Source organism: Tenacibaculum sp. IMCC1 (assembly GCF_054906355.1).
On sequence record NZ_CM142818.1, the window covers coordinates 2,308,429 to 2,423,771 of the forward strand.

General features: G+C 32.2%; 110 protein-coding genes and 3 tRNA genes (1 of these 113 running past the window's edge). 72 read left to right on the forward strand and 41 right to left on the reverse strand.

Translation table 11 applies throughout. From position 1 onward, the window contains the following. The 14 genes from ACXIHB_RS10795 to ACXIHB_RS10860 all read left to right on the forward strand — a co-directional run. On the forward strand, window positions 1–1,737 hold the 3' portion of the coding sequence (locus ACXIHB_RS10795) for a YwqJ-related putative deaminase (protein WP_462098231.1). 813 nt of this gene lie to the left of the window's left edge; only the last 1,737 of its 2,550 coding nucleotides appear in the window; its start codon lies beyond the left edge, outside the window; the stop codon is at window positions 1,735–1,737. Between the two features lie 10 nt (window positions 1,738–1,747). After that, window positions 1,748–2,212, forward strand: coding sequence for an SUKH-3 domain-containing protein (locus tag ACXIHB_RS10800; protein ID WP_462098232.1), 465 nt, complete (start codon window positions 1,748–1,750; stop codon window positions 2,210–2,212). A gap of 228 nt (window positions 2,213–2,440) precedes the next feature. Beyond that, the gene (locus ACXIHB_RS10805) at window positions 2,441–3,097 is read left to right on the forward strand and encodes a hypothetical protein (protein ID WP_462098233.1); all 657 of its coding nucleotides are present in this window, start codon (window positions 2,441–2,443) and stop codon (window positions 3,095–3,097) included. A 2-nt stretch (window positions 3,098–3,099) separates the two neighbouring features. After that, window positions 3,100–3,438: a hypothetical protein gene (locus ACXIHB_RS10810; RefSeq protein ID WP_462098234.1), complete on the forward strand. Its 339-nt coding sequence runs from the start codon at window positions 3,100–3,102 to the stop codon at window positions 3,436–3,438. 310 nt (window positions 3,439–3,748) lie between these two features. Continuing rightward, window positions 3,749–4,180 carry a TIGR02594 family protein gene (locus ACXIHB_RS10815; RefSeq protein ID WP_047788115.1) on the forward strand — a complete coding sequence of 144 codons (432 nt, stop codon included), beginning with the start codon at window positions 3,749–3,751 and terminating at the stop codon, window positions 4,178–4,180. Next, window positions 4,173–4,601, forward strand: coding sequence for a phage holin family protein (locus ACXIHB_RS10820; RefSeq protein ID WP_462098235.1), 429 nt, complete (start codon window positions 4,173–4,175; stop codon window positions 4,599–4,601). The genes ACXIHB_RS10815 and ACXIHB_RS10820 overlap by 8 nt, the downstream gene beginning before the upstream one ends. A gap of 67 nt (window positions 4,602–4,668) precedes the next feature. After that, complete coding sequence (locus tag ACXIHB_RS10825; protein ID WP_462098236.1) at window positions 4,669–5,826, forward strand: hypothetical protein; 1,158 nt, start codon at window positions 4,669–4,671, stop codon at window positions 5,824–5,826. Window positions 5,827–5,833: 7 nt separating this feature from the next. Continuing rightward, entirely contained in the window at window positions 5,834–5,980 is a 147-nt protein-coding gene (locus ACXIHB_RS10830; RefSeq protein ID WP_462098237.1) for a hypothetical protein, read from the forward strand. 92 nt (window positions 5,981–6,072) lie between these two features. Then, window positions 6,073–7,083: a hypothetical protein gene (locus tag ACXIHB_RS10835; RefSeq protein ID WP_462098238.1), complete on the forward strand. Its 1,011-nt coding sequence runs from the start codon at window positions 6,073–6,075 to the stop codon at window positions 7,081–7,083. A gap of 95 nt (window positions 7,084–7,178) precedes the next feature. Then, window positions 7,179–8,177 carry a hypothetical protein gene (locus ACXIHB_RS10840; RefSeq protein ID WP_462098239.1) on the forward strand — a complete coding sequence of 333 codons (999 nt, stop codon included), beginning with the start codon at window positions 7,179–7,181 and terminating at the stop codon, window positions 8,175–8,177. Between the two features lie 216 nt (window positions 8,178–8,393). Next, window positions 8,394–8,993: a hypothetical protein gene (locus tag ACXIHB_RS10845; RefSeq protein WP_462098240.1), complete on the forward strand. Its 600-nt coding sequence runs from the start codon at window positions 8,394–8,396 to the stop codon at window positions 8,991–8,993. 145 nt (window positions 8,994–9,138) lie between these two features. Continuing rightward, window positions 9,139–9,984, forward strand: coding sequence for a helix-turn-helix domain-containing protein (locus ACXIHB_RS10850; protein ID WP_073182401.1), 846 nt, complete (start codon window positions 9,139–9,141; stop codon window positions 9,982–9,984). Window positions 9,985–10,379: 395 nt separating this feature from the next. After that, entirely contained in the window at window positions 10,380–10,937 is a 558-nt protein-coding gene (locus ACXIHB_RS10855) for a carboxymuconolactone decarboxylase family protein (protein ID WP_047788122.1), read from the forward strand. Between the two features lie 103 nt (window positions 10,938–11,040). Next, window positions 11,041–11,403, forward strand: a complete 363-nt coding sequence (locus ACXIHB_RS10860; protein WP_073182403.1) for a cupredoxin domain-containing protein — start codon at window positions 11,041–11,043, stop codon at window positions 11,401–11,403. 47 nt (window positions 11,404–11,450) lie between these two features. Here ACXIHB_RS10860 and ACXIHB_RS10865 read toward each other — a convergent pair whose 3' ends face one another. The 7 genes from ACXIHB_RS10865 to ACXIHB_RS10895 all read right to left on the reverse strand — a co-directional run bounded on the left by ACXIHB_RS10865 (window position 11,451) and on the right by ACXIHB_RS10895 (window position 17,690). Further along, window positions 11,451–11,873 carry a hypothetical protein gene (locus tag ACXIHB_RS10865; protein WP_462098241.1) on the reverse strand — a complete coding sequence of 141 codons (423 nt, stop codon included), beginning with the start codon at window positions 11,871–11,873 and terminating at the stop codon, window positions 11,451–11,453. A gap of 16 nt (window positions 11,874–11,889) precedes the next feature. Further along, entirely contained in the window at window positions 11,890–12,111 is a 222-nt protein-coding gene (locus tag ACXIHB_RS10870) for a PLD nuclease N-terminal domain-containing protein (RefSeq protein WP_231128365.1), read from the reverse strand. 97 nt (window positions 12,112–12,208) lie between these two features. Next, a complete protein-coding gene (locus ACXIHB_RS10875; protein WP_073182405.1) occupies window positions 12,209–13,501 on the reverse strand; it encodes an aminopeptidase P family protein in 1,293 nt (430 codons plus the stop codon). A gap of 73 nt (window positions 13,502–13,574) precedes the next feature. Beyond that, entirely contained in the window at window positions 13,575–14,159 is a 585-nt protein-coding gene (locus ACXIHB_RS10880) for a Crp/Fnr family transcriptional regulator (RefSeq protein WP_073182406.1), read from the reverse strand. Between the two features lie 217 nt (window positions 14,160–14,376). Continuing rightward, the gene (locus tag ACXIHB_RS10885; protein ID WP_462098242.1) at window positions 14,377–15,690 is read right to left on the reverse strand and encodes a DEAD/DEAH box helicase; all 1,314 of its coding nucleotides are present in this window, start codon (window positions 15,688–15,690) and stop codon (window positions 14,377–14,379) included. Between the two features lie 166 nt (window positions 15,691–15,856). After that, complete coding sequence (locus tag ACXIHB_RS10890; RefSeq protein WP_073182408.1) at window positions 15,857–16,822, reverse strand: succinylglutamate desuccinylase/aspartoacylase family protein; 966 nt, start codon at window positions 16,820–16,822, stop codon at window positions 15,857–15,859. After that, window positions 16,803–17,690: a RimK family alpha-L-glutamate ligase gene (locus ACXIHB_RS10895; RefSeq protein ID WP_462098243.1), complete on the reverse strand. Its 888-nt coding sequence runs from the start codon at window positions 17,688–17,690 to the stop codon at window positions 16,803–16,805. The genes ACXIHB_RS10890 and ACXIHB_RS10895 overlap by 20 nt, the downstream gene beginning before the upstream one ends. Window positions 17,691–17,832: 142 nt before the next feature. On the opposite strand from ACXIHB_RS10895, the gene ACXIHB_RS10900 reads away from it, so the two are divergent. The 29 genes from ACXIHB_RS10900 to atpG all read left to right on the forward strand — a co-directional run bounded on the left by ACXIHB_RS10900 (window position 17,833) and on the right by atpG (window position 48,434). Further along, window positions 17,833–20,658, forward strand: a complete 2,826-nt coding sequence (locus tag ACXIHB_RS10900; RefSeq protein WP_462098244.1) for a VPS10 domain-containing protein — start codon at window positions 17,833–17,835, stop codon at window positions 20,656–20,658. Between the two features lie 96 nt (window positions 20,659–20,754). Next, window positions 20,755–21,117 (forward strand): dihydroneopterin aldolase, encoded by a 363-nt coding sequence (gene folB, locus ACXIHB_RS10905; protein WP_159610666.1) that lies wholly within the window; start codon window positions 20,755–20,757, stop codon window positions 21,115–21,117. A gap of 55 nt (window positions 21,118–21,172) precedes the next feature. Then, window positions 21,173–21,243 (forward strand) — tRNA-Cys (locus ACXIHB_RS10910). Between the two features lie 80 nt (window positions 21,244–21,323). Beyond that, window positions 21,324–22,169 carry an MBL fold metallo-hydrolase gene (locus tag ACXIHB_RS10915; protein ID WP_047788132.1) on the forward strand — a complete coding sequence of 282 codons (846 nt, stop codon included), beginning with the start codon at window positions 21,324–21,326 and terminating at the stop codon, window positions 22,167–22,169. Between the two features lie 10 nt (window positions 22,170–22,179). After that, window positions 22,180–23,799 carry a S8 family serine peptidase gene (locus ACXIHB_RS10920; protein WP_462098245.1) on the forward strand — a complete coding sequence of 540 codons (1,620 nt, stop codon included), beginning with the start codon at window positions 22,180–22,182 and terminating at the stop codon, window positions 23,797–23,799. Between the two features lie 67 nt (window positions 23,800–23,866). Continuing rightward, window positions 23,867–24,271 carry a hypothetical protein gene (locus ACXIHB_RS10925; protein WP_159610672.1) on the forward strand — a complete coding sequence of 135 codons (405 nt, stop codon included), beginning with the start codon at window positions 23,867–23,869 and terminating at the stop codon, window positions 24,269–24,271. A gap of 2 nt (window positions 24,272–24,273) precedes the next feature. Beyond that, a complete protein-coding gene (locus tag ACXIHB_RS10930) occupies window positions 24,274–26,124 on the forward strand; it encodes a M1 family metallopeptidase (RefSeq protein WP_462098246.1) in 1,851 nt (616 codons plus the stop codon). A 213-nt stretch (window positions 26,125–26,337) separates the two neighbouring features. Next, window positions 26,338–28,029: a glutamine--tRNA ligase/YqeY domain fusion protein gene (locus ACXIHB_RS10935; protein WP_462098247.1), complete on the forward strand. Its 1,692-nt coding sequence runs from the start codon at window positions 26,338–26,340 to the stop codon at window positions 28,027–28,029. A 227-nt stretch (window positions 28,030–28,256) separates the two neighbouring features. Further along, window positions 28,257–29,693, forward strand: coding sequence for a PSP1 domain-containing protein (locus ACXIHB_RS10940; protein ID WP_462098248.1), 1,437 nt, complete (start codon window positions 28,257–28,259; stop codon window positions 29,691–29,693). Then, a complete protein-coding gene (locus tag ACXIHB_RS10945; protein ID WP_047788138.1) occupies window positions 29,683–30,168 on the forward strand; it encodes a gliding motility lipoprotein GldH in 486 nt (161 codons plus the stop codon). Before ACXIHB_RS10940 ends, ACXIHB_RS10945 begins: the two co-directional genes overlap by 11 nt. After that, complete coding sequence (locus ACXIHB_RS10950; RefSeq protein WP_462098249.1) at window positions 30,168–32,444, forward strand: penicillin-binding protein 1A; 2,277 nt, start codon at window positions 30,168–30,170, stop codon at window positions 32,442–32,444. The genes ACXIHB_RS10945 and ACXIHB_RS10950 overlap by 1 nt, the downstream gene beginning before the upstream one ends. Window positions 32,445–32,503: 59 nt before the next feature. Continuing rightward, window positions 32,504–33,205, forward strand: coding sequence for a CoA transferase subunit A (locus ACXIHB_RS10955; RefSeq protein WP_462098250.1), 702 nt, complete (start codon window positions 32,504–32,506; stop codon window positions 33,203–33,205). A 38-nt stretch (window positions 33,206–33,243) separates the two neighbouring features. Continuing rightward, window positions 33,244–33,597 (forward strand): four helix bundle protein, encoded by a 354-nt coding sequence (locus ACXIHB_RS10960; protein ID WP_125343996.1) that lies wholly within the window; start codon window positions 33,244–33,246, stop codon window positions 33,595–33,597. 38 nt (window positions 33,598–33,635) lie between these two features. Then, window positions 33,636–34,289 carry a 3-oxoacid CoA-transferase subunit B gene (locus tag ACXIHB_RS10965; RefSeq protein ID WP_253055527.1) on the forward strand — a complete coding sequence of 218 codons (654 nt, stop codon included), beginning with the start codon at window positions 33,636–33,638 and terminating at the stop codon, window positions 34,287–34,289. 65 nt (window positions 34,290–34,354) lie between these two features. Continuing rightward, window positions 34,355–35,116: an exodeoxyribonuclease III gene (locus tag ACXIHB_RS10970; protein WP_047788142.1), complete on the forward strand. Its 762-nt coding sequence runs from the start codon at window positions 34,355–34,357 to the stop codon at window positions 35,114–35,116. 7 nt (window positions 35,117–35,123) lie between these two features. Continuing rightward, window positions 35,124–36,632: a lytic transglycosylase domain-containing protein gene (locus tag ACXIHB_RS10975; protein WP_073182419.1), complete on the forward strand. Its 1,509-nt coding sequence runs from the start codon at window positions 35,124–35,126 to the stop codon at window positions 36,630–36,632. 26 nt (window positions 36,633–36,658) lie between these two features. Next, window positions 36,659–37,651: a DUF4837 family protein gene (locus ACXIHB_RS10980; protein ID WP_073182420.1), complete on the forward strand. Its 993-nt coding sequence runs from the start codon at window positions 36,659–36,661 to the stop codon at window positions 37,649–37,651. 114 nt (window positions 37,652–37,765) lie between these two features. Continuing rightward, the gene (locus ACXIHB_RS10985) at window positions 37,766–39,238 is read left to right on the forward strand and encodes a DUF5687 family protein (RefSeq protein WP_167712546.1); all 1,473 of its coding nucleotides are present in this window, start codon (window positions 37,766–37,768) and stop codon (window positions 39,236–39,238) included. A gap of 20 nt (window positions 39,239–39,258) precedes the next feature. After that, window positions 39,259–39,954: an ABC transporter ATP-binding protein gene (locus ACXIHB_RS10990; RefSeq protein WP_167712545.1), complete on the forward strand. Its 696-nt coding sequence runs from the start codon at window positions 39,259–39,261 to the stop codon at window positions 39,952–39,954. Between the two features lie 94 nt (window positions 39,955–40,048). After that, window positions 40,049–42,280: a type IX secretion system periplasmic lipoprotein PorW/SprE gene (porW, locus tag ACXIHB_RS10995; RefSeq protein ID WP_462098251.1), complete on the forward strand. Its 2,232-nt coding sequence runs from the start codon at window positions 40,049–40,051 to the stop codon at window positions 42,278–42,280. 19 nt (window positions 42,281–42,299) lie between these two features. Beyond that, on the forward strand, window positions 42,300–42,707 hold the full coding sequence (locus tag ACXIHB_RS11000) for a bactofilin family protein (RefSeq protein ID WP_047788147.1): 408 nt from the start codon (window positions 42,300–42,302) through the stop codon (window positions 42,705–42,707). After that, entirely contained in the window at window positions 42,676–42,906 is a 231-nt protein-coding gene (locus tag ACXIHB_RS11005; RefSeq protein WP_462098252.1) for an AtpZ/AtpI family protein, read from the forward strand. Before ACXIHB_RS11000 ends, ACXIHB_RS11005 begins: the two co-directional genes overlap by 32 nt. Next, entirely contained in the window at window positions 42,899–43,279 is a 381-nt protein-coding gene (locus ACXIHB_RS11010) for a DUF6168 family protein (RefSeq protein ID WP_073182425.1), read from the forward strand. Before ACXIHB_RS11005 ends, ACXIHB_RS11010 begins: the two co-directional genes overlap by 8 nt. 124 nt (window positions 43,280–43,403) lie before the next feature. After that, the gene (atpB, locus tag ACXIHB_RS11015) at window positions 43,404–44,525 is read left to right on the forward strand and encodes a F0F1 ATP synthase subunit A (protein ID WP_047788369.1); all 1,122 of its coding nucleotides are present in this window, start codon (window positions 43,404–43,406) and stop codon (window positions 44,523–44,525) included. A 45-nt stretch (window positions 44,526–44,570) separates the two neighbouring features. Continuing rightward, window positions 44,571–44,759, forward strand: coding sequence for an ATP synthase F0 subunit C (atpE, locus tag ACXIHB_RS11020; RefSeq protein ID WP_028891526.1), 189 nt, complete (start codon window positions 44,571–44,573; stop codon window positions 44,757–44,759). 87 nt (window positions 44,760–44,846) lie between these two features. Further along, window positions 44,847–45,344 (forward strand): F0F1 ATP synthase subunit B, encoded by a 498-nt coding sequence (locus ACXIHB_RS11025; RefSeq protein ID WP_047788149.1) that lies wholly within the window; start codon window positions 44,847–44,849, stop codon window positions 45,342–45,344. A 7-nt stretch (window positions 45,345–45,351) separates the two neighbouring features. Further along, on the forward strand, window positions 45,352–45,909 hold the full coding sequence (atpH, locus tag ACXIHB_RS11030; RefSeq protein WP_047788150.1) for an ATP synthase F1 subunit delta: 558 nt from the start codon (window positions 45,352–45,354) through the stop codon (window positions 45,907–45,909). A gap of 21 nt (window positions 45,910–45,930) precedes the next feature. Beyond that, window positions 45,931–47,511, forward strand: coding sequence for a F0F1 ATP synthase subunit alpha (atpA, locus tag ACXIHB_RS11035; RefSeq protein WP_047788151.1), 1,581 nt, complete (start codon window positions 45,931–45,933; stop codon window positions 47,509–47,511). Between the two features lie 62 nt (window positions 47,512–47,573). Continuing rightward, on the forward strand, window positions 47,574–48,434 hold the full coding sequence (atpG, locus tag ACXIHB_RS11040) for an ATP synthase F1 subunit gamma (protein ID WP_047788152.1): 861 nt from the start codon (window positions 47,574–47,576) through the stop codon (window positions 48,432–48,434). Window positions 48,435–48,471: 37 nt separating this feature from the next. Here the strand turns inward: atpG and ACXIHB_RS11045 are convergent, their stop codons facing one another. Continuing rightward, window positions 48,472–49,338, reverse strand: a complete 867-nt coding sequence (locus tag ACXIHB_RS11045) for a hypothetical protein (protein ID WP_462098253.1) — start codon at window positions 49,336–49,338, stop codon at window positions 48,472–48,474. A gap of 196 nt (window positions 49,339–49,534) precedes the next feature. Here ACXIHB_RS11045 and ACXIHB_RS11050 point away from each other — a divergent pair, with 196 nt between their 5' ends. Both ACXIHB_RS11050 and ACXIHB_RS11055 read left to right on the forward strand, forming a co-directional pair. Then, complete coding sequence (locus ACXIHB_RS11050) at window positions 49,535–52,228, forward strand: Ig-like domain-containing protein (RefSeq protein ID WP_462098254.1); 2,694 nt, start codon at window positions 49,535–49,537, stop codon at window positions 52,226–52,228. A 418-nt stretch (window positions 52,229–52,646) separates the two neighbouring features. Then, window positions 52,647–53,060 (forward strand): PKD domain-containing protein, encoded by a 414-nt coding sequence (locus tag ACXIHB_RS11055; protein ID WP_462098255.1) that lies wholly within the window; start codon window positions 52,647–52,649, stop codon window positions 53,058–53,060. A 46-nt stretch (window positions 53,061–53,106) separates the two neighbouring features. Here the strand turns inward: ACXIHB_RS11055 and dxs are convergent, their stop codons facing one another. Beyond that, complete coding sequence (gene dxs / locus ACXIHB_RS11060; protein WP_462098256.1) at window positions 53,107–54,876, reverse strand: 1-deoxy-D-xylulose-5-phosphate synthase; 1,770 nt, start codon at window positions 54,874–54,876, stop codon at window positions 53,107–53,109. Window positions 54,877–54,914: 38 nt separating this feature from the next. Here dxs and rsmI point away from each other — a divergent pair, with 38 nt between their 5' ends. Beyond that, window positions 54,915–55,586 carry a 16S rRNA (cytidine(1402)-2'-O)-methyltransferase gene (gene rsmI, locus ACXIHB_RS11065; protein WP_159610718.1) on the forward strand — a complete coding sequence of 224 codons (672 nt, stop codon included), beginning with the start codon at window positions 54,915–54,917 and terminating at the stop codon, window positions 55,584–55,586. A gap of 33 nt (window positions 55,587–55,619) precedes the next feature. Here rsmI and ACXIHB_RS11070 read toward each other — a convergent pair whose 3' ends face one another. The 3 genes from ACXIHB_RS11070 to ACXIHB_RS11080 are packed head-to-tail and all read right to left on the reverse strand — an operon-like array spanning window position 55,620 to window position 57,336. Next, on the reverse strand, window positions 55,620–56,318 hold the full coding sequence (locus ACXIHB_RS11070; RefSeq protein WP_462098257.1) for a hypothetical protein: 699 nt from the start codon (window positions 56,316–56,318) through the stop codon (window positions 55,620–55,622). 2 nt (window positions 56,319–56,320) lie between these two features. Further along, on the reverse strand, window positions 56,321–56,986 hold the full coding sequence (locus tag ACXIHB_RS11075; protein ID WP_462098258.1) for a hypothetical protein: 666 nt from the start codon (window positions 56,984–56,986) through the stop codon (window positions 56,321–56,323). A gap of 11 nt (window positions 56,987–56,997) precedes the next feature. Continuing rightward, the gene (locus ACXIHB_RS11080; RefSeq protein ID WP_167712537.1) at window positions 56,998–57,336 is read right to left on the reverse strand and encodes a PadR family transcriptional regulator; all 339 of its coding nucleotides are present in this window, start codon (window positions 57,334–57,336) and stop codon (window positions 56,998–57,000) included. Between the two features lie 146 nt (window positions 57,337–57,482). Here ACXIHB_RS11080 and ACXIHB_RS11085 point away from each other — a divergent pair, with 146 nt between their 5' ends. Together ACXIHB_RS11085 and ACXIHB_RS11090 are read left to right on the forward strand one after the other, a co-directional pair. Then, window positions 57,483–58,526, forward strand: a complete 1,044-nt coding sequence (locus tag ACXIHB_RS11085) for a 2Fe-2S iron-sulfur cluster-binding protein (RefSeq protein ID WP_462098259.1) — start codon at window positions 57,483–57,485, stop codon at window positions 58,524–58,526. A gap of 21 nt (window positions 58,527–58,547) precedes the next feature. Further along, window positions 58,548–59,225 (forward strand): LysE family translocator, encoded by a 678-nt coding sequence (locus ACXIHB_RS11090; RefSeq protein WP_047788161.1) that lies wholly within the window; start codon window positions 58,548–58,550, stop codon window positions 59,223–59,225. On the opposite strand, the gene mgtE is transcribed toward ACXIHB_RS11090, so the two are convergent. The 6 genes from mgtE to ACXIHB_RS11120 all read right to left on the reverse strand — a co-directional run bounded on the left by mgtE (window position 59,222) and on the right by ACXIHB_RS11120 (window position 64,656). After that, complete coding sequence (gene mgtE / locus ACXIHB_RS11095; RefSeq protein ID WP_462098260.1) at window positions 59,222–60,571, reverse strand: magnesium transporter; 1,350 nt, start codon at window positions 60,569–60,571, stop codon at window positions 59,222–59,224. The genes ACXIHB_RS11090 and mgtE overlap by 4 nt on opposite strands. 87 nt (window positions 60,572–60,658) lie before the next feature. Next, window positions 60,659–61,462, reverse strand: a complete 804-nt coding sequence (gene rsmA, locus ACXIHB_RS11100) for a 16S rRNA (adenine(1518)-N(6)/adenine(1519)-N(6))-dimethyltransferase RsmA (protein ID WP_047788163.1) — start codon at window positions 61,460–61,462, stop codon at window positions 60,659–60,661. 3 nt (window positions 61,463–61,465) lie between these two features. Then, a complete protein-coding gene (locus ACXIHB_RS11105; protein WP_462098261.1) occupies window positions 61,466–61,963 on the reverse strand; it encodes a DUF3592 domain-containing protein in 498 nt (165 codons plus the stop codon). Continuing rightward, window positions 61,960–62,490, reverse strand: coding sequence for a hypothetical protein (locus tag ACXIHB_RS11110; RefSeq protein WP_462098262.1), 531 nt, complete (start codon window positions 62,488–62,490; stop codon window positions 61,960–61,962). Before ACXIHB_RS11110 ends, ACXIHB_RS11105 begins: the two co-directional genes overlap by 4 nt. A 2-nt stretch (window positions 62,491–62,492) precedes the next feature. Then, entirely contained in the window at window positions 62,493–62,822 is a 330-nt protein-coding gene (locus tag ACXIHB_RS11115; RefSeq protein ID WP_167712536.1) for a DUF4286 family protein, read from the reverse strand. A gap of 58 nt (window positions 62,823–62,880) precedes the next feature. Next, complete coding sequence (locus ACXIHB_RS11120; RefSeq protein ID WP_281979547.1) at window positions 62,881–64,656, reverse strand: tetratricopeptide repeat protein; 1,776 nt, start codon at window positions 64,654–64,656, stop codon at window positions 62,881–62,883. A 177-nt stretch (window positions 64,657–64,833) separates the two neighbouring features. Here ACXIHB_RS11120 and ACXIHB_RS11125 point away from each other — a divergent pair, with 177 nt between their 5' ends. Then, the gene (locus tag ACXIHB_RS11125) at window positions 64,834–64,977 is read left to right on the forward strand and encodes a hypothetical protein (RefSeq protein WP_164505161.1); all 144 of its coding nucleotides are present in this window, start codon (window positions 64,834–64,836) and stop codon (window positions 64,975–64,977) included. Window positions 64,978–65,068: 91 nt separating this feature from the next. Here ACXIHB_RS11125 and serS read toward each other — a convergent pair whose 3' ends face one another. The 3 genes from serS to ACXIHB_RS11140 all read right to left on the reverse strand — a co-directional run bounded on the left by serS (window position 65,069) and on the right by ACXIHB_RS11140 (window position 67,733). Then, a complete protein-coding gene (gene serS, locus ACXIHB_RS11130) occupies window positions 65,069–66,343 on the reverse strand; it encodes a serine--tRNA ligase (protein WP_462098263.1) in 1,275 nt (424 codons plus the stop codon). Between the two features lie 66 nt (window positions 66,344–66,409). After that, on the reverse strand, window positions 66,410–66,637 hold the full coding sequence (locus tag ACXIHB_RS11135; RefSeq protein ID WP_047788168.1) for a helix-turn-helix domain-containing protein: 228 nt from the start codon (window positions 66,635–66,637) through the stop codon (window positions 66,410–66,412). 157 nt (window positions 66,638–66,794) lie between these two features. Then, complete coding sequence (locus ACXIHB_RS11140) at window positions 66,795–67,733, reverse strand: bifunctional riboflavin kinase/FAD synthetase (protein WP_047788169.1); 939 nt, start codon at window positions 67,731–67,733, stop codon at window positions 66,795–66,797. A gap of 193 nt (window positions 67,734–67,926) precedes the next feature. Here ACXIHB_RS11140 and ACXIHB_RS11145 point away from each other — a divergent pair, with 193 nt between their 5' ends. Then, on the forward strand, window positions 67,927–70,656 hold the full coding sequence (locus ACXIHB_RS11145) for a TonB-dependent receptor (RefSeq protein WP_462098264.1): 2,730 nt from the start codon (window positions 67,927–67,929) through the stop codon (window positions 70,654–70,656). A 10-nt stretch (window positions 70,657–70,666) separates the two neighbouring features. After that, complete coding sequence (locus tag ACXIHB_RS11150) at window positions 70,667–72,316, forward strand: SGNH/GDSL hydrolase family protein (RefSeq protein WP_047788171.1); 1,650 nt, start codon at window positions 70,667–70,669, stop codon at window positions 72,314–72,316. A 29-nt stretch (window positions 72,317–72,345) separates the two neighbouring features. Here ACXIHB_RS11150 and ACXIHB_RS11155 read toward each other — a convergent pair whose 3' ends face one another. The 5 genes from ACXIHB_RS11155 to ACXIHB_RS11175 all read right to left on the reverse strand — a co-directional run bounded on the left by ACXIHB_RS11155 (window position 72,346) and on the right by ACXIHB_RS11175 (window position 76,758). After that, the gene (locus ACXIHB_RS11155; RefSeq protein ID WP_047788172.1) at window positions 72,346–72,573 is read right to left on the reverse strand and encodes a hypothetical protein; all 228 of its coding nucleotides are present in this window, start codon (window positions 72,571–72,573) and stop codon (window positions 72,346–72,348) included. A 97-nt stretch (window positions 72,574–72,670) separates the two neighbouring features. Continuing rightward, on the reverse strand, window positions 72,671–74,218 hold the full coding sequence (locus ACXIHB_RS11160) for a glycine--tRNA ligase (protein ID WP_047788173.1): 1,548 nt from the start codon (window positions 74,216–74,218) through the stop codon (window positions 72,671–72,673). Window positions 74,219–74,323: 105 nt separating this feature from the next. Further along, window positions 74,324–75,202: a hypothetical protein gene (locus ACXIHB_RS11165; protein WP_073182437.1), complete on the reverse strand. Its 879-nt coding sequence runs from the start codon at window positions 75,200–75,202 to the stop codon at window positions 74,324–74,326. A 47-nt stretch (window positions 75,203–75,249) separates the two neighbouring features. Continuing rightward, a complete protein-coding gene (locus tag ACXIHB_RS11170; RefSeq protein ID WP_159488851.1) occupies window positions 75,250–76,152 on the reverse strand; it encodes a hypothetical protein in 903 nt (300 codons plus the stop codon). A 45-nt stretch (window positions 76,153–76,197) separates the two neighbouring features. After that, entirely contained in the window at window positions 76,198–76,758 is a 561-nt protein-coding gene (locus ACXIHB_RS11175; RefSeq protein WP_047788176.1) for a class I SAM-dependent methyltransferase, read from the reverse strand. A gap of 208 nt (window positions 76,759–76,966) precedes the next feature. On the opposite strand from ACXIHB_RS11175, the gene ACXIHB_RS11180 reads away from it, so the two are divergent. After that, complete coding sequence (locus ACXIHB_RS11180; protein ID WP_231128364.1) at window positions 76,967–77,506, forward strand: ComF family protein; 540 nt, start codon at window positions 76,967–76,969, stop codon at window positions 77,504–77,506. A gap of 54 nt (window positions 77,507–77,560) precedes the next feature. Then, window positions 77,561–79,156, forward strand: coding sequence for an Ig-like domain-containing domain (locus ACXIHB_RS11185; protein ID WP_462098265.1), 1,596 nt, complete (start codon window positions 77,561–77,563; stop codon window positions 79,154–79,156). A 108-nt stretch (window positions 79,157–79,264) separates the two neighbouring features. Here the strand turns inward: ACXIHB_RS11185 and ACXIHB_RS11190 are convergent, their stop codons facing one another. After that, entirely contained in the window at window positions 79,265–79,483 is a 219-nt protein-coding gene (locus tag ACXIHB_RS11190; protein ID WP_159488855.1) for a hypothetical protein, read from the reverse strand. Between the two features lie 10 nt (window positions 79,484–79,493). Beyond that, entirely contained in the window at window positions 79,494–79,985 is a 492-nt protein-coding gene (locus ACXIHB_RS11195) for a DinB family protein (RefSeq protein WP_462098266.1), read from the reverse strand. Between the two features lie 210 nt (window positions 79,986–80,195). Here ACXIHB_RS11195 and ACXIHB_RS11200 point away from each other — a divergent pair, with 210 nt between their 5' ends. Further along, entirely contained in the window at window positions 80,196–81,152 is a 957-nt protein-coding gene (locus ACXIHB_RS11200) for a helix-turn-helix transcriptional regulator (protein ID WP_349265586.1), read from the forward strand. Here the strand turns inward: ACXIHB_RS11200 and polA are convergent. Then, window positions 81,149–83,971, reverse strand: a complete 2,823-nt coding sequence (polA, locus tag ACXIHB_RS11205) for a DNA polymerase I (RefSeq protein ID WP_462098267.1) — start codon at window positions 83,969–83,971, stop codon at window positions 81,149–81,151. The two genes, ACXIHB_RS11200 and polA, sit on opposite strands and share 4 nt — an antisense overlap. 172 nt (window positions 83,972–84,143) lie before the next feature. Here polA and ACXIHB_RS11210 point away from each other — a divergent pair, with 172 nt between their 5' ends. Together ACXIHB_RS11210 and ACXIHB_RS11215 are read left to right on the forward strand one after the other, a co-directional pair. Then, entirely contained in the window at window positions 84,144–85,367 is a 1,224-nt protein-coding gene (locus tag ACXIHB_RS11210) for a metallophosphoesterase (RefSeq protein WP_073182443.1), read from the forward strand. Window positions 85,368–85,455: 88 nt separating this feature from the next. Further along, complete coding sequence (locus ACXIHB_RS11215) at window positions 85,456–85,749, forward strand: thioredoxin family protein (RefSeq protein ID WP_047788184.1); 294 nt, start codon at window positions 85,456–85,458, stop codon at window positions 85,747–85,749. Here the strand turns inward: ACXIHB_RS11215 and ACXIHB_RS11220 are convergent. Then, window positions 85,746–86,375: a polysaccharide deacetylase family protein gene (locus ACXIHB_RS11220; protein WP_239178388.1), complete on the reverse strand. Its 630-nt coding sequence runs from the start codon at window positions 86,373–86,375 to the stop codon at window positions 85,746–85,748. The two genes, ACXIHB_RS11215 and ACXIHB_RS11220, sit on opposite strands and share 4 nt — an antisense overlap. Window positions 86,376–86,379: 4 nt before the next feature. Beyond that, the gene (locus ACXIHB_RS11225; RefSeq protein ID WP_462098268.1) at window positions 86,380–89,493 is read right to left on the reverse strand and encodes a glycosyltransferase family 117 protein; all 3,114 of its coding nucleotides are present in this window, start codon (window positions 89,491–89,493) and stop codon (window positions 86,380–86,382) included. 216 nt (window positions 89,494–89,709) lie between these two features. On the opposite strand from ACXIHB_RS11225, the gene ACXIHB_RS11230 reads away from it, so the two are divergent. The 3 genes from ACXIHB_RS11230 (at window position 89,710) to ACXIHB_RS11240 (ending at window position 90,516) form a co-directional block, all read left to right on the forward strand. Then, window positions 89,710–89,780, forward strand: a tRNA-Gln gene (locus ACXIHB_RS11230). Between the two features lie 96 nt (window positions 89,781–89,876). Beyond that, window positions 89,877–89,947: transfer RNA gene (locus ACXIHB_RS11235), tRNA-Gln, on the forward strand. Between the two features lie 86 nt (window positions 89,948–90,033). Then, window positions 90,034–90,516, forward strand: coding sequence for a DUF4252 domain-containing protein (locus tag ACXIHB_RS11240; protein ID WP_125344031.1), 483 nt, complete (start codon window positions 90,034–90,036; stop codon window positions 90,514–90,516). Window positions 90,517–90,623: 107 nt separating this feature from the next. On the opposite strand, the gene ACXIHB_RS11245 is transcribed toward ACXIHB_RS11240, so the two are convergent. Beyond that, window positions 90,624–90,953 (reverse strand): arsenate reductase family protein, encoded by a 330-nt coding sequence (locus ACXIHB_RS11245; protein ID WP_462098269.1) that lies wholly within the window; start codon window positions 90,951–90,953, stop codon window positions 90,624–90,626. Between the two features lie 119 nt (window positions 90,954–91,072). On the opposite strand from ACXIHB_RS11245, the gene ACXIHB_RS11250 reads away from it, so the two are divergent. The 4 genes from ACXIHB_RS11250 (at window position 91,073) to ACXIHB_RS11265 (ending at window position 93,989) form a co-directional block, all read left to right on the forward strand. Next, window positions 91,073–91,528, forward strand: a complete 456-nt coding sequence (locus tag ACXIHB_RS11250; RefSeq protein WP_349265793.1) for a DinB family protein — start codon at window positions 91,073–91,075, stop codon at window positions 91,526–91,528. Window positions 91,529–91,581: 53 nt separating this feature from the next. Then, window positions 91,582–92,730 carry a cystathionine gamma-synthase gene (locus tag ACXIHB_RS11255; protein WP_437823598.1) on the forward strand — a complete coding sequence of 383 codons (1,149 nt, stop codon included), beginning with the start codon at window positions 91,582–91,584 and terminating at the stop codon, window positions 92,728–92,730. A 128-nt stretch (window positions 92,731–92,858) separates the two neighbouring features. After that, on the forward strand, window positions 92,859–93,452 hold the full coding sequence (locus ACXIHB_RS11260) for a TetR/AcrR family transcriptional regulator (RefSeq protein ID WP_159610751.1): 594 nt from the start codon (window positions 92,859–92,861) through the stop codon (window positions 93,450–93,452). A gap of 51 nt (window positions 93,453–93,503) precedes the next feature. Then, window positions 93,504–93,989: an acyl-CoA thioesterase gene (locus ACXIHB_RS11265; RefSeq protein WP_125066472.1), complete on the forward strand. Its 486-nt coding sequence runs from the start codon at window positions 93,504–93,506 to the stop codon at window positions 93,987–93,989. A gap of 53 nt (window positions 93,990–94,042) precedes the next feature. Here ACXIHB_RS11265 and ACXIHB_RS11270 read toward each other — a convergent pair whose 3' ends face one another. Both ACXIHB_RS11270 and fbp read right to left on the reverse strand, forming a co-directional pair. Further along, window positions 94,043–94,651, reverse strand: coding sequence for a superoxide dismutase (locus ACXIHB_RS11270; protein ID WP_159488917.1), 609 nt, complete (start codon window positions 94,649–94,651; stop codon window positions 94,043–94,045). A 124-nt stretch (window positions 94,652–94,775) separates the two neighbouring features. Then, window positions 94,776–95,810 (reverse strand): class 1 fructose-bisphosphatase, encoded by a 1,035-nt coding sequence (gene fbp / locus ACXIHB_RS11275; protein WP_047788195.1) that lies wholly within the window; start codon window positions 95,808–95,810, stop codon window positions 94,776–94,778. 146 nt (window positions 95,811–95,956) lie between these two features. Here fbp and ACXIHB_RS11280 point away from each other — a divergent pair, with 146 nt between their 5' ends. From ACXIHB_RS11280 to ACXIHB_RS11290, 3 genes are read left to right on the forward strand one after another with little or no spacing between them, the layout of a single operon-like run. Then, a complete protein-coding gene (locus tag ACXIHB_RS11280; protein ID WP_073182454.1) occupies window positions 95,957–96,439 on the forward strand; it encodes a GNAT family N-acetyltransferase in 483 nt (160 codons plus the stop codon). Further along, window positions 96,426–97,679: an aspartate kinase gene (locus ACXIHB_RS11285; RefSeq protein ID WP_159610757.1), complete on the forward strand. Its 1,254-nt coding sequence runs from the start codon at window positions 96,426–96,428 to the stop codon at window positions 97,677–97,679. Before ACXIHB_RS11280 ends, ACXIHB_RS11285 begins: the two co-directional genes overlap by 14 nt. A gap of 51 nt (window positions 97,680–97,730) precedes the next feature. Continuing rightward, complete coding sequence (locus ACXIHB_RS11290) at window positions 97,731–99,539, forward strand: GNAT family N-acyltransferase (protein WP_047788198.1); 1,809 nt, start codon at window positions 97,731–97,733, stop codon at window positions 99,537–99,539. A gap of 89 nt (window positions 99,540–99,628) precedes the next feature. On the opposite strand, the gene rseP is transcribed toward ACXIHB_RS11290, so the two are convergent. Further along, window positions 99,629–100,987 carry an RIP metalloprotease RseP gene (rseP, locus tag ACXIHB_RS11295; protein WP_462099339.1) on the reverse strand — a complete coding sequence of 453 codons (1,359 nt, stop codon included), beginning with the start codon at window positions 100,985–100,987 and terminating at the stop codon, window positions 99,629–99,631. A 159-nt stretch (window positions 100,988–101,146) separates the two neighbouring features. On the opposite strand from rseP, the gene ACXIHB_RS11300 reads away from it, so the two are divergent. Then, window positions 101,147–101,824: an SCO family protein gene (locus ACXIHB_RS11300; RefSeq protein WP_159488925.1), complete on the forward strand. Its 678-nt coding sequence runs from the start codon at window positions 101,147–101,149 to the stop codon at window positions 101,822–101,824. A gap of 104 nt (window positions 101,825–101,928) precedes the next feature. Here the strand turns inward: ACXIHB_RS11300 and ACXIHB_RS11305 are convergent, their stop codons facing one another. Together ACXIHB_RS11305 and ACXIHB_RS11310 are read right to left on the reverse strand one after the other, a co-directional pair. Next, window positions 101,929–102,270, reverse strand: coding sequence for an SdpI family protein (locus ACXIHB_RS11305; protein WP_047788201.1), 342 nt, complete (start codon window positions 102,268–102,270; stop codon window positions 101,929–101,931). Between the two features lie 3 nt (window positions 102,271–102,273). Continuing rightward, complete coding sequence (locus tag ACXIHB_RS11310) at window positions 102,274–103,599, reverse strand: serine hydrolase domain-containing protein (protein WP_462098270.1); 1,326 nt, start codon at window positions 103,597–103,599, stop codon at window positions 102,274–102,276. Between the two features lie 92 nt (window positions 103,600–103,691). On the opposite strand from ACXIHB_RS11310, the gene ACXIHB_RS11315 reads away from it, so the two are divergent. After that, on the forward strand, window positions 103,692–104,903 hold the full coding sequence (locus ACXIHB_RS11315; protein WP_462098271.1) for an aminotransferase class V-fold PLP-dependent enzyme: 1,212 nt from the start codon (window positions 103,692–103,694) through the stop codon (window positions 104,901–104,903). Between the two features lie 69 nt (window positions 104,904–104,972). Here the strand turns inward: ACXIHB_RS11315 and ACXIHB_RS11320 are convergent, their stop codons facing one another. Further along, a complete protein-coding gene (locus tag ACXIHB_RS11320; protein WP_082118594.1) occupies window positions 104,973–105,674 on the reverse strand; it encodes a Bax inhibitor-1/YccA family protein in 702 nt (233 codons plus the stop codon). 408 nt (window positions 105,675–106,082) lie between these two features. Between ACXIHB_RS11320 and ACXIHB_RS11325 the strand changes: the two genes are divergently transcribed. The 3 genes from ACXIHB_RS11325 (at window position 106,083) to glpQ (ending at window position 109,691) form a co-directional block, all read left to right on the forward strand. Beyond that, window positions 106,083–107,108, forward strand: a complete 1,026-nt coding sequence (locus ACXIHB_RS11325; RefSeq protein ID WP_462098272.1) for a zinc metalloprotease — start codon at window positions 106,083–106,085, stop codon at window positions 107,106–107,108. 108 nt (window positions 107,109–107,216) lie between these two features. Beyond that, window positions 107,217–108,710 (forward strand): YfcC family protein, encoded by a 1,494-nt coding sequence (locus ACXIHB_RS11330; RefSeq protein ID WP_462098273.1) that lies wholly within the window; start codon window positions 107,217–107,219, stop codon window positions 108,708–108,710. Window positions 108,711–108,713: 3 nt separating this feature from the next. Further along, window positions 108,714–109,691: a glycerophosphodiester phosphodiesterase gene (glpQ, locus tag ACXIHB_RS11335; RefSeq protein ID WP_462098274.1), complete on the forward strand. Its 978-nt coding sequence runs from the start codon at window positions 108,714–108,716 to the stop codon at window positions 109,689–109,691. On the opposite strand, the gene ACXIHB_RS11340 is transcribed toward glpQ, so the two are convergent. After that, complete coding sequence (locus ACXIHB_RS11340) at window positions 109,681–111,453, reverse strand: chloride channel protein (RefSeq protein ID WP_073182464.1); 1,773 nt, start codon at window positions 111,451–111,453, stop codon at window positions 109,681–109,683. The two genes, glpQ and ACXIHB_RS11340, sit on opposite strands and share 11 nt — an antisense overlap. Before the next feature lie 192 nt (window positions 111,454–111,645). Continuing rightward, complete coding sequence (gene aspS / locus ACXIHB_RS11345; protein ID WP_462098275.1) at window positions 111,646–113,400, reverse strand: aspartate--tRNA ligase; 1,755 nt, start codon at window positions 113,398–113,400, stop codon at window positions 111,646–111,648. A 182-nt stretch (window positions 113,401–113,582) separates the two neighbouring features. Here aspS and ACXIHB_RS11350 point away from each other — a divergent pair, with 182 nt between their 5' ends. After that, window positions 113,583–113,927: a HopJ type III effector protein gene (locus tag ACXIHB_RS11350; RefSeq protein WP_047788373.1), complete on the forward strand. Its 345-nt coding sequence runs from the start codon at window positions 113,583–113,585 to the stop codon at window positions 113,925–113,927. Here ACXIHB_RS11350 and ACXIHB_RS11355 read toward each other — a convergent pair. Beyond that, window positions 113,917–115,287: an alanine/glycine:cation symporter family protein gene (locus ACXIHB_RS11355; protein WP_073182466.1), complete on the reverse strand. Its 1,371-nt coding sequence runs from the start codon at window positions 115,285–115,287 to the stop codon at window positions 113,917–113,919. The genes ACXIHB_RS11350 and ACXIHB_RS11355 overlap by 11 nt on opposite strands. Between the last annotated feature and the right edge of the window lie 56 nt (window positions 115,288–115,343).

Here is a 115,343-nt window from a genome sequence, read left to right on the forward strand (position 1 = left end):
ACAGATATATCAGGTGGGTTAAAAAACGCAAGTAAAGAAGTAAACAAATTAAAGTTAGGAGAAGAACGGTGGAATACGGCTTTTAAAGATGAATCCGGGTCTAAATACAATCCGTTATTACCTAAATTACGAGGAGAAGGTAATTTGTTTGATGTAGAAAAGTTTAGCAACGACGTTTATAAAACCTATATACAACCAGCAGCTACACAAGCCACTTCAATAGCAAAATTACTGCTTAAAAAAGGACGATTTGCAAAACTGATTCCGTTTGATATTAGTAAGGCAATAGAGGTGTTGGATGCTATTCCTAAACAGCTACAAGACTTTTTTGATAGCGTATCAAACCATTTGTTGGATTTATACGAATATATCAATGGATTGTTAGTAGGATTAATTAACAGTATTATAGAGTTTGTTAAATCGTTTATTGATATTTTAGCAATGCTCTTTGATGTGCTAAACGCAGCCATACAAAGCACCGAGTTCTTTGAAAATCCTGCTAGTTACCTAAGTTTGTTTGCAGAGAGTTTTGAAAACCTTATTGATGGTTTTGTAGCGCTGTTTACGCTTGAGAATTTAAAAGCTATTTTCGGTTTTATAGCTAGTATGCCAGCGTATGCTGTAAAAATTGTATTTAGGTTTTTAACCTCAGGTATAAAAGTAAAAATAGACCCAGGGGCCTTAGGGTATTATATTGGTTTCTTTGTTGGTTTTGTAGCTTCAGAGGTAGCTACCTTCTTTTTAACAGGAGGAACAGGAACGATTGCTAAAGCGTTAAAAGAAACGTTACGATCTTATAAAACGTTAGCAGAAATACCTAAAAAAGCAGCAAAAGCGTTAGGGAATACTGTACAATTTGGTATCGATACATTTGTAAAGTTAGGTACTATTATTGCAGACTTTATAAAAAACATTCCAAAACACCTTAAAACACTAAAAAAATGGATTGATGAGTTTTTTGAAGGGTTGTCTAAGGTAACGAGAACTTTTAGGGATGATATTTATACACTTTTTGAAAAGTTTGATGTAGCTATTAAAAAAGTGCCACAGCAACCTGTATTGGCGAGTGGTGTTCCAGTGCCTGTTGGAGAAAATCTATATGCTTTAGTAAAAGATGGTAAAGAGCTTTTCAGGGGAACAAAAAAAGAAATAGATGAGTTTTCAAAACTTCTAGATAGAATAGAAGAAAAGAAACAACATAAATTTATTGATAGGGTTTTAGAAAAAGCTAAAAAGTCTATCAAGATAAGTAAACAAGGACTTATAAGACTTGATGCGTTTGTTGATGAAGCTTTGCAAATCCCAATAGATAATAGGCCTGGAGCTGCGGCAATATTAGAGGGAACAATTAATGGGAAAATGAAGACTATAGTAAGTTACTCATCAAAAGGGTTGAGAAAAAAAGAAATAAGAAATAATAGACATAAGCTAGTTGACGAGTGGTTGGAGATTATAGTAAAGAAAGAGTATCCAAAAATTTACAGAAGGAAAAACCATGGGAGGTGTGCTGAGCCAGTTAATATTTCTGAATGGTTATTTCAGGTAGAAAAATCATTAGGAATTAAGAAAAATAGTATATCGATAGAACAAGCTAGAGTAGCTTTTGCAGATGTAATATCAAAAGCTAAAAGAGTTCATAACTCACCTAAGAGTAAGTTAGCACACGGATTACACAAGAGTGCTTGTGACTCATGTAACCCGTTATTAGAATATTTTAATATTAGAGAAGTTTTTTAAAATAAAGATTATGAAATTTAAAAAAGAAGTACAAGAATTATTTAAGAAAGCAGGTTGGTATGAGGGGAGAAATGTAAGAGAGGTTTTTGATAAAGTATCAAGATTTAATGAGTATCCTGAGTTTTTAAAAGAATTTTTATATGAATATGGAGATTTAAAAGTAGAGACTGATACTGAATTTGCAAAAGGAATTCTAGATTTTACAGTTGTTTCTTCAGGGTTTTATGAAATAGAAGAGAGCTTAGATAATCCAAGGTATTATGGCAATATTATTACTTTTCCTTTAGCAGATTATCATTTAGATTCTGCATCACTGGAATGTGATTCGGAAGGAAGGGTATATATGGTTGGAGATTTTCCAACACTAATGTCAGAAGATTTTAAAACAGGTGTAGAAAAAGTAATTATGGAAGATTATTCCGATACTAAAGAGTGGCATCCTGATGTCAAAGAATGGAAAGAAGAACCTTATTAATTTAGTTATGAAGCACTCGTTATAAACGAGTGCTTTTTTCTTTTATAAGAACACCTTAAAACACTAAGAAAATGGTTAGGTGAGTTTTTTGTAAAGTTAGAGGCAAAAGCATTACTTATAGATAATGTTGCCTATACGTTTGTAGACCCAATTACAGCTTTAGGAAAAACCTTTTTTGATATTGTAAGAAGGAATGCTTGGAAAAAGTTAAATGGCCTTGGGGTAACTATGGTTAAAAATGAAGATGGATTATATTCGTTTTTGTATGATGGGAAAATTATAGGAGAAAATTTAACTGAAAAACAAGCAGAAGAGTTTTTAAAAGAACTGTTTACGAAAACTAAAGATAAGTCAGGCGATATAGTTAAAAAGTATTTGGATGAGTTAAAAGTCAGGTTAAGAAAGATTAAGAAGTACAATTTTAAAAGTCAGTCAATTAGGAAAAAGTATCTTGGGGAGGAGTCAACAGATATTGTAGAGCGTTGGTCTTGGCCTTATTCGGTAAAATATCTGGACGATATAGAACGAATAGAGTATAAAGTATTGATAAAGGAAGGAAAACTATATAATCAAAAAGGACAATTAATAGATACTCTTGAAGCGGGCACGCTAAGTTTTAATTCTCAAAAGGCCATATTTGTTATGGATAGGGACGGGACTATTTATTTGTCTAATTTTTATGAGCCAAAGTATTTTCACCACTCGAGTTTTTTAGCAGGAAAACCTGTTTGTGCTGCTGGTGAAATTAAGGTTATTGCTGGTGAAATCAAAGAAGTGAATATTTCTAGTGGTCACTATGAGCCAACATATAAGCTAAATATGCAGTTTATTGAACTCTTAGAAAAAGAATATAACATTAAAATTAATTTAAAAGACGAATATTAATTATGAGAAGAATAAAAGCGCATTTAATGACCCCTATTTTTTATCTATATAAAATAGAAGAAGTTGGGCAGATTCAAATGAATAAAAAGATGGCGAAAAAATTTAAAGACATTTACGATAAAAATACGAGGGTTGAAATTTTTGAATCCCTACAATGGGCTGAAGAAAATAAAGATTTTAGCTTTGAATCTATAATGGAGGATGCTCCTGTAAGAGGAAAGTTAAAATTTACAAATGAGGAAGTTTATGATTATTTAATGAACTTTAAAAAGTTTATGGAAAATGAAGAGTATGGTTTACTAACAGATGATAAGCCAACAAATAGACCTTGGGAAAAATAATTAGAAGTTAAAAAGTTAAAAACCGCCTAAATTTTAGGTGGTTTTTTTTATGTAAAAAGTTATAGGGAATTTTCAAGAATACCCTAAATTAAAACATAATGCAAAATATTTGTAATTTGTTTTGTTTTTAGTTGTAATATGTTGTATATTTGTCTTGCTTTTCTAACAGTTCATTGTTATTTATTAATCTTTAATGTAAGCAGAAACGAAAAAAAGTTATGATTAACCCCTTTCAGGTCTAGAAAAAAGAAAAAGAATCAACAACTTACAAGTTTTGTCTGCAAACGCTTTTAAAAAATTAAACATTTGTATGAATAATTTAATATCAGTAGCGTTATCGCAATACGGAGTCAAAGAGGTGAAAGGCTCAAAAGATCATCCTCAAATTGTAAACTATTTTACTTCATTAGGTTTTGATGGAGGAAAATTTAAAGATGAAACCGCTTGGTGTAGTGCCTTTGCAAATTGGGTAGCCAAAAAAGCAGGTTATGAACACACTAACCAATTAACAGCGCGTAGTTGGTTGTCGGTAGGAGATTCTACTACAAATCCAGAACCAGGAGATGTGGTAGTTTTATGGAGAGAAAACCCTAATAGCTGGAAAGGACATGTTGGGTTCTTAATTAAAGAAACCAAACGATATGTATACCTATTAGGAGGTAATCAAGGAAATAGTGTAAGCATTAAAGCATATCCTAAAAACAGGGTATTAGACTTTAGAAAACTAAAAAAGAATGGATAAATTTTCGCATTTCATTTTTTGGTTGCTTGCTTTACTGTCGCCTTTAAATGGAGTGTTAACTACCATGATGTTACTAATCGTAGTTGATTTTATTACAGGAGCCTATGCCTCTTTAAAATTACAAATACCTATAAAAAGCGAACGAATTGGACATACCATTTCTAAGTTTGTTATTTATAACTTGGTAATAATATCAGCTTATTTTTTAGAAAAACACATTGTAAATGAAGTTCCTTTTTTAAAAATAATAGCAGGATTTATAGCTATTACCGAAACTAAGTCAATTTTAGAAAACTACAACAAAATTTATGGAGTAAACCCCTTTAAAGCATTGCACAGTTTGTTAAAACAAGCGGGTATGCAAAGTACCTTAGAGCAAACAACCAAAAAACAAAAAAACAACGACAAAGAAAAAGTTTAGTCGCTAACACTCTTTTTAGCGTCTCTTTTTTATCAAAAAAAATTAAAAACGATAAAAAAGAACAAAAATGAAACAAAACAAAGAAACATTAAAACAGTTTTTTGAAACAGGCGATAAACCTACTCAAGAACAGTATTCCGATTTAATTGATAGTTATATCGATGCAAAACAACCCGAAGGAGAAGCAAACCGAAGGTTTGTAATTGATGAAACAGGAGAGGTAAGTGTAGCTTCTGATAAACAGGTGCCTGAGTATCAGTCAGGAGCTAATATTCTTATTGATAATACAGATCCAGATAGACCTATAATAAATGGTGATACAAGCAACCTAGTACCATATACGGGAGCTACACAGGATGTGGACTTAGGAGAACATATATTAAAAGTTGGAAAAGAAATAATCAGACCTAATAAAGCAAAGTATGAAACATATTTATTAGATGACTCTAACAGACCTATCTTTAGAAATATTAAATCTATATGGAATGGTTTTTCTTACGTGCCTGTAAGTTCAGCTTTAGGTTTTGGCTTTAAATCTTTAGAAGAGGCACATGGTCTTGAATTAACAGGTTTTGGAGATAACACTTTAAGATATAATAATGGTAGTTATAATGTTGGAGTAGGGACTACTTCTTTGTCTTTTAATACTTCTGATCACAATACTGGAGTAGGTTATTATACATTAAGGTTTAATGAAGGTACATATAATACAGCAGTTGGAGCAGGAGCAGCTGATAGTTTTAATGGTTTATATCTTCAAAGAAAATCTTTTAGCAATACGGATGTAAATATTGCTACAAACAGAATTACACTTCCTAGTCATAATTTAGGTCCAAACAATAAAGTTATCCTACTTAAATATAAAAAGACAAGTGGTGCTAATATTAATGGGTTTACAGGCTCTGGAATACAGCAATATAAAATTATAGATAGTGATACTATTGAAGCTTTTAATTTTGAATTGTCAGGGACAAACTCAACAGGTACTCATACCTTTGAGTTTCAAGAAGTATTTAATAATACAACTGTTTTAGGAGCTAGAGCAAAAGCATCAAAATCAAATCAAGTTGTTTTAGGCGGTCCAGGAACTCAGGAGGTTACAACGCAAGGAGATTATGTAAGTACCATGCCATCTAGAGGCATGGTATTAACAACTCCTGATGGTACAAAACAATACCGTATTAGTATCGATGACTCAGGAAACATTATAACAACTTTAATTTAGATGAGTAATGGATAAAGAGCAAAAAGAAGCACTTACATTTTTAATTAAATGTACAGAATACGCACAAAGTAAAGGTGTTTTTAGCTTATTAGAAGCTAGCACATCATTAAACTCTATAAATATATTAATGCCCTTATTAGAAGAGAAAGAATAAAAAAAACAAAAGTCTAGCCACTAACAAAAGCAGTTTTTAGCGGCTCTTTTTTATCAAAAATTAATAATTAAAGACAGATAAAAAAGAACAAAATGAAACAAAACAAAGAAACCTTAAAGCAATTTTTTGAGACAGGCGATAAACCTACTCAAGAGCAGTATTCCGATTTAATTGATAGTTATATCGATGCAAAACAACCTGAAGGGGAAGCGAACCGAAGGTTTGTAATTGATGAAACAGGAGAGGTAAGTGTAGCTTCTGAACAACAAGTACCTGGATATACATTATCTCCCATTTCTGGAACTAACACCGTTGACTTATTAAAAGATGGAGTAAGTGTATCACAAATTGACTTAACACCGTATTTAGACAATATAAATTTAGCACGATTGGTATCAGGAACTGTTGATGCTAATGGATTGGCAACGTTTACACGAGAGGATAACTCTACGTTTACAGTAGATTTGAGTAACTTAAAAGATACTGCTCCTCAATACCAAGCAGGTTCAAACATTACAATTGATACTACAAATCCTCTACAACCCATAATTAATGCGACAACAGGCAGCGGAGTAGTTACCGATTTATCATATGATGCAGCAACAAGAACGGTAGCTTCTAGCACAGGAACAGATGCAGTTTTACCTTTAGCTGATGCTACGAATGCTGGTTTGCAAAAAGCAAATTTTTATGAGGAAGGGATATTTACGCCTACTTTAGTTGACCTAGGTGGAGGAGCAACTTATGCTTTTAATGGTCAAGGTGTTTATTCAAGAGTAGGAAATAGTGTAACTTTTTCATATAGTATTAATAATGTAACTACAACAGGAACACCAACAGGAGAATTAATAATAGGTGGATTTCCTTTTAACATTTTTAACATTTTTGATGTTGAAAAAAGCACAAATATTATTATTTCTACGGGGGGAAATGTTAATTACGACCTGTTATATACTAGCCCGTTTTCTAGCAATCAATTTCGTGTGTTAAAACACGATAATGGGACAGTAGGAAACCCGGTGAATTACTACTCATCAGTATCATTTACAGATGGTTCTATAAAAGTTTCGGGTACTTATCAGACGAACGTATACTCTTCATAAATTAAAAAACAAAAGTCTAGCCACTAGCAAATCCAGTTTTTAGCGGCTCTTTTTTATCATAAAAATAATTTAAAAACGATAAAAAAGAACAAAAAATGAAACAAAACAAAGAAACCTTAAAACAATTTTTTGAAACAGGTGATAAGCCAACACAACAACAATATGCCGATTTAATTGATAGTTATATAGATGCCAAACAACCTGAAGGAGAAGCCAACCGAAGGTTTGTCATTGATGAAACAGGAGAAGTAAATGTTGCTTCTGAGCAACAAATACCTGAATATACATTATCTCCTATTTCTGAAACTAACACCGTTGATTTATTAAAAGACGGAGTAAGCGTATCACAAATTGATTTAACACCGTATTTAGACAATGCCAATTTAGCACGATTGGTATCAGGTACTGTTGACGTTAATGGGATAGCTACATTTACACGTGATGATAATTCAACTTTTATGGTAGATTTAAGTAACTTGAAAGATAGTGTTCCTCAATATCAAGCAGGAACAAATATTACCATTGATACTACAGATCCTCTACAACCTATAATTAATGCGACAGCAGGCAGTGGAGGAACTACAGATTTATCCTACAATGCAGCAACAAGAACTTTAACTTCTAGCACAGGAACTGATGTAGATTTACCTTTAGCAAATGCTACCAATGCAGGCTTACAAAAAGCGGATTTTTATGAGGAAGGGACTTTTACACCTTCTTTGATAGCTCAACGAGGAGGAGGAACTTATGATATATCAATTTCATCAGGAGAATATATAAGAGTAGGAAATAACGTATCTTTCTATTTAACTTTGAATGATATAAACACTACTGGGACTCCTACAGGTAACCTTATTATCAACGGATTACCATTTTCAACTATTAATGCTGAAACTCCTTTGAGCATTTCTTTTTTTGTAGGTGCTAGTTATAGCCATTACAGTATCTATGCTAGCTTAACATCAAATACAATAAATTTTAATGTTAATACAACATTAAATGGTAGTAATGGAGCTATAGTAACATCTTGTAGTTTTGTTTCTGGTAAAATAGTGGTTTCAGGAACATACATCACAAACGTATACACCCCATAACCAACAACTAAAGTCTAGCCACTAACATTCGTTTTTAGTGGTTCTTTTTCCTGTTAATTTTTAGTGTTTGGTGTCATTTCGACGAGATATGAGGAGAAATCTCATCTTTAAGAGATTTTACGTCACTCATTCTTCGCTCTTTGAACTGACAAACATTTTTCTAATACCAGTTAGAATTTCAAGTTGTAAAAGGTATAAACCCTAAAACAAAATAGCATGAATTTTTTTAATCATAAAACCGACAGGTTATTATTGGGTGTCATTATAGTGCTGTTATTTATCAATCTTTTTACTAAGAGAAATCAAAAATTAGTACCTCAAGAACCTAAAATAACTGTCGTAAAAGACACCGTTTGGCAAACCAAAATAGATACGTTTAAGGTACAAACCATTAAATACCAAAAAGTGTATGTCCATAAAAATGATGTAACCAAGATTGTAAAAGACACCATTTTTATCAAAGACACTAACGACTATGTAACCGCAAAAATATACCGAGATACTTTAAAGAATGCCGATATAGAAATTTATAACTACGATTTGGTAAAAGGAAAATTGTTAGATAGTCAGTTATCGTATAAACTCAAAGTACCCCGAGAAATAACTATTACCAAAACGATTGAGCATCCAAAAACCTACAGAAGTGGCTTGTATCTCTTTACCGAAATAGGAGGAAATCCACAAACCTTTGACAACCTTAGTTTCGGATTACAATACAACCGAAAAGGAAAATGGTTTGCTAGTTACCGATTAAATATCAACCAACTCAATCAACCAACTCATAATGTAGGTGTAGGGTATCGATTGTTGAATTAAAAGAATTAATTTTCAACCATAGAAGTTAAAAATTCGTTTTAATACCCGAACAATAAACTATTCGGGTATTAAAACGAATTTTAAGTTTTTAAAAAACTTGTCAGCTCTCTCTATTTTTTTCGACAAACAATAAAACTATGTATAAATGGCGGTACAAGATATTCAAAACTATTCCTATCAAAATATTTTTTCGTTACAAACAGTTCAGTTTGAAGAATCATGTGTAGTAAACTCACCACAGCAAATAAATCAATACAAAGTATTTTGGATAAAAGAAGGAACAGGTAAGTATAATATCGATTTTAAAAGTTACTCTTTTGAAGATGGAGTATTATTTTTTTTATCACCAGGACAAGTATTTTCAGTAGATTCCGAAAAAATTAAAGAAGCCTATCAACTTAGTTTTACAAGAGATTTTTATTGTATTCAAACACACGATGCAGAGGTATCATGTAATGGAGTATTGTTTAATAATATATATGAAACACCTTTTGTAGTACCTTCAGAAAAAGAAACGCAAAAATTAGATTTTATTCTTCAAAACCTAAAAGAAGAGTTTGAGTTAGAAGAAACAGCCCAATACGATATGCTACAATCGCTTTTAAAACAGTTTATTGTATATTCAGTACGAATAAAAAAAGAAAAAGATGTTGTAAAAGAGAGTGTAGAAACCAAGCTTTTTAAAGATTTTAGCCTGTTGGTAGAGCAAAATTTTAAAAAGATACACCGAGTTACAGGATATGCTTATCGGTTAGGCTTATCACCAAAATCACTAACAAAACACCTTCAAAAAATAGGAACAGAAACACCAAGCGACTTTATAAAAAATAGAATTATTACCGAAGCAAAAAGACTGTTGTTGTACACAGATGATTCTATTAAACAAGTTGCTTTTGATTTAGGGTTTAATGATCCTGCGTACTTTTCTCGGTTTTTTACCAAAGCTACAGGGCAATCGCCAAAACAATTTAAAAGAAGCTATAGCTTATAAAAGAAAAAACCACGCAACGCGTGGTAAACTACACAACTAATAAAGTTTTTTGTTACACTAATACAAACAACCTTTTCGACGCCTTAAAAGTACTACTATAAACGTGTCGTTACGTTACCTGTATTTTACGAAACCATGAATTAAAAGCTAGTTTTTTGTAAGAAAAATGTTAGCAAAAATAGCTAGTCCAAGTTTTAAGAACCTTTGTCCATTTTTTAAGGCTTATTCCTGTCGCACCTTTGTATCAGAATTCAAAAACAACGAATTATGAGAACAGAAATTAACCAATGCCCTAATTGTTGGGGATATCAAGAATACGATGAGCAGTTTCCTGAAAGAGAATTATGTAACTGTGAAAAAACAAACTAAAAAGACAACTTTAAAATAGTAAAATTATGAGCACAAGAATTGAAACTTTAAACCCAGAAACCACAACAGGAAAATCAAAAGAATTGTTTGATGCAGTTCAAAATAAGTTAGGATTTATTCCAAACCTAATTAAAGTAATGGGAAATTCACCAGCACTTTTACAAAGCTATCTAAGCTTGGGAGAATTAAATGGAAGCGGGAATTTTTCAAACAAATTTAGAGAGCAATTAGCATTAGTTATAGCAGAAGAAAATGAATGTAACTATTGTTTATCAGCACACACGGCAATAGGAAAAAACAATGGTTTGTCAGAGGAAGAAATTGAACAAAACCGACAAGCAGAGGCTTCTGATGCTAAAACCAAAGCAGGCTTAAAATTTGCACAAAGTGTTACAAAAAACAAAGGAAATGTAAGTTCAGTAGAAATAGCTGAGGTAAAAGCAGCTGGGTATAACGACGGAGATATTTTAGAAATTGTATTAAATGTTGTAGCCAACACCTTAACAAACTATGTAAATCATATAGCAGAAACTGAAGTTGATTTTCCAAAAGTAGAAGCAGGAAAATTCACACAAAGTGCATAAAAAACGAATAGCTCTTGTGGCCTTATTTACAAAGTGTAGTTACGGGGTTTTAGGTTACAGAGCTATTCATCTATAAAAAGTAAAATCATAAAAATCAATAAAAATGAAAAAAGTAGTAGCTATTTTAGTATTATTAGTAGGGTTTGCATTTACAGCAAATGCACAAAAAGCAAAAACCATTTCTTTAGAGCAAACAAAAGGAAAATTCACTCAAAAATCGTTAACACTTTCAGAAGGAACTTATGTTTTTGAAATTTCAAACAAGAATGTAGGACACGATGTAGGGTTTGTATTAGCACCAAAAGGAAAAACAGAAGAAAAGCATCATATAAAAAACGCGTATGTAACTTCTTTAGTAAAAAACAACAGTAAGTCAAGCTCTAAAAAAGTAACTTTAACAAAAGGGGAGTACGTGTACTTTTGTCCGCTTAATCCAACACCTCAATATACCTTAACAGTAGAGTAGTGTTTTAATAATTGATTAATAATAAAAAACCCGTTTTTACGGGTTTTTTAATTCAATTTTACAAATCTACTTCCAAGTCCGTCGTAGTTATTGTCAGAAATTTCTAAAGTATTTGGTTTTATGAACCTAATAATTCCTGAGAGGACAATTCCTGAAAATTGCTGATCGTTGGAAAGTTGTATAAAACGTTCTTGTTTATTTGAATAAATTGCCTTTTTCATTTCTAGGGTGTATGTACCTTTTGAAATGAGGGAGTCATTTTTTGATATTGAAAACTGATTGTTTTTCAACAAGGTTAATTGTACGTTTTTGTTGAGTGTTTCGGGAGTTTTATGAATGTGATTTCCAAAACCACCATCAGTATTGGTCCAATTCCATGTTCCGACCAAATCGGAATTATCAATCTTGTTTATTTGAGTTGAAGCACAAGAAATCAATGCAAAAGCGAATATATAAAGTGGGGTTTTCATGGTAAAGGATTTTTGTTCACTCTTTTATTTTTTGTTCTCTTCCAATTAGGAAATATAAAAAAGCACCAAAAAAGTTAGCTAATAAAACAACGAGAATCCAGACAATTTTATTATTTCCTTTAAATTTACTTTTTAAAATATCAATAAGCGCAATTACTGTTGGAATAATTCCAAGTAAAACAATTAAGATTAAAATTAGTTGCCATACTCCAACCATTTCTATATAGGTAGTCATCATAATGATTTTTAAATGCTAAAAGTAGTAAAATAAAAAAGCCATTAAAACTCCTTTTAATAGAAATTTTAATGACGTTTTTAAAATATGGGAAATGATACTATTTATTCATAATATCTTCTATTTCGTCAGCTTCAATAGGTATGTTGCGCATTAAGTTAAATGGCTCACCATTTTCTTGAACAACAACATCGTCCTCTAAACGAATACCAAAACCTTCATCAGGAATATAAATACCAGGCTCTACTGTAAATACTTGGTTTGCTTGCATTGGTTCATGTAACAATCCGTAGTCATGCGTATCTAAGCCCATGTGGTGAGAAGTACCGTGCATAAAGTATTTTTTGTATGCTGGCCAGTTCGGATCTTCGTTTTGAACATCTGCTTTGTCTAATAATCCTAAGCCTAATAATTCCGAAGTCATTAATTTACCAACCTCAACATGGTACTCAGCCCAAAGAGTTCCTGGAACTAACATTTTTGTAGCGTCGTTTTTTACACGGTTAACAGCATTGTATACCGCTTTTTGCCTGTCGGTAAAACGACCAGAAACAGGTATGGTACGAGTCATATCCGAAGAATAGTTAGCATATTCAGCTCCAACATCCATCAGTAATAAATCACCTGCTTTACATTGTTGGTTGTTTTCAATATAGTGCAATACGTTTGCATTGTTACCAGAAGCAATAATTGGAGTATAAGCGAATTTCTTAGAACGATTTCTGATGAATTCGTGAATGAATTCTGCTTCTATTTCATATTCCCAAACACCAGGTTTTACGAAGTCTAACACACGTCTGAATCCTTTTTCAGTAATGTCACAAGCCGTTTGAATTAAATCAATTTCGATTTGATCTTTTACTGAACGTAAACGTTGTAAAATTGGGTTACTTTTTGCTACTGAATGTGCAGGATATTTGTTTAATAACCATTTAGTAAAACGAGCTTCACGAGTTTCAGTTTCAACACTAGCGCGGTAATGTTCGTTCGTGTTGATATAAACCGTATCAGCTAAAGCCATCATTTCAGCCAGTACTTTTTCTAAGTCTTGTAACCAGTATACGTTTTTAATACCGCTAGTCTCTAATGCTCTTTCTTTGGTTAGTTTTTCACCTTCCCATACAGCAATATGCTCGTTAGTTTCACGTAAAAATAGTACTTCACGTAGATTTTCTTTCGGACAATCAGGAAATAAAATTAATATACTTTCTTCTTGGTCAACACCACTTAAAAAGAAAATATCACGGTGTTGTTCAAAAGGTAACGTGCTATCGGCACTTACAGGATAAATATCGTTTGAGTTAAAAATAGCTAAACTACTAGGCTTCATTTGAGCCATGAAGTTTTTACGGTTTTTTATAAATAATTGACTGTTTATTGCGTCGTACTTCATAATGTTTCAATTAAATTGATAAGATTCCCTCAAAAATACGGAAAGAAACTATGCAAATATTAGCCATTTGGCGCTAATTTATGTTTTTTCGAATTCTACTCATATGGCGAGTAGAAATTCCCAAAAAAGAAGCTAAATAATGTAGTGGAACTTCTTGAAGTAGTTTAGGTTCGTTTACGAGTAGTTTTTTATAACGCTCTTCAGGAGTTAAAGTCAGTAAATCAATGCGGTAATCGTCAATCAAAAAAATTTGATGTTCGACTAAGTTGTAATAAAACTGATAAAAGGCCTTATTATGTTTCATTAAATGTTTAAAATCACTTATGTTAATAATCCAAAGCTTGCAGGCACTCAAAGCTTTAATGTTTTTAGGAGAAGGAGTTTGTTGTAAAAAACTTTTTAATGATGAGGTAAAACTATTTTTTAAAGCTAAATAAGTGGTCTTTTCTTCTCCTGAAACCGAGACAGCATGTTGTAAAATGCCACTTTCTATAAAACAAAAATAGGAACAAACGTTTCCTTTTTTAACAAAAAAATCATTTCTAGATAAGGAAAACTCTTTAAAACAGTCAATAATTTCTGGAATTAACATATTTAAGACTTCATTATTTATAATGTTTTGTATGTGCTGTGTAATAGCTTTTTTAGAAGCATCCATTTATGGAAATAAATTTTTAGCTTAAAAGTATAAAAAAGGATGCTTTTTACAGCATCCTTTGAAATAAATTGTATTGATAATTGATTTTAACTCAACTAATCTGGTATAGGTTTTTTATCTAATATTTTAATAACTTCTTTAGTTTTTCAAAGAATTAACATAGAAGTTTTTTAGTAATGAAACTTCAAAAAACTTAATAATTAAAGAAGTAAAATTGTTAACGAGATGTTTTGTTATTATTTTTCCTATTACGATTATTTCGTTTTCTAGGAGTATGTTTTTTAGTGTTTTCTGTTGACACTTTTTTCTTTGAATTAGAAGATGTTTTAAGTGTTTTTTTAGTCGGTTTGTTTCTAGATTGCTGCTTTGGTCGCTCAGTAGTTATTTCATTTTTTATACTAGATAAATCAAAACCTTCTAATTCAGAAATAGTTATTTTTTGCCCTAATAACTTCTCAATACTTTTTAAATAAGCTTCTTCTTCTTGTGCCACCAAAGAAATTGCTTCGCCACTAGCACCAGCTCTTCCTGTTCTACCAATTCTGTGTACATAGTCTTCAGGAATATTGGGAAGTTCAAAATTAATAACGTGTGGTAATAATGGAATGTCTAATCCACGAGCAGCAATATCGGTAGCTACCAGTACTCTGATAGAATTATCTTTAAAGCCTTTTAGAGCTTTGGTTCTTGCTCCTTGACTTTTGTTACCATGTATAGCTGCTGCTGAAATTCCTAGTTTAATTAGTTTTTCAGTCAACCTATTAGCACCGTGCTTGGTTCGAGTAAAAATTAATACCTGGCTCCAGTTTCCTTTTGAAATTAACTGACCAACCAATTCTGTTTTCTTACTCTTCGGAACTTTGTATAGTTTCTGATTTACTTTTTCGGCAGTTGTATTTTCAGGAGCTGCTTCAACTAAAACCGGGTTGTGTAAAATACCTTGTGCTAATTTTTTTATTTCTTTTGAAAAAGTTGCCGAAAACAATAAGCTTTGGCGTTTTTGAGGTAAAAAAGAGATGATTTTTTTAATATCTCGTAAAAACCCCATGTCTAACATTCTGTCGGCTTCATCTAAAACCAAAACATCTACACGTTTTAAAGAAAGTTGATTTTGTTCATGTAAATCAATTAATCTACCAGGAGTAGCTACTAAAATATCTATTCCTTTTTTAAGAGTAGCTATTTGAGAACTTGGTTTTACACCACCAAAAATAGCGGTAGATTTAATGTTTAAATGCGTGCTATATTCGCGCACATTATCATATACTTGAGCTGCTAATTCTCTTGTAGGAGTTAGCACTAATGCTTTAATTGGACGGTATTTCGGATTCTTTTTTTCTGATATGTTTTGTAAAATAGGCAAAGTAAACCCTGCTGTTTTACCGGTTCCAGTTTGTGCAGAGGCTAATACGTCTTTACCTTCTAAAATAACGGGAATTGCTTTTTCTTGAATAGGAGAGGGAGTTTCGTACCCTTTTTCGGTTACAGCTTTCACTAAAGCTTTTGATAAACCTAACGATGTAAATGTCATATATAATTCTTCAGTAGTATTTAAAGAAAATACTACTATGAGCCAGCAAAGGTACTGCTATTTTATTGGGCTTCGGCTATAAATAAAAAAAGCCTTACCTAAGATGCTTCTATATTAATATAACTGATTTAATGAGAGAACTAAAAACAACAATTAAGAAAAGTTGTTATGGTTTCCCTATGTGGAATAAAGCATCTCCCATATTAATGATTGGAAAATTATTTTTAGCAATGATATAGCCATCGTAAGGTGATTTTACGGAAAAATTTGTTTCTCCATAGGTATCCATAATATACCCTAATATTTGTCCTTTTATTATTTGATTACCATTGTTAACAACAGAAGTAAATAAGCCAGCTACTTTAGCACGAACCCATTTATGTTTATTAATGTGTATTGAAGTAGTGTTTTTAGGTATTTCTATATTTTCACTTATCATTTTAAAATGTTTTAAAACACGAAGTGTTCCGTTAATACCTTGTTTAATAGCATGCTCTTCAAGCCGTAACGATTCTCCTCCTTCATAAACAATTACAGGAATATTATTTTTATAACATTGATTTCTAAAAGACTTCGGAATAAGTTTAGAGCCAAACATAAATGGAGCATTGAAAATATTGGCTAGTTGAACTCCTTTTTTATCTTCAGGAGTGTATCGTATTTGTGGGAAGTTATTTCGTTGTTCACCTCCCGTATGAAAATCAATAGCAAAATCTACATTATTGGTAATTTCTTTCATTAAATAATACGCCATTCTACTAGCTAAAGAACCCGTTTTTGAACCAGGGAAACTACGATTTACATCTTTACCATGCATGTCTCTCGACATATTTAAAAAGCCAAACACATTAAGTAAAGGAACCACGATAACACAACCTCGGTGAATTTTGTACGATTTATCAATTAACATTCTTCTGACTAATTCAATACTATTTACTTCATCTCCGTGTAGACCACCCTGTAGTAGAATAGTAGGACCTAATTGATTACCATTAAAAATATACACAGGAATTTCTATTAGAGTACCTGTAGGTAACCTATCAATTGGAATCTTAATTAATTTAGATTCGCCTAAACCAATTTTTTGTCCACGAATTTCTATGATTTCGTTTTTAAAATTTTGTTCGAACATTTTCTTCTAAAAATTTAATAATAACTTTAGCAATATTGTCTTTGGTGTAGGATTCAATTCCTTGTAAGCCAGGAGTTGAGTTGACTTCAATTAATAGAGGTCCTCTTTTTGATCGAATCATATCAACGCCAGCAATAGGAAGTTCTAAGTGTTGAGCTGCTTTAATAGCTATTTCTTCTTCTTCGGGAGTTAATGTAACCTTGTGTCCGCTACCTCCTTTATGAATGTTAGAACGAAAGTCCCCCTCGATCCCTTTACGTTTCATAGAAGATACCACCTTGCCATTTACAATAAAAGCACGAATATCTTCACTGTTACTTTCCTGAATAAATTCTTGTAGTAAAATACTGGTATTTGTTCCGTGCATAGTATCAATAATAGACATCGCAGATTTTTTGCTTTCAGCTAAAATTACTCCAGAGCCATGTGTTCCTTCTTGTAGCTTAATAATTACAGGAGAACCACCTAATAAATCTATTTGCTCACCAATATTTTCAGCGTCAACAGAAAAAACAGTCTGCGGAATAGGAAGTCCATTTCTACTCATTATTTGTAAAGTACGAGCTTTGTTCTGTGCATTAACAATACCTAAATAACTAGCAGTACTATATACTCCGTTCATTTCAAACTCTTTTACAACTGTTGTTCCATGTTTCATGGCTGAAACACCTATTCGAGGAATAATAACATCAGGAATATCAATAATATTTTTACCGTTGTATAGAATAGCAGGTTTACCATCGCCAAGTTTTATAAAACATTTTAAATGGTTTATAATTTCAACTTTATGTCCACGACGACTTGCCTCTTTATATATTCTTTGTGTTGAATAAATCTGGTCACTAACAGAAAGAATAAAAATAGTCATAACCTAAAAATTTTGAGGTTAAACAAAGCTACTAATTTTTTTGTTTGACAAGAACTTCAAAAAGAAGTCTCTCAATATTCTGTTAATTTTTTTGAAATAGTTTTTGCTTACAGTATTTTCACTTCTTCTAAACCAAATTATAATGAGAACCTTAGCCAAAGCTTTAATAGCTTTATTTCCGTTTACAGTAGCTGCACAGCAACCTACATCTGCAGAGAAAATACAACAAGCTTTACAACAAAAAGAAGCATTAACTTTAACTTCTACAGTAAAAAATATTCCCTTTAAAAATATAGGACCTACAGTGATGAGTGGGCGTGTAGTGGATATTGATGTAAACCCAGCAAATACTACAGATTTTTATGTAGGTTATGCTTCAGGAGGAGTATGGCATACTGATAATAACGGAACAACTTTTACTCCAATTCTAGACAACTCTCCTACACAAAACGTAGGCGATATTGCTGTAGATTGGAAAAATGGAACAATTTGGGTTGGTACAGGAGAAAATAATTCTTCTCGATCATCGTATGCAGGAATCGGAATTTTAAAATCTACCGATAAAGGTAAAACTTGGACAAACGTTGGGTTACTCGATTCACATCATATTGGACGAATTTTAATCAATCCAAAAAATCCTGATGAAGTAATAGTAGGTTCTATAGGACATTTATATTCATCAAACAATGAAAGAGGAATTTTTAAAACTACAGATGGAGGAAAAACCTGGATAAAAACCTTGTTTATTGATGAAAATACTGGAATTATAGATATTCAACCTGTACCAAATAACTTCAATATTTTATATGCTGCTGCTTGGGAGCGTGAACGTAAAGCATGGAATTTTGATGGAGACGGAAAAAATTCTGCAATTTATAAATCGACAGATGCTGGGAGTACATGGACTAAAATTTCTGATAATAATGGTTTCCCTAATGGAGATGGAGTAGGAAGAATTGGTTTAGCAGTATATGATCAAAACACGGTATATGCTTTTCACGATAGTCAATTCCGAAGAAAAAAAGATCCTGCTAAGAAAGAGAAGGGAGCAGGAGCCTTAACAAAAGAGGAGCTTGCATCAATTTCGGCAGATGAACTTTTGAATATGAAAGACAAAAAATTGAATTCATATATCAAAATGAATGGTCTTCAAGAAAAATATCGTGCAGAAAATATTAAACAAATCATTCGCTCAAGTCCGGGAGAAATGAAACCAAGTGATTTAATTGGTTATTTAAAAGATGCAAATGCAGCGTTATTTGATACTCCAGTAATAGGAGCGGAGGTTTTTAAGACTACTGATGGAGGAAAAACATGGAAAAAAACACATGAAGGGCATTTAGATGATTTATACTATTCGTATGGGTATTATTTTGGAGAAATTCGTGTTGATCCTCAAGACAAAAATGGAATCTATGTATTGGGAGTTCCAATTTTAAAGTCGAAAGATGGTGGAAAAACATTTACATCTATTAGTAAAGAAAATGTACATGCCGATCATCAAGCATTATGGGTGAACCCTAAAAAACAGGGACACCTAATTGATGGAAACGACGGAGGGCTAAATATTTCATACGATGATGGTGAGAGCTGGATTAAATTAAACCAACCAGCAGTTGGGCAATTTTATACTATATATGCTGATAATCAAGAAGTGTACAAGGTATATGGAGGATTACAAGACAACGGAGTTTGGGTAGGAAACCACAATGCAAAAATTGACAAAAGCTGGCATCAAACAGGGAAGAATCCTTATGAAAGTTTAATGGGAGGTGACGGTATGCAAGTTGCCGTTGATGATAGAAACCCAAACATTGTATACACAGGATATCAATTTGGAAACTATTATCGAATTGATAGAGCTACAGGAAAACAAACTTATATTCAACCGAAACCTAAAAAAGATAAGCCAGCATATCGATTCAATTGGCAAACTCCTATTCAGCTATCAAAACACAATCAAGATATTTTATATTTAGGAGGAAATAAGTTACACCGTTCTTTAAATAAAGGTGATGATTGGGAAGAAATTTCTGGAGATTTAACCAAAGGAGAAAAGGAAGGAAATGTAGCTTACGGAACGTTAACTACTATTTCTGAAAGCCCATTCCAATTTGGGTTAATCTACGTAGGTTCTGATGATGGATTGGTACAAGTGACTAAAAACGGAGGAGGAAGTTGGGAGAAAATTTCCAATTCTTTACCACAAAATTTATGGGTAAGTCGTGTAATAGCTTCAAAATATAAGAAAGAACGTGTATATGTTACGTTAAACGGATACCGTTTTGATGATTTTACACCGTATGTATACATGTCTGATGACTATGGAAAAACATGGAAAAATATAAGTAGTAATATTCCAGCTTCTGCGGTAAATGTGATTAAGGAAGATCCTAAAAAAGAGAATGTCCTATACTTAGGAACTGACAACGGATTGTATGTTTCTTTCAATCAAGGTTCAACATGGGAAGCTTTTAGCAACGGATTGCCAAATGTTGCAGTACACGATTTAGTAATTCAACCTAAAGCAAAACATTTATTAGTAGGAACACATGGGCGTAGTTTGTACAAAGCGAATATTACTTCTTTACAAGAATTTGATAACAAAGAAGCTATTTTCAGTATTAAGGATATTAAGAAAAGAAAATCTTGGGGTAGTTCTTGGAGTAAATGGTTAGAACCAAATACACCAAAAATCACAATTCCTTTTTATGTAACTACAAATAAAGAAGTTGTTTTAGAAATATATTCGGGTAAAGTTTTGGTAAATACTATAAAGGCTAAAGCAACAAAAGGATTTAATGAAGTAGTGTACGATGTTTCTTTTTCTGAAAAAGGAAGAAAAAAGTACTTAAAGAAAAACAAAGAAGCTAAGGTAAAAAAAGCAAAGAATAACAAGTATTATTTACCTAAAGGGAAATATAAAGTAACAGTGGGTGAGTTAAGTCAAACATTTGAAGTTCTTTAACAAAGAGATTATAAAAGAGAAAAACAAAACTGTTTTTCTCTTTTTTTGAAATAAAATTTACACAACTTAATAAAGAAACATTACTATTTTTGCGGTATGGGAATAATACGTGTAAACGACATTCGTGTTTTTACAAATCACGGATGCTTAGATGAAGAAGCAAGAATCGGTTCGGAATATAGAGTTGATATTGAAGTAAAAGCTGATTTACAAACATCTGCAAAAACAGATAATTTGGTTGATACGGTAGATTATGTGCATTTAAATAAAATTGTAAAAGAAGAGATGGCAATTCGTTCTAAATTACTAGAGCATGTTGCTCAACGAATTTTAGATAGAATCTTTAAAGAAATACAACTGGTTGATGAAGCGGAGGTTAGCGTAGCAAAAATTAACCCACCCATTGGAGGAAATGTTGCTGAGGTTGCAATTGTTTTATCAGAAGTGCGTAAAAAGTAAAAAAAGCTTGCAAAAAAAGATAAAAGCTGTAAATTTGCAGTCCTTATCAATATAAGGTGTCGTGGCCGAGTGGCTAGGCAGTGGTCTGCAACACCATCTACAGCGGTTCGAATCCGCTCGACACCTCAAAAAGCTCATCAATTATTGATGAGCTTTTTTGTTTTCCTTAACAAATTAATTCGTTAAAATTCTGCATCTTTGTAGCTATGCGAATTTATCCGATAGAAACAGGAAACTTTAAATTAGACGGAGGCGCTATGTTTGGCGTAGTTCCGAAAACAATTTGGCAAAAAACAAACCCTGCCGATGAAAACAACATGATTTCAATGGGCATGCGATGTATGTTGATTGAAGATGGAGATCGTTTAACGCTAATTGATACAGGAATTGGTAATAAGCAGTCAGATAAGTTTTTTGGATACTACTATCTGTATGGAGACTTTTCATTAGATACTTCTTTAGCAAAACATGGTTTCCATAGAGATGATATTACAGATGTGTTTTTAACACACCTACATTTCGATCATTGTGGAGGAGCAATTCAATGGAACAAAGATAGAACGGGGTATGAACCAGCTTTTAAAAACGCACGTTTTTGGAGCAATCAACGTCATTGGGATTGGGCAGTACACCCAAATGCGAGAGAAAAAGCATCTTTTTTAAAAGAAAACATCTTACCAATTGAAGAAAGCGGACAACTAAACTTTTTACATCTAAACGCAAAAGATTATGTTGGGTTTGATGTGTTGTTCAAAGATGGACATACCGAAAAACAAATGCTACCGAAAATAGAATATCAAGGAAAAACATTGGTGTTTATGGCAGATTTACTACCAACAGCAGGTCATATTCCTTTGCCTTATGTTATGGGGTACGATACAAGGCCACTACTTACCTTAAAAGAAAAAGAAGCTTTTTTAAACGAAGCAGCAGATAAAGAATTTTACCTGTTTTTAGAACATGATGCTTACAACGAAGTAATAACCGTAAAGCATACAGAAAAAGGAGTTCGTTTAAAGGAAACATTTAAGTTTACAGATATTTTTAATTAAGATAGAGATTATGAGAGTTTTAAAGCCCGTATTTTACTCGGCAATTGCAGTGGCTACTTTAGCTAGCTGTAAAACAGTAAGCAAAATCCCTGTGCCAGCAGGAAGTAATACCGTAGTGAATATTCCAGCGAAAAATGCTGAATTAACAGACTATGAGCAAGAAAACTGGCAGCATTTAGACTTGGCTACAGATACAATTCCTGGAATGAGTGTAAATAAAGCCTATGAGTTTTTAAAAGGGAAAAAGCATGTAGAAGTTGTAGTTGGTGTCGTTGATTCTGGAACTGATTTAAAACATGAAGATTTAGTTGATGTAGCATGGGTAAATACTAAGGAAATTCCTGGAGATGGAATTGATAATGATAAGAATGGATATGTTGATGATATTAATGGATGGAACTTTTTAGGAGACTCATACAAAGAACATTTAGAATACGAACGTATTTTAATGAAACCAGAAGTTGCAGATGCTGAAACCTTAGCAGAAGTAAAAGCGTATCAAGCTGAAAAAGTAGCAGAAGCAAAGAAAACAGTTGCTCGTTATGGAGGTTTAAAAGGAATGGTTGCAGATGCTGATAAAGCATTTACTAAATACTTTGGAAAATCAACCTATACTAAAGACGAAGTAGGAGCTATCAATACAAATGATGAAATGTTAGGCAATGCAAAAAACTTTGCAACTAGAATGTTTGGTTATTTTGATACGCTAGAAGAAGCTAAAGAGTACTTTGAAAAAGGTATTAAAAACGCTGAAAAGACAATAAATGGAGATAACTTAAAAACAGATTACCGTACTGTTGTTGGTGATAATGCGTATGATATTAATGATAAACCAGGATATGGAAATGGTAATACAGGTCATTCTGAAAAAGATGAAGCGCATGGTTCTCACGTTTCAGGTATCATTGGAGCAACAAGAAACAACGATAAAGGAATGGACGGGGTTGCCAATGTAAAAATCATGGCTGTACGTTCAGTTTCTGACGGAGATGAGTATGATAAAGATGTTGCTTTAGGTATTCGTTATGCAGTAGATAACGGAGCAAAAGTAATCAATACAAGTTTTGGTAAAGGTTTTTCACCAAACAAAGAGTGGGTTTACGATGCAATAAAGTATGCAGCATCAAAGGATGTGTTAATTGTAAATGCAGCAGGAAATGATGGAAAGAATATTGATGTTGAGAAGACTTTTCCTAACGACGCACCAGATTTAATGAATGAAATTGCAGACAACTTTTTAACTATTGGAGCAATGAGTGCTAATTATGATAAAACATTACCAGCAAACTTCTCTAATTACGGTAAAAAGAACGTAGACGTATTTGCTCCTGGAGTACAAGTATATTCAACTACTCCAGATAATGAATACAAGAAGTTTAACGGAACTTCAATGGCTTCTCCAGCAGCAGCAGGAGTTGCAGCATTAGTACGTTCTTACTACCCTGAGTTAACGGCAAGTCAGGTAAAGCACATTTTAATGAACTCTGGAACTAAAATAGATTTAGAGGTTGTTAAACCAGGAACTAGAGATGAGATGGTACCTTTCTCAGAACTATCAGTATCAGGACGTGTTGTAAATGCATACAATGCAGTTAGAATGGCTGATAGAATGGTAAACGGAAGAAAATAAAACCAGTATAAACAAGCTAAAAAAGAGCATTATTTTTTGATGCTCTTTTTTTGTTATAGGAAAACACATGCAACTAGAATTCAACAAAAAAACACAGGAATTAACAATTAAAGATGAAGTGCCAATGCATTCATGGTTAATTATCTCTTTAATGTTAATTAATGGAATTAATATGGGAGTTCAGTTGTATTTAATGAGTTATGAAAACAAGGAAACTCTTTTTGTTTTTATGTTTTTACTTGCAGTAGTTTCTGTAGTAGTAATATTTTATTACGTAGTAAAAAGATCATGGAAATCTAAATACTTACTTAATGAAATTGAAGGAATAGAAACAAGAAAAGCCTACGGAAGAGAGCGGGTTTTTCTAAAATTACGCAATGGAAAAAGACGTAGTTTTCCAGTATTAAAAAATGAAAAAGAACTAAGTGATTTTAAGAAAACACTAACCTCAATGGGGATTAAATCAGTTTAAACATGAAGAAAATAATTTTAAGCCTTTTATTGTTACCGGTTATTTCTTGTGCTACCGTAAATAGTACAAAAAACAAAACTGTAGCAAAGACAAAAGTACACAAGCAATCTAACCAAGGGTATTGGCAGCAACATGTTGATTATACTATGGATATTGATATGGATGTTAAAACATATCAATATAAAGGAACACAAAAATTGGTGTATACAAACAATTCGCCTGATGCATTAAATAAAGTATTCTATCATTTATATTTCAATGCATTTCAACCAAACTCACAAATGGATGTTCGTTCAAGAAATATTCAAGATCCAGATAGAAGAGTAGGAGATCGTATTAGTAAATTATCACCTTCAGAAATAGGATACATTAAAGTAAGTTCTTTAAAACAAAACGGTTCGGTAGTAAAACACGAAACTGTTGGAACGATTTTAGAAGTTACATTAAACAAACCAATTCAACCAGGAGAAAGTGTAACGTTTGATATGATTTTTGATGCGCAAGTACCAAAACAAATCCGTCGTTCGGGTCGTAATAGTGCTGAAGGAGTTGCTTTGTCAATGACACAATGGTACCCTAAAATGGCTGAATATGATTTTGAAGGTTGGCATACACCACCATACTTAGGAAGAGAATTCCATGGAGTTTGGGGTAATTTTGATGTAACACTTCATATTGATAAAAATTATGTAGTTGGAGGAACAGGATATGTACAAAACCCACAAGAAGTAGGTCATGGTTACGAAGACAAAACAAAACCGTTAAACCTTCCGTCAGGAGATAAATTAACATGGAAATTCACTGCGCCAAACGTACATGATTTTACTTGGGGAGCAGATCCTGAGTTTATTCATGATACTTATAAAATGGATAATGGAATCGACTTACATTTCCTTTATAAGAAAACATTAGATGCTGAGTATTTAGAAAACTGGAAAAAGTTACAACCTAAAACAGCTGAACTAATGACGTATTTTAGTGAGCACATAGGTCAGTATCCATACAAGCAATACTCAGTTATTCAAGGAGGAGATGGAGGTATGGAATATGCAATGTGTACATTAATTACAGGACAACGTAAGTGGGGAAGCTTATTTGGAGTAACAGCACACGAATTAGCACATACTTGGTTTCAATTCTTGTTAGCAACTAACGAAAGTAAACACCCTTGGATGGATGAAGGATTCACCACTTATATTTCAAACAAAGCAGAGAATGAAATTTTAGGAGAAGGAAAAGAAAATCCACATGCAGGATCTTATCGAGGGTATAATTACGTGGTAAAAAATAATATTGAAGAACCTTTAACAACACACGCTGATAGGTATCACACGAATACAGCGTATGGAGTTGCGAGTTATTCAAAAGGAAACATTTTCTTATCTCAATTAGAATATATTATTGGAAAAGAAAATGTAGCAAAAACACTAAAGAAATATTTTGAAGACTTTTCTTTTAAGCATCCAACACCAAATGACATTAAACGTACAGCTGAAAAAGTTTCAGGACTTCAGTTAGACTGGTATTTAAATGAATGGACGCAAACAACACATACTATTGATTACGGAATAAAATCAGTAAACGGAAAAGAAATTACCTTAGAACGTATTGGTCAAATGCCAATGCCTATTGATGTTGAGGTAATGTATACAGACGGTTCAAAAGAATCATTTAATATTCCGTTACGTATGATGCGTGGAGAAAAACCAACCAATGCTACAGTTATTACCGATTGGACTTTTGCACATCCAACGTACACTTTTACAACAAAAAAAGAAGTGAAATCAGTTGAAATTGATCCATCAAAACTAATGGCAGACGTAAATCAAGAAAACAATTCGTACGGGAAGTAAGTTCAAACCAAATAAAATTATTAAAACGGAAAATCTGTACAGGTTTTCCGTTTTTTTATTAAAAAAAATAATCCATAATTTTCTTTGTGTAATTATCTCATAGATTCTATGTAATTTTGTTGCTTAAACCTTTTAGGAAGCTCTTAATTGATTATATTTTAAGAGAGAACAATAGAAGGTTGCAAAAATAGAACACGTACATAATTTATAAAGATGTCAGAAGAAAAGAAATCATTGAATTTTTTAGAGCAAATTGTTGAAGAAGATTTGGCAAACGGAATGCCAAAAGAAAATTTGCGTTTTCGTTTTCCACCAGAACCAAACGGATACTTACATATAGGACATACAAAAGCTATTGGTATTAGTTTTGGCTTAGGAGAAAAATACAATGCTCCAGTAAACCTTCGTTTTGATGATACAAACCCAGCAAAAGAAGAGCAAGAATACGTAGATGCTATTAAGCGAGATGTAGCTTGGTTAGGATATCAATGGGAAAAAGAATGCTATTCTTCTGATTATTTCCAACAATTATATGATTGGGCAGTTCAATTAATTAAAGACGGAAAAGCATATGTAGACAACCAATCTTCTGAAGCAATGGCTGAACAGAAAGGAACGCCAACGCAACCAGGAGTAGCAGGACCTAATAGAGATAGAAGTATTGAAGAAAATTTAGATTTATTCACACGTATGAAAAACGGTGAATTTGAAGAAGGTTCTCATGTGTTACGTGCTAAAATAGATATGGCTTCACCAAATATGTTAATGCGTGATCCTATCATGTATCGTATTTTAAAGAAAGAGCATCACCGTACAGGAAGTGATTGGGTAATCTACCCAATGTACGACTGGACACACGGAGAAAGTGATTATATAGAGCAAATCTCTCACTCACTATGTTCACTGGAATTTAAACCTCACCGTGAACTATACAATTGGTTTAGAGATAATGTGTATGAATATAGTCAATCAGAATACCCATTACCACCAAAACAAAGAGAATTCTCACGTTTAAACTTAAGTTATACCGTAATGAGTAAACGTAAGTTGATGAAGTTGGTGGAAGAAGGAATCGTTTCAGGATGGGATGATCCACGTATGCCAACTATTTCAGGATTACGTCGTCGTGGTTATACGCCTGCTTCTATACGTAGCTTTATTGAAACGGTAGGGGTTTCTAAACGTGAAAACGTGATTGATGTAGCATTGCTAGAGTTTAAAATTAGAGAAGATTTAAATAAAACAGCAAATCGTGTAATGGCTGTTTTAGATCCGGTAAAAGTGGTAATAGATAATTATCCAGAAGATCAAGAAGAAATTTTAATTGCTGAAAACAATCCAGAAGATGAAAACTCAGGAACAAGAGAAGTTCCATTTTCAAGAGAGATTTATATAGAGCGTGAAGATTTTAGAGAAGAAGCAAACAAAAAATTCTTCCGTTTAAAATTAGGAAAAGAAGTGCGTTTAAAAAATGCGTATTTCATCACGGCTAATAGTGTAGAAAAAGATGAAAATGGAAACATTACGGTAATTCACTGTACATATGACCCATTAACAAAATCAGGAAGTGGAACCGAAGAAAGTAAGCGTAAGGTAAAAGGAACCTTACATTGGGTGTCGGTAAAACACGCGGTAAAAGCTGAGGTAAGAGCGTATGATAGGTTGTTTTCAGATGAAGCACCGGACAGCCATAAAGACAAAGATTTTATGGAGTTTTTAAATCCGAATTCGTTAGAAAAAATTACGGCTTACGTTGAACCAAGCATACAAACAGCAAAGATTGGAGACCGTTTTCAGTTCCAACGTTTAGGGTATTTTAATGTTGATGATGATTCAACAGCTGAAGGCTTAGTATTCAATAAAACGGTTGGACTAAGAGATAATTGGGCGAAAAAGAATAATTAGTGCCCAAAGACTAGAATAAATAAAAAATGCTGCTTTTTAACTTAAAAGCAGCATTTTTTTTAACAAAAAAATCAATTTCCACTTTTCATTAGAATATGTATCTTTACAGATTAAGGATAGTTGTTATAAAGTAAATTTTATACAGCTGAAAATCAAATAATAAAAATATTTTTTGATACTGTAAATACCACAGGTTTAAAAAATATTTCAAAAAAATATATTATCGTATGAGTTGTAGCAGTTGCTCAACTAACAAAAGCGGTGTGCCAAATGGCTGTAAGAGTAACGGAAATTGTGCTACAGGTACATGTGGAAGTGGAAATAAGCTCGCTGTTTTTGATTGGTTATCAAATATGACTTTACCTTCAGGTGAAGCACCATTTAATATTTTTGAAGTCCGTTTTAAAAATGGACGAAAACACTTTTATAAAAATCCTGAAAACTTAACCCTTTCCATGGGAGATGTGGTTGCAGTTGAAGGATCTTCAGGGCACGATGTTGGTATTGTTTCTTTAGCAGGAGAGCTAGTAAGAGTTCAAATGAAAAAAAGAAAAATTACTGCAGATAGTGATGATGTAAAGAAAATTTACAGAAAGGCATCTCAAAAAGATATTGATGTTTGGCAAGAAGCCAGAGGAAGAGAGTTAGAAACACAACGAAAAGGAAGAGAAATAATTAGCCGTTTAGGCTTAAAAATGAAACTTTCTGATGTTGAATATCAAGGAGACGGAACCAAAGCTACTTTTTATTATACAGCAGACGAACGTGTAGACTTTCGTCAGTTAATTCGTGACTTAGCTAGTGCTTTTTCTATACGAGTAGAAATGCGTCAGGTAGGAATGCGCCAAGAAGCAGCTCGTTTAGGTGGAATTGGTTCTTGCGGTAGAGAACTATGTTGCTCTACTTGGTTAACCGACTTTAGAAAAGTAAATACAGCAGCAGCCCGTTATCAGCAACTGTCATTAAACCCATTAAAGTTAGCAGGACAGTGTGGTAAACTAAAGTGTTGTTTAAACTACGAATTAGACACGTATTTAGATGCATTACAAAGCTTTCCGAAGCAAGATAAAGTGCTAAAAACAGAAAAAGGAGATGCTGTTTTCGTTAAAATGGACATATTCAAAAAATTACTTTGGTATACCTACAAAGAGGAAAGTTTTAAATGGTATAAACTATCGTTAGATCAAGTTCAAGAGATTATAGAATTAAACAAAAATAATGAACTTGCGTTACCGTTAGAAGAATATGAATTGGAGATAGCAGAAGAGGTTTCTGTCGATTTTGAGAATGTTGTAGGTCAAGATAGTTTAACGCGTTTTGATGCACCTAAAAAAAGTCGTAAAAACAGTAGGCGTAGAAAAAGAAAACCAGCAAATAAAGCGGAAGTAGATAAACAGTCACAAACAAATAAAAGGCAAAAGAAAAAACCACAAGGAAAAACGGAAAAAACTGAAGGAGGCCAAAAAACAGAAAAAAAGAGAGTTGATAATAGGAAACCAAGACCTAAAAACAATCCAAAAACTAGAAAGCCAAAACCAGAAAGTAAAACAACTGATAAACCACAAGGACAACAAAAAAAACCGAGAAATCCCAGAAGAAAAAACAACAATCAACGAAAAAGAAATAATAGCGATAATAAAAACAATACCAATAATGAGAAGTAAAATTGGCATCATTTTTTTAGTAGCCATACTATTAGCTTCATGCGACTCAAATAGTGAGTTTGACAATTATATTGCGCTTCCTAAAAGCTCATGGAATAAAAAAAATGCAATACAGTTTACATTTCCAATTAATGACTCTATTGGTAAGAAAAATCTTTTTATAAACCTTAGAAATAATAAAGATTATGCATACAGCAATCTTTTTTTAATTACGCAAATGAATTTTCCTGACGGACAAATAATCATAGATACATTGGAATATGATATGGCAGATGTTACAGGGAAATTTTTAGGACAAGGTTTTACAGACATTAAAGAAAATAAACTTTTTTATAAAGAAAACATAACGTTTCCTCGAAAAGGAGAATATACTTTTAAAGTTAGACAAGCCATGCGAAAAAATGGAGAATTAGAAGGAATTGAAGAATTAGAAGGAATTACTCATGTAGGGTTTAGAATAGAAAAAATAAAGTAATGACAGAGAAAAAAACAACAAATTTTAGTAAGTACATTAAATGGTTTTGGAGTATCATTTTAGGAGGATTCTTATTTGTTTGCCTACTATTTTTACTAGCTTCTTGGGGAGTGTTTGGTGCGCTACCTACTTTTGAAGAATTAGAAAACCCAGAGAATAATTTAGCTACAGAAATTATTTCAGCTGATGGTAAAACTTTAGGTAAGTATGCTGTTGAAAACAGAACACCTATAAAATATAAAGACATTCCACAAAATATGGTAAAAGCGTTAGTTGCAACAGAAGATGAGCGCTTTTATGAACATTCAGGAATTGATTTTAGAGGAACAGCAAGAGCTATTTTAAAACCAGGAAGTGGAGGAGCGAGTACAATAACCCAACAGCTAGCAAAAATGCTGTTTACGAAAAAAGCCTCTCGAAACATTTTTAAAAGAGTACTCCAAAAGGTGAAAGAATGGGTAGTAGCTGTTAAGTTAGAGCGTCAATATACTAAAGAAGAAATCATAACCATGTATTTGAATAAATATGATTTCTTAAATCAAGCAGTAGGTGTTCGTTCAGCAGCTCGAATTTATTTTGGAAAAGAACCTAAGGAGTTAGACGTAGAAGAATCAGCAATGCTAGTAGGAATGCTTAAAAACTCTTCCCTTTTTAATCCTTTAAGGAGAAAAGAGATGGTAAAACAACGAAGGAATGTTGTTTTAAAGCAAATGAATAGAAGTGAGTTTATTACTTTAAAACAAAAAGACTCATTACAAAAATTAGGTCTAGGACTTAATATAAACAGAGAAGGGCATAGTGACGGTTTAGCAACATATTTTAGAGAGCATTTAAGAAGTATCTTAAAAGAGTGGGTTAAAGAAAACCCAAAACCAAATGGAGAAGAGTATAATATTTATAGAGATGGATTAAAAATTTACACTACTATAGATTCTCGTATGCAAAAATATGCTGAAGAAGCGGTTTATGAACACATGGAAAACCTTCAATCATATTTTGATAAAGAACAAAAAAGAAATAAAAAAGCTCCTTTTTATGATATAGGGAAAAAGGACATAGAAAAAATAATAAGAAGAGCAAAGCAAAATTCAGACCGTTATAAGCGAATGAAAGCAGCAGGTAAGTCTGAAAAAGAAATAGATAAGGTGTTTAACACAGCTACTGATATGCGTATTTTTACGTGGAAAGGTGAACGTGATACAGTAATGACTCCTTATGACTCAATACGTCATTATAAACACTTCTTGCGTTCAGGTTTGGTGTCTATTGAACCTCAAACAGGTCACATTAAAGCATGGGTTGGAGGAATTAATCATAGATACTTTAAATATGATGCAGTTGAGCAACAAAAGCGTCAAGTAGGTTCTACATTTAAACCTTTTGTATATGCTACTGCAATTAATCAATTAAAAATGTCACCTTGTGATAAATTACCAAACACACCATACACCATTCCGAAGGAAAAATATGGAATGCCAGAAGATTGGACACCAAAAAATGCAGGAGGTAAATACGGAGGAGAATTAACATTAAAAGACGCCTTAGCAAAATCAGTAAATGTGATTACAGCACAATTAATTGATAAAGTCTCACCTATAAATGTAGTTCGACTAGCAGAGTCTTCAGGAATACAATCTAAATTAGAAGCAAATCCTTCTATTGCGTTAGGAGCGATAGATTTATCTTTATTAGAAATGGTTAGTGCATATTCAACTTTTGCTAATAAAGGGTTACGTGTTAGTCCACTAATGGTTACTCGAATTGAAGATAAAAACGGAACAGTTTTAGAAGAGTTTGTTCCTGAGACAAAAGAAGTGTTAAGTGAAGAGTCAGCTTATGTGATTTTAGATTTAATGAAAGGAGTAACTCAAGTAGGTTCCGGAGCTCGTTTAAGATCAACATGGACATCAGGAGGAGATGCAGTAACAGGTTTCCCTTATAAATTTACGAATCCTATTGCAGGTAAAACAGGTACAACACAAAATCAATCAGATGGTTGGTTTATGGGAATGGTGCCAAACTTAGTAACTGGAGTATGGACAGGAGGAGAAGATAGAGCAACACACTTTGCAGGACTAAGATATGGTCAAGGGGCAACAATGTCACTACCAACATGGGGAATATTTATGAGAAAATGCTATGAAGATAAAACGCTAGAGGTTAGTAAAGGAAATTTTGAAAAACCTAAAGATATAAGTATTAATTTAGACTGTTCAAAAGTTGGAGAACCTAAAGAAGGAGAAGAAGAAACAGTACCAGACGATACGGATTTTTAGTAAATTGTAAAGTATTTAAAATCTCACCTAGTAGGATAAAGCTTAAAACAACAACTATAATGATAAATAAAAAAGTAAATAACGTACAAGAAGCATTGCAAGGTGTGCAAGATGGAATGACCTTTATGTTAGGAGGGTTCGGTTTATGCGGAATACCTGAAAATGCTATTGCTGAGTTAGTAAAAATAGGAGTAAAAAATGTTACTTGTATTTCTAATAACGCAGGAGTTGATGATTTTGGCTTAGGGTTGTTATTGCAAAATCGTCAGATAAAGAAAATGATTTCTTCTTATGTAGGAGAAAATGATGAATTTGAGCGTCAAATGTTATCTGGAGAATTAGAAGTAGAATTAACACCTCAAGGAACTTTAGCCGAAAAATGTAGAGCAGCACAAGCAGGTTTTCCAGCATTTTATACCCCAGCGGGTTATGGAACAGAGGTAGCAGAAGGAAAAGAAACTCGTGAGTTTGATGGAAAAATGTATGTACTGGAACCAGCATTTAAAGCAGACTTTGCTTTTGTAAAAGCATGGAAAGGTGATGCTGCTGGAAACTTAATTTTTAAAGGGACTTCTAGAAACTTTAACCCTAATATGTGTGGGGCAGCTACAATTACAGTTGCTGAGGTTGAAGAGTTAGTTCCAGTAGGAGAATTAGATCCAAATCAAATTCATATTCCAGGAATTTTTGTACAACGCATTTTCCAAGGAGAAAAATATGAGAAGAGAATTGAACAACGAACTGTTCGCAAACGAGATTAGTTTTTAATGAATCAATTTGAAAATTTGAAGATGTAACAATGAGAAGTGATAAAGAAAACTTAATTGTAAAATTAACTTTTGAGTTATCTCTTGAAATCATCAAGTTTTCAGAAGAAATAAGAGCTTTACATCGTTATGAGATGGCATCTCAGGTTTTTAGAAGTGGAACATCAATAGGAGCCAATATTAGAGAAGCACAAAATGCAGAAAGTAAAGCAGATTTTATTCATAAATTTAAAATTTCAGCGAAAGAAGCTGATGAATTGGAGTATTGGTTATTATTGTGTGAACAATCAGAATTTTACCCAAGCCCAAAAAAGAAGTTACTAACAGATTTGAAAACAATTATTAAGATAATAAGTAAAATAATAGCTTCTTCAAAAAAGAAGTAATTATAAAATTTTCAAATCAACAAATTTTCAAATTAAAAATGTTAGATAAAAACGGAATAGCGAAAAGAATCGCAAAAGAAGTAAAAGACGGATATTATGTAAACCTTGGTATCGGAATTCCAACATTAGTAGCCAATTTTGTTCGTGATGATATTGAAGTAGAGTTTCAATCAGAAAATGGAGTGTTAGGTATGGGACCTTTTCCTTTTGAAGGAGAAGAAGATGCTGATATTATCAATGCAGGAAAACAAACTATAACAACTATGCCAGGAGCTAGTTTTTTTGATTCTGCTACTAGCTTTTCAATGATTCGTGGTAAACATGTTCACTTAACTATTTTAGGAGCTATGGAAGTAGCTGAAAATGGAGATATAGCAAACTGGAAAATACCAGGAAAAATGGTAAAAGGTATGGGGGGGGCAATGGATTTAGTAGCCTCTGCCGATAACATTATTGTAGCAATGATGCATACCAATAAAAGAGGAGAGTCGAAGCTACTTAAAAAATGTTCCTTACCATTAACAGGTGTAGGTTGTGTAACTAAAATTGTAACCAACCTAGCGGTATTAGAAATTAAAGACAGTAAATTTTACTTATTAGAAAGAGCACCGGGAGTATCTGTAGAAGAAATTAAAGCAGCTACAGAAGGAACTTTAGTGGTCGAAGGAGACATTCCAGAAATGAATATTTAACAAAATTATAGGATAAAAAAAAGACGTAAAGTGTTAAGCTTTACGTTTTTGTATTTTAAAAATAGATGAAAATAATCTCATACAACGTAAACGGAATTAGAGCAGCATTAAAAAAAGGGTTTATCGATTGGTTACAAGCAGCGAACCCTGATGTAATATGTATTCAAGAAACCAAAGCTCATAAAGAACAATTAGATGTAACTGAGTTTGAAAACGCTGGGTATCCATACCATTATTGGTTTTCAGCAGAGAAAAAAGGGTATTCATCAGTAGCAATTTTTTGTAAAGAAGAACCAAACCATGTAGAGTATGGTACAGGAATAGAATCTATGGATTTTGAAGGGAGAAATCTTCGTGTAGATTTTGATGAGGTCTCTGTAATGAGTATGTATTTACCTTCAGGAACTAATAGTGCTCGATTAGACTATAAGTTCAACTACATGGATGAAATTTTAACCTATGCTACAGAGTTAAGAAAAGAAATTCCTAACTTGGTTATTTGTGGAGATTACAACATCTGTCATGAAGAAATAGATATTCACAACCCGAAAATGAAAGGAGTATCTGGGTTTTTACCAGAAGAGCGTGAATGGCTAGGGAAGTTTATCAATAGTGGATTTATTGATAGTTTCCGCCACTTGCACCCAGAAAAACAAGAGTATTCTTGGTGGAGTTATCGAGCAAATGCAAGAGCGAATAATAAAGGTTGGCGTATTGATTACAACATGGTAACCGAACCATTAAAAGATAAAATTTCAAGAGCGTATATTTTACCAGAAGCAAAGCATTCAGATCATTGCCCAATTGCAGTTGAATTAGATTTATAAAACCAACATGAAGAAATTACTAACACTACTACTTTTTACAACTTCAATTTTTGCGCAACAACCTGTTGATAGTCTTTTTATAGCTAAAGACAGTATTGATGTTGTGGTAAATGACTCTATAAATTTATCGCAAAACCAAGAGCTATTTTCTACAGAAGATTTAAAGATGATTGATAGCTTATTGATTGAAGAAAAATTTAATTCATCGTTGTTTGACAGTATTCAATATGTAATTAACGATAAAGATATTTTAGGAAATACAACCACAATTCTAACAACAGATTTATTAAAGAAAAGATTACAAGACCTAAACGTAAAAACACCGTTTCATTTAGAGTATAATCCTGCGTTAGAAAAAGTAATAAACAGTTATTTAAAATACCGAAAAAAATACTATCCAGCATTAATGGCTCGTGCTCAATATTATTTTCCAATGTTTGAGCAATACTTAGATCAATATGATATTCCGTTAGAAATGAAATATTTGGCTATTGTTGAGTCAGCATTAAGACCAGACGCTCGTTCTTGGGTGGGAGCTACAGGTTTATGGCAGTTTATGTATGGAACAGGTGTTCAGTTTGATTTGAAAGTAAATTCGTATGTAGATGAACGTCAAGATCCAGTAAAATCAACAAAAGCAGCTTGTCAATACTTAAGTCAACTATATAAAATTTTTGGTGATTGGGATTTAGCTTTAGCAGCATATAATTCGGGTCCAGGAAATGTATCAAAGGCAATAAAGCGTTCTGGAGGATATAAAAACTATTGGAATATCCGCCCTTTTTTGCCTCGTGAAACAGCAGGGTATGTACCAGCATTTTATGCAACGATGTATATTTTTGAGTATGCAGAAAAGCACCATATTTACCCTGAAGCACCGAAAATCTTCAATTTTGAGACAGATACAGTTCGTGTAAAAAGAACCATTAGTTTTGATCAGATTTCAGAAAAAACAGGGATAGATTCTGATTTATTAGCGTTTCTAAACCCGTCGTATAAGCTAGATATTATTCCATATGTAAAAGAAAAAAATTATGCAGTTCGATTACCTCGAAGAAACTTAATGGACTTCTTAGAAAAGGAAAAAGAAATATATGCTTTAGCAAATGAAGATGACGCTAAAAGAGAAAAGCCATTACCAAAGTATTTTGAAATGGATAAACGTATTCGTTACAGAGTTCGAAGTGGAGATTATTTAGGTAAAATAGCTAATAAATTTGGAGTACGAGTAAGTGATATTAAACGTTGGAATGGTTTACGCACACATCATTTAAAAATAGGTCAGAGATTAAGTGTTTATCCTAAAAGAATGGCTGTTCCAAAGAAGGTTTCAAAGAAAAAATATAAAGCACCAACAGGTAAGCATGAGGTGTATGTTGTTAAAGAAGGAGATTCATTATGGACTATTTCAAAAAAATATCCATCAGTTTCTGTTGATGAAATTAAAAAATGGAACAATATTTGGAGTGTTAAGAGTTTGAAACCAGGAATGAAACTTAAAATATTTAAAAGCTAAAAAACAACTACTAAACACCACAAACTATGAATAAACTAATAGCATTATTTGCCCTGATTTTTATAACAGTTTCGTGTAAAAATAAAGGAGAGAAAAGCGACTATGTTTTACCAACATCAAATGGAAATACTAATAAAATATTAGTAGTAATTAAAGGAAATGATTGGGAAGGTAAAATTGGTGACGAAATTCGCTCTGTTTTTGGGGAGCATCAGGTAGGATTACCACAGCCTGAAACATTACTTTCAGTAGGACAAATAGATCCTATAGGATTTAAAGGTTTTATAAGGAATGCAAGAGCTGTTTTGATTCTTAGAGAAGGAGAAAAAGAAAAAATAGCAGTAGAAAAAAACAAATATGCTGAACCTCAAATTTTAGTTTATGCAACAGCTAAAAGTAAAGGAGCTTTGGTTGACTTGATTCGCAACAGAGGAAAAGAGATTATTAAACTATTTAAAGATGAAGATGTAAAATTTACTCAAAACATTTTTAAAAAAGAAAAATTAGATGAAAGCCAATTCAAAACAATAAAAAAATTAGGTATTTCATTAACCATTCCTGAAAGGTTTAAACTTGTTGAAGATACGGGAGACTTTTTATGGTTACGTCAACACTTAAAAAGCGGAATAGCAAGAGGAGATGGAACCAACAACATTTTAGTGTATAGTTATCCATTAGAAGATGAAAGCAAAGTAGAAGATAATATAACAAGAATGCGCGATACGATTGGTAAAAAATATATTCCAGGAAGTAAAGAAGGAATGCACATGATTACTGAACAAGCATATACACCATTTACTTTCGATGCAGAAATTGATGGAAGAAAAGCTTATGAAACTAGAGGTAAATGGGAGGTAAAGAATGATTTTATGGCAGGACCGTTTATTAATTACTCGATAATTGATAAAGAAAACAACCGTGTTCTTGTTTTTGAAGGCTTTACTTATGCACCTTCAGTAAATAAAAGAGATTTTATATTTGAGTTAGAAGCAATAGCAAAATCTTTAAAAATAAAATAAAAGATAAATCATAACAACGGTAGAAAAGCATCAATTTTTAAATTGATGCTTTTTTTATGTAACAAAAAGTTGTAGAAAAAGACAAATAAGATAATCAACCAAATACAAAACCAAATGATTGCACATTTTTTAAAGTTAGAGTGGAAGCAGTTTTTTCGCTCTTCTTATTTCGGAAAAAGTATTGCATTAAAAATTATCATGGGCTTTTTTGCATTGTATATGCTAGTTTCATTTTTAATGATAGGAATAGGAGGGTATTTTTTCATTAAAAAAGAATACCCAAATACAGATCCACTTTTTTTTGTGAATGGATTTCTTGTTTTTTTACTACTTGGAGATTTAATTTTTCGCTACTTAATGCAAAAATTACCAGTACTAAACATTAAGCCGTTTCTAAACTTACCGGTAAAAAAAGAAAAGTTAGTCCATTTTGTATTAGGAAAATCAGCAGTGTCATTCTTCAATATAATGCCGTTGTTTTTTTATGTGCCTTTTTCAATAGTATTAATAGGTCAAGGCTATGATATTATAGGGGTTTTAGGATGGTTGTTTTTAATGGTTATGCTAGTGTTAAGTGCTAACTACGTAAATTTTTTAATAAATAAAAACAATTATGCACTAGGAGTAATGATTGTTGTACTAGCAATATTGTTTTTTGGAAATAAATACCAGCTGTTTAACGTAAATGATGTGTTTGCTCCTGTTTTTCAATCAACATATAACTTTCCTGCTTTGTCAATAATAGGAACGATCTTGTTAGTAGGGTTGTATTACGTAAACTTTAAATTATTAAGAGAAAAAGCATATTTAGATGACGCTATAAAAAGTAAAGAAGAAGTAGCAAAAGAATCAGACTTATCTTTTGTTGATAGATTAGGAGATGTAGCACCATTTATTAAAAATGACATCCGTCAAATTTGGAGGAATAAACGTACTAAAACAGTATTTTTTATGTCATTTTTATTTCTCTTTTATGGAATTATTTTCTTTGGACAAGAAACATATCGAGAGAAAATGCCTGCCTTTTTAGTTTTTGCTGCAATTTTTGTTACAGGAGGTTTTACGATAAATTATGGACAATTTATTCCTGCGTGGGATAGTGAGTACTACAACATGCTTATGAGTCAAAATATTCGTTACCGAAAATTCTTAGAAAGTAAATGGTATTTAATGGTTGTAATGTCAGGAGCATTATACCTATTGAGTATTCCTTATGCTTATTTCTATGGAGTAAATATTTTTTTAATGATAACCGCAGGAGCAATATTTAATATTGGTTTTAACTCGCTCTTTTTGTTATTTGCAGGTTCTTTTAACCGAAAACGTATAGACCTAAATAAAAGTGGGTTTTCAAATTATCAAGGAACCAGTGCAACCCATTTTTTAATCATAATTCCCATAATCGGAATTCCTATGTTCTTATTCTGGGTTTTCAATAAGTTTGTCAGCTTTAATGCAGGAGTTTTAGCAATTGCTATTGCAGGAGTACTAGCATTAGCGTTCAAAAATTACTTTATGAACTTTATAGAAAAAAGATACATTAAAAGTAAGTATGCAGTAATACATGCATTCAGTCAAAAATCATAACAATCCAAAAACTAAACAAAATGATATCTATACATAATATTTCAAAAACATACGGAAGTACACAAGTTTTAAACATAGAAGAGTTGAATATTCCAAGCGGACAAGCTTTTGGGTTAGTAGGGAATAATGGAGCAGGAAAAACAACTTTGTTTAACCTGTTATTAGATTTAATTAGACCAACTACAGGAGAGATTGTAAATAATGAAGTAATTGTAAACAAAAGTGAAAACTGGAAAACATTTACAGGGTCGTTTATAGATGAAACTTTTTTAATAGGATATCTAACACCTGAAGAATATTTTGATTTTGTTGGAGATTTACGCGGGATGAATAAAGCTGATGTAAAAGCTTTTTTAGCTCAGTTTGACGAGTTTTTTAATGAAGAGATTTTAGGAAAGAAAAAATACTTACGAAGCTTAAGTAAAGGAAATCAAAAGAAAGTAGGTATTGTAGCTGCAATGATGGGGAATCCACAAGTGATAATTTTAGATGAACCTTTTGCAAACTTAGACCCTACAACACAAATTAGATTAAAAAAAATAATTAAAAAACTTACAGAAAATAATGATGTAACTGTACTAGTTTCTAGTCACGATTTAAGTCATGTAACTGAGGTATGTGAACGTATAGTAGTCTTAGATAAAGGAAATGTAGTAAAAGATATAAGCACATCGCAAGAAACCCTGCAAGAATTAGAAAGCTATTTTTCTGCATAAAACAGGGTAAAAATCATCTTATAATTATTATTTTTACCTCTTTACGTACAAAAAATACAATTATTACGTTGTTGTACTGTAAAAGTAATAGTATATGAAAAAAGGGGTAAATATAATAGTATTCAGTGTTTTAGTAGCTATTGTGTATTCGTGTAGTGTTAAAAAGGATGCTTTTTTAAATAGAAGTTACCATGCTGTTACTACTAAATATAATGTGCTTTTTAATGGAGAGCAAGCGTATTTAAAAGGACTTGAAGAAATTCAAGAAAAGCACGAAGACAATTTCTGGAAACGCTTACAAATAGAACCTATAACTTTTGATGAAAGTAAGTTAGCTACGAAAGTACTTACACCAGGTACAGGATTTAATACTGAAGAGAGTGAAGAAGACAAAAACCTAACTCCTTTTGAAAAAGCAGAAGAAAAAGCAATAAAAGCCGTTCAAACACATTCAATGAATATTAATGGCTATGAAAAAAATAGCCAGATAGATGACGCTTATTTATTGTTAGGTAAATCAAGATATTATACCCAGCGTTTTATTCCAGCATTAGAAGCCTTTAACTACGTAATAGTTAATTATCCAAAAGCAAATTTAAATTATGAAACAAAAATTTGGAGGGCGAAAACAAATATTCGTCTAGGTAATGAAAAAAGAGCTATAGAAACATTAATGTTGTTATTAGATGTTTTAGATGAGAAAGAAAAAATAAATAAAACGGTAAAAGAACAAGCTTATACAGCCATGGCAATGGCATATGAACAAACCGATACCATTCAAAAAATGGTAGATTATTTAAAATTAGCAACTAAAACACGTTACAATAAAGAGCAAACAGCAAGAAATATGTTTGTGTTAGGTCAGGTTTACAGCGAATTAGATAGAAAAGATTCAGCAAGAATGGTGTTTCGAAGATTATCAGAATTTAAAAGAGCACCAGACAAGTTCCGTATTCGAGCAAATATTGAACTTGCTAAAAATACTCCAAATGATTCAACATCAATATTAATGTTGGCAAGGTTAAGAAAGCTGATTAAAAACTCTGATAACCGCAAGTTTTTAAACGAGTTATACTACCAAGCAGGGGTGATTCAAGAAGGGAGAAATAATCCTGAAGCGGCAGCAGAATATTATAAAAAATCTTTACAAGCGAAGCATAACAACAATTACCAAAAAACATATGCGTATGAACGCTTGGCAAATATAGCTTTTGAAAAAGAGAATTATTTGTTAGCAGGCTCATATTATGATAGCGTATTGCAGGTGGTTTCCAAAGAGTTTGATCAAGAAAAAAGAATTCGTAGAATTCGTAGAAAGAGTAAAGGGTTAACAACTTTAAGAAAATATGAGGAAACTGTTAAAAATAACGACAGTATTCTTAGTTTAGTTGGAATGACGCTAGATGAAAGAACTTCTTTTTTTGAGACATATATAGAAAAAATAAAGAAAGAAGACGAAGAAAAAAGACAACAAATGCTCAATGCTCAGAACTTTGGAAATGGTTTTGGAGGCGGTGTATCTATAAATAATAGTGCAAATAAAGGGAAGTGGTACTTTTACAATACTCAAGCATTAGGATTTGGAAGAGCAGATTTTCAAAAAATATGGGGAACACGCCCTCTAGAAGATAACTGGCGATTATCAGACAAATCTATTAGCGTCACAGAAGATGTGTCTGATGATACTAATGGAATAAAAATCAACAAAAGATACGAGCTTTCAACATATCTTGAAGCTATACCAACTGATGACAATGTAATTAATGACCTTGTAAAAGAGCGAAATGATGCATTATATCAATTAGGACTAATTTATAAAGAGCAGTTTACAAACACTACACTAGCAATTAAAAACCTAGAACGCTTAAGACAGGTGAGTATAAATAATAAGTTGGAACTGCCAATAAGTTACCACTTGTATCAAATATATAAAAAGCAAGGAAATGTAGCTAAGTCAAATGATTATAAGAACATTATCCTAGAAAAGTATCCAGAAACAAGTTTTGCTCAAATAATTTTAAACCCAGATAAAAAACTTGTTAAAAAGAAGAAAGAAGATGAGGTTTTAAATAAGTATAAAGAAATATATTATTTATATAAAGAAAATAAATTTGAAGAGGTTGTTAGTGAAATAGATAAATTTTCAAGTACACTAAAAAATTCAAATTTAATCCCTAAATTCGCACTTCTAAAAGCCTTGGCGATAGGTAAATATCAAGATAAAGAGACCTATAAAAAAGCGCTAGAGTTTGTTGCAGTTAGTTATGCTACTACTCAAGAAGGTAAAAAAGCAAAAGAAATTATAGAACTATTAAATAAAGCATAACCCCTTAAATTCCCCGAATATGTTTGGTAAAGAGAGTAAAAAAACAGGAGAAAACAAAGTTGCAGAGAGAAACATTATAGGAAAAAACACTAAAATAATAGGTGAGATTATTTCAGAAGGAGATTTTAGAATAGATGGAATATTAGAAGGAACCATAGAAACTAAAGGAAGAGTAATAATTGGAAATACTGGTTTAATTAAAGGAAAAGTTGAATGTACTAATGCAGATATAGAAGGAGAGTTTTCAGGAGAGCTTTTTGTTTCAAACACTCTTACAGTAAAATCTTCAGCAAATATTAATGGTGATGTAATTATAGGAAAATTATCTGTAGAACCAGGAGCAGAATTTAATGCCACTTGTGCCATGAAAGGAGCGGTAAAAGAACTAAATAAAAATGAGCAAGGACTCAAAGAAAAAACCGCTTAATAAATACATACGATTCACAGGAATCGCACTTCAAATGGGATTAACTATTTACCTAGGAAGTTTGCTAGGTAAATGGTTAGACCAAAAATATCCAAACGACAACCAACTTTACGTAAAAATTTGTACACTTGTAGCAGTTTTTGGTGCTATTTACTCTGTAATACGCCAAGTAATTAAGATAACCGATAATAATGAGTAAACGAATTTTAGTATTTTCTTCTATTATATTAGTTTTAGGTATAGGAGGCTTCTTTTTAAACAGTTTTTTGCTTTCTAATGCGGGTGTAACACTTTCTTTTTCTGTATTACAAGTATACTGTTTTAATGTAATAGCAACTATTTTAATTTATTCTTTAATAGAATGGGTACTTGGATATTTACCAAATGAAACAGGATATTTATATTTAGGAATGTTAATGGTAAAATTCGGGATTTTTATTCTACTATTCCAAAAGAGTATTTTTTCAGAAGCAGGGTTAACAAACCCAGAAAAAGCAACCTTATTAATTCCTATTATGGTGTTTTTAGCTATCGAAACTGTAGCGTTGTCAAAAATACTTAACACTAAATAGATGAGTTGTTTATGGCGATGTGTGGTGTTCTTTAAAACTAAGCAAAAAAAGGGTTTGTAGTTTTAATTAAATGTGTACCTTTGCACCGAAATTTACAGACCCAAAATCTATATTTAGTAAAGGTATGATGGTAGCAAACAAAACTATCAAGTTTTTAACACTTTTAACACTTGTGTTTTCATCGTTAACTGCATTTGCAGGTGGAGACGATACAACTTCTAATGATAGTGGTAGAATTAACACTAAAGAGTCAATAGATGCTTATATTAAGCATCACTTGGCAGATTCTCATGATTTTAACTTGTTTTCATATACGAATGATGCAGGAGAGCGTAAGCATATAGGCTTTCCATTGCCCGTTATAGTGAAAACTACTAAAGGAATTAAGTTTTTCATGTCGTCAAAATTTCATCATAACGATGATGGTACATTGGTTGTGGATGCAGGTGATGTTAAATTGGTGAAAATACATAGTAAAATATATGAATTAAATGCGGGTGAAGAAGTGGTTGCTTTTGATGAGGAGCATCATGCTACTAACGCACAGAAAGTATTGGATTTGTCTATTACCAAAAGTGTGTTTGGTATGTTTTTGGCAGGTTTGTTAATGTTCTTTGGATTTAGAAGTTTGGCTTCTGGGTACAAAAAAGGACCAATACCAACAGGTGTAGCACGTATATTAGAACCTTTAGTTTTATATGTAAGAGATGAAATTGCACGTCCTAATATTGGAGAGAAACATTACCGTAAATTTATGGGGTTCTTATTAACCGTGTTTTTCTTTATTTGGGTTTTAAACTTATTAGGGTTGACCCCGTTAGGTTTTAACGTAACAGGTCAAATAGCAGTAACAGTTTGTTTAGCTTTATTTACATTTTTTATCGTACAATTTAGCGGAAATAAAGATTATTGGAAACATATCTTCTGGATGCCAGGTGTGCCAGTCTTAATGAAATTAGTATTAGCACCAATTGAGGTGTTGGGTATGTTAACTAAACCATTTTCTTTATTTGTGCGTTTGTTTGCGAATATTACCGCAGGACACTCAGTAGTTATGGGTATCGCAGCGTTAATGATTTTATTAAAAGCAAAGTTTGGAACAGCGGGAGCAACAGGAATCTCTTTCTTTTTAACCTTGTTTTTAACTATTATAGAGTTGTTGGTAGCTTTTCTACAAGCTTATATTTTTACCATGTTATCATCGTTATTTATTGGTATGGCGGTAGAAGAACATGACCATCACTAAGAACTAGAATCAAAAATTTGTTTAATTATATATAAATCAATTATTATGACACTTAATTTAGTTGGAGCAGGATTAATCGTAATCGGAGCAGGATTAGGATTAGGGAAAATCGGTAGTAGTGCAATGGAAGCTATTGCTCGTCAACCAGAAGCTGCTGGTAAAATCCAAACTGCAATGATTATTATTGGAGCATTATTAGAAGGTTTAGCATTCGGTGCTTTACTTTTAGGATAAGCAACAAAAAACAAACAAATTCCTGTAACGGTTGGTTGCAGGAATTGTTTACACAATTAAACAAAAAAACACAAAAAATATATAATAATGGGAATATTTAATGACTTTTCTGTAGGGTTGTTTTTTATGCAACTAGTAATTTTAGCTTTATTAATCTTTATAATGGCAAAGTTTGCATGGAAGCCTATTTTAAATGCGTTAAATGAGCGTGAGGAAGGGATTCAAGGTGCTTTAGATGCTGCAGAAAATGCACGTAAGGAAATGCAAAACTTGCAAGCGGATAACGAAAGATTAGCAAAAGAAGCCAGAGCAGAGAGAGATGCAATGATGAAAGAAGCTCGTGAGATAAAAGATAAAATTATAGCTGATGCTAAAAAAGAAGCAGAGGATCAGACTACTATAATGATAGATAATGCAAAAGCTACAATAAAACAAGAGCAACAAGCAGCTATCGCTGAGTTAAAGAAAACAGTAGGTAACTTATCTATCGAAATAGCTCAAAAGGTAGTAAGAAAAGAATTAGCTTCACAAGATGAACAATTAAAGCTTGTGGAAGGAATGTTAGAAGAGGTTACTTTAAACTAATCAGTAGATGAAAGAATCAAGAGCAGCATTACGTTACGCAAAAGCAATTTTAAATTTAGCTAAAGAATCAGGAAATGAAGCTTTAGTAAATGATAACATGAAGTTAATCGTAGATACAATTGCCGAAAGCGCTGATTTAGATGTTATGCTTAAAAGTCCTGTAATTAAAGCTGCAGATAAGCGTAAAGTTTTAAATGCACTTTTTGGAGATAAAGTAGACAACATAGTAAAAGGGTTGTTTAATTTATTAGAGGAAAATAAGCGTATGGTGATGTTAGACCCTATTGCTAAGCAATATGCAGTTATATATGATCACTATAAGAACACAAAAATTGCCAGAGTTACAACCGCAGTAGCTTTAACAAAAGAGTTAGAAGATAAAATACAAGCTAAAATTGTAGCCCTTACAGGAAACAATGCAAGTATTGAGAATATAGTAAATCCAGAGATATTAGGAGGATTTATCTTACGAGTTGGAGATGTGCAGTATGATGCAAGTATCTCTAGTCAATTTAATGAGTTAAGGAGAGAGTTTGACAACGGTCATTACATTCCAAAAATTTAATTATACATCAAAAGAAATAAGATGGCAGCAATTAAACCAGCTGAAGTATCAGCAATTTTAAAGGAACAATTAACAAATTTTGAGTCTAAAGCTTCATTAAATGAAGTAGGGACTGTATTACAAGTAGGTGATGGTATTGCACGTGTTTATGGATTATCTAACGTACAATACGGAGAATTAGTAGAATTCGATAACGGATTAGAAGGTATCGTATTAAACTTAGAAGAGGATAATGCAGGTGTTGTATTATTAGGAGCTTCTACTTCAGTAAGAGAAGGATCTACTGTAAAACGTACAGAAAGAATTGCTTCTTTAAAGGCTGGAGAAGGAATTGTAGGACGTGTTGTTAACACTTTAGGGCAACCAATCGATGGTAAAGGACCAATCGAAGGGGAAACTTTTGAAATGCCTTTAGAGCGTAAAGCACCAGGAGTTATCTTCCGTGAGCCTGTAACTGAGCCAATGCAAACAGGTATTAAATCTATCGATGCAATGATTCCAGTAGGACGTGGTCAACGTGAGTTAATCATTGGAGACCGTCAAACAGGTAAATCAACTGTTGCTATTGATACTATCTTAAATCAAAAAGAATTTTATGATGCAGGACAACCAGTGTACTGTATCTACGTAGCTATCGGTCAAAAAGCTTCAACAGTAGCAGCAATTGCTAACATGTTAGAAGAAAAAGGAGCGTTAGCATATACAACTATCGTTGCTGCAAATGCATCTGACCCTGCACCTATGCAGGTATATGCACCATTTGCAGGAGCTGCAATTGGAGAATATTTCCGTGATACTGGTAGACCAGCTTTAATTGTTTATGATGATTTATCTAAGCAAGCAGTAGCTTACCGTGAGGTATCTTTATTATTAAGAAGACCTCCAGGGCGTGAGGCTTACCCAGGGGATGTATTCTACTTACACTCAAGATTATTAGAACGTGCTGCTAAGGTAATTGCTGATGATTCTATTGCAAAAGATATGAATGATTTACCAGAATCATTAAAATCTAAAGTAAAAGGAGGAGGATCTTTGACTGCATTGCCAATTATTGAAACTCAAGCAGGAGACGTTTCAGCATATATTCCAACAAACGTAATTTCGATTACTGATGGTCAGATATTCTTAGAGTCTGATTTATTCAACTCAGGGGTTCGTCCAGCGATTAACGTAGGTATTTCTGTATCACGTGTAGGAGGTTCGGCTCAGATTAAATCAATGAAGAAAGTATCTGGTACACTAAAGTTAGATCAAGCTCAGTACCGTGAATTAGAAGCATTCGCTAAGTTTGGTTCTGACTTAGATGCTGCAACTTTAAATGTAATTGAAAAGGGTAAGCGTAACGTAGAGATCTTAAAGCAAGCTCAAAACGATCCTTATACTGTAGAAGATCAGGTAGCTATTATTTATGCAGGTTCTAAGAACTTGTTAAAAGATGTGCCTGTAAACAAGGTAAAAGAATTTGAAAAAGATTATTTAGAGTACTTAAATGCGAAGCATAGAGATACTTTAGATACTTTAAAAGCAGGGAAATTAACTGATGAAGTAATTGATACTTTAAGAGACGCTGCTAAAGAAATTTCAGCTAAATTTTCAGCTTAATAAAAACAAAAAAGGCATCCCCGTTTTACAACGGGGGTTTTATAAATTTTAAGTTCAATTAAATGGCAAACTTAAAAGAAATACGTAACAGAATTACTTCGATTAAATCAACAATGCAGATTACCTCTGCCATGAAAATGGTATCGGCTGCAAAGTTGAAAAAAGCTCAAGATGCAATTACAGCAATGCGTCCGTATTCATCTAAGCTTACCGAATTATTACAAAGCTTAAGTGCTACATTAGATAGCGATGCAGGTGGAGTATATTCAACAGAAAGAGAAGTAAATAAAGTATTGTTAGTTACTATAACTTCAAACAGAGGTTTATGTGGAGGTTTTAACTCATCTATCATTAAAGAAACAGTTAAAACAATTAACGAGAAATATAATAATACTGCTGTTGAATTATTAACAATTGGTAAAAAAGGAAACGATATTCTATCAAAAGATTACACCGTTGTAGAAAATAGAAACGATATTTTTGATAACTTAACTTTTGATAACGTTGCTGAAGTTGCTGAACAGTTAATGAATTTATTTGTAGATGGTTCTTACGATAAAATAGAAATCATTTACAACAGATTTAAAAATGCAGCGACTCAAATACCACAAGTAGAACAATTCTTGCCAATTCAACCTATAGAAGGAGAAACAAATGCTAATTTAGATTATATTTTTGAGCCTTCTAAAGAAGAAATTATTTTAGAGTTAATTCCTAAGTCATTAAAAACGCAATTATACAAAGCAATTCGTGATTCATTTGCTGCTGAACACGGTGCTCGTATGACTGCAATGCATAAAGCAACAGATAATGCAACAGAATTACGTGATGAGTTATTATTAACTTATAACAAAGCACGTCAAGCTGCAATTACAAACGAGATTTTAGAAATAGTTGGTGGGGCAGAAGCTTTAAATAACTAGAATAATATTTTCAATCATTTAAAAGGTCAAAGCTTATTTAAGTTTTGACCTTTTTGTTTTCTAAGCTATTCTTATATAGATATAAGTATACTAATAAAGGAATCAACCCGTGAGGAAGCCTATATATTGTTAAGTATAAGTATTGGTGCATAATACTCAAAGAAAAATCATAGTGAAAAGCGCTAAAAATTCTAGCCAAAGCAGTTACACCCCCCCAAAAACAAGCATATAACAGGACTGGTTTTGAAAGTTTGGGGATAAATATAGCAATAGCAATGATAAAATCTAAAACACCAGCTACGAATAATAGGTTTTTAGCCATTTCTTCTTGTTGTACAGGTAAGATGTTTAAGGTCATAGTAACAAAATTACCAGGTAATGGATAAAAAATACCAATAGCGTACATTCCATGACATATAAAAGCTAGGGCGATAAAAACTTTAAGATAAAAAAGTAAAAGAAGTGCGTTTTTGTGTTTTAAGAAATATAATAAAGCAATAGGAACTCCAAACTGAATAGTGTGCTCAAAAAACATTATAAGGTGAAAAAACTTATTCTTGGTAATCATTAAAGCTAAAAAAATTAAACTTACTGCACCTAATTTTAAGATACAACGCATCCATTTTTTTGAATTTTCATTTATTATTATTGAAATGATTGCACATACTAAGTATAAAACACCAATACTTCTAGTTAAAATTTGGATAGCTAAATCTGTATTTAGGTTTGTAACATACGACTGCCAACTAATGTCGAAAACAAAATTAATCACAGGTTCTAATAAGTGTTGGTCCCAAAAGAAACTTCTGTATGGAGCATCCCAAAATAAATGCTGGTAAGCTCTACCGAAAAAAATAAAAAAAGAAGAAATTTTTAAAAAAGAAAGAAGGGTTTTAGTACTCATAAAGTAAGGTTTAAACAAAAGTAAAAATAGAGGATATGTAGTTTGTTAAAATAAGATTAGTAAACTATAAAATAACAGTTAGGTTAATGTTAGTCAGGTTATTATATAATTAATTTTAATAAAAACAAACGATTAATTTGAAAGGTAAAAAATATATTTGTGATAACTAACTAGTAAACTTAAAAGCCCCCTCACGATGAAAAAAATTATTTTAACACTGTTATTTTTAGCAGTCCTTAGTACTTATGGTTCTAACGATAAGTACCGATTAATCATCACAGAAAATCCAGCAACAACTATAATGATTGGTTGGAACCAAATTTCAGGATCTAACCCAATTGTATATTATGGAACGACTGATAATGGAACTAACTGGTCAAATTATTCAAATTCCAAACCTGTAGACCGCTCAGTTTCTTATAAAGGAATGAGTAATACTTTTGCTAAACTAACGGGTTTGAGTCCTAACACAAACTATTATTTTGTAATTAAAGATAGCCAAGGAGTGAGTAGTCGATTCTGGTTTAAAACAGCTCCAAGCACCAATGATAAAATGTCGTTTATTGCAGGAGGAGATTCAAGAAACAATAGAACACCGAGAAGAGATGCTAACTTATTAGTTTCTAAATTAAAACCAACTGCAGTGTTTTTTGGAGGAGATATGACTAATGGAGACTCTAGCTCTGAATGGCAAGATTGGTTTAACGATTGGCAATACACAACAGCAAGTGACGGAAGAATGTTTCCTATTGTACCAACAAGAGGAAATCACGAAGGCTCAAATAATAGTATTTATAACTTGTTTAATGTTCCTTCAACGAGTGTTTATTACGATATCACATTTGGAAATAACTTGTATACAATTTATACATTGAACTCTGAGATTTCTGCAGGAGGGAGTCAGTATTCATGGCTAAGTCAAAAGTTGAATGCTAATAACTCTATTTGGAAGTCGGCTCAATACCATAAACCGATGCGTCCACACGTATCATCAAAATCAGAAGGTAATGATGAGTATTCAAGTTGGGCTCAATTATTTTATGACAAAGGAGTGAATTTAGTATTTGAATCAGATTCTCATACAGTAAAAACTACATGGCCAGTAAAACCTTGTTCCAGCGGAAGTAATTGCGATGATGGTTTTGTTAGAGATGATGTAAACGGAACCGTTTATGTAGGAGAAGGTTGCTGGGGTGCTCCTTTACGTTCATCCAATGATTCAAAAAACTGGACGAGAGATGCGAGTACCTTTAATCAATTTAAATGGATTTTTGTTGAAGAATCTAAAATAGAGGTTAGAACGATTAAGGTAGATAATGCGAGTAGTGTAGGTTCAGTTTCAAATCAAAACCCATTCACAATACCTTCTAATTTAGATATATGGAGCCCATCTAATGGTAGTGTGGTAACAATTATAAGTAGTAACGTTAGCTATCCAGAAGTTGCAATTACAAGTCCATCATCAGGCTCATCACATACCGTAAACACTCCAGTAACAATTTCTGCTACTGCAACCGATAGTGATGGAACTATTTCAAGTGTTAAATTTTATGTAAACAATTCGTTATTAGGGACTGATATGAGTGCTCCTTATTCTTATAACTGGACACCAACAAATGATAACCAATCATATATTCTGAAAGTAATAGCAACAGATAATGATAGATATGAAACTACTTCTGAAGAAGTTTCAGTTTTTGTAGGAAATGTTTCTAAAACAGTTACTTCAACAATCAATAGTACCAATGATGATGCTGAACAATACGAGTCGTCAGGGCAAATGTATATGAACAGTTCTGATTTAGAATTGGTTTATGATGGAAGCTCAAAAGGAAACCAGCATGTAGGAATGCTATTTAGAAACTTAAATATACCTGCAAATGCTACGATAACGAATGCGTATATACAATTTACAACAGATGAAACAAATTCAGGAAGCACATCATTAACAATCAAAATTCAAGATTCGTCAAATGCACCAGATATTACTTCTCAAAGCTATAATATAACTTCAAGAAGTTATTACAGTCAATCGGTTGCTTGGAATCCTAGTTCTTGGAGTTCTGTTGGAGCATCTGGAACAGCACAAAGAACTCCTGATTTAAAATCACTGGTACAATACGTTGTGAACAAGTCCAATTGGAGTTCTGGTAACTCTATGATGTTTTATATTTCTGGAACAGGTGAACGAACGACAGAATCATATGATGGAAGTAGTGCTAGTGCTCCAAAATTGATGGTTACTTATAGTACAGGATCTCCTGATAATGGTGGAGGAGAGATTCCAGAATGTGAGGATATAAACGTAACAATTACTTTTGATAAATATTCTTACGAAACTTCTTGGACCTTGAAGGATAACAATGGACAAACAGTGATAAGCGGAGGTGATTATACTCAAGGAAATGGAGAGTCTATTACTGTGTCAAAATGTATACCTGTAGGATGTTATGATTTTACAATTAATGACGAATATGGTGATGGTATATGTTGCAGTTATGGAAGTGGTTCATATGAAATAACAAATAGCAAAGGTGACGTATTAGCTTCAGGAGGAAGTTTTGGCTCATCTGAAACCAAACAAGTTTGTTTGAATACTTCTACTGCTGCAAAGGAGCAATTAAGAAGTAAAAAAACAGAAGAAACAAACAATTCAGAAATGAGTATTTATCCAAACCCAGCTGTTGATAAGATTTATATTAAAGGAGGAAAGAATACATTTTTATGGATTGCAAAAATAGTAGACGTATCAGGAAGAAAAGTAATAGAAATACCTGTAATTAATAACTCAATAGATGTTTCTACAATTTCAAATAACTCAATTTATATTGTTGAAATATATGATGAATTAGGACTAAAGAAACTTTCTGAAAAGATAATGAAGAGATAAATAAAAAGTTTAGATGAAAAATAACTTGTTAATTAGTTATTTTTCAATATATTAGTTCCAGTATAAATTAAAAAAATTATTATGAAAACGAATTTTAAAAATTTCGCATTTATTCTCTATTTTTCTTTTTTCATGTCAAACGGAAGAGCCTTTTGGTAATGAACTACCTCAGAATGCTGTTGAAAAGTTAAAGGATGAAAATACTTTAGTTTCTAAAAGTGGTAATTGCTCTTATATAGATGTAGATAATGAGAGTAAACTGTATCGAGGAGAGTATAGAACCTATACAGTTGTCGAAAATCATTCGTCATATCAATGGTATATACAAAGTGGTAATAATGTACAAATAATTGGAGCTTCCAATCAAAAATCTGTTACATTATATTTTACCCAAGCGTTTACCCAAGCAGAGATTAAAGTGGTATTCGGAGATTGTGATGAAAGATTTACTTTAACAGATGCACGTTTTGATTGTGATTGTAGTGTTTATCCCACTCCACCTTTGGCTTACCCTATTTATTCACAATTTGGTTCACCAGTTCCATCTGGTTATTCAGAAGGAAATTTAGGGAGTAATTATATTTGTACAACGACAATAAATAATGAATTATCGGTTCCTTATGAAAGGTGTGCTAGTTATAATTGGCAAATAAGTCCAGGGGGAAACCAAGGAAAAGTGTTTCCATCAGGTAATTCTGCAATAGTGACAGTTAGTCAACCTGGAACATATACAGTAACATTAACTACAACTAATGTTGCAGGTTCAAGAGTAGAAAAATTTATATTGTATGCAGAAGACTGCGATGGAGGTATAGGTTCTGGAGGTTTCTAAATTTACATAACAATAAAAAGCGAACCAACTTGGTTCGCTTTTTTTTTTATAACAAATCTTGAATTATTTTTTGAATAGAGTTGGTGTCGATTCCACAAACTTCTTGTAATTGTTGAATCGTACCGTGATGTATAAACTCATCAGGAATTCCTAATAGTTTCATTTTTCCTTGATAGTTTACTTCTGAAGCATACTCTAATACTTCACTTCCAAATCCACCTTTGATAGTGCCATCCTCAACAGTGATAATGGTATCAAATTTGTTGAAAATAGTATCTAAAAGTTGAATGTCTAAAGGTTTTACAAAGCGTAAATCGTAATGCGCAACCAATTCTTTATTTTCAAGTTGATTAATCGCTTCAGAAATATTATCAGCAATAGTTCCTACAGACAACACAGCTACTTGATTTCCTTCTTTTAAACAAGCTCCTTTTCCAATTTCAATGTTTTCAAAAGGAAGCTGCCATTGTTCTAGTTTTCCCTTACCTCTTGGATAACGAATTGCAACTGGATGCTCTAACCCTTGTTGAGCGGTAAACATCATATTACGCAACTCAATTTCGTTACGAGGAGCAAATATAATTAGGTTAGGTATACAACGTAAATATGCCAAATCAAAAACACCATGATGTGTTGCTCCGTCTTCACCTACTAATCCAGCTCTGTCTAAACAGAAAATTACAGGTAAGTTTTGTAGAGCTACATCGTGAATTACTTGGTCGTAAGCCCGTTGTAAAAAGGTAGAATAAATATTACAAAAAGGAACCAATCCTTGAGTAGCCATACCTGCAGCTAAGGTTACAGCATGTTGTTCAGCAATACCTACATCAAATGTTCTATCAGGAAACTCTTGCATCATAAATTTTAACGAACTTCCAGTTAACATAGCAGGCGTAATGCCTACGATTTTTTCGTTTTGTTGTGCTAGTTCAACAATGGTTTTTCCAAAAACATCTTGAAATTTGGTGTATTTACTTTCTTTTTTAGGTAATACATCCCCGGAAACTTTATCAAATTTTCCTGGAGCGTGATATCTTACTTGATCTTGTTCTGCTTGTCGTAACCCTTTCCCTTTGGTAGTAATTACGTGTAAAAATTTCGGACCTTGAATCTTTTTTAATCGATCTAGTTCACGTAGTAACTCTTCAAAATTATGTCCGTCTATAGGCCCTGAATAATCGAAGTTTAATGCTTCAAAAATATTATGCTGTTCAATCTCTAATCGAGGGGCTTTGATTTTTGTTAGATAATCTTTTAACGCACCTACCGATGGATCAATTCCAATCGCATTATCATTGAGAATAACCAACAAATTAGCATTAGTGTCTCCTGCATGGTTTAACGCTTCAAAAGCCATTCCACTTGCGATAGAGGCATCACCAATCACCGCAATATGATGCTTTTCAATGTCTTGTAATTTTGAGGCAATTGCCATTCCTAAAGCAGCTGAAATAGCAGTAGAAGAATGTCCTACACCAAAAGTGTCGTACTCACTTTCTGAGCGTTTAGGAAATCCTGAAACTCCGCCAAATTGACGATTGGTATGAAAAACGTCTTTTCTTCCTGTTAAAATTTTATGTCCATATGCTTGATGTCCTACATCCCAAACTAGCAAATCGTTAGGAGTATCAAATAAATAATGAAGCGCTATGGTTAGTTCAACCACACCTAAGCTTGCACCTAAATGCCCTTCTTTTGTGGAAACCACATCAATAATAAACTCACGCAATTCCTTTGCTAGTTGCGGTAGGTTTTCAGGTGTTAATTTCCTTACATCCGAAGGAAAATCAATATTTTTTAACAGCTTTTTTGGCATAGGACAAATGTAAGAAAACTTTGTTGTAGCTTTGTTGTATGAGTAAACTGTATTTGGTACCTACACCGATTGGAAATTTAGAAGATATTACGCTAAGAGCACTCAATATTTTAAAAGAAGTAGACTATATTTTGGCGGAAGATACACGTACAAGTGGGAAGTTGTTAAAGCACTATGATATTGCTACACCTATGCAATCTCATCATATGCATAATGAACACAAAACGGTTGAAACGATTGTAAAACGTTTGCAGAGTGGTGAAACTTTTGCTTTAATTTCAGATGCAGGAACTCCTGCAATTTCAGATCCTGGTTTTTTACTTACCAGAGCTTGTGTACAAAACGATATAGAGGTGGAATGCTTACCAGGAGCGACCGCTTTTATACCTGCACTGGTAAACTCTGGTTTACCGAATGATAAATTTGTTTTTGAAGGCTTTTTACCTGTAAAAAAAGGACGTCAAACACGTTTACAATTCTTAGCAGAAGAAACACGTACTATGATTTTTTATGAGAGTCCGCATAAATTATTAAAAACGTTAGCAAATTTTGCTGAATATTTTGGAGAGGACAGACAAATATCTGTTTCTAGAGAATTGACAAAATTGTTTGAAGAAACCAAACGAGGAAGTGTAAAAGAAGTGCTATCATATTATACTGAAAAACCTGCTAAAGGTGAAATTGTTATTGTTGTTGAAGGGAAAAAATAGGTTAGATTTTTGTATTATTTAATTCTTAAATTTTTAATTGTTGGTAAATTTATATTCTGGATACTGTTCTTCGAGAAGTTTTTTAGCTTTATTGGGTATGATTATTAAACTTATGTAACCAATAATAATTGCTAGTGTAGTAACAAAAGCTATGATTACAGAAGTAAACCCACTTAGGTTTTCATATGAACTAGGAGTTATAAATTGAAAAATGTAAAATAATAGAAATACAACATTTCCATGATTTTGAGTTTGTATAATACCCTCCAACATCCATTTTTTTCCTGTTTTTTTGAATTTTACATTTAATTTTTTCCTTTTTTTGAACAACATAAAAAACTCTATTAGGATAACTATAAAGAAAAATCCATTAAATAAATTTTTAGAAAAAGAAAACTGTAATAAAAGATAAAAGCAATAAAACATTGAGAATGTTAATACTATTTTAGGAATAGAAAACCACTGTTTTACAAAACCTAAAATAATTAGAAAATATTTTTTATTCATTTGTTTTTGCTTTTCTTCTACTACATTCATAAATCCAAACACACCAAATTTTTTAAACGATTTATCGCGAGCTTGCTCAAAAGTTAGTGTTGGATTTTCTTCCCAAATTTGTTCAATATCGTTGGCTAGATGATCTACCAGTTCTGTTTGGACATCATAATGCTCAACAAAGTGTTGACGTGTAAACTTGTACAAATGTTTTATATGTTGGTCGGTTAGTTGCATAGCTATTGAATTAAATACTGATATTTTTTTTCAATAAAATCTCTTTTTTCTAGAAAACTTTGAGAGAGTAAGTAATTAAAAACAAAAGCAGTTAGATAAACATATATAGCACTTTTTTGATAATTACCATTATAAAAAACATCTAAAAAATTAGGAAAGTTTAAAGCAATAATAATAACAAATGAGCTTACAAAAGAGTAAGTTTTTACAATTTTAAGAAGCTTATATTTCTTTGTGAAATTATGGGAAGCATATGACGTATATACAAGATTTAGCATTAATGAACTAAAAATAAAAACAGAAGTTTCTTTAACATATTTAGGACCAAAAAAGAAGCATATAAACAAAAAGAAAAGTATAACGAGTACATTTTTAGGATATATGACTTTTTTTAAGATGTCTTTTAAAATAGTTTTAGTATAATACCAATGTAATTTTTTAGTTTGTTTTTCATATCGGTTTTTTAGAGCTTTTTTTCTGCTCAACATATACTTTATAAAAGGTACTTGAAAACCTTTGCCTTCAAAAAAAGCATTCGTATCTTCAACTGTACTTTCAATTTCAGTAGCAATATGATCTACCATTTCAAAACGGATCTCGATATATTCAATTCCTATTCCTTCTAAGAAGATATCTATTCTTTTAATTTGTTCTTTTGTTAATTCCATAGCTAAAAAAATTACTCCAAACTAAACTTAGGATTTACCAATTGTTGCATGGTGTTTAAAAACTCTTGCATTTCAGAAAGACGATTAACTGTTTCTTTCGTGCCACTTTCCGTGAGTTTATAATATTTACGTAAGCGATTACCAACTTTAGTAACTTCAACATCCAACAAACCTTCAGCTTCTAATTTATGTAAAGCTGGGTATAAAGCTCCTTCAGTAATTTTTAATTCACCTTTGGTAAGCTCTTTTACTTTTTGTGTTATTTCATACCCGTACATTTTATCATTTTGAGCTAATAATTTTAAAATAATAGTTTGTAATGATCCTTTATATAGTTTTTGATTTCCCATGATTATGAGTTTTCTTATACCTAAGATTTTTAGGTATACAAATATACATAATTTACTTATGTATAAAAATCTTAGATGTACTTTTTGTAAAACCCTAACTTTTGTTCGTGTTGAGTTTGTTATTTTTGCTGTTCAAATTAGACTACATGAGTACTTTTTATAAATTAACAATAGAAGAAATAATAAAAGAAACAAAAGATGCTGTTTCAATACTTTTTAATGTTCCTGCAGATTTAAAAAGCAAGTTTCAATTTATAGCAGGACAATACATTACTTTAAAAACAATAATTAAAGGAGAAGAAGTTCGTAGAGCTTATTCTATATGTGCTGCACCGAAAAGTAATCAACTAAAAGTAGCAGTAAAAGCTGTTGAAAACGGGAAATTTTCAACATTTGCAACTACTCAATTAAAAAAAGGAGATGAATTAGAAGTAGCAGTTCCTGAAGGAAAATTTATATTAACTCCTGAAAACAATAAAAATTATATTGCTTTTGCAGCAGGTAGTGGTATTACCCCTGTATTATCGATGATTAAAAGCGTTTTAGAAGATTCATCATCAACCTTTACGCTAGTTTATGGTAACAAAAGTATTAATGATACTATTTTTTATAATGATTTAAATTTATTACAACAAGAGTATCCTGATCGATTTAATTTACATTACGTGTATAGTAGAGAGCGTCAAGAGAACACATTGTTTGGAAGAATTGACAAAGGACACATAAATTACTTTGTAAAGAATCTTTACAAAGAAGTAGTGTTTGATGCAGCTTTTTTATGTGGACCAGAAGAAATGATTACGATAGGTTCTGAAACACTTAAAGAAAATGGGTTATCAAAAAGCGTTATTCACTTTGAATTATTTACAGCTTCAACAGCTGAGGAAAATACAGATTTAATAAAAGAAGGAGAAACAGAAATTAAAGTAGTGTTAGATGATGAAGAAACTAGCTTTACAATGAAGCAAACAGATACTATTTTAGCTGCAAGTTTACGAAATAAATTAGATGCTCCTTATTCTTGCCAAGGAGGTGTTTGTAGTAGTTGTATTGCAAAAGTTACAGAAGGTAAAGCTGTTATGACCAAAAACTCTATTTTAACTGATGATGAGTTAGAAGAAGGTTTAATACTTACTTGTCAAGCACATCCTACGACGCAGAAAGTTGTAGTAGACTTTGATGATGTATAAGTAAAACCGTAACTTTATAAAATGGATTTTTACGACTTTAAAAACGCCTTCTTTGTTGGTGTTTTCATGGCTTTTATGATAGGGCCAGTATTTTTTATGCTCATTAAAACAAGTATTTTAAAAGGTGCTCGTGCGGCAATAGCCTTTGATATAGGTGTGATCTTAGGTGATATTTCATTTATGTTAATAGCCTATTTTGGAAGTAGAAGTCTGTTGGAAAAAATAAAAGATGATCCACGCTTGTTTCTTATTGGAGGATTGGTGCTTATTATTTATGGGTTAATTACTTATTTAGATAAAAATAATAAGAAAGAAGCAGAAGCTCCTGATGTTGTTTTACCAGAAAGCAATAATTATTTAAAGCTTCTTTTTAAAGGTTTTTTTCTAAATTTTATAAATATAGGTGTATTAGCCTTTTGGCTTGGTTTAATCGTGGTTATAGGACCAACATACGATATGAATCCTAAGTACTTAGTTTGGTATTTTGGTACTGTGATAGCAGGCTACGCAATTACAGATTTAGGAAAAATATTACTTGCTAAACAATTAAAAAGTAGGCTAACTCCATTAGTTATTTATCGAATAAAACGAGGAATGGGAGTATTGTTAATTGTTTTTGGTGCTGTATTAATGCTAAAAGGATTTATTCCTGAAAGTAAGATTGATAACCTGATAGAAAAAGTAGAATCAATAGATTAAAAACCAATAATTATTTTGGCTATTGAAAAGTAGATTAAGATTCCAAAAATATCATTACTTGTTGTAATAAAAGGTCCTGTAGCAATAGCTGGATCTATACCTCTTTTATCTAAAAATAAAGGAATAAAAGTACCCACTAAACCAGCTACAATAATTACTGCAAATAAAGAAGATGAAATAGCAGAGGCAATTGTTATGTCTCCTTTCCAAACCCAAATAAAGAAAAACAAAATAATAGCTAAAACAAGTCCGTTTACAGCAGCTAAAGACATTTCTTTTAATAACCTATTAGTAACACTTCCTTTTACATCATCATTAGCTAAGCCTTGAACAATAATGGCAGAAGATTGTACCCCTACATTACCAGCCATAGCAGCAATAAGAGGTGTAAACATAAAGAGAACAGCATTATCTTCTAAAGCACCTTCAAAAAAACCCATAATTCTTGCTGCTCCAACACCTCCAATTAAACCTAAGAATAACCATGGTAATCGAGCTCGCGTTAATTGTAAAATGCTATCTTCGGAGTCAACATCTTGAGTAATACCTGCGGCTAATTGATAATCTTTTTCAGCTTCTTCTTTAATTACATCAACAATATCATCAATAGTAATTCTACCTACCAAAACACCTAATTCATCCACAACAGGAATAGCTTCTAGGTCATATTTACGCATAATGTTAGCTACATCTTCGGCATCGTCGTGTACATGAACAAAATCTACTTTTGGAATGTAGACATCTGAAATTTTAGAACGAGTAGACGCCATTAACAAGTCTTTCAAAGATAAACGTCCTTTTAGCTTACCTTCATCATCAACTACATAAATAGAATGAACTCTAGTAACCTCTTCTGCCTGCAGTCGCATTTTTTTAACACAAGTAAGCACATTCCAATTCTCATTAACTTTTACAAGCTCTTTTGCCATTAAACCTCCAGCAGAGTCTTCATCATAACGAAGTAGCTCTACAATTTCTTTAGCGTGCTCTCTGTCTTCAATTTTTTGAATAACAGCTTGTTTTCGCTCTTCAGGAAGTTCGGCAATAACATCGGCAGCATCATCGGTATCAAGTTCATTAACCTCTTCGGCAATTTCTTTGGCAGAAAGTTGTTCAAAAACTTTTTCACGAACCTCTTCATCAACTTCCATTAATACATCTGAAGTTGTTTCGCTATCTAATAAACGTATAATGTAAACTGCTTCTTCAAAAGTGAGTTCATCTAAAACTTCAGCAATATCAGCATAGTGAATATCTGAAAAAACTTCAGAAAGAGCTGTGTCTTTTTGTTGCTGAATCAGTTCTTTTACGTTTTCTAATAAGTCTTTTGTGATTTCTAGTGCCATTACTTGCAATTTTGCTCGATTATCGAGGTTTTGAATATGTTGAAATCTAATTCAAAAAGAAGACTTGTTCTTGTCTAAAAAGGACTCTTAACTATTATTTTGAGCTATTTTTTGTGTCAACTCAATGAATTTTTGCACCGATAATTGTTCGGGACGCATCGCAAATATAGGGTCTTCTTTTAAGGTATCCGAAAGATTAAAAGATTTTAAACTGGAACGTAACATTTTTCTTCGTTGATTGAAAGCTGTTTTTACCACTCTAAAAAATAATTTTTCATCAACAGGAAGTGTATAGTTCTCTTTTCTGATAAGTCTAATAACTCCAGAATCTACTTTTGGTGGTGGATTGAATACAGAAGGAGGTACGGTAAATAAGTATTCAGCATTGTAAAAAGCTTGTGTTAATACCGAGAGTATTCCGTAGGTTTTGCTTCCTTCTTTTTCTGCAATTCGTTGAGCAACTTCCTTTTGAAACATTCCTGAAAACTCAGGAACAAATTCGCGGTTTTCAATAGCTTTAAAAACGATTTGAGAAGAAATGTTATAAGGAAAGTTACCAATAATGGCTACTTGTTGCTTATCAAATATTTTGGTAAAGTCTTTTTTTAAAAAATCACCTTCAATAATGGTAAACTTCTCTTTTGAAGTGTCTAACTTAATATGTTCAACAGGAAATGTTTCTTGTAAATAGGTTACCGATTCTGAATCTAGTTCCATTACGGTAACCTTAGTTTTTTTTTCTAATAAATACTTTGTTAAAACCCCCATTCCAGGACCAATTTCTAATACATTATTGTATCCGTTTTCAGTTAAAGTATCAGCTATTTTTTTTGCAATGTTTTCATCGTTTAAAAAATGCTGTCCTAAATGTTTTTTAGCTCTTACGGTCATAGTTTATTTTATCACTTCAATTTTATCAATGAAAAGTTCTTTTTGGCTTTTTCCTATCTCCTTAATTTTAATCCCTGATGATATTCCAATAATAGTTAATCCTAAAAATAGGAGAATCATTAAATGAAAATTTTTACCAACTACCAAACAGGCTTTCTTGTTGTTGTAAGGGCTATAATACACCAATATTTTTTTTCCAATACTTAATTTATTTTTTATACTAATATGCTCTTGCTTGTCTGTGCTACTTTGATAACTAATAATAGGAAATATTTTAGAACTTTCGTATTTACGGTTAGTTTTTGGTATAAAATACTCATATGTTACACTAGCTCTATAGTGATAATAATCACTTCCATCCGTATCAGTGTGATAACTTCTATTTAGTTCAGACTTGGTAACATAACCATAAGTCTCTTTCCAATATTTTGCACTGTGATCAATTAATATTAAAATAATACCTAATATGAATATGGCTAAACCAATAAAAACAAAAATCATACTTTTAATATTTTAATTTGGTTAGCGATATAATCAGGAGGGTATTTCTTGAATCTATAAATTAGATATGATAAAATGAGAAAAAAAGAAAAACATATTATAGAATTCCCTAACTCATTGTAAGCATAATTATTCTTAACTAAAGAAACTTCTGTTGGTTTTTTTGGATTAACATAAATATAAAACTGTTTAACATTTCGAAGTTTATTATATAGGTTTCTTTGGAAAGAAGAGTTATAATCTTCTTTGTTAACTCCTAAAGTAGAGCTTTCATAATTTTCACCATCAATAACATAGCTGTAAACAAGGTCACATTTATCAATAGTAAAAACATCTTGAAATTCTTTATCAAGTGAAAAATCAGGTTTCTCTTCAAGACTAATTTTTTTTATGGTAGCTTTGATTTTATGCCAATTACGCATTCTTACTGCATCACTCTTTTCTATGGCAGATAAACTATTTTTTAGAATACCTATAATTGATAGAAAAGCACATAAGTATATTATATAGAATAAAAATTTAGGCATTTTTAATTACTATTCACTGTAGGATAAAATTCATTTACTATTTTCAATTCAGTTCGAAAAGCAAGCATTTTATCAGCAAACTTTTTTAATCCGTCATTACGTAGTTTGTCTGCGCTATGTTTATAATAATTATCTAAATCTTCACGTGTTTTCGCGGTATATTGAATAGAGTAGGTAATACCTCCCATTTCTTCCTCAACCAACACTTGTGTCATTTTAGCACTTAAAAAGTGTCCTGTAGCTAATACTTCAGGTATATGGCTTTCAATCCATGTTAACCATTCTGCATGTATACTTTCGTCTATATTTATTGTTACGTTGTATATGTACATTTCTTTTAATTTGGAAGTTTGAAAATAAAGTAATTGATAAATTTTCAAACTTGGTTTATTAAATATCGTCTCCTCTTAATTTTCTAAATTTTTTTCGAGCTTCTACTAGGTAGATACTCGACGGGTGGTCAAAAATAATCTTTTGATAGTATTCTTTAGCCTTTTCTAAGTTATTTAATTCGTTATTATATAATTCAGCCATGTGATAATATACATCGTCAACGTAAATGCCTTTTTTATCTAGGACTATTATTTTAGTGTAATTTAAAATAGCCTTATCATATTGTTTCTTTTTAACAAATAATTGAGCTTGTTTAAATAAGGCTTCATCTTCAATAGGTTGCCCACTGTAATTAGTAATTATATTACTTAAAATAGCTATTGCTTCGTCATTTTTATTTTGATAAGCTAATAAATCAGCTTTCGCATATTCTTTTAAACCTGTACCAATGCTATCTTTAGGCTCGTTATCTGAAATTGTTAAGAACAAATCGGCAGCATCATTGGCAATAAGCTGTGTAGCAGATCCTTTTAGAACTTTTAGTTGAGCTTTTGCCCAAGTAAAATCATTTTTAAAGTAGGAAGCTTGAGCTACTTTAAAGCGGGCTTCTTGACCTATGTAATTATTTTTGAACAGTGTTTGAACTTGAGAAAAATAAATTAGCCCTTTGTTAAACTTACCCATATAAACAAAAACATCACCAAGTTTAAGTTTTATAGTTGCTTTTATAAATTTTGAATTGGTAAAGTTTAAGGCATTCTTTAAAATGATAGATGCTTCTTCTGGATTGTTTTTTGTAAAGGTTAAGTAATTAGCATACTCTATTTGTGTGAAAAGTGTTTTTGAGTTAATTCCGTATTCTTTGAAGATGGAATTAAAACGCTCTTCTACATCAGGTTGTTTTGTCTCAATTGCTATTTTTAGGTTGTTGTTTATGGCATTGAACTTATCTCTTGGGTAATTCGTTTTCTCAATAATAAGATCAAAGCACTCTTTTGCAGTTTCATAGTCTTTATTCTCTAAAGCTATTTTACCTAAATCATTAATTTTACCCAAATTATCAGGGTTTCTTGCAAGTAATGCTTTGTTTTGAATAAGGGCTTTGCTGTATTGTTTTTGCCTAATAAATAACCAAGAAAGTAAATCGTTCCAAATATCTTTAGGGTTACTTATTGACTTTCGTAATAGTGCTTTTTTAAACAAAATGTTATTTTCCTCTTCGCTATCATCAGTTAAATATTTACCAGTATAACGTTTTACGTTGTTGAGGTAGCCTTCGTTTTTATCAACCAAATCAATATACGACTTGAACATTTGTTCAAAATCTCCTTTTTCACCATAAATTTGTGCTAATTGAAATCCATAATTAGCTTTTGGGTTAATTTCCATTACTTTATTAAAAGCTTCAATAGCTAAATCTAACTTGCTGTAATTTTTAAATAAACCAGCTATTAAAGAACCATAATTAGCTTTTTTATTAATGGACTCAATTGCTTTTTGATAGTATTCATTAGCATCTTCTATTTTTTCTTGTCGTTCACTATTATAACCTAGAATTACATATAAGTAAGATAAATTGGGGCGTTCTTTTAGTTTTTGAGTGAGTAAATTTTCAGCAGCTATAAATTGTTCTGTTTCTTGATAACAAGTAATTAGTTTTTTTAAATAGGTTGTATTATAGGGGCTTTGATCATACAGCCTTTTGTATAATTGAATGGCTTTTTCATACTCATTATTTCTAAAATAATTTTCAGCAATAATAAACTCATTTTGTTGTGCGTGACAAAATAAGCTTAAAATGAGTAAATTAAATAGAATAATGATTTTCTTCATTTTGGAAAAGTTTAAGCGTTTTGCTTTATGTTTAATTCAGCTAAGAGCGGTTTTATCTACCAAAAATACAGAACATAATTGTTAAAATACTATTAAAAGAGATGCTTTTTTAAATAGAAGTGTAACATTTTGGCACGAACTTTGTCTTATTAATAAAACAACTAAACAGTGTAAACTATGAGAAATTTTACGACACAATATGAGTTAGCAAAGCAGAATGCAAATGAATTTATGAGAAAAGGGCAAATACCTCAGTATTTTGAAGCTTTGTTAGAAATGAATAAATACAAGAGATTAATGGTAGCAGTAGTTGCCAATTAAACATATTTTTTTCAATGGGGATTGATTAATTAAAAATCCCAAGCATCGTAATTGAGGCTTGGGGTTTTTTCATTTTTTATATTATAATTGATTAATCAATTATATCAAAACCACAATAAGGAACTAGTACTTCAGGAATTTTAATTCCATTTTCAGTTTGGTAGTTTTCTAAAATACCAGCTAATACACGAGGTAAAGCTAAAGAACTACCATTTAGTGTATGTACTAATTGACTTTTACCTTCTTTATTTTTGAAGCGTAACTTTAAACGGTTTGCTTGAAAAGTTTCAAAATTTGAAGCAGAACTAATTTCTAACCAACGCTCTTGTGCTGTTGAGTATAATTCAAAATCGAATGTTAAGGCAGAAGTAAACCCTGTATCTCCACCACATAAGCGTAAAATACGATATGGTAATTTTAACTCACGTAAAATATCTTTAATGTGTTCTACCATTCCGTTTAAAGCATTGTATGAATTGTCAGGGTGCTCAACACGAACAATCTCAACTTTATCAAATTGATGTAAACGATTTAATCCACGAACATGCGCTCCATAACTTCCTGCTTCTCGACGAAAACAAGGAGTGTAACCTGTAACTGCAATAGGTAAATCAGCCTCTTTAACTAAATCGCCTCTAAACATATTAGTTATTGGAACCTCAGCAGTAGGAATCAAATATAAGTTATCTCCAGTTACATGGTACATTTGTCCTTCTTTGTCAGGTAATTGTCCTGTTCCAAAACCAGAAGCTTCATTTACTAAATGAGGAACCTGTACTTCGTTATACCCAGCAGCGGTATTTTTATCTAAAAAATAGTTGATTAAAGCACGTTGTAAACGAGCTCCTTTTCCTTTATAAACAGGAAAACCTGCACCCGTAATTTTAGCACCTAAATCAAAATCAATAATATCATATTTCTTCGCTAATTCCCAGTGAGGTAATGCATTTTCTCCTAAATTAGGAACAATACCTTCTTTAAAAACTTCTTCATTATCTTCTTCATTCTTTCCTGCTTTTACTGATGGGTGAGGAATATTAGGGATTTGATATAATAATTCGTTTAATTTCTCTGCAGCTGAATTTAATTCTTCTGTTAACTGTTTAGATTGCTCTTTTAATTCACCTGTTTTTGCTTTTAGTTGATTTGCTTCTTCAACTTTACCAGACTTAAAAAGCCCGCCAATTTCTTTGGATATTTTGTTAGATTCAGCTAAAATAGTGTCTAAAGAAACTTGTGTAGTTCTACGCGTTTCATCAGCAGTTAATACTTCTTCAATAATTGTTTCGGCATTAGCAAAATTACGTTTTGCTAATCCGTCTAAAACAGTTTGTTTGTTTTCTCTAATAAACTGAACCTGTAACATCTTTTTAATTTTTTAAGAAAAGCAAAGATAAAAGAAGCTATAGACTTAAGCAATGTGTTTTGTGTACTAAATTTCTTCGAGCATTACAAAGAAGTCAGATAAAGTAATATTAAAATAGTCGCATATTTTTTGAAGAGTGGTGATAGTAACATTTGTTTTTCCTTGTTCTATTCTAGCTAGGTGTATTCCAGTATCAATATAAAATTCACTTGAAGTAATGTGGTATTCTTCTCTTAAAGCTTTTACACAAAGTGCTACCTTTTTTAAAGTAACCTCTTTTTTTGACAGCATCATTCTTTTTTTGATACAAATTCTTAAAAACATATGAAATACATAATGACATACTTGTCATTATATAGGGGTTAAAAAAATTAACTTTGCGTGTAGTTACGTCAATAATACTAATTCTAAAAATATTTGAAACCGGGGGGCTTTAAGTATAGTTTTAAGGTTAGGGTTTGACGTAACTTTTTAGAAAAAGTAACGAATTCTGTTTATCTTTTTTCAGTTGAGAAATTAAACAAGAAACAGAATCAAATTTTTGTTCATTTCTTAAATAGTAAAGTAATTCAATAGTTAATTCTTTACAATATAGATTTTGGTTAAAATTGAAATAGTGTACTTCAATTGTTTGGTGTTCACCGTCAACTGTTGGTCGATTACCAATATTCATCATTCCATAAATAGTAGTGTTTTCAATAATAGATTTTATTATATAAACACCTGTTTTAGGAATTAATTTATAATCTTCAGGGATATCAATATTTGCGGTAGGGAAACCTATTTTTCCTCCTAGTTGTTTGCCATTCACAACTTTTCCAGTAAGAGAAAAATTATATCCCAAGTAATTATTAGCTGTTTTTAAATGCCCGTTAGCAAGAGCTTTTCTAATTTTGGTAGAACTAACTGATACATCATCAATATCTTGAGCGGGAATTTCTTGAACAGTAAAATCATATAAATGAGAATACTCTGTTAATTGTTCAATATTACCTTCTCTATTTTTACCAAAATGGTGATCGTAACCAATAATCAGTTTAGAAATATTTAGTTGATTAACTAAAATATCACGAACAAAATCTAAAGCGGTAAGTCTTGAAAACTCTTTACTAAAAGGATGAATTATTAAATAATCTAACCCTAATTTTTCTAGGTGTTGAGCTTTTTCGGTAATAGTATTGATTAACTTAATAGAAACATCTTTTTGTAATACCATTCTTGGGTGAGGAAAAAATGTTAGTAACACCGACTTTTTATTACTAGCTTTTGCTTCACTAACTAACTTTTCAATAATCTTTTGATGCCCAATATGCACTCCATCAAAAGTACCGATGGTGATTATTGTTTTTTGAGAAGGGTTAAGGTCAAAAAGAGAATGTATAACTTCCAAGATAACTAATAAATTTAAGCAAAAATACAATTTGTATGAGATGATAAATAATAAAAATTTAAATAAAATGTAAAATTTGTTTTTGGTAAGTTTTTCGATATATAATTAGTATAACTGTAAAAAAACAGGGTAAATATTCTGTAAATGAAAAAAAATTGTATTTTGCACTACAGTTAACAAATTACTTTACATTATGATGAAAAAACTATTACTTGTTGCATTTGTGCTATTTGGTACAGCAATAATGGTTGCTCAAACTACCATTACAGGTACGGTTAGTGATGCTTCGCTTGGCGGACCATTACCGGGAGCAAACATTAAAGTTTCGAGAAAGACAGTAGGAACGTCTACTGATTTTGATGGTAAATTTACAATGACGGTAACAGATACTCCTCCGTTTACTATTGAAATTTCTTCCTTAGGGTATCAAACAAAAACAGTTGAGATAACAAAAAACAACCAAGTTGTTGAAATTAGCTTAACAGAAAACGCAACCTCTTTAGATGAGGTAGTTGTATCAGCTTCAAGGACTCCAGAACGAGTTATGGAATCACCTGTAACAATTGAGCGTTTTGATTCAAGAGCAATAAAGAATACAGCTTCTGCTTCATATTATGATGGATTAGAAAATTTAAAAGGAGTTGATATTAACTCAGGAGGCTTAACATTTAAAACAGTAAATACACGTGGTTTTGCTACCTTTGGTAATGAGCGTTTTGTACAGTTAGTTGATGGTATGGATAATGCTTCACCAGCATTAAATTTTGCCATAGGAAACTTATTGGGAATCTCTGAAGTAGATGTAAAAAGCGTTGAAATTTTACCAGGAGCAGCTTCAGCTTTATATGGAGCTAATGCTTTTAACGGTATTATGTTAATGCGTAGTGAGAACCCGTTTAACGAGCAAGGTATTAGTGTTGGTCTAAAAACAGGCTTAACAAGTCAAGAAGCAGCAGGAGATAATGGATATTATGATGCTACAATTAAAATGGCACATGCTTTTGATGATTATTTTGCTGTTAAAGCTAGTTTTTCTTACTTAAAAGGAGAAGAATGGCATGCAACTGATTATAGAAACACAACAGGTATCGGTGGTACATATATTCCAGGTATGAGTCATACTGATGATCCAAATTATGATGGAGCAAATATATATGGAGATGAAGTATCTGTTAATTTGGGAGGAGCAATAGGAAATGTTAGTAGAACAGGGTATAGAGAAGTAGACTTAATGTCTAACGAAGCTAAAAGTGTAAAGTTTAATGGAGCTATTCATTACCGTCCATTGGGAAATGACCGTGTTGAAATAATTTGGAATTCAAAATACGGTACAGGTAATACCATTTATCAAGGACAAAACCGTTATAATCTTGCTAACTTCTTTATGGAGCAACATAAATTAGAAGTAAGAGGTAAAAACTTTTTTGTAAGAGGGTATTATGCAGGTGAAGACGCTGGAGATTCTTATGATACTCGTTTTGCTGCAATAAATATAAACAGTAAATGGAAAGAGAACTCAGTTTGGTTTGGAGAATATGCAGCTGCGTATTTAGGATCCGTTCCTGGAGTACAGGCAAGCAATCATAATCAAGCAAGAGCTTTTGCTGATAGGAACAGACCAGAAGCAGGTTCTGCTGAGTTTACAAGACTATTTAATGAAGTAACTGCTGATCCAGATTTAATGACAGGGTCTAGATTTAGAGATAATACAAGTTACTATCATGCAGATGCAAACTTAAACTTACGTGATTACATTGATTGGGCTGAAGTTCAAGTAGGAGGTTCTTACAGGCAGTACAAGCTTAACTCTTTTGGTACTATTTATACTGATAGTGATGGGCCTATTAAATATGGAGAGTACGGTGTATATACACAAGTTCAGAAAAAAATGATGGATGACCGTTTGAAGTTTACAGGATCTATCCGTTATGATAAGTCTGATAATTTTGATGGAAATGTTACACCAAGAGTCTCTTTAGCCTATGCAGCAGGAGAAAACAAGAACCATAACTTTAGAGCGTCTTTCCAAACAGGTTTCCGTAACCCAACTACCCAAGATCAGTATATTGGTTTGGCAACAGGAGCAGGCTTTATTTTAGGAACAGCTCCTGACAATATTGATCGTTTTTCAACTGCTGTTCAAACAACTACAGGAACATTTACTTTAACGGGTCAAGATGCTCTTAATAGAGGGTATTCTGCTGCTTCAATTAGTAGAAAAGCGAATAATCCAAATATTCCTGACCCTACATTAGTTAAGACAGCTTTAGTGCAGCCAGAAAAAGTTAAATCTTTTGAAGTTGGATATCGTGCAGCACTTCCCTTAGGAGAAAACAAACTATCTATTGATTTTAGTACATATTATAATATGTATTCTGACTTTATTTCTAATAAAGATGTAGTTGTACTAGTAGACCCAAATACGCCAGCTACCATAAATAACTTAACTAATAGAGACTTAGTAAGAACATTTAGTGTAAAAACAAATTCAACGGCAGATGTTAATTCTTATGGAGTAGGGTTAGGATTAAACACAAAAGTATTTAACGGGTTTGATGTTGGGTTAAACTATACATGGTCTAAGTTTGATTTTGATCAAGCTTCTGATCCTGATTTTGAAGCTGGATTTAACACACCAGAGCATAAAGTAAAAATGCAATTTGGACATACAAATTTATTTGAAAACTTTGGATTTAATGTAAGTGCTCGTTGGCAAAATGAATTTTATTGGCAGTCTACTTTCTTAGAAGGAACAATTGAAGAAAGAACAGTTCTTGATGCTCAAATTAATTATTCTGTTCCTTCAATTAAATCAGTATTTAAAGTAGGAGGATCTAATTTAACAGGTGAAGAATACTTAAGTGCGCCAGGAGTAGGAGCTGTAGGTTCTCAATATTACATTTCTTGGACTATCAATAACTAAAAAAGAAACAATGAAAAATACAATTAAATATACTTTTTTGTCTGCGTTATTTTTAGGGTTAGCCGCCTGTGACGTAGATAATACATTACCTGAGATTAAAGGAGAAGCGGAAAACAATGTAACACTAGAAGCTGGTAGTGTAGATTTTTCTAAATATGTAGCAGTAGGAGCCTCTTTTACAGCAGGATTTTCAGATGGGGCTTTATTTAAATCTTCTCAAGAGAACTCTTTTCCAAATATCTTAGCTAGTAAATTTGCTATGGTTGGCGGAGGCGATTTTACACAACCTTTAATGAATGATAACATAGGTGGTTTTTTAATAGGAGGAGAAGAAAAAGGAGAGCCAAGGTTTTATTTTAATGGTGATGGGCCAGCAAGGTTATCAAAAACACCTACAACAGAGATAAGTAATATACAAACGGGACCATATAATAACATGGGAATCCCTGGATTAAAAAGCTTTCACCTAGGAGTAGAAGGTTATGGAGCATTAGCAGCTTTACCAAATGCAAACCCTTATTATGTAAGAATGGCATCTAACCCTATGGCAAGTGTTATACAAGATGTATTAGTACAGCAACCAACATTTTTTACATTATCTGAAATAGGAGGAAATGATGTTTTAGGATACTCTATAGCTGGTGGTGTAGGAGAAGATCATAATGAAACAGGAAACTTAGACCCAACAAGTTATGGAGCAAATGATATTACTAATTCAAATCTTTTTGCTTCTGTTTTTTCAAGTACCGTTGATGCTTTAGCAGCGGGAGATAGAAAAGGAGTCGTAGCTAATTTACCTTATATAACATCGTTACCTTACTTTACAACAGTTCCTTATGCGCCATTAGATCCTAGTAACCCTGATTTTGGAGCGCAAATACCAACATTAAATAATGTTTTTGGGGCTATTAACGGAGTTTTTGAAGCAATTGGTGTTCCAGAAAGATCAATTGTTTTTACCACAGATGCTGCAAATGCAGTTGTAATTAAAGATGAGTCTTTAGATAATAAGACAGCTCAAATTGTTGGAGCTTTATTAGCAAGTCCTACTTTCCCTCCTTTTGTGGCAAGTTTTGGATTACCTACTGATGCAACTACATTACAAAAAGTAGCAGGTTTATTAGGTACTTATTACGGTCAAGCAAGACAAGCAACAGAAGAAGACTTATTAGTATTACCAAGTAGTGCGATTATAGGTGAAGTTAATACAGATTCAGTTGCGTTTTTAATGTCACAAGGTTTATCACAAGAACTAGCAGGAATGTTTTCTGTAGAAGGAGTTTCATTACCTCTTGAAGATAAATGGGTATTAACAAAAGATGAGGTAAGTAGAGTTAAGAATGCTACGGATTCTTATAATGCAACTATTAAATCGGTGGCTGAAGCAAAAGGGTTGGCTTTTGTAGATTTTAAAGCTATTTTACAAGAAGCTTCTACTACTGGATTAGAGTTTGGGAATTATAATATGAATACTAGTTTAGTAACAGGTGGTTTAGTTGGTTTAGATGGAATTCATTTAACAGCTAGAGGATATGCGTTAATGGCTAATAAAATGTTAGCTGCTATTGATGCTACATACGGATCTAACTTTACCTTAGGTAAAGACGGTTTAGCTAAACCAGATGATTACCCAACAAATTACTCACCTACCTTACAATAGAGAGCAAAATAAAGTAAAAAAGCTGAAGATTAATCTTTAGCTTTTTTTTTGTCTTTATCAGAGTTGATAATATATTTTTTATACTTACCATCTTTATATCTATAGTAGATAAATAAAGGCATTAATATAAAAGACATGTATAAAACACCTAGTCCTATTACTACTTGTGCTTTAGGGTGCTCTGTGTTTAAAAGGTAAGCACCAGTTATCATCCAAAGTAAAAAGATGATGAATAATATTTTAAGTATAGTTTTCATTCGTATTTATTTCAAGAGAAGTTATTTACTATTGCAAAAGTAAAAATCCTAAACAGTTACGTTTAGGATTCTTGCTTTATTTTGACGTTTTTTAGATTTATGCTTCCGTTTTTTGTAACCAAGAGCGTACATCTACCTCTTGTTTAATAATATTGCTTAAATCTTCTATTTTAACTCGTTTTTGCTCCATAGTATCTCTATGACGAATGGTAACAGTGTTGTCTTCTATAGTATCATGATCTACCGTAATACAGAAAGGTGTACCAACAGCATCTTGACGACGATACCTTCTTCCAACAGCATCTTTTTCATCATAAACAACATTGAAGTCCCATTTTAAATCGTTAACAATTTTACGAGCGATTTCTGGTAAACCATCTTTTTTAACTAATGGTAAAATAGCTGCTTTGGTTGGTGCCAAAACTGCAGGCAACTTTAAAACAGTTCTTGTTGAACCATTTTCTAGCTCCTCTTCTTGTAAAGAGTTAGAGAAAACAGCTAAGAACATTCTGTCTAAACCAATAGAAGTTTCAATTACGTATGGTACATAACTAGTGTTGTCCTCGTGGTCAAAGTACTGTAGTTTTTTTCCAGAGAATTTCTCATGTTGACTTAAGTCAAAATCAGTACGAGAATGGATTCCTTCTAATTCTTTGAACCCAAAAGGAAATTTAAATTCAATATCAGCAGCGGCATCAGCATAATGTGCTAATTTGTCATGATCGTGAAAACGATAATTTTCTTCTCCCATTCCTAAAGACATATGCCACTTTAAACGAGTTTCTTTCCACTTTTCATACCATTCTTTTTGAGTTCCTGGCTTTACAAAAAATTGCATTTCCATTTGCTCAAACTCTCGTTGTCTAAAAATAAATTGGCGCGCAACGATTTCATTACGAAAAGCTTTACCAGTTTGTGCAATTCCGAAAGGAATTTTCATACGTCCAGTTTTTTGTACATTTAAGAAGTTTACAAAAATACCTTGTGCAGTTTCAGGACGTAAATATACTTGCGTTGAACTATCTGCTGACGCTCCTAATTGCGTTCCAAACATTAAGTTAAATTGCTTAACTTCTGTCCAGTTTTTAGAACCAGAAACAGGACATGTAATGCCTAAGTCTATAATTAAATTTCTAAACCCTTCTAAATCGTTTTCTTCTTGAACTCTAGTTAGTTCAACTGTTATCTCGTCAATTTGTTTTTGACGTCTTAAAACATTAGGGTTTGTACTTCTAAATTCATCTTCATTAAAAGCTTCACCAAAACGTTTTTTTGCTTTGGTTATATCTTTTTGAATTTTTTCGTTGATTTTTTCTCTAAAATCTTCAACTAAAACATCAGCTCTATAGCGTTTTTTAGAATCTTTGTTATCAATTAAAGGGTCGTTGAAAGCATCAACGTGGCCTGAGGCTTTCCAAGTAGTTGGGTGCATTAGTATTGAAGCGTCAATACCTACAATGTTTTCATGCATTTGCACCATTGCTTTCCACCAATAATCACGAATATTCTTCTTTAATTCTACTCCGTTTTGAGCATAATCATACACTGCGCTTAAACCATCGTAAATTTCAGATGATTGAAATACATAACCGTATTCTTTTGCGTGTGATAATACTTTTTTAAATTGATCTTCTTGTTTTGCCATATTGCAAAAATAAAATAAGGATTTAAACTAAAGGTATGGAAAAAGAAAAAAGTGAAGAATAAATTAAGCTCTTCACTTTTTTATTAATAATTAATAGTTATGGTTCTATCTTAGCTTTATTGTTGTATTTCCAGAGTAAACACCATCAACAAAAGCACTAATTATATACTTTCCTTTTTTAATATCGTCTCTGTTTACTAATATTAAAGATACAAGACTTAAACGGTTATTGTTGTAGTTAACTTCTAAAGAGTCTGTGTATTGAACTTTTTGTCCGTTTTTTAAGTCAGTTTTACCTTTAGGAGCGATTACATTTTTGTTTTCATCAATAATTTGAATGTATACGCGTTTTTCACCAGCACTAGTAATTGGGTTTTCTAACAAATCGAAATTAATTCTAAAAGCATCAGTTCTACTAGATCTACTTGTAGAGGTTAGCTTTCCACTACTTCGTTCTTTCATTGCAATAGCTTTTACTGGACTAGTTTTAATAATTCCACCAATAGCTACTTTTGCCTCTAATTCTTTGTTTTTTTCTGTTAGAGTTTCATTTACACTATCTTTTTGTTGTAAAATTTCATTAGCAATAACATTTTCTTGTGTTAAAGCATCATTCGCACTGTTTAAAGAATCTATCTGAATGAAAAGTTTCTTATTCTCACGTTCTAAGCTAGCAATTCTACTTCTGTACTTTCTTATAAGTCCAAAGTTATCAGATTTTAAGAGCTTTATTGAGTCTCTTAAGTTCTTCATTTTAATTAGCTCTACTTCTAACCTGTCAGCTAAACGTTTTTTACCAACAACAACATCTGTGTAATCTTTAATCATTTCGTCTAGATCTTGTTGTAACTCAGCTTTTTCTTCTAAAAAAATATTTTGAAGGTTTTCATTTTCATTTGATTTTTGATGAGAATAAAAAAATAGGAAAAGTAATAAGATAATTAATACTAAAATTAAAACATTTTTGGTTTTTTGTTGATTCATAAGTTAAGGGGAAATTGATTATATTAAGTTATTTATTAAGGGGTGTTTTACTTTAATGCTAGAGATTTATTACCAGTATAAATACCGTTCACAAATGTATTTATATGGTATATTCCTGCATTAATTTTATTTTTTATATTGATAAAAGAAATCATAGATAGTTGTTCGTTATTGTATTCAGCTATTAAAATATCACTACACCATATTTTTTTATTGTTTTGTAAATTTACTTCTTTATATGGGGCAATCACATTTTTATTCATATCTGTTATTTGAATGTAAACTTCTTTTAAACCAGGTGGTGTTACTTTATTTTGCATTAACTCAAACTCTATTTTAAAAGCACTTACTTTTGTCGATTTTGAAGTAGATGTAAACTTTCCGTTTCTTTTTTTTCTCATTGCCTCTGCTTTTATAGAAGAAACTTCAATAAGTTCAGCAGTGGCTATTTTTTTCTTTAAAGCTAACTTTTCATTACTTAAAAAACGATTTATGTTGGTAAGTTTAGTGTTTTGTTTTTCTTTTATTAATAATGCTTCTTTAACGCTATCGTTCTTTATAATTAGTTTGTTATTTATAGTGTTTAAGTGACTTACTTCAGTAAAAAGCTTTTTGTTTTCTTCAATAAGTACTTTTGTTCTCTTCCTAAAATACCCAATAAATTTATAGTCTACTTGTTTTAGGTTTTTAATAGAATCTCTTAGTTGAATTACTTTGTTAAGCCCACCTTTTAGCTTTAATGAATATTCATTTTTTTTATAGCTAGCTTCTTCATAATCCTCAATAATGTTTGTTAATTCGCCCTCTAGTTCTTTTTTTTCAAGTTCAAAAACTGCCTTGAGTTCAGAATAGTCTCTAGCATTTTGATAAGACAAAAAACCAATAACAAGTATTAGTAAAATTAAGAAGGCAACAAAACTATTATTTTTTATTTTTGAGACTATCATCATTTTAAAGGGTATAAAAAAAGGGGACGCTCTGTGCTAATATACTATTTATTTTTTAACACATTTATAAATAAAAGCAGGTGGAAAGTTTAATGGTTCAAAGCTCAAATTTATGTTGTCTCCAAAAACTTCTTTTAGTTTTTTGTAGTAAGTTAAGCTATACTGATATTGAATAAATAGTCCTGATGGAGCTAAAAAGTTATAGCTTTTTGTTAAGATAGCGTGCGATATTTCTTTTGGGATTATGGTAAGGGGCAAGCTAGAAACAATGTAGTTGGCTTTTGAAAAACCAAGCTTTTGTATTTCAAGTTTTATGTTTTCTGCAGAAGCCTTTAAAACAACTAATTGTGGATGTTGTATTTTTTTTAATTCTCTATAGAAAGCATCATTTATTTCAAAACATATTAATATGGTGTTGGGTTGAAGTTTTTTTAGTAAATATTGTGTTATGGCTCCGTTTCCAGGTCCTAACTCTACAATAACTTCAGCAGATTTAAAATCAATTTCTTTTAGCATCTTGTTAGCTAGGTATCTAGAGCTTGGAACAACTGTGCCTGATGTTTTGTAATTTTTTACAGCTTCTTTAAAAAAATTAAACTTTTTACTCAAAATATAATTTATTGTTGTTTTTTGTATCTTCCTATGTTAAAAAAGGCTTGTAAAGATGCAATTTTTAAAAGAGATATTCTACTTATTCTACCCCAAATTATGTGTAAATTGTGAAAAAACGTTATTACAAAATGAAACACTTCTCTGTGTTATTTGTAAAAACGACTTGCCAATTATAGACGATAATAAGCATATAAATGTTACATTAATGTCAAATTTTTATGGGAAAGTACCAATACAAGCAGTACATTCTTTTCTTTTTTACAGGAAGAAAGGAGTTACCCAAAAATTGATCCATCAATTAAAGTATAAAAATCAGCCAGAAATTGGAATATTTATTGCTGACTGGTTTGGAGAACGATTAAAAACATTAAATACTTTTATAGATATAGACTATATTATTCCAGTACCATTACATTTAAAAAAGCTTAAAAGTAGAGGATATAATCAAGTAACCATGTTTGGAAAACGATTAAGTGATATTTTGAATGTAGAGTATAAGCCAGATATTCTTATAAGAACTTCCAAAACTAAAACGCAAACATTAAAACAACGATTTGAACGGTTTTCTAATAACAAAACAAAGTTTAAACTTGTTGATACAACACTTTTTGAAAATAAACATATTTTACTTATTGATGATGTTATTACAACAGGAGCAACATTAGAAGCTTGTGCAAACGAACTTTTAAAAACGCAAAACATAAAGATAAGTGTTGCTACAATGGCGTATACACAAAAAGACTAATATCATTCCATCTTAATTTACTACTTTTGAAAATGGATTTTAAACCAATAATTTGTGAAAAATAAACACTTTATTTTAGTAACTCTTTTCGCTTTTTTAATAAGTAGTTGTGCACGTAAAGGACGACCAGAAGGAGGTCCGAAGGATGAAACCGCACCAATAATGGTTACTGCAAATCCTCCTTATGAAACTATTCATTTTAAAGATGATAACATTCGTATTTATTTTGATGAGTATATTGTTTTAAAAGACCTACAAAAACAGTTGGTAGTTTCTCCGCCAATGAAAAATCCACCGTTAATTACACCACAAGGAACACCAAGTAAGTATATTAATATTAAAATATTAGATACGTTACAGAAAAATACCACCTATACTTTTAACTTTGGAAATGCAGTTCAAGATAACAACGAAAACAACAAGTTAGAGAGCTTTAAGTATGTGTTTTCAACAGGAGACTATATTGATTCTTTAAAAATTAAAGGTGCAGTAGCTGATGCTTTTGATAAAAAAGAGGTGAAAGAAGTTAGTGTTTTGTTATATAAGATTGATAGTACCTACAACGATTCTATTGTTTTTAAGAAAAAGCCAAATTATGTAACAAGCACGCTAGATTCTACAAATTTTGAGTTTAGTAATTTACGTGAAGGAAAATATTTAATGCTAGCATTAAAAGAGCCTTCAAGTGATTATATTTTTAATAGTAGAACAGATAAAATTGGTTTTGTAGTAGATACAATTACGTTACCAAAAGATACTTTGCTAAACAAACCTATTCGTTTTTTTAAAGAAATTCAGCCATATGAGTTTAAAAGAGGAAAAGAAGTAACAAAAGGAAAAATTCAGTTTGGTTTTGAAGGGAAGCAGGAAGATATGAGTATTGAACTGTTATCGGAAGTTCCGCAAGATTACAAGTCGTTTACTCAGTTTGAGGAAGATAAAGATACACTCAATTATTGGTATACACCTGTAGAGAGAGATTCATTGAATTTTATAGTAAATAATCAGAATTTTAAAGATACTGTTACAGTGTTTTTAAGAAAAAAGAAAATTGACTCTTTATCTGTGTCATCTAGTGTAAGTGGAGTTCTTAACCTGAAAGATACTATGTTTATTAAAACAAATAACCCAATTGTTTCTTTTGATAAATCGAAGTTTTCATTGATAGATAAAGATACTGTTGATGTACCTTTTGAATTGCAAAAGCAGTCGATTAATAAACTAGCTGTATTGTTTGAAAAGAAACCTAAATATGGATACATTTTTAAAGGCTTACCTAAAGGAATAACTGATGTTTTTGAAACTACAAACGATACGTTAGATTATAAATTCACAACGCGTACTGTGGAAGATTATGGAAATATTGTTTTGGATGTTAAAAACGAAACAGAATATCCTGTTATTATTGAATTATTAAGTCAAGATAAGGTTGTAGAAAAAAGGTATCTTACTTCTTCTAAAAAGATAGAATTTATCTTACTAGAACCCAAGGAATATAGTGTTAGAGCTATAGTTGATGAAAATAATAATCGTATGTGGGATACTGGAAATTTCTTATTAAGAAAAGAGCCAGAGCAAATTATCTATTTAGAAACTGTATTTAAACTAAGGGCTAATTGGATACAAAACGAAACATTTGTAATAAAATAGATAATATCATCTTGAAAGAGTAAAGAAACCGAATAGAGAAGCAATTAGTTTCTTCATTCGGTTTCTTATTTACATTATATTTACTGTTTCTAGAAAATATTACTGTTTTTACAACAATTCTTCACAATAAAAACCATGATGTTGTATTGCTTTTAAAATGGCATCAGCTTTAATCATTTGAGTCTCTACCCGAAGAATATTATCGCAATCTTCTAAGTCAAAATTCCAGCGGTCATTTTTGGTAATCAAACGATTTAAAGTAGGTTGAACAATTTTAATTTCATTGTTTTTTGTAATGGATGTCTTAAATACCAAAACTGTTTTCATTTTAGTTAGATTAACGTTCATAAAAATATGGAGGTTCAATATCTAAAGCGCGCAAATACACATAGGCTTGTCCGCGATGATGGATTTCATTGTCAATAAAATAGAATATTGATGACCAAACCGTACCTTCATATTGACCAAAGATTTTAATGTTTTGTTGAAACTGCTCTGGTTTTATCTTAGTCCAATAAGTGTTTATTTCGTCAGTAGTCTTGTCCCAGAGTTCAAGAATTTTTTCTTTTTTGTTGCCGTGGTCAACCTCTTCAATTAATTCTTGAATTTCTCCAGTAGCAATTTCTTTAATACCTGGACCAGCTATACCTAAAAGTTCCATAACCATATCAGCAAAAGTACGCATACCTCCTATAGAGTAATTAAAAAAGGCTTCCTCAGGAAAAGCTTCAATAGTTCTTCGGGTTAAACCTCGATGTCCTTGCCAATGTGCTAATAACTCAGAAGGTGTAATTACTTGTTCTAATAATGTGCTTGTTGTTGATTCCATAATTGTAATTTTTATTATTTGAAATCAAAATTAATATGGGGTGGTGACAGCTTTATGTCAGTAGGAAAAAATAAATTTTAAAAATGTCTATTGACAAGCGGTTGTCACTTACTGTATGTTACTTTGTATAAAGTATAGTTATTATGTTGAAGCTAAAATTTAAAAAATACTTCAGCCTGAAATCCTATCTTTGGGAAATATGTTAGCATTATGAGTTTAGACACGGTAAAACGTTTTGATAGAATTGTGGCAATACTTATTCAGTTACAATCTAAACGTATAGTAAAAGCACAAGAATTGGCTGATAGATTTGAGGTAAGCTTACGTACCATTTATCGTGATATACGAACGCTTGAAGCATCAGGTGTGCCTATAATAAGTGAGGCTGGTGTTGGTTATTCAATAATGGAAGGGTACCGTTTGCCTCCTGTTATGTTTACTAGAGAAGAAGTAGGAAGTTTTGTGGCTGCCGAAAAACTAATGCAGAAGTTTGTAGATAAATCACTAGGGAATTACTACGAATCTGCCATGATGAAATTAAAATCAGTGTTGCGTGGTCGTGAAAAAGATTGGATTTCTGCCTTAGAATCACAAATATTGGTGGATCCTACAAATAAATTATTCAACGATAGTTTACCAAATGCACTTGAAACATTATTTGAAAGTATTGCAGAAAAAAGACAGGTGTTTTTAAAATATCAGGCGGTAAATAGAGAAACACCTTCTGAGCGTTTTGTGGAACCTGTGGGGATTTATCACGAATCAGGGTTTTGGTATGTATTGGCTTTTTGCCATTTAAGAAGCGACTACAGGCAGTTTAGAACCGATAGAATGCTAGCGATAAAATCAACTCAACATAATTTTACTAGAGAACATATTACGTTAGATGAATACCGAAGCCAGTATGAAAACACACCAAAAACAAAAGTTGTTATTTCTGTTGATAAAAGCGTGGTGCGATATATTAACAATAGTAAAATGCAACACGGTTTTGTCTCTGAAAAAGTAAAAGGAAACCAAGTGGAAATGACATTCATGACATCTTATGTTGAACACAGTTTTTCAAGATGGTATATTGTGTTTTCAGATTATGCTAAAATCATTGAACCTGAAAGTTTAAAACTTCAGGTAAAAGAGATTTTAGCAAAGGCAATTACTAAACTTTAATGCGCCTCTAACCAATTAGCTCCTGTATCTATTTCAACATCTAACGGAACGCTCATTTTAAAGGCGTTTTCCATTTCCTGTTTAATAATCGGTTTAATAATATCTAATTCATCTTTATGTGCATCAAATACCAATTCATCGTGTACTTGTAGTAACATTTTCGACTTGAAGTTTTCTTGCTCAAATCGCTTGTAAATATTAATCATGGCAAGTTTAATGATGTCGGCAGCAGAACCCTGAATAGGAGCGTTTACCGCATTCCTTTCTGCAGCACCACGAACAATAGCATTACGAGAATTGATGTCTTTTAAATAACGGCGACGATGTAAAACAGTTTCCACATATCCGTGTTCACGAGCAAAATCTACCTGCTTAGAAATATAATTTCGTAGTTTCGGATAGGTTGCATAATAGGTGTCAATCAACTCTTTTGCTTCTTTACGAGACAAATCGGTTTGATTACTCAATCCGAAAGCAGAAACTCCATAAATAATTCCGAAGTTTACAGTTTTAGCATTGCTACGTTGCTCGCGGGTTACTTCCTCAATAGGAACATTAAATACTTTTGCAGCAGTAGAAGCGTGAATGTCTTCACCATGTTGAAAGGCTTTAATCATGGTTTCTTCCTCACTTAAAGCAGCGATAATTCGTAATTCAATTTGACTGTAATCAGCCGCTAGCAATACATAGTCTTCATTTCTCGGAATAAAAGCTTTACGTACTTCTTGTCCACGTTTTGTACGGATAGGAATGTTCTGTAAGTTTGGATTGTTAGAACTTAAGCGTCCTGTAGCTGCTACAGCCTGAGCGTATACAGTGTGTACTCTCCCAGTTTTAGGGTTAATTTCATTAGGAAGTGCATCAACATAAGTGCTTTGTAGTTTTTTATACTGACGATATTCTAAAATATCAGCAACTATTTGATGATCTTTCGCTAAATAAGAAAGCACATCTTCTGCTGTAGAATACTGCCCTGTTTTAGTCTTTTTAGGTTTGTCAACCAGTTTTAACTTGTCAAATAGAATAGGTCCTAATTGCTTTGGAGATGCAATGTTAAATTCTTCACCGGCTTGTTCGTATATGTTTTGCTCAAGTTGTGAGATGTCTTTAGATAAGGCTTTCGAAAGTGTTTTTAAGAAGTCAGTATCTAAATTAATACCTTCAATTTCCATAGCTGTTAGTACAGAAACTAATGGTGTTTCTACTTCGTTGAATAACTTGGTAACATTACCACTTTCCAACTCTTTAGAAAAGTGCTCTTTTAATTGATAGGTGATGTCTGCATCTTCAACTGCATATTCGGTTTGTTTTGGTAACTCAACTTGTCGCATTGAAAGTTGATTTTTACCTTTCTTACCAATCAATTCTGTAATAGAAACAGGTTGGTAATTTAAGTAGGTTTCAGCAAGTACATCCATATTATGACGCATATCAGGATTGATAAGGTAATGCGCAATCATGGTATCAAACAACTTCCCTTTTACAGGCATGTTGTAATTTGACAATACTTTGATATCGTATTTTAAATTATGACCAATTTTCTCAATGATTTCAGCTTCAAAAAATGGACGAAATTCTTCTAAGATAACTTTTGTTTGTTCTTGATCTTCTGGAAATGAAACATAATAGCCTTTACCAGCTTCCCATGAAAAAGCAATTCCAATTAGCTCAACTTCTAAGGCTTTTAATCCAGTTGTTTCAGTATCAAAACACACAGAATTTTGTTGCATTAATTTCTCTAACAATAATTTTCTTGAAAGAGGTGTTTCTATTAATTGATAGAAATGATTCGTATTTTCAATGGTTTTAAAACCGTTAATATTTGTGTCTTTAGTAGCGCTTCCACTACCAGGAGTTGCAAATAAATCAAATTGACCTGCAGCACTAGTCTTTGTTGTTTTAGGTATTTCTACTGCAGCAGTAGTTTCTTCAGAAGGAGCAAATGTTTTTAAGAAGTTTTCCGTTAAACGACGAAATTCTAATTCAGTAAAAATTTCTTTAGTAGCTTCAATATTGGGTTGCTCAAAAACCAATTTATCCAATTCTAACTCAACAGGAACATCTAGCATAATGGTTGCTAGTTTTTTAGAAAGCAAGCCTAATTCTTGATTAGCTTCTACCTTTTCTCTCATTTTTCCTTTTAAATCATGGGTGTTTTCAAACAAACCTTCCATACTACCATAAGCAGCAAGAAATTTCTTGGCTGTTTTTTCACCAACACCAGGTAATCCAGGGATATTATCAACAGAATCACCCATCATTCCTAAAAAGTCAATTACTTGTAACGGGTTTTCCACACCAAACTTAGTTTTCACTTCTTCAACACCCCATTTTTCATATCCATTTCCCATACGAGGTGGGCGGTACATAAAAATATTATCAGAAACCAGTTGAGCAAAATCTTTATCAGGCGTTACCATGTAGGTGTGTAGCCCTTCTTTCTCAGCTTTTTTAGCCAGCGTACCAATAATATCATCGGCTTCGTATCCTTCTTTTACAATGGCAGGTATGTTCATGGCTCCTAATATTTTTTCAATGTAAGGAACGGCTAAACGAATGGCTTCAGGTGTTTCTTGTCGGTTTGCTTTATAATCTTCAAAAGCTTCAACGCGGTCAGTACTTCCTCCTTTGTCGAAACAAACGGCTAAATAATCTGGCTTTTCACGCTTTATTACATCTAGTAAAGAGTTGGTAAACCCCATAATAGCTGAGGTGTCTAACCCTTTAGAGTTGATACGTGGGTTTTTAATAAAGGCATAATATCCTCTAAAAATTAAAGCATACGCGTCGAGTAAAAAAAGTCGTTTTTGATTTGCCATGTTAAGTCTTAAGCCTATTGAAATAAAATGTTGATATCGATTTGTTTACAGAAAAAGTAGAAAAACTATCGTTTCTATGAACTTTGGAGGTAAAGCTACAAAACTTTAACAAGATGTTAAAAATCAATTTTAAGAATCGCAGTATCTTTGTTTCTCCTTAAAAATGAAATAGATGTCTCGTTGGTTAGTAACAGTTATTATAATATCCGCAATAATTATTGTATTTGAAGCATATGCTTTTCAAGCAATAAAAACGCTTACAAGAAGTAAAATTATTCGTTATGGATGGTTGTTAATTGGGGTATTAGCTTACATACACTTTTTTTATGTAATTTTTGGTTACGATAGAAGTTCTGGGCAAACAAGAGAGTTTCAATGGGCAATGGGAATGCTTTTACTTGTTTTAGTTCCTAAGGTGGTGATTTTTTTATTAATGTTTGGAGAAGATGTGGTTAGATGGTCTCAAAAAGGAATCTCATTTTTGTTTAAAGAAGAAACCAAAGACTTGGTTGGTAGAAGAGCTTTCATATCAAAACTAGCTTTAGGACTGGCAGCACTACCGTTTGCAAGTATGTTGTATGGTATTTTTAAAGGAAAATACAATTACAAAGTGCTTAAATACCAGTTAAGTTTTAAAGATTTACCAGAAGCTTTTGATGGTTTTACTATATCTCACATTACTGATATTCACTCAGGAAGTTTTGATAATAAAGAAAAAATTAAATATGGAGTAGATTTAATTAACGAGCAAAAATCTGACATGATTTTATTTACGGGAGATATTGTAAATAATTTTGCACACGAAATGGATGATTGGATTTCTGTTTTTTCAAAGTTAGAGGCACCTGTTGGAAAATACTCAGTATTAGGTAATCATGATTATGGAGATTATTCTGATTGGAAAACTCCAGAAGATAAAAAAGCAAATTTCAAAGCAGTAAAAGATATTCATCCAAAAATAGGATTTGAATTATTATTAAATGAGCATAAATACATTGAAAAAGACGGACAAAAAATAGCATTGATTGGAGTAGAGAACTGGGGAAAGGGCTTTAATAAAGCAGGAGATCTTAAAAAAGCATCAGAAGGGGTAAGTAAAGATGATTTTAAAATTTTACTGTCCCACGACCCAAGTCATTGGGAATATAAAATAAAACAAGACGATTTTAATTATCATTTAACTTTAAGCGGACATACGCATGGTTTACAATTTGGGATTGAAATTCCTGGTTGGATAAAATGGAGCCCATCAAAATATGTTTATAAACAATGGGCAGGGTTATATAAAGAGTTTAATAGGTACATCAATGTGAATAGAGGGTTTGGTTACCATGCCTTTCCTGGTAGAGTAGGGATTTGGCCTGAAATTACCGTAATTGAGCTAAAAAAAGCTTGATTTTTCAGTATTTTTAAGATTATCATAATAACTACCTAACAAAAAATTAGTAATTTTAGGCACTTTACTGATAAAACTTATGCAAAAGATGACAAAGTTTGGTGAAATTATAAGCATTAACAAACCTGTGTTAATCGATTTTTATGCAGATTGGAGTGAACTAGAACCTAGTTTAGATACACTTCGTGATGTAGCTGCTGCATTAGGAGACAAAGCCAAGGTGATTAAAATAGATATTAACAAGAATGAAATTCTTGCAGATGCCTTACGTGTTAAAGGAAATCCAACTTTTATGATTTATAAAAATGGAGAGATGAAATGGCGCCAAACTGGAGAGCAAGACGCTAATACGTTAATAGGCTTAGTTCAGCAGTTTGTTTAAGAAATTGCCTTAAACTTATAACCTTGTAACGAAAATTCTTCTAGAACTTTTGGAAGCACATAATATAACTTGTCGCTAGCCTTTATACTATCGTGAAAAACGATAATACTCCCATTTTCTACATTTCTGAGTACATTTTGTAAACATTTTTCTTTAGTAATAGTCGGGTCAAAATCTGCTGACAATACATCCCACATAATAATTTTATAACCATTAGCAAGAAGTTGTTTGGCTTGTTTTCTTTTTATTTTTCCGTAAGGAGGGCGAAATAGTTTTGTTTTTTGATGCGATAATAAGTTTTCGCATTTGTTTATGTTGTTAATATAAGTTGTATTGCTGTTTTTCCAGCCGTTTAAATGATTAAAAGTGTGGTTTCCTACCGAATGTCCTTCATTAACAATTCTTGAAAAAACAGCGGGGTATTTTCGAATATTATCACCAATACAAAAAAAAGTAGCTTTTGCATTGAATAGGTGAAGTTGGTCAAGTACAAATTCTGTTACTTTTGGAATAGGTCCATCATCAAAGGTTAGAAATATTTCTTTTTGAGTAGAAAAAAAAGACCACGTATATTTAGCGAATAAACGTTTAAGTATACGTGGTGTCTTTATAAAATATAACCTCATTAAATTAAGGCTTAATAGTATCGAGTTCTTGTGGAAGCTCAGGCTCTTCTTCAGGCATTAAATGACTAAATAGACGAGCATGTGTTATATAATCTTCAAAAAACTTTTTACCATAATCTTCATCTTTGTCATATCGAGTAATTTGCTGAACTAAGTTTTGATACATGTACAGAGTTGTTTCTAAATTATCGATGATTAAATCAATGTCCTGAGTATTAAATGTGCTATAATACTTTAACTTCTGTTGGAAAATATCAGCTAAGGTTTCGGCAGTTTCTCTAGCTTTATTAATATCACCAATACGATAATACAATTCTGGATAGCCTAAAGAGAAATTGTAGTGATCAAAATCTTTAATAGGCATTTTGTGTAACGATAAATCTAACACGTCTTTTGCATTTACAGAATCTCCTTTTTGTAAGAATTCTTCAGATAAACGAATTAAGTTATTACGTAATGAAATTGCGTTACGCTTACTTTGCTCATCTAGGTAAATTTCTCCGTTATTGATTGTTTTCCAATCCCATTTTTTAACATTGTTATACATTTTTTCAGGATCTATGCGTCCCATGTCAAAAATTGTTCGCCCTTTATTAGATGTTTTTATAGGTACTAATTTGTACGCCATTCCATCTAATTGTAAGTAGTCTTTTAGCCAAATGTATTCTTCATCAGCATTTGCACCACCAGTAAAGTAAATAGGTCGCTTCCAGTCGAAATTATTTAAAATATCTAGCATTAAAAGTCTTGCTTTTGATAAACCTCTATCATCAACAGTAATGTCAATATAATCTACCATTTTATCAGCATCTTTTTGTGCTACTAATCCAGTTTTTAAAGCATTTTCTTTGTTAACAGGAATACGAATTCTGTTGGTTGGATAAAATTTTTCCTTAGCGCCATCTCCTGCGTCTAAATAAGTAGCATCATTATCACTAGCTATCCAACGCATAAAATCTTTTATATTAAGTAAAGAATCTTTTAACTGTGGAAGTGGGTAGTAGTATGCCATATCCAAGGTTCCATACTTGTACTGATCGTGTGTTAACTGTGATGGAATAGGCTCAGCATCGTAGGTTTTCTTTTTCATTTGATCGATGTACCAATCTGTTTGAAAAAGACTTGTATTTACTATTTTAATATCTCTACGTACACCTTCTACTTGCTGCATATACCAAAGAGGAAACGTATCGTTGTCTCCAATAGTAAAGATAATCGCATTCGGGTCACAACTTTCTAGATAGGTTTGTGCATTTAGCTGTGCTAAATAACGGTCAGCTCTATCGTGATCATCCCAATTTTGGAAGCCCATTAACGTAGGAACAGCTAGTAATGATACTACTGAAACAGCAATAGCAATTACCTTTTTAGGAGCATACTTTTTAAAGTAATCATAAAGGGCAAGTACTCCAAAACCAACCCAAATAGCAAAGACATAAAAGGAACCAACTACCGCATAATCACGTTCACGAGGTTCAAAAGGTTTAGGGTTGGTGTAAAATATAATAGCTAATCCTGTGAATAAAAAGAACAGTGTTAGCACATAAAAATTCTTCTTATCTCTATTGAGTTGATATAACAAACCAATAAGCCCTAAAATAAAAGGCAAAAAGAAGTAGGTGTTACGTCCCTTGTTGTTTTTAACATCATCTGGTAAATTTTGTTGAGAGCCTAAGCGAGCTTCATCAATAAAATTAATACCGCTTAACCAGTTTCCATTTTCAATGTCTAAATGTCCTTGAATATCGTTTTGGCGACCTACAAAATTCCACATAAAATAACGCCCGTACATATATCCAAATTGAAAATCGACCATGAATTTTATGTTTTCTAAAAACGTTGGACGTCTTTTACTTCGAGCAGGAATTCCAGCAATACTTTTGTATTGTTGTTCAGAAGCAGGATTTACCATACGAGGAATAAACCCTTTGTGTTTGCTTGAGTAATTAGGAAGTACATTTTTGTACCTGTTTACAATAACATACTTGCCATCTATTTTTTCGTACTTAGGTTTATCGTCTTTATAAGGATTGTCGGCATCTTGTTCTCTATCATAAGCTACAGAATAGTAATTATCATAAAAAACATTTGCATCACCATATTGTTCACGATTGTAGTATGCTAGTAGTTCACGCGCACTTGATGGGTTGTTCTCGTTAATAATGGTATCAGCATTCGCACGTATTGGTAACATTAACCAAGACGAGAAACCAATCATTATGAATAATACTGAAAGTACTAAAGTGTTTGCAGTAACTAAGTTCTTTTTACGTGTATATTTTAATCCGTAAAAGAATAAAGCTATTAAAACAATTCCAGCTATAATAGTTCCTGAATTATAAGGTAGTCCTACTTGGTTGATAAAGAATAACTCAGCAACACTAAAGAATTTTAAAGTGAAAGGGAATAAAAACTTAAACACAAACGCTAAAACTAGTATTGCAACTAGCGTAGCAATTGCCGTTGTTTTTATGTTGATGTCTTTATATGTTTTGAAGAAATATACCAAAACGATTGATGGAATTACTAATAAAGAAAGTATATGAACTCCAAAAGATAGTCCAACTACAAAGCTAATTAATACCAACCATTTATTTCCCCTAGGAGTATTTAATTCACTTTCCCATCGTAACCCTAACCAAAATAGTAGCGCCATTAAGAAAGAAGACATAGCATACACTTCCCCTTCAACAGCACTAAACCAAAAACTATCTGAAAAAGTATATGCTAAAGCACCTACTAATCCGCTTCCTAATACAGCAATAGCTTCATTATAACCTAACTTTCCATTTTTTATAGCCATTCTTCTAGCTAAATTGGTAATTGTCCAAAACATGAAAAGGATAGTAAAAGTACTTGCCAATCCAGACATGAAGTTGACCATTTTTGCCAACTGACTAGGATCACTAGTAAACATAGCGAAAAAAGCACCCAACATTTGAAATAAAGGAGCCCCAGGAGGGTGTCCAACTTCTAAATTTACAGCAGTTGCGATGTATTCTCCACAATCCCATGAACTCACTGTGGGTTCAAGAGTTAAGGTATAAGTGATTAACGCTACTGCAAACGAAACCCATCCTAAAATGATGTTCCACTTTTTATAGTTAAACTCAGTCATAGTTTTTTATCTAGATATAAAGTACGAATGTATTAATTACTAATGATTTTTTCGTTGAAAACAAAAATATAATTTTAACAGTTTCTCTAAAATAGCGACTCATATAAAGTTCTGTTAAATGAAATTTTAGAGGTTAAAAAAGAAGTGAACGAAAAAAAGTGTAAAAAATTTGCTAAAATATAATTTTGTCTTATATTTGCACCCGCAATAAGCAATTGGCCTATGGTGTAATGGTAACACACCGGTTTTTGGTACCGATATTCAAGGTTCGAGTCCTTGTAGGCCAACAAAATCCTTACGAACTTCGTGAGGATTTTTTTTATAAAAAGTGTTTAATGATTTCTAAATATAAAACTTTGTTTTTATATTTGCACTGTAAACATTGGCCCATGGTGTAATGGTAACACACCGGTTTTTGGTACCGATATTCAAGGTTCGAGTCCTTGTGGGCCAACTAAAAAGTCTTAACTGAATAAGTTAAGGCTTTTTTGTTTGTAACAAATTCATGCAGTAGTCGTCTTCAATTAAAACACTATTATTATGAAACGAATAGCAACCATCTTTTTCTGCTTTTTTGTGTTAAGTTCTTTTGCACAAAAAGAAAACTTTAAAACATTTTACCAATCTAATAAAGATAGAGCCGAGGTATCTTTAAATATTCCTAGTTTTTTTGCCAATATGTTCATCTCTGATGAAGATACTGATGAGTTTGGGGTCTTCTTAAAGAAATCTAAAAATTATAAAATCATGGTGTTCAATAACAACATGGCTTCAGTACAAAAAGATTTTAAAAAATTTGCACGAAGAAATAAATTGAAAACTTTAGTAAGAGTTAAGGATGGCAACGAAAGAGTTACAGTGTATTTTAGAGAAACAAAAGACCGTATTAAAGAAATTATTGTAAACGTTCATGATAAAAGTGACGAAATGGTGTTGTTAGGAATTAAAACCAATCTTACCATGGATGAGTTATCCGCTATGGTTGAGGCTTCTACAAAAAATAAAAGCATAGCTTCAAATTAAAAAGACTTCTATGTTCCCTATGCGTAGTCGAAGGGAAGTATATAACTTATAAGAAACTCCGACTGTAAAATGTCGGAGTTTTCTTGTTTTTTACCCCACAAGTTCTTTCAAACTTTCCACCACTTTTTACTGTTTCCAATAAAAATTTGGTTGTCAACAATAAAAACTGGGCGTTTTAAAAATGTATATTCATCTAAAATATACTGTTTGTAATCAGCTTCCGTTAAATTTTGATTCTTTAAATCCATTTCTCGATACAGTTTAGCACGTTTATTAAATAAACTTTCGTAGCTGTCTGTTAACTCGCGCATTGATTCCAGCTGAGCAACTGTAATTGGGTTGGTTTTTATTTCTTGCTTTTCAAATCCGTCAATATTTACTTCTTTTAAAATTCTTCGACAAGTATCACAAGTTTGTAAAAAATAAACTTTTTTCATCTGTTTACGTTTTTTATTGTATTGGCTATAGTTTAGTTTTAACCATTAAATAACAAACACTCATTGTAGGTTTTCATGGCTAAATAGGTATCTTTGAAATAGCTAAAATAACTAGAAAAATGAACAAACAATTTGAAGTTTTAAAAAAATCGAGAGCGTTAGTTTTAAAAAGAATAGAAGGTTTATCGCATGAACAATTACATATAATTCCAGAAGGATTTAATAACAATATTGCTTGGAATGTAGCACACTTAGTGGTTACACAGCAACTATTGCATTATAAAATGTCTGGATTGGATTGCTTAGCACCTGATGAGTTAATTGAAGGATACAGAAAAGGAACATTTCCTACCAAAGATTTTACTGAAGAAGAATTTGAAGAAGTAAAAGAACTGTTAATTGGATTACCAGATACTTTAGAAGAAGATTTTGAAGCAGGAATTTTTAAAACGTATGAAGAATACGAAACAAGCACAGGTTTTGTGATAGATTCTTTTGAAAGTGCTGTAGCTTTTAATAATTTACACGAAGGTATGCACCTAGGAATTATCATGAACTTGAGTAAGTTAGTTTAGTTCTCTAATAATATAATGTTGATTTAAAGTAAGGCAACTATAAATGTTAACAGATGAAATTCAATACGAAAACCATACATGGAGGTCAAAAACCTGAAGAAGCTACAGGTGCAGTAATGCCTCCTATCTTTCAAACATCCACTTATGCACAGTCGAGTCCGGGTGTGAACAAAGGGTATGCGTACTCACGTTCAGCGAATCCCACACGTACTGCTTTAGAGAATGCGCTTGCTGCTCTTGAAAACGGAACACACGGATTTGCTTTTTCTTCTGGTTTATCGGCGATAGATTGTGTATTGAGAACGTTGAATCCAGGTGATGAGGTCATTGCAGGAGATGATATTTACGGAGGAACGTATCGAATGTTTACCAACATGTTTGAAAAATACGGATTGCAATTTCGGTATGTGGATATGAATGAGGTTACGAATGTAACCAATGCTATTTCTGAAAAAACAAAACTCATTTGGATAGAAACACCGACCAATCCGCTAATGAAAATTGCGGATATTGAGGAAGTCTCAAAAGTAGTAAAAGCAAAGAATAAAGATATTCTAGTAGCTGTTGATAACACGTTTGCAACCTCTTATTTACAGCGTCCGCTAGATTTGGGAGTTGATATAGTGATGCATTCGGCAACAAAATATTTAGGAGGACATTCTGATTTGGTGATGGGAGCTTTAATGGTAAAGGATGCTAAACTTGCAGAACAATTACATTTTATTCAGTTTGCAGCAGGAGCTATTGCAGGACCTATGGATTCGTTTTTAGCACTGCGTGGAGTAAAAACCTTGCATTTACGTATGCAGCGTCACTGTGAAAATGGAAAAGCAGTGGCACAATATTTATCAGCACATCCAAAAGTAAGTGAAGTCTTTTATCCAGGATTAGAAAAACATCCAAATCACGAAATCGCCAAAAAACAAATGGATGATTTTGGAGGCATGGTTTCTTTCCGTTTAAAAGATGAAAGTAAACAAGCAGCTTTAACTTTTTTAGAAAATACTAAAATTTTCACCTTGGCTGAATCGTTAGGTGGTGTAGAAAGCTTGGTAAGTCACCCAGTAACCATGACACACGCATCCATTCCTGAAGAAGAACGTTTGAAAATAGGAATTACCGACTCTTTAATTCGTTTGAGTGTTGGAGTAGAAGATATCGATGATTTACTAGCTGATTTAGAGCAAGCACTTTCTAAATAAAAAAGACAACCAAGAATAAAAATGAAAAAAACCGAAGCTTTGATGCTTCGGTTTTTTTATCCTTTCAAGGATAAAATATACCGTTCAGTATATTTTATATATATTTGTATCTCAAACTTTTTTGAAAAATGTCTAAATCAGAAAGAACAAAGGCTTTTATAATAGAAACAGTAGCTCCTATTTTTAATAAGAATGGTTATGCAGCCATGAGTTTATCTAAAATTACTGAGGCTACAGGTTTGACTAAAGGAGCCATTTATGGGCATTTTGAAAATAAAGAAGAGTTAGCCATAGAATCGTTTAAGTTTTCAATAAGAAAAGTACTAAAAGATCTTAATGAAACTGTTAATAAAGGTGAGAAACCTATAGAAATGTTACTTAATGTGGCACTTTTTTATGAAGGTTATTATGAATACAATAAGCAATTTGGCGGTTGCCCTATTTTAAACATCGGTGTAGATGCTAACAATCAAAATAAGGTAATTGCTCAACTGGTTCAATCGTATAATTACAGAATTTTAGAGAAATTTTCTCTACTCATTGAAAAAGCAAAAGAAGCTAATGAAATTAAAAAATCAGTAGATAGTATGTTGTACGCTAAACGCTTTTTTTACATGATTGAAGGAGCGGTGTATATGACACATATTATGAAAGATGACAGTTACTTAAAGGATGTATCTACAGTATTACAACAAATTATAAAACAAGAATTACAGAAATAACTATTTTTTTAATCAAAAATATACCGTTTGGTATATTTTAAACTTAATACCATGGAAATACCAAAAATTTTAGAAAGTAAAACAAAAATCAGATTTCAAGATTGTGACCCTTTTAATCATTTAAATAATGCATCCTATTTCAATTATCTTATCAATGCTAGAGAAGATCAATTAATAGCTAATTATAATTTGGATATCTACCAACACGGAAAAGAGCGAGGAAAGAGCTGGGTGGTAGGTTCACATCAAATAGCTTATTTAAAACCAGCAACCTTAATGGAAACAGTAACGATAGATTCTCAGTTAATTCATTATGGAGAAAGAAATTTGTTAGTTGAAATACGCATGTGGAATGAAGATAAGACAGAATTGAAAGCAATACTTTGGAGCTCTTTTGTGTATTTTGATTTGATAAAATTATCAACAGCAAAACACTCAGAAGATTTATTAGAGTTGTTTGAAAATGCTGTTCTACCAATAGAACAAACTAGTTTTGAAGAAAGAACAAAAAGTTTTCGATATCAAAAAGTGTCATAATAAAAAAGACCTGCATTTTGCAGGTCTTTTTTTATTTATTACAAAAGCTAAAATTATTTAGCTTCAGCATATCTTCTTTCTACCTCGTTCCAGTTGATTACTTTAAAGAAAGCTTCAATGTAATCAGGACGACGGTTTTGGTAGTTTAAGTAATAAGCGTGTTCCCAAACGTCTAATCCTAAGATAGGAGTTCCACCACAAGTAACACCAGGCATTAATGGGTTGTCTTGGTTAGGAGTAGAGCAAACTTCTACTTTACCTCCTTTGTGTACACATAACCAAGCCCATCCTGAACCAAATTGTGTAGCAGCTGCCTTAGAAAAAGCATCGATAAACGCTTCTTTTGAACCAAACTCAGCTTCGATAGCATCTTTTAATTCTCCAGATAAATATCCTCTATCTTCTGGGTTCATTACTGTCCAAAATAAAGAATGGTTATAAAAACCACCACCATTATTACGAACACCAGCGTTGTTCATATCTAAGTTAGTTAAAATATCTTCGATAGATTTTCCTTCTAAATCAGTACCTTCAATAGCAGCATTTAATTTAGTAGTATATCCGTTGTGGTGCTTGCTATGGTGAATTTCCATAGTTCTAGCATCTATATGTGGTTCTAAAGCGTCGTAAGCGTATCCTAATTCTGGTAAGTTAAAAGCCATAATTATTTGTTTTTTAATAGATTAATTTTTTCGTTTTTCCGAATGTAAATTTAACCCAAAAAAATAAGGCAAACAACTGTTTGCCTTATGGATAATTTATTTGAGTATAAATAATAACTATTATTTAGTATACTGGTTTATCATCAGATGAAAATTTAGTCATAAACTCTTCCGCTTTTTCAACCATTTGTATACTTCCACAATAAAAAGGTACACGTTGGTGTAGTTCGGTTGGTTTAATATCTAAAATACGAGTAAACCCATCAGAAGCTTTACCTCCTGCTTGCTCACAAATAAAAGCCATAGGATTACATTCGTACAATAAACGTAACTTTCCTTTAGGTGTTATGGCAGTAGCTGGGTAAATATATACACCACCTTTAATCATGTTTCTATGGAAATCTGAAACTAACGACCCAATATAACGTGCTGTGTATGGGCGATTATCTGCTTCATTTAATTCTTTACAGTGAATTAAGAAGCGCTTCATCCCCTCTTGGAAATGTGTGAAATACCCTTCGCTTACTGAGTAAATTCTACCAATTTCTGGATAACTCATGTTAGGGTGCGATAAGTAAAAAGTACCAATAGCAGGATTTAACGTAAATCCATTCACTCCATTACCAGTAGTAAACACTAACATGGTTGAGGTACCGTAAGCTACATACCCAGCAGCTACTTGTTCACTACCTTTTTGTAAAAAGTCTTCTTTAGTTACAGGGGTTCCAACAGGAGAAATTCTTCTGTAAATAGAAAAAATAGTTCCTACAGAAACGTTTACATCAATGTTAGATGACCCATCTAAAGGATCCATTAACAACACATATTTATTTTCGTTGGCTTTGTTTTGACCTTCAACTACAACAAAGTCGTCTTCTTCTTCACTAGCAATACCACAAACAATCTCACGATTGATTAATGTTTGTTTAAATAAATCGTTGGCTAAAACATCTAGTTTTTGTTGTGCTTCACCTTGTACATTAATGTCACCAGCAGCTCCAGTAATATCAACCAATCCAGCTTTTCTAATTTCGTGGTTTACTACTTTAGCAGCTAAACGGATAGAATTTATTAAACGAGATAATTCACCAGAAGAATATTTAAAGTCTTTTTGTTTGCTGATGATAAACTCACCCAGCGTCATATGCTTGTTACTCATGTCAAATTTTTGTGTTGTGCGTACAAAGATGCCAACTTTTATTTAGTATTTTAAAATTTTCAACAAAAAAATATGATGTGTTTTAATTTTTCATTTGTTTTATCAGAAAGTTTTAAGAGAAGTATCTTTACCCAAAAAAGTAAGAAATGAGTTTTATTATCAGACCAGGAGAGCAAAAAGATGCTCAAGCTATATTAGATTTAATCGTCGAATTAGCTGTTTTTGAGAAGGAACCCAACGCGGTTAAAATTACGGTAGAAGACATTATTAAAGATGGTTTTTCTGAAAAACCGAAGTTTAAAACCTTTGTAGCTGAAGAAGATAATAAGATTATAGGTATGGCGTTGTTTTATGAACGCTATTCTACATGGAAAGGAAAAGCAATTCACTTAGAAGATCTAATGGTAACGCAATCTAAAAGAGGTATTGGAGCAGGAAAAGCATTGTATAGTGCTGTTATGAATTATGCACATAAAAACAATTGTAAAAGAGTGGCGTGGGAAGTATTAGATTGGAATACAGGGGCTGTTGATTTTTACAAAAGTACAGGCGCAACGGTATATGATGAGTGGAGAGTATGTCATATGAATGAACAAAGCTTAGAACAATTTTGTAATGAGAATATTTAAGTTTGGAGGAGCATCGGTAAAAGATGCGAATGGAGTAAAAAATGTTGCAAAAGTATTGCAACATGAAGGTACAGAAAATACGTTGGTTGTAATTTCTGCCATGGGAAAAATGACCAACGCTTTTGAGCAGGTGGTTAATGATTATTTCTATAAAAAAGAAAGTCTTAAAGATTCTTTGAGTTTTGTAGAAGGCTTTCATCAAAATATGTTGAACAATTTGTTCAGCACAAACCATGAAGTATATAATAAAGTAAATCATTTATTTGGTGAATTGAGTGGTTTCATGGCTCGAAACACTTCTAAAGATTATAATTATGTGTATGATCAAATGGTTGGTTTTGGAGAGTTTTTATCTACTACTATTGTAAGTGCTTATTTGTCTGAAATAGGAGTAGAGAACCAATGGTTAGATGTAAGAGAGTACATAAAAACTGACGGTACTTATCGTGATGCTAAAATTAATTGGGAGCAGACACAACAACAAATTCAAGAAAAAGTTGATGTGTCTAAACTAAATATTACACAAGGATTTTTAGGAGGATTTGGTACAGAAACAACAACGTTAGGAAGAGAAGGTTCCGATTATACCGCAGGTATTTTTGCCTATTGTTTGGATGCTGATAGTGTTACTATTTGGAAAGATGTACAAGGAGTATTAAATGCAGACCCTAGAGTGTTTTCAGAAACAGCTTTGTTACAAGAAATTTCGTATACTGAAGCTATTGAAATGGCTTTTTATGGAGCCTCGGTAATTCACCCAAAAACAATTCAACCTTTAGAACAAAAGAACATCCCATTATATGTGCGTTCGTTTGAAGATGTTACAAAATTAGGAACATGTGTTGGGAGAGGGAAAAAAATAACACCAGAAGTTCCTTGTTTTATCGTAAAGAAAAATCAAATTTTAGTAGCAATTTCAGCAAAAGATTTCTCTTTTATGGTAGAAGATAATATTAGTGATGTTTTTAAGAAGTTACACGACTATAATTTAAAAGTAAACTTAATTCAAAATTCAGCGATCAGTTTTTCTGTTTGTATAGAAGATAAGTACAATAATTTTGAGAATTTTTACAACGATTTAAAAGGGGCTTATAGAATAAGAGCTTATAAGGATACTACTTTATACACAATTCGTCATTTTAATGATGAAGCGATAAAAACGATAAGAAAACGAGGAAAATCAATCATTCGTCAAATAAATACTGAAACTGCACAGTTAGTGATTCAAGAAAACATGTAAAGCTTGCAAAAAATCGATTATATTTGCAGTTATGTCAATTGATAACTATGTATGGGATTAGTAACACCTAAAGAAGTTGCAAAAGCAATAGGAGCCGACAAGTTCGGCGTTTTCGGAACGTTTTCAGGTTGGTTGCTGATGAAAGTTTTGCGAATTTCTACCGCCAATGAAATTTATAACAAGCACAAGCACAAAAAAGATTTACCTTTTTTAAATGGTTTGCTTGATGAGTTTCAAATAGAGTTTGAAATTCCTGAAGAAGATTTAAAACGTATTCCTAAGGAAGGACCTTTTATAACAATTTCTAACCATCCGCTTGGAGGGATAGATGGTATTTTATTATTAAAACTCTTATTAGAGCATAGAACTGATTACAAGATTATAGCAAATTTTTTACTGCATAGAATAGAGCCTTTAAAGCCTTATGTAATGCCAGTAAATCCTTTTGAGAATCATAAGGATGCCAAATCGAGTGTAGCAGGAATTAAAAATGCCTTATTACATTTAAGAGAAGGAAAGCCGTTAGGACTTTTTCCAGCAGGAGAAGTATCTACGTATCGTGATGGAAAATTAATGGTTGATAAAGAATGGGAGCAAGGGGCTGTACGCTTGATAAAAAAAGCGAAAGTACCTGTTATTCCTATTTACTTTCACGCTAAAAATAGTCAGTTGTTTTACACATTGTCTAAGATTAGTGATACGCTAAGAACTGCAAAGCTTCCGTCAGAATTATTATCTCAGAAAAACAGAGTTATTAAAGTAAGAATTGGTAAGCCTATATCAGTTAAAGATCAAGATTCATTTACTGAAATACCTGATTTTTACCAGTTTTTACGTAGAAAAACGTATATGTTGGCGAATCCGTATGAGAAAGCATCTCCGAAAATATTGTCAACACACAATTTAAAAATTCCGAAGAAAGCTAAAAAAATCACTTCTCAAAAATCACCAGAGTTATTTGTAAAAGAAGTTGACGCTTTACGAGAAAAGGGAAGTAGATTATTACAGAGTAAGAACTACGAGGTATTTTTTGCTAGTGCAAAAGAAATACCAAATATTTTACATGAAATAGGTCGTTTACGTGAAATTACCTTTAGAGAAGTAGGAGAAGGAACAAATAAACCTATTGATTTAGATAGGTTTGATAAATATTACCACCACTTATTTTTATGGGATGACCAACAAAACAGATTGGTTGGAGCCTATAGAATGGGCTTAGGAAAAGATATTTTTAAGAAACACGGAATAAATGGTTTTTATATTCAAACATTATTTAGAATAGAGCCAGAATTATACCCTATGATGGAAAAAACCATTGAAATGGGACGTGCCTTTATTATTAAAGAATATCAACAAAAACCAATGCCATTATTTTTATTGTGGAAAGGGATTGTACATGTTACATTACGTTACCCAGAACATAAATATTTAATGGGAGGAGTAAGCATAAGTAATCAGTTTTCTGAATTCTCAAAATCGTTAATGATTGAGTTTATGAAATCTCATTATTACGATCCGTATGTGGCACAATACATTCGTCCGAAGAAAGAATTTAAAGTAAAATTAAAAGATGCTGATAAAGACTTTGTGTTTGATGCTACTGAGGCAGACATGCAAAAGTTTGATAAAATTATTGACGAGCTTGAGCCAGGAGAATTACGTATTCCGGTATTAATTAAAAAGTATGTGAAGCAAAATGCTCGTTTAGTTGCATTTAATGTAGATCCGAAGTTTAATAACGCTATTGATGGGTTAATGTATATAAAGGTAGCAGATATACCAGAAAGCACTGTAAAACCTGTTATGGAAGAATTTCAAGAAGAATTAGAACGTCGCGCAGCAGAGAATTTAAATAAGTAGAGGCCAAGTTAAAAATAGCATAAACTAAAAAAGCATCGTACTATTCAGTAGTACGATGCTTTTTTAGTTTATGTAAAAGATAATTACTGTTATTTCATAAATTTACTAACTTCTCTTACAATATCGTTTCCGTTAGCAAATAATAATAAGGCAATTAATAAGATAAATCCTGTAATTTGAGCATATTCTAAGAACTTATCACCTGGTTTTTTACCTGTAATCATTTCCCATAAAGTAAACACCACGTGACCACCGTCTAGAGCAGGAATTGGTAGTAAATTCATAAATCCTAACATGATAGATAAGAATGCTGTAATGTTCCAAAATGCTTGCCAGTTAAACTCTGAAGGAAATATACTTCCAATAGAAATAAACCCACCTAAACCTTTGTAAGCACCTGTACTAGGATTTAAAATCTTTTTCATTTGCTTAATATAGTTGGTTAAGGTTGTCCATGCTTTTTTGGTACCAGCTGGAATAGCCTCTCCAAAAGAATAGGTTCTTTCAGCTAAATTGTAATACCCTAGTTTTTCTAAATCTGTTAAAGGTAAGCTTGTAGCATAAATTCCTAGTTTTCCTTCGTCAGAAACTTTAGCAGGAATAGTAATGTTTTGGCTATTTCGTTTAACAGTAACATTTATTTCCTGTCCTTTTTTACTTTCTAAAATTACTTGAACTTGATCAAAATAAGGAGTAGAAACGCCATCAATAGCGGTTATAATATCTTTCTTTTGTAACTCACTTTTACTATTTGGAGAGTCTTCAGGAACTTGTCCAATTACAAAAGGTTGCCTGTACATTATAAAAGCTCCAGCATCTTTGCCTCTATCAACTAATTTCGAGATAAAATCTGTAGGAATTTCTTTTTCAAGAACAGTTCCGTTTCTTTCTATTGTGTAATTAGTACCATTGATGAACTCTAAAGGAAGCTCTCCAAACTTCTCAATTTTTTGTCCGTCAATAGTTAAGATTTTATCTCCAGTTTCTAAACCTAAATCTTTTCCTAATTGATCTTGAACCCAAACACCATCTTTTAAGCTTTCATTCGGTAAGTATTTCTCACCATAAGCCCACATTAAACAGATGTAAATTAAAATACCAAGTATGAAGTTTACAATAACACCACCTAACATAATAATTAAACGTTGCCATGCAGGTTTAGAACGAAATTCCCAAGGTTGCGCAGGTTTTTGCATTTGTTCAGTATCCATGCTCTCATCAATCATTCCCGCAATCTTTACATAACCTCCTAACGGAATCCAACCAATACCATAAACAGTTTCTCCTACTTTCTTTTTAAATAAAGAGAATTTATAATCGAAAAACAGATAGAATTTTTCTACTCGGGTTTTGAATAATTTGGCAGGAATAAAGTGTCCTAATTCGTGCAAAACGATTAAGAGCGATAAGCTTAAAATAAACTGTGATGCTTTTATTAAAATCTCCATAAATGGTGTTCGTCTAAATTTAAAATCTGACAAATGTACGTTTTTAACAACAGTTGTAAAAGTTTGCACGTAAGTTAGCCTTTGGTTTTAACAAAGTTTTTAGGATAGTGGTTTATAAACGCTGTTTTTAGTCGTATTTTTGTAGAAAATTTTAGTACTGTGGATATTAAATTCTTTAAAAAATCAAAAAGCACCTTAATTTTTATTTTAGTTTTTTGTGCTATTGGAGTTCCTGTTTTTTATCATTTGGTAAAAGTTGATAACAAATTACCTATTTATAACCCTGCTGATATTAACCCTAAATTGGTGGATGCTTCTGTAAGAAACAGAACAAAAAACCATAGAGTAGGTGAGTTTTCCTTAATTAACCAGAATGGAGATACGATTACGAATGCTGATTATAAAGGAAAGATTTATATAGCCGATTTCTTTTTTACCCGTTGTCAAACTATTTGTATTGCGATGGCATATAATATGAGTGAGTTGCAAGAGCATTATAAAAATGATGACGACATCATGTTTTTATCACACTCCGTGACTCCAGTAATGGATAGCGTTCCACAATTACGAAAGTACGCTACTGAAAAAGGGGTGATTGATGGAAAATGGAATGTAACTACAGGAAAGAAGAAACATATTTACAACTTAGCACGTAAACACTATTTTGCTGTATTGGATGAAGGTGATGGCGGAGAAAGTGATTGGGTTCACACAGAGAATTTTGTGTTAATTGATAAAGAAGGACGCATAAGAGGTTCGTATGATGGAACTAAAAAAGAAAATATGCAGAAAATTATTGATGATATTACACTGCTTAAAGAAGAGTATAAAAAGTAATTTGTAGAGGAGGTTTCTACAAAAGACACATATGAGTTGAAAAAAAGACCTTGATGTTTTTACAAAAACATCAAGGTCTTTTGGTTAAAACGTCTTGATGAGTTTTACTTCCTATTTCCATCCCCATCAAAGTTCTTATTTATTTCTTGTTCGGTTTTAACAACAGATACGGCTAATGATAATAACATAATTGCCATAGGTTGCCATGTTAATTCTTTTGATATAAAGGCTAAAACCAACGCAGCAACCAAAGAAACTGCTGAATACTTCATAAACTCTTTGGTGAAAAAAGCATTAGCAAATTGCCAAATAGTATCATTTTTCATAGTTTTATTAGTACGATACCCATAAATAGCATTGATTTTTTTAGGAGGGAAAAAATGAAAAATAATACTGAATAAAAAAAGCAATCCGTTTATAGAAAGCACATAATAAAATGGATTCATGGTTTAATTTTTAATAGAATTTATAATTCCTTTTAACAAGGTATTTACGTCTGCGTTTTTGGTAAGTCCTGTACGAACTACAACCAAATCTTGACTAGGCAAAATAAATACATTTTGACCTTTATATCCGTTAAAAGAAAACATATTTTTTGGAGCATCAGGATAACGCCCACCAGCATTTAACCAAATTTGTGCCCCATACCAACCATCAGAAGTTGGAGTAGGCGTTGTAGCGTAGTTTACCCAGTCTTTATCAAACAAATGTTCTCCGTTCCACTCTCCGTTATGTAAGTATAACAAACCAAGTTTAGCCCAATCTCTTGCCGTTGCCCAGGCGTATGAAGAGCCTACAAAGTGGTTACTCATATCCGTTTCAACAATCATTGAGTTCATGCCTATTTTATCAATCAAACCACTATACCAAAAATCAAGATACTCTTGGTGTGTGTTGAATTTTGTTCGTAAAATACCCGATAACAAATTAGACGTTCCAGAAGAATAATTCCAAGTTTCGTTTGGTTTTCCTACCAATGGTTTGCTTACTTGAACTTTGGTCATGTCTTTTTCTAGAAAAAGCATCTTGGTAGCGTCTGAAATACTATTATAATCTTCGTTCCATTCCAAACCGGAATTCATTTGTAATAAATTATGAATCGTAATGTTTTTTCGATCGTCATTTTCCCATTCAGAAAATAAATTATCTTCTTGAACATTAATTTTTCCTTGACATTTTAAAATCCCGAACAATGTTCCTGTAATACTTTTGGTCATAGACCAACCTAACTGTTTTGATTCTTTGGTAAAACCAGTATCATATTTTTCAAAAATAATTTTGTCTTTATATACCACTACTACCGAGCGTGTTTGATTTCTATCATTAAAAATAGTATCAATAGTTTCGTTTAGTTTTGTATAATCAATATTAGCGAAAATAGTGTCTTTATGATCTGCGTTTCCATAAGGGAAAGGAGTGATATTGTCAGGTTCAGAACGTTTTGGAGTAAGTTGAGGTTTGGAGATATCAAAATCATCAGTAACCAAAACAGCACCAAGACCTTTTCTGTATACAGCTTTTCTTTTTAGCAATCCGTACACTGAACCTGTAGCTGACTTTTCTTCTGTATTAATTTGATCAGAAGTAATATTTATGGGAGAAAAATTGTTGTCATTTGTATCTGTAAAAGCTAAACTTCTTCCTGCCAAAAATACTGATGAAGCGGTATTTTTAGCGGAGTATCCTGCCAAAATATTTAACTTCGGATAGTTGTAAAAAACAGCAATTGTTAAAGCAATTAAAACGAGTAAAAGAATTCTTTTTAAATTTTTCATGGAATGGGTTTCTAGCAAATGTAAGAATTTAATTGTTTGATGTTTGTATTTAAAACGCAAGCCCTACCTTTGTACTAAATTTGATATTTTATATGTTTAGTATAGATAAAATTCGCGCTGATTTTCCTATTTTACAAAGAGAAGTACATGGAAAAAAATTAGTGTATTTAGATAACGGAGCAACTTCACAAACACCACAGGTAGTAATTGACACTATTGTAGATTATTACTCTAATTACAATGCAAATATTCATAGAGGTGTACATACATTAAGTCAGGAAGCAACTGATAAGTATGAGGAAGCCAGAATTAAGATTCAAAAACATTTCAATGCGAAGCATTCGTATGAAATTATTTTAACTTCAGGAACAACACATGGGGTTAATATTGTAGCATCTGGTTTCGCGTCTATTTTACAAGAAGGAGATGAAATAATTGTTTCAGCTTTAGAGCATCATTCTAACATTGTGCCTTGGCAAATGTTATGTGAAAAAACAGGAGCTATTTTAAAAGTAATTCCGATGGATGAAGATGGTTCTTTACGCATGGATATATACCATGAATTGTTGAACCTAAAAACAAAATTAGTTTTTTGTAATCATGTATCTAATGCATTAGGAACAATTAATCCAATAAAAGAAATTATTCATGCTGCACACAAATTTGGTGCTTATGTGTTGATTGATGGTGCACAAGCAGTACCGCACATAAAACCAGATGTACAAGCATTAGATGCCGATTTTTATGTAGCTTCAGCTCATAAAATGTGCGGACCAACAGGTGTTGGAATGTTGTATGGTAAAGAAGAGCTATTGCAGTTATTACCACCATACCAAGGAGGAGGAGAAATGATTGAAACCGTAACTTTTGAAAAAACTACGTATGCAGGATTGCCTCATAAGTTTGAAGCGGGTACACCTAATATTTGCGGAGGTATTGCTTTTGGAGTTGCTGTAGATTATATGAATTCAGTTGGTTTTTCTAATATAGAGAAGCAAGAAAACGAATTGTTATCGTACGCAACGCAAGAATTAGAAAAAATAGATGGATTAAAAATCTATGGAACAACTAACAAAACATCTGTTATCTCTTTTAATTTAGAAGGAATACACCCGTATGATGTTGGAGCAATTTTAGATAAGTTAGGAGTAGCGGTTCGTACAGGTCACCATTGTGCACAACCTATTATGGATTTTTATTGTATTCCAGGAACAGTGAGGGCTTCTTTTTCTTTTTATAATACGAAAGAAGAAGTTGATGTATTGGTAAACGCAGTTAAGAAAGCGCAAATGATGTTAAGTTAAAAGAATTTAACATAAGAATATAAAAAAGCCTCCATTTGGAGGCTTTTTTAGTTTATAATAGTTTTTTTACTAATCTCTTGACATAAATATTTGTAATACATACCAGAATAATAGCATTAAAGAAGCAAATAAGCCTAATGCTGCAGGAATGTAATCATCCGTAGAAAACTTGTGAACTAAGTTAGATGTTTGGTATAAAATAGAACCAGCAGCTAACACACACATTCCAACAGAAAACCACAAGCCTAAATTAAATCCGAATAAAGCACCAGCGATAATTAATCCGATAGCGATAAAGAATCCAACAGATAATCCAGCTCTAATAAAAGAAAAATCCTTTTTAGTAATAAAAACGATTGATGAAATTCCAACAAACAATGCTAACGTAACAATTCCTGCTTGTTTTATAACATCAAAATTATTGGTATAAGAAATAGCAATGTAAATTAAAGGGATAAAAATAAATGCTTCAGCAAAGATATACCCTGAATATGCTAAGTATTGTAAGTTTTTGTCAGAAGTTTTTAAGGCAGTACTTTCTGCATAGTTTGTAATTAACATAAAACCACCCAGTAACAATAACCATTTATAACCTTGGGTCATTGATAAGGCAAATTCTACAATCGTAGCACTTTGTAAAAATAAATATTCAAACAAAACAAACAATAATACGCCACCAGCAACGTGCGCATAGGTTTTTTTATAAAAAGCAATTCTGTCAGTTTCTGATACTTGTGCAACAAGCACTTTTGGTTCAAATGAGTTTTCCATAATTAATTTTTTAAATACGATGTAAAGATATGTTTTTTAGGTGATTTTAAATTTATCTTTCCATGTTGTAGAAAATACAATTTGAGTGTGTTAAAAATGTCGTATTTAAAATTTTTATTGTTTAAAATTGACGTTTTTTTATTGTTTTTGTTAAATTTTAACATTCTAAGATTTTTAGGATAAGGGTGTTCCCAAGTGATAAAACCTAATAAATTAACTTTTTTTTAACTTTTATTTAGCGTTTAAAAAAAATCATATATTGCATATCGTTAAAAAACCCTTCAAATAACTATCAAATTTACAGGTATTTAACAAATTAATTGATGATACCTTTTTTTTGAGTTTTTTAACAAGTTTATTGCCTTATGGGCAGTTTTATCATTAACTAATTTTTTAATTATTCACAACATGAAAAGAATTTTTTTAACACTAGCTGTAGCAGCCTCATTTTTAGTAGGATGTCATGAAAACTCTAAAGACGAAGCTTTAGACCCTCAAGAATCAATTGATATGAGTGACTTTTATGTAGAAACAGAAGAAGTTTCTCATAGAGGAGGGTCAGAACAATGCCACTCAATGAGAGTTTTAAACAGGCAGGTAAAAGAAAACCCAGGGTTATACAAAAAAATGTATGATATTGAGTATGCTACAAGAAAAATAACAACAAAGAAAGGTAAACCAGGGGGAGGAAGTACTGGAGGAGATGTAGATGTAGCTCCAATAGAAGATGGTTTAGGAACTATTAATATTCCTGTATATGTACATATTGTTTTACCAAACTCTAATAGTGTTACAAATTCTCAAATTCAAGCACAAATGAATGTATTGAATGACGACTTTAGTAATCCAAATACAAATCAACTTCCTTCAGGGGCTTCGGATTTTATCAACGATGCAACTGATACAGGAATCCAGTTTACATTAGCAGGCACTTTTAGGCATGATGACTCTAGGTCATCTTGGGGAACTAACGATGCTGTTAAGGCTGCTTATCCTCCAATTACACCAGAAACACACTTAAATGTTTGGGTATGTGAAATAGGAGGAGGTATCTTAGGATATGCTCAATTTCCGGGAGGTTCTTCATCTACAGACGGTGTAGTGTTATTAGCAGGAACTTTACCAGGAGGGTCTTCTGCTCCATATAATATGGGTAGAACTGCAACCCATGAAGTTGGTCATTACTTAAATTTACGTCACATTTGGGGAGACGGAAGATGTCGTCAAGACGATTTCGTAGCTGATACTCCATCTTCTGATGCCTCAAACTACGGATGTCCAACGTATCCAGATGTTAGCTGTAAATCTGCTGATATGACAATGAACTATATGGATTATACAAACGATGCTTGTATGTATATGTTTACTGATGGTCAGCGTAACAGAATGAGAGCTTTATTTGCTTCAGGAGGAGCGAGGTCTTCTATGATATAAGTTTAATAAGTCTTTTTTTAAGACGTTCTCAATAATTATTTTAAAACCAAGAGATGTACATCTCTTGGTTTTTTTTACTTTTATGCGGATAAATAATAACTTTTTATTTTGAAAAACATTAAATTCCCAACTCCGCATACTATCTTATTATTAATTGCTGGGTTGGTAGCTATTTTAACATGGTTTGTACCAGCAGGTAAGTTTGACACGTTAGAGTATCAGAAAAACAATAATTCATTTACGTATTTACACTTAGAGGAAGAGAAAACAATACAGGCAAGTCAAGAAACATTAGAAAGCTTAGGAATTAAAATTCCATTAGAAAAGTTTATCAACGGTGATATCGCAAAACCAATCAGTGTACCAGGAACGTATACTCAGCTAGATCCAAAACCACAGGGTTTTTTAGACTTTTTTAAATCGCCAATAAAAGGAATCATTCAATCGTCAGATATTATTTTATTTGTCCTGATTTTAGGAGGAATTATAGGAATAATGAATTTCACAGGTGCTTTTGATGCTGGAATAGCTTGGTTAGCAAAAACATTGAAAGGAAAAGAGTACTGGCTTATATTTGTGGTAACAACCTTAATAGCTGTAGGAGGTACAACTTTTGGGTTGGCAGAAGAAACCATTGCCTTTTATCCAATACTAATTCCCATATTTTTAGCGGCAAAATACGATGCTATAGTAGCTTTAGCTTGTGTGTATATTGGGTCGTCGATTGGTACAATGTGTTCAACGGTAAACCCGTTTAGTGTTATTATTGCTTCAGATGCAGCAGGAATTAATTGGACTACTGGCTTTACAGGGAGGTTGTTAATGTTAATTGGAGGAATTATCATTTGTGTAATTTATATTTTACGTTATGCAAACAAAGTTCAAAAAGATCCAACAAAATCCATTATTTACGATCAAAAAGAAATGATTGAAAGTCTTTTTGGCAGCTCAACATCAAGTACACATAGCTTAACAGGTAGACTACGAATTATATTAACCATTTTTACCATGTGTTTTGTAATTATGATTTATGGAGTATCTTGTTTAGGATGGTGGTTTGAAGAAATGACCGTGGTGTTTTTAATAGGTGCTATTTTAATAGGTTTTCTAGCTAAGATGAAAGAAGAAAACTTTGTAAACACGTTTATTAAAGGAGCTGGAGATTTATTAGGAGTTGCTTTTATTATCGGTATTGCACGAGGAGTTTCCGTATTAATGGAACAAGGTTTAATAAGCGACACTATTTTACAACACGCAAGCGAGTTTACTACAGGAATGTCTAAAGGAATTTTTACCAATGTAATGTTATTCATTTATTCAGGACTATCATTTTTTATTCCAAGTTCATCAGGAATGGCAGTGTTAACGATGCCCATCATGTCTCCATTGGCAGATACAGTTGGTGTTGGTAGAGAAGTTATTGTAAATACCTACCAATATGGTATGGGTTTGTTTGCTTTTATCAATCCAACAGGCTTAATTTTAGCATCTTTAGCTATTGTGAAAGTAGGATATGATAAATGGTTAAAGTTTGTAATTCCGTTAGTAATTATCTTAACCATTTTTACAATGCTAGTTTTAACCGCCCAAGTATACTTGTAAATAATGAAACAAATTTATGCGCTGTTTTTCTTGATATTTTTCTTCGGATGCAAGCCAGAAACTAAACTGACCAATATGAAAGAGAAAGTTGTAATCGCTCATCGAGGAGCCTCAGGATACTTACCAGAACACACGATGGAAGCCAAAGCCATGGCATACGCAATGAATCCTGATTATATAGAACAAGATTTAGTATTGAGTAAAGATAACATCCCAATTGTGATTCATGATATTTATTTGGATGATGTTACTGATGTTGCTGAAAAATATCCAGAAAAAAAACGAGAAGATGAACGTTTTTATGTAATTGATTTTACGTTTGAAGAATTACAAAAACTAAATGTAACAGAACGTTTTAATCCGAAAACAGGAGAACAAGTGTACCCGAATCGATTTCCGAAGGGGAGAGGCAACTTTAAATTACACTCTTTACAAGAGGAAATAGAGCTAATTCAAGGACTAAATGCTTCCACAGGAAAAAATATCGGAATTTATCCAGAAATTAAAAACCCAGCATTTCATCATAAAAATGGAAAAGATATTGCTAAAATTTCGTTGGATATCCTTTCAAGCTATGGCTACAAAACAACGAACGATAAATGTATGTTTCAATGTTTTGATGCGAAAGAATTGGAAAGAGTTCGAAAAGAATTGAAGTCCGAACTATTCTTGGTACAATTAATTGAGTTCCCTGAGGAAACCAAAGAATTAGTACATTTAGCATCGTATGCAGACGGGTTGGGACCTTGGTACAAGCAAATTTTAGATAAAAAAGTAGGAGAGAAGTGGCAGTTTACAACACTAGTTAAAGATGCTCACAAATTAGGACTACAAGTACATCCATATACTTTTAGAGCAGATCAATTGGGTGAGTTTTCTTCTTTTGAAGAAATGATGCAAGTACTGTTTTTTGAAGCAAATGTTGATGGCGGTTTTACCGATTTTCCAGATAAAATGGGTCAGTTTTTAGCTACACAGTAACCTCTAACAATTTTTTTCTATATACTGAAAGTAGTTTTGATTTAGAAATAAAACCAATGTACACTCTGTTTTTTACCACGGGTAAATTCCATGCGCCACTTTCTTTAAATTTTTGCATGACTTTTTCAGTGGTGTCATTATAAAAAATAATTGCCGGAGCAATTTTCATAATATCTCTTACCTTCGTAGTTTCATATAATTCTTGATTAAACATCATAGGGCGGATATCATCCAATAAAACAATCCCCATAAACTTATCTTCATTATCAACCACAGGAAAAATATTACGTTTTGATTTGGCAACTGCTTTTTTTAGCATATCTCCAAGACTCATTTCAGGATGAATTTTTACAAAGTTTTTTTCAATAATTTGACTCGTTTTCATCATCATCATCACATTTTTATCTTTGTTATGCGTAATTAACTCGCCACGTTCTGCTAGTTCAATTGTGTAAATAGAATTTGATACAAAATACTTGGTAATAGCATAGGAAACAGCAGAAACAAGCATTAATGGAACAAATAAATCATAACCTCCAGTTATTTCAGCAATTAAGAAAATAGCCGTTAAAGGTGCGTGTAAAACACCAGCCATTAAGCCCGTCATACCAATCAATGTGAAGTTAGTTTCTGAGACATCAAACCCGAATTGATTGATAATTTTAGCAGTAACATTTCCCAAAGCACTTCCCATAACAAGTGTAGGAATAAAAATACCACCAACTCCGCCAGCAGCAAAAGTAGTAGTCATGGCAATTACTTTAAAAACACCAATAATTAACAGAAAAATAATAACCATCCAAACATTATTAAAATCAATGTTGTAATGAATATTTTTAAGAGCGGCACTGGCATTTTCAGACAATAAATTGTTGATAATTCCATAACCTTCACCAAATAAAGGAGGAATTAAAAACAGCATTATACCAATGGCAATTCCACCAAATACTAATCGTTTAAAAGGAGTGTATTTTTTGAAAAAATTAATAATTCTAAAATAGATTTTAGAAAAATATACAGAAGAAAACCCTGTAAAAATAGCCAAGGCTATGTAAAAGATAAGATCGTTAATTTCAAAAGCATCTTGTAGTTGTACACTAAATAATACATCTTTTCCTAAAAAGAAATAAGAAGTAATCACCGCTGAAACCGATGCTAATAATAAAGGAACTAAAGATGCAAAAGCAAGATCCAAACTAAAAATTTCCACTGCAAAAATGATAGCAGCAATAGGAGCTTTGAACATTGAAGACATCGCACCAGCGGTAGCACAACCAATTAGCAGCATACGAGTTCTCATATTCATATGAAAAAGCCTAGCAACACCAGAGCCTAAGGCAGCACCAGTACTTACAGCAGGGCCTTGTAGCCCTACAGAACCTCCAAAACCTACAGTTATAGGAGCGGTAATTAATGAAGCATAAATTTTATAACGTTCAATAATTCCATTCTTTTTAGAAATAGATTGTAAAGTAGTAGAAATACCATGATCAATATCTTTTCTAATTAGATATTTTTTAATGTAATACACTAAAAATAACCCGATGATAGGAAAAATAAAGTATAATGAATGATGATAATCTTTAATAAGTCCATCTTCTAAAATACGATGGAAGTAAAAAGTAAGGTTCTTAAGAATTAAGGTACCAATACCCGCTAAAAACCCTACTAAAATGCTTAAAACATATACAAACTGTCGTTCAGAGATATGTTTGTATCTCCAAATTAATATTTTTTTATAAGCTTCTTTAGATGTAGGCATTGTGTTCTAGATGCTTAGTTAATTTTTGAAAAGCTAAATATGAATAATTAAAGATATAATTTATTAAGAAAAGTTGTAGGTTTTTATAAAAAAGAAAAATCCCATTCTAATTCTAGAACGGGATTTTTTATTGGTTATTACGAAGTAAATTGTATTCGATGTGGTAACCCTCTTGTTTTGTAACAAGGTAGACTACCCTTTAATATCTAGTTTAATGCTCAATTCTTGTAATTGCTCATCGTCTATAGTTGCAGGAGCATCAATCATTACATCGCGTCCTGAATTGTTTTTAGGGAAAGCAATAAAATCACGAATGGTTTCTTGACCTCCTAAAATAGCTACCAAACGATCTAAACCGAAAGCTAAACCTCCGTGAGGTGGTGCTCCGTATTCAAAAGCATCCATTAAGAATCCAAACTGAGCTTTTGCCTCTTCTTCGGTAAATCCTAAATGCTTAAACATGATAGCTTGTGTTTCTTTATCATGAATTCTAATAGAACCTCCACCAATTTCGTTTCCGTTTAACACTAAATCGTAAGCATTTGCTTTTACAGCTCCTGGATCAGTATCTAATAATGCTAACTGACCTGGTTTTGGAGAAGTAAATGGATGATGCATTGCGTGGTAATGCCCTGTTTCTTCATCTAACTCTAATAATGGGAAATCGATTACCCATAACGGAGCAAACTCGTTTGGTTTACGCAAACCTAAACGTTCTGCTAGTTCCATACGTAACGCACTTAATTGCGCGCGAACTTTGTTAGTATTTCCTGAAAGGATACAGATTAAATCTCCAGCCTTCGCTCCTGTAGCTTCAGCCCATTTAGCTAAATCTTCTTGGTCGTAGAACTTGTCTACCGATGATTTAAAACTTCCATCTTCGTTACATTTCACGTACACCATTCCTAAAGCTCCTACTTGCGGACGCTTTACCCAATCAATTAATTTATCAATCTCTTTACGAGTGTATGAAGCGCCTCCTGGTACAGCCATACCTACAACTAATTCAGCATCGTTAAATACTTTAAAGTCTTTGTGCTGTGCTACTTCGTTTAACTCGCCAAACTCCATTCCGAAACGGATATCTGGCTTGTCATTTCCGTACTTACGCATAGCTTCATCAAACGTAATTCTGGGAAATTTGTCTACTTCAACTCCGTTGATTTCTTTTAATAAATGACGTGTCATTCCTTCAAAAATTTCTAACACATCTTCTTGCTCAACAAATGCCATTTCACAGTCTATCTGTGTAAATTCTGGTTGACGGTCGGCACGTAAATCTTCATCTCTAAAACACTTTACAATTTGGAAGTATTTATCCATACCACCTACCATTAACAACTGTTTAAAGGTTTGTGGTGATTGTGGTAAGGCATAAAACTGACCAGCATTCATACGAGAAGGTACTAAGAAATCTCGTGCTCCTTCTGGAGTGGATTTGATTAAATATGGAGTTTCCACATCAATAAATCCTTTGTCAGATAAATATTTACGAACTTCCATCGATACTTTATGACGGAAAACTAAGCTGTTTTTAACTGGGTTACGACGAATATCTAAATAACGATATTTCATACGTAAATCTTCACCTCCATCCGTTTCATCTTCTATTGTAAAAGGTGGTAATTTAGCTTCGTTTAAAATTTCTAAGTTAGATACTAAAACCTCTACATCACCTGTTGGAATGTTTGCGTTTTTAGATTGACGCTCAATTACGGTACCAGTAACTTGTACAACAAACTCACGCCCTAAAGTTTTTGCTTTCTCCATTAAGTCTTTAGAAGTGCGTTCCTCGTCGAAGATTAACTGTGTAATTCCGTAACGGTCACGTAAATCTACCCAAATCATAAAACCCTTATCACGTGATTTTTGTACCCATCCAGAAAGGGTAACTTCAGTATTAATGTGCGATGCTCTTAACTCACCACAAGTATGCGTTCTGTACATTTTTAAAAATTTTATTCTCGCATAGCGAGATTTCTTACAAATTTGTCATTCCGAACCTGTTTCGGAATCTAGAAATTTTTGCTGTGCAAATTTAACTATAAATGTTAGTTTGTAAAAAATTACCACGACTTAGTTTTTATGACTTTAAATCATTTGTTTTGCAGTATAAAAACCTTTTTCAAATGACATTAGACGTATTTAAACAAACCATACAAAACACACCAAAAAAAGTTGAGTTTTCTGACACTATTTCGGTAATTGAAAGCCTGTATAGTTTCACTCCTACTGCCTTTAAAAATGGAAGTTTATACAACGAAGCTGAAAAAAATCAAGGTTCGTGTAAAATATTTTCGTTTGCTATACAGCAGGGATTTAGTAAAGAAGAAACCTTAGCGTGTTTTGGAAAATATTATTTTGAAGATGTGTTATATAATCCAGAAGGAACAGATCATCAAAATATTAGAAACTTTATAAAAACAGGTTTTGAAGGCTTACTTTTTGAAGGAGAACCCTTGGCTAAACATTAAAAGCTCCTCTTTTTAACTTCTGAAAATACTTAGCAGCTTCTCTCTTTACTTTTGGCGCTAAAATTAGTGTTGAAAGCACAGTAGGAATTGCCATTAAAGCATAAGCACTGTCAATTAGGTTAATAACAAAGTCTAATTTTATAATAGAAGCAATTACAATAGTAATGATGTAAATATAATTGTATGATTTTCCAATCTTGGTGTTAGTTAAAAAGCTTAAACAACTCAATCCATAAAAAGAGTAGGTGAACAGTGTTGAGAAAGCAAATATTAATACACAAATGGTTAAAATAATACTTCCAATCTTGTAAGGAAGTACCGCATCAAATGCAGCCAGTGTCATAGAAATTCCATTACCTTCAAAGTTTTCCCAAACTCCTGAGGCTAAAATGGCTAATGCAGTTAAAGAACAAACTAACAAGGTGTCAATAGCAGGCCCCAGCATAGCGACTAATCCTTCACGGATTGGTTCTTTGGTTTTTGCAGTCCCATGCATCATAGGTGCAGTACCTAAGCCAGCTTCGTTAGAAAAAGCAGCACGTTTTACTCCAGTGATTATCAAAACCCCTAAAGCACCACCTAAAACAGATTTTCCTGAAAAAGCATCCTCAAAAATTAAAGAAAAAATAGATGGAACTTGTTCTAATCGCAAAAATAAAATGGTTAAAACAGTAAGTAAATAAATCACAACCATTATAGGAACTAATTTTCCTGCAACACTACCAATTCGTTTAATTCCACCAAAAATAACCATGGCCACTATAATAGCAGTAGAAATACCTAATAGTAATTTAGCTGTAAAATGGCTGGATTCTTGTATTTGAAAAACATCTACTAAGGTTTGTGTTAGTTGGTTGGCCTGAAATGCAGGTAGTGTACCTATCAATCCAGCTGCTGAGAAGAATAGTGCTAAAGGTTTCCATTTTTTTCCTAAACCCTCAGTAATTACATACATAGGCCCTCCTTTTACGTTTCCGTTTTCATCTTTTCCGCGATACATTACTGATAAGCTACAGGTGAAAAATTTGGTAGCCATACCTACAAAAGCACTAATCCACATCCAAAAAATAGCACCCGGACCACCTGTTGCAATAGCAATGGCAACACCACTAATATTTCCCATTCCTACCGTAGCTGCAATAGCAGATGATAAGGCTTCGTAATGTGATAAATCTCCAGGAGAGTCTACTTTGTCATATTTTCCTCTTAAAATAGCAATAGCATGACCAATGTACCTGAACGGAATTAACCCTGAATAGATAAAAAGGTATAATCCACCACCAATTAATAAAATTAGTAAGGGAATTCCCCATACCCAAGAAGAAAATTGAGCAATTGAGTCTTGAATGTTTAAAAACATGAAATAGGATTTTTACGAAAGTACTAAAAAGTGATAGTAAAAAAAGAACGATAGCT

What these genes read in the sequence shown, in the direction of transcription:
- ACXIHB_RS11105 (WP_462098261.1), bottom strand. Translation starts at nt 61,963, where the DNA reads ATGATTTTTGTTTTTATTGGTTTAGCCATATTCATATTAGGTATTATT.
- ACXIHB_RS10940 (WP_462098248.1), top strand. Translation starts at nt 28,257, where the DNA reads ATGAGTTGTAGCAGTTGCTCAACTAACAAAAGCGGTGTGCCAAATGGC.
- ACXIHB_RS11195 (WP_462098266.1), bottom strand. Translation starts at nt 79,985, where the DNA reads ATGGAATCAACAACAAGCACATTATTAGAACAAGTAATTACACCTTCT.
- ACXIHB_RS11150 (WP_047788171.1), top strand. Translation starts at nt 70,667, where the DNA reads ATGAAAAATACAATTAAATATACTTTTTTGTCTGCGTTATTTTTAGGG.
- ACXIHB_RS11165 (WP_073182437.1), bottom strand. Translation starts at nt 75,202, where the DNA reads ATGAATCAACAAAAAACCAAAAATGTTTTAATTTTAGTATTAATTATC.
- mgtE (WP_462098260.1), bottom strand. Translation starts at nt 60,571, where the DNA reads ATGGCACTAGAAATCACAAAAGACTTATTAGAAAACGTAAAAGAACTG.
- ACXIHB_RS10935 (WP_462098247.1), top strand. Translation starts at nt 26,338, where the DNA reads ATGTCAGAAGAAAAGAAATCATTGAATTTTTTAGAGCAAATTGTTGAA.
- ACXIHB_RS11070 (WP_462098257.1), bottom strand. Translation starts at nt 56,318, where the DNA reads ATGCAACTAACCGACCAACATATAAAACATTTGTACAAGTTTACACGT.
- atpH (WP_047788150.1), top strand. Translation starts at nt 45,352, where the DNA reads ATGAAAGAATCAAGAGCAGCATTACGTTACGCAAAAGCAATTTTAAAT.
- ACXIHB_RS10850 (WP_073182401.1), top strand. Translation starts at nt 9,139, where the DNA reads ATGGCGGTACAAGATATTCAAAACTATTCCTATCAAAATATTTTTTCG.
- ACXIHB_RS10890 (WP_073182408.1), bottom strand. Translation starts at nt 16,822, where the DNA reads ATGTTCGAACAAAATTTTAAAAACGAAATCATAGAAATTCGTGGACAA.
- ACXIHB_RS10820 (WP_462098235.1), top strand. Translation starts at nt 4,173, where the DNA reads ATGGATAAATTTTCGCATTTCATTTTTTGGTTGCTTGCTTTACTGTCG.
- ACXIHB_RS10870 (WP_231128365.1), bottom strand. Translation starts at nt 12,111, where the DNA reads ATGATGACTACCTATATAGAAATGGTTGGAGTATGGCAACTAATTTTA.
- rsmI (WP_159610718.1), top strand. Translation starts at nt 54,915, where the DNA reads ATGAGTAAACTGTATTTGGTACCTACACCGATTGGAAATTTAGAAGAT.
- ACXIHB_RS10985 (WP_167712546.1), top strand. Translation starts at nt 37,766, where the DNA reads ATGATTGCACATTTTTTAAAGTTAGAGTGGAAGCAGTTTTTTCGCTCT.
- ACXIHB_RS11250 (WP_349265793.1), top strand. Translation starts at nt 91,073, where the DNA reads ATGAACAAACAATTTGAAGTTTTAAAAAAATCGAGAGCGTTAGTTTTA.
- ACXIHB_RS11310 (WP_462098270.1), bottom strand. Translation starts at nt 103,599, where the DNA reads ATGAAAAATTTAAAAAGAATTCTTTTACTCGTTTTAATTGCTTTAACA.
- ACXIHB_RS10915 (WP_047788132.1), top strand. Translation starts at nt 21,324, where the DNA reads ATGCGAATTTATCCGATAGAAACAGGAAACTTTAAATTAGACGGAGGC.
- ACXIHB_RS11120 (WP_281979547.1), bottom strand. Translation starts at nt 64,656, where the DNA reads ATGAAGAAAATCATTATTCTATTTAATTTACTCATTTTAAGCTTATTT.
- ACXIHB_RS10990 (WP_167712545.1), top strand. Translation starts at nt 39,259, where the DNA reads ATGATATCTATACATAATATTTCAAAAACATACGGAAGTACACAAGTT.
- ACXIHB_RS11155 (WP_047788172.1), bottom strand. Translation starts at nt 72,573, where the DNA reads ATGAAAACTATACTTAAAATATTATTCATCATCTTTTTACTTTGGATG.
- ACXIHB_RS11225 (WP_462098268.1), bottom strand. Translation starts at nt 89,493, where the DNA reads ATGACTGAGTTTAACTATAAAAAGTGGAACATCATTTTAGGATGGGTT.
- ACXIHB_RS10920 (WP_462098245.1), top strand. Translation starts at nt 22,180, where the DNA reads ATGAGAGTTTTAAAGCCCGTATTTTACTCGGCAATTGCAGTGGCTACT.
- rsmA (WP_047788163.1), bottom strand. Translation starts at nt 61,462, where the DNA reads ATGACCGTAAGAGCTAAAAAACATTTAGGACAGCATTTTTTAAACGAT.
- ACXIHB_RS11190 (WP_159488855.1), bottom strand. Translation starts at nt 79,483, where the DNA reads ATGAAAACAGTTTTGGTATTTAAGACATCCATTACAAAAAACAATGAA.
- ACXIHB_RS11260 (WP_159610751.1), top strand. Translation starts at nt 92,859, where the DNA reads ATGTCTAAATCAGAAAGAACAAAGGCTTTTATAATAGAAACAGTAGCT.
- ACXIHB_RS11145 (WP_462098264.1), top strand. Translation starts at nt 67,927, where the DNA reads ATGATGAAAAAACTATTACTTGTTGCATTTGTGCTATTTGGTACAGCA.
- ACXIHB_RS11220 (WP_239178388.1), bottom strand. Translation starts at nt 86,375, where the DNA reads ATGAGGTTATATTTTATAAAGACACCACGTATACTTAAACGTTTATTC.
- ACXIHB_RS11280 (WP_073182454.1), top strand. Translation starts at nt 95,957, where the DNA reads ATGAGTTTTATTATCAGACCAGGAGAGCAAAAAGATGCTCAAGCTATA.
- ACXIHB_RS10875 (WP_073182405.1), bottom strand. Translation starts at nt 13,501, where the DNA reads ATGAAGTACGACGCAATAAACAGTCAATTATTTATAAAAAACCGTAAA.
- ACXIHB_RS11200 (WP_349265586.1), top strand. Translation starts at nt 80,196, where the DNA reads ATGAGTTTAGACACGGTAAAACGTTTTGATAGAATTGTGGCAATACTT.
- atpB (WP_047788369.1), top strand. Translation starts at nt 43,404, where the DNA reads ATGATGGTAGCAAACAAAACTATCAAGTTTTTAACACTTTTAACACTT.
- ACXIHB_RS11305 (WP_047788201.1), bottom strand. Translation starts at nt 102,270, where the DNA reads ATGAATCCATTTTATTATGTGCTTTCTATAAACGGATTGCTTTTTTTA.
- ACXIHB_RS11025 (WP_047788149.1), top strand. Translation starts at nt 44,847, where the DNA reads ATGGGAATATTTAATGACTTTTCTGTAGGGTTGTTTTTTATGCAACTA.
- ACXIHB_RS11005 (WP_462098252.1), top strand. Translation starts at nt 42,676, where the DNA reads ATGAGCAAGGACTCAAAGAAAAAACCGCTTAATAAATACATACGATTC.
- ACXIHB_RS11355 (WP_073182466.1), bottom strand. Translation starts at nt 115,287, where the DNA reads ATGTTTTTAAACATTCAAGACTCAATTGCTCAATTTTCTTCTTGGGTA.
- ACXIHB_RS11075 (WP_462098258.1), bottom strand. Translation starts at nt 56,986, where the DNA reads ATGGAATTAACAAAAGAACAAATTAAAAGAATAGATATCTTCTTAGAA.
- ACXIHB_RS11115 (WP_167712536.1), bottom strand. Translation starts at nt 62,822, where the DNA reads ATGTACATATACAACGTAACAATAAATATAGACGAAAGTATACATGCA.
- ACXIHB_RS10955 (WP_462098250.1), top strand. Translation starts at nt 32,504, where the DNA reads ATGATAAATAAAAAAGTAAATAACGTACAAGAAGCATTGCAAGGTGTG.
- atpA (WP_047788151.1), top strand. Translation starts at nt 45,931, where the DNA reads ATGGCAGCAATTAAACCAGCTGAAGTATCAGCAATTTTAAAGGAACAA.
- ACXIHB_RS11000 (WP_047788147.1), top strand. Translation starts at nt 42,300, where the DNA reads ATGTTTGGTAAAGAGAGTAAAAAAACAGGAGAAAACAAAGTTGCAGAG.
- ACXIHB_RS10855 (WP_047788122.1), top strand. Translation starts at nt 10,380, where the DNA reads ATGAGCACAAGAATTGAAACTTTAAACCCAGAAACCACAACAGGAAAA.
- ACXIHB_RS11045 (WP_462098253.1), bottom strand. Translation starts at nt 49,338, where the DNA reads ATGAGTACTAAAACCCTTCTTTCTTTTTTAAAAATTTCTTCTTTTTTT.
- ACXIHB_RS10975 (WP_073182419.1), top strand. Translation starts at nt 35,124, where the DNA reads ATGAAGAAATTACTAACACTACTACTTTTTACAACTTCAATTTTTGCG.
- ACXIHB_RS10805 (WP_462098233.1), top strand. Translation starts at nt 2,441, where the DNA reads ATGGTTAAAAATGAAGATGGATTATATTCGTTTTTGTATGATGGGAAA.
- ACXIHB_RS10950 (WP_462098249.1), top strand. Translation starts at nt 30,168, where the DNA reads ATGACAGAGAAAAAAACAACAAATTTTAGTAAGTACATTAAATGGTTT.
- ACXIHB_RS10825 (WP_462098236.1), top strand. Translation starts at nt 4,669, where the DNA reads ATGAAACAAAACAAAGAAACATTAAAACAGTTTTTTGAAACAGGCGAT.
- ACXIHB_RS11315 (WP_462098271.1), top strand. Translation starts at nt 103,692, where the DNA reads ATGTTTAGTATAGATAAAATTCGCGCTGATTTTCCTATTTTACAAAGA.
- ACXIHB_RS10845 (WP_462098240.1), top strand. Translation starts at nt 8,394, where the DNA reads ATGAATTTTTTTAATCATAAAACCGACAGGTTATTATTGGGTGTCATT.
- ACXIHB_RS10865 (WP_462098241.1), bottom strand. Translation starts at nt 11,873, where the DNA reads ATGAAAACCCCACTTTATATATTCGCTTTTGCATTGATTTCTTGTGCT.
- ACXIHB_RS11240 (WP_125344031.1), top strand. Translation starts at nt 90,034, where the DNA reads ATGAAACGAATAGCAACCATCTTTTTCTGCTTTTTTGTGTTAAGTTCT.
- ACXIHB_RS10965 (WP_253055527.1), top strand. Translation starts at nt 33,636, where the DNA reads ATGTTAGATAAAAACGGAATAGCGAAAAGAATCGCAAAAGAAGTAAAA.
- ACXIHB_RS11125 (WP_164505161.1), top strand. Translation starts at nt 64,834, where the DNA reads ATGAGAAATTTTACGACACAATATGAGTTAGCAAAGCAGAATGCAAAT.
- ACXIHB_RS10895 (WP_462098243.1), bottom strand. Translation starts at nt 17,690, where the DNA reads ATGACTATTTTTATTCTTTCTGTTAGTGACCAGATTTATTCAACACAA.
- ACXIHB_RS11210 (WP_073182443.1), top strand. Translation starts at nt 84,144, where the DNA reads ATGTCTCGTTGGTTAGTAACAGTTATTATAATATCCGCAATAATTATT.
- ACXIHB_RS10885 (WP_462098242.1), bottom strand. Translation starts at nt 15,690, where the DNA reads ATGACATTTACATCGTTAGGTTTATCAAAAGCTTTAGTGAAAGCTGTA.
- ACXIHB_RS10815 (WP_047788115.1), top strand. Translation starts at nt 3,749, where the DNA reads ATGAATAATTTAATATCAGTAGCGTTATCGCAATACGGAGTCAAAGAG.
- ACXIHB_RS10840 (WP_462098239.1), top strand. Translation starts at nt 7,179, where the DNA reads ATGAAACAAAACAAAGAAACCTTAAAACAATTTTTTGAAACAGGTGAT.
- ACXIHB_RS11170 (WP_159488851.1), bottom strand. Translation starts at nt 76,152, where the DNA reads ATGATGATAGTCTCAAAAATAAAAAATAATAGTTTTGTTGCCTTCTTA.
- ACXIHB_RS11010 (WP_073182425.1), top strand. Translation starts at nt 42,899, where the DNA reads ATGAGTAAACGAATTTTAGTATTTTCTTCTATTATATTAGTTTTAGGT.
- ACXIHB_RS11110 (WP_462098262.1), bottom strand. Translation starts at nt 62,490, where the DNA reads ATGCCTAAATTTTTATTCTATATAATATACTTATGTGCTTTTCTATCA.
- serS (WP_462098263.1), bottom strand. Translation starts at nt 66,343, where the DNA reads ATGTTACAGGTTCAGTTTATTAGAGAAAACAAACAAACTGTTTTAGAC.
- ACXIHB_RS10930 (WP_462098246.1), top strand. Translation starts at nt 24,274, where the DNA reads ATGAAGAAAATAATTTTAAGCCTTTTATTGTTACCGGTTATTTCTTGT.
- ACXIHB_RS10960 (WP_125343996.1), top strand. Translation starts at nt 33,244, where the DNA reads ATGAGAAGTGATAAAGAAAACTTAATTGTAAAATTAACTTTTGAGTTA.
- glpQ (WP_462098274.1), top strand. Translation starts at nt 108,714, where the DNA reads ATGAAACAAATTTATGCGCTGTTTTTCTTGATATTTTTCTTCGGATGC.
- ACXIHB_RS10860 (WP_073182403.1), top strand. Translation starts at nt 11,041, where the DNA reads ATGAAAAAAGTAGTAGCTATTTTAGTATTATTAGTAGGGTTTGCATTT.
- ACXIHB_RS10980 (WP_073182420.1), top strand. Translation starts at nt 36,659, where the DNA reads ATGAATAAACTAATAGCATTATTTGCCCTGATTTTTATAACAGTTTCG.
- ACXIHB_RS11090 (WP_047788161.1), top strand. Translation starts at nt 58,548, where the DNA reads ATGGATTTTTACGACTTTAAAAACGCCTTCTTTGTTGGTGTTTTCATG.
- ACXIHB_RS11285 (WP_159610757.1), top strand. Translation starts at nt 96,426, where the DNA reads ATGAGAATATTTAAGTTTGGAGGAGCATCGGTAAAAGATGCGAATGGA.
- ACXIHB_RS11215 (WP_047788184.1), top strand. Translation starts at nt 85,456, where the DNA reads ATGACAAAGTTTGGTGAAATTATAAGCATTAACAAACCTGTGTTAATC.
- ACXIHB_RS11320 (WP_082118594.1), bottom strand. Translation starts at nt 105,674, where the DNA reads ATGGAAAACTCATTTGAACCAAAAGTGCTTGTTGCACAAGTATCAGAA.
- ACXIHB_RS10945 (WP_047788138.1), top strand. Translation starts at nt 29,683, where the DNA reads ATGAGAAGTAAAATTGGCATCATTTTTTTAGTAGCCATACTATTAGCT.
- ACXIHB_RS11080 (WP_167712537.1), bottom strand. Translation starts at nt 57,336, where the DNA reads ATGGGAAATCAAAAACTATATAAAGGATCATTACAAACTATTATTTTA.
- atpG (WP_047788152.1), top strand. Translation starts at nt 47,574, where the DNA reads ATGGCAAACTTAAAAGAAATACGTAACAGAATTACTTCGATTAAATCA.
- ACXIHB_RS11290 (WP_047788198.1), top strand. Translation starts at nt 97,731, where the DNA reads ATGGGATTAGTAACACCTAAAGAAGTTGCAAAAGCAATAGGAGCCGAC.
- ACXIHB_RS10900 (WP_462098244.1), top strand. Translation starts at nt 17,833, where the DNA reads ATGAGAACCTTAGCCAAAGCTTTAATAGCTTTATTTCCGTTTACAGTA.
- ACXIHB_RS11245 (WP_462098269.1), bottom strand. Translation starts at nt 90,953, where the DNA reads ATGAAAAAAGTTTATTTTTTACAAACTTGTGATACTTGTCGAAGAATT.
- ACXIHB_RS10800 (WP_462098232.1), top strand. Translation starts at nt 1,748, where the DNA reads ATGAAATTTAAAAAAGAAGTACAAGAATTATTTAAGAAAGCAGGTTGG.
- rseP (WP_462099339.1), bottom strand. Translation starts at nt 100,987, where the DNA reads ATGGAGATTTTAATAAAAGCATCACAGTTTATTTTAAGCTTATCGCTC.
- dxs (WP_462098256.1), bottom strand. Translation starts at nt 54,876, where the DNA reads ATGCCAAAAAAGCTGTTAAAAAATATTGATTTTCCTTCGGATGTAAGG.
- ACXIHB_RS10925 (WP_159610672.1), top strand. Translation starts at nt 23,867, where the DNA reads ATGCAACTAGAATTCAACAAAAAAACACAGGAATTAACAATTAAAGAT.
- ACXIHB_RS11085 (WP_462098259.1), top strand. Translation starts at nt 57,483, where the DNA reads ATGAGTACTTTTTATAAATTAACAATAGAAGAAATAATAAAAGAAACA.
- ACXIHB_RS11340 (WP_073182464.1), bottom strand. Translation starts at nt 111,453, where the DNA reads ATGCCTACATCTAAAGAAGCTTATAAAAAAATATTAATTTGGAGATAC.
- ACXIHB_RS11270 (WP_159488917.1), bottom strand. Translation starts at nt 94,651, where the DNA reads ATGGCTTTTAACTTACCAGAATTAGGATACGCTTACGACGCTTTAGAA.
- fbp (WP_047788195.1), bottom strand. Translation starts at nt 95,810, where the DNA reads ATGAGTAACAAGCATATGACGCTGGGTGAGTTTATCATCAGCAAACAA.
- ACXIHB_RS11135 (WP_047788168.1), bottom strand. Translation starts at nt 66,637, where the DNA reads ATGATGCTGTCAAAAAAAGAGGTTACTTTAAAAAAGGTAGCACTTTGT.
- atpE (WP_028891526.1), top strand. Translation starts at nt 44,571, where the DNA reads ATGACACTTAATTTAGTTGGAGCAGGATTAATCGTAATCGGAGCAGGA.
- polA (WP_462098267.1), bottom strand. Translation starts at nt 83,971, where the DNA reads ATGGCAAATCAAAAACGACTTTTTTTACTCGACGCGTATGCTTTAATT.
- ACXIHB_RS10810 (WP_462098234.1), top strand. Translation starts at nt 3,100, where the DNA reads ATGAGAAGAATAAAAGCGCATTTAATGACCCCTATTTTTTATCTATAT.
- aspS (WP_462098275.1), bottom strand. Translation starts at nt 113,400, where the DNA reads ATGTACAGAACGCATACTTGTGGTGAGTTAAGAGCATCGCACATTAAT.
- ACXIHB_RS11255 (WP_437823598.1), top strand. Translation starts at nt 91,582, where the DNA reads ATGAAATTCAATACGAAAACCATACATGGAGGTCAAAAACCTGAAGAA.
- porW (WP_462098251.1), top strand. Translation starts at nt 40,049, where the DNA reads ATGAAAAAAGGGGTAAATATAATAGTATTCAGTGTTTTAGTAGCTATT.
- ACXIHB_RS11265 (WP_125066472.1), top strand. Translation starts at nt 93,504, where the DNA reads ATGGAAATACCAAAAATTTTAGAAAGTAAAACAAAAATCAGATTTCAA.
- ACXIHB_RS11050 (WP_462098254.1), top strand. Translation starts at nt 49,535, where the DNA reads ATGAAAAAAATTATTTTAACACTGTTATTTTTAGCAGTCCTTAGTACT.
- ACXIHB_RS11180 (WP_231128364.1), top strand. Translation starts at nt 76,967, where the DNA reads ATGTCAAATTTTTATGGGAAAGTACCAATACAAGCAGTACATTCTTTT.
- ACXIHB_RS11325 (WP_462098272.1), top strand. Translation starts at nt 106,083, where the DNA reads ATGAAAAGAATTTTTTTAACACTAGCTGTAGCAGCCTCATTTTTAGTA.
- ACXIHB_RS10880 (WP_073182406.1), bottom strand. Translation starts at nt 14,159, where the DNA reads ATGGATGCTTCTAAAAAAGCTATTACACAGCACATACAAAACATTATA.
- folB (WP_159610666.1), top strand. Translation starts at nt 20,755, where the DNA reads ATGGGAATAATACGTGTAAACGACATTCGTGTTTTTACAAATCACGGA.
- ACXIHB_RS11160 (WP_047788173.1), bottom strand. Translation starts at nt 74,218, where the DNA reads ATGGCAAAACAAGAAGATCAATTTAAAAAAGTATTATCACACGCAAAA.
- ACXIHB_RS10835 (WP_462098238.1), top strand. Translation starts at nt 6,073, where the DNA reads ATGAAACAAAACAAAGAAACCTTAAAGCAATTTTTTGAGACAGGCGAT.
- ACXIHB_RS11350 (WP_047788373.1), top strand. Translation starts at nt 113,583, where the DNA reads ATGACATTAGACGTATTTAAACAAACCATACAAAACACACCAAAAAAA.
- ACXIHB_RS10970 (WP_047788142.1), top strand. Translation starts at nt 34,355, where the DNA reads ATGAAAATAATCTCATACAACGTAAACGGAATTAGAGCAGCATTAAAA.
- ACXIHB_RS10830 (WP_462098237.1), top strand. Translation starts at nt 5,834, where the DNA reads ATGGATAAAGAGCAAAAAGAAGCACTTACATTTTTAATTAAATGTACA.